The organism is Streptomyces asiaticus (assembly GCF_018138715.1).
GTDB classification, from domain to species: Bacteria; Actinomycetota; Actinomycetes; order Streptomycetales; family Streptomycetaceae; genus Streptomyces; species Streptomyces asiaticus.
On the sequence record NZ_JAGSHX010000006.1, the window covers coordinates 288,358 to 403,700 of the forward strand.

93 protein-coding genes and 1 riboswitch (2 of these 94 only partly in view) are annotated in these 115,343 nt (G+C 72.5%); of the genes, 39 read left to right on the forward strand and 54 right to left on the reverse strand.

Features of this window, described 5'->3' with window-relative positions; genetic code table 11:
* From KHP12_RS08610 to KHP12_RS08640, 7 genes are all read left to right on the forward strand, one after another.
* Positions 1-338, forward strand: partial view of a glycoside hydrolase family 3 N-terminal domain-containing protein gene (locus KHP12_RS08610; protein WP_211832360.1) — the end only. The gene continues 1,948 nt to the left of window position 1, outside the view; only the last 338 of its 2,286 coding nucleotides appear in the window; its start codon lies off the left edge, out of view; the stop codon is at positions 336-338.
* Positions 339-531: 193 nt separating this feature from the next.
* Entirely contained in the window at positions 532-1,452 is a 921-nt protein-coding gene (locus tag KHP12_RS08615; RefSeq protein WP_211832363.1) for an AEC family transporter, read from the forward strand.
* A 262-nt stretch (positions 1,453-1,714) separates the two neighbouring features.
* Positions 1,715-2,533 (forward strand): SigB/SigF/SigG family RNA polymerase sigma factor, encoded by an 819-nt coding sequence (locus KHP12_RS08620; protein ID WP_086882897.1) that lies wholly within the window; start codon positions 1,715-1,717, stop codon positions 2,531-2,533.
* A gap of 139 nt (positions 2,534-2,672) precedes the next feature.
* The gene (locus tag KHP12_RS08625) at positions 2,673-3,512 is read left to right on the forward strand and encodes an SDR family oxidoreductase (RefSeq protein ID WP_086882896.1); all 840 of its coding nucleotides are present in this window, start codon (positions 2,673-2,675) and stop codon (positions 3,510-3,512) included.
* A 46-nt stretch (positions 3,513-3,558) separates the two neighbouring features.
* The gene (locus KHP12_RS08630; RefSeq protein ID WP_086882895.1) at positions 3,559-4,200 is read left to right on the forward strand and encodes a cysteine peptidase family C39 domain-containing protein; all 642 of its coding nucleotides are present in this window, start codon (positions 3,559-3,561) and stop codon (positions 4,198-4,200) included.
* A gap of 124 nt (positions 4,201-4,324) precedes the next feature.
* Positions 4,325-5,152 carry an LLM class F420-dependent oxidoreductase gene (locus tag KHP12_RS08635; protein WP_086882894.1) on the forward strand — a complete coding sequence of 276 codons (828 nt, stop codon included), beginning with the start codon at positions 4,325-4,327 and terminating at the stop codon, positions 5,150-5,152.
* A gap of 52 nt (positions 5,153-5,204) precedes the next feature.
* Positions 5,205-5,636, forward strand: coding sequence for a TIGR03668 family PPOX class F420-dependent oxidoreductase (locus tag KHP12_RS08640; protein WP_211832366.1), 432 nt, complete (start codon positions 5,205-5,207; stop codon positions 5,634-5,636).
* A gap of 20 nt (positions 5,637-5,656) precedes the next feature.
* Here KHP12_RS08640 and KHP12_RS08645 read toward each other — a convergent pair whose 3' ends face one another.
* On the reverse strand, positions 5,657-6,034 hold the full coding sequence (locus KHP12_RS08645; protein ID WP_086882892.1) for a DUF2267 domain-containing protein: 378 nt from the start codon (positions 6,032-6,034) through the stop codon (positions 5,657-5,659).
* Positions 6,035-6,183: 149 nt separating this feature from the next.
* Between KHP12_RS08645 and KHP12_RS08650 the strand changes: the two genes are divergently transcribed.
* Positions 6,184-6,900, forward strand: coding sequence for an HdeD family acid-resistance protein (locus tag KHP12_RS08650; RefSeq protein ID WP_211832369.1), 717 nt, complete (start codon positions 6,184-6,186; stop codon positions 6,898-6,900).
* Positions 6,901-6,998: 98 nt separating this feature from the next.
* Here the strand turns inward: KHP12_RS08650 and KHP12_RS08655 are convergent, their stop codons facing one another.
* The 3 genes from KHP12_RS08655 to KHP12_RS08665 form a co-directional block, all read right to left on the reverse strand.
* Positions 6,999-7,157: a hypothetical protein gene (locus KHP12_RS08655; protein ID WP_164502469.1), complete on the reverse strand. Its 159-nt coding sequence runs from the start codon at positions 7,155-7,157 to the stop codon at positions 6,999-7,001.
* A 147-nt stretch (positions 7,158-7,304) separates the two neighbouring features.
* Positions 7,305-10,070 carry a glycoside hydrolase family 2 protein gene (locus tag KHP12_RS08660; protein ID WP_211832372.1) on the reverse strand — a complete coding sequence of 922 codons (2,766 nt, stop codon included), beginning with the start codon at positions 10,068-10,070 and terminating at the stop codon, positions 7,305-7,307.
* A 200-nt stretch (positions 10,071-10,270) separates the two neighbouring features.
* Complete coding sequence (locus KHP12_RS08665) at positions 10,271-11,422, reverse strand: baeRF2 domain-containing protein (RefSeq protein ID WP_086882889.1); 1,152 nt, start codon at positions 11,420-11,422, stop codon at positions 10,271-10,273.
* A gap of 131 nt (positions 11,423-11,553) precedes the next feature.
* On the opposite strand from KHP12_RS08665, the gene polX reads away from it, so the two are divergent.
* The gene (gene polX, locus KHP12_RS08670; protein ID WP_086882888.1) at positions 11,554-13,299 is read left to right on the forward strand and encodes a DNA polymerase/3'-5' exonuclease PolX; all 1,746 of its coding nucleotides are present in this window, start codon (positions 11,554-11,556) and stop codon (positions 13,297-13,299) included.
* Complete coding sequence (locus tag KHP12_RS08675) at positions 13,296-14,066, forward strand: uracil-DNA glycosylase (protein ID WP_086882887.1); 771 nt, start codon at positions 13,296-13,298, stop codon at positions 14,064-14,066. The genes polX and KHP12_RS08675 overlap by 4 nt, the downstream gene beginning before the upstream one ends.
* 85 nt (positions 14,067-14,151) lie before the next feature.
* On the opposite strand, the gene KHP12_RS08680 is transcribed toward KHP12_RS08675, so the two are convergent.
* From KHP12_RS08680 to KHP12_RS08710, 7 genes are all read right to left on the reverse strand, one after another.
* Entirely contained in the window at positions 14,152-15,726 is a 1,575-nt protein-coding gene (locus KHP12_RS08680) for a S1 family peptidase (RefSeq protein ID WP_308036083.1), read from the reverse strand.
* A gap of 355 nt (positions 15,727-16,081) precedes the next feature.
* Positions 16,082-16,432 carry an L-rhamnose mutarotase gene (locus tag KHP12_RS08685; protein ID WP_137981484.1) on the reverse strand — a complete coding sequence of 117 codons (351 nt, stop codon included), beginning with the start codon at positions 16,430-16,432 and terminating at the stop codon, positions 16,082-16,084.
* 79 nt (positions 16,433-16,511) lie between these two features.
* On the reverse strand, positions 16,512-18,428 hold the full coding sequence (locus KHP12_RS08690) for a discoidin domain-containing protein (protein WP_210608754.1): 1,917 nt from the start codon (positions 18,426-18,428) through the stop codon (positions 16,512-16,514).
* 846 nt (positions 18,429-19,274) lie between these two features.
* Positions 19,275-20,639 (reverse strand): GH1 family beta-glucosidase, encoded by a 1,365-nt coding sequence (locus KHP12_RS08695; RefSeq protein ID WP_211832377.1) that lies wholly within the window; start codon positions 20,637-20,639, stop codon positions 19,275-19,277.
* A 74-nt stretch (positions 20,640-20,713) separates the two neighbouring features.
* Positions 20,714-21,589: a carbohydrate ABC transporter permease gene (locus KHP12_RS08700; RefSeq protein WP_086883915.1), complete on the reverse strand. Its 876-nt coding sequence runs from the start codon at positions 21,587-21,589 to the stop codon at positions 20,714-20,716.
* A complete protein-coding gene (locus tag KHP12_RS08705; RefSeq protein ID WP_211832380.1) occupies positions 21,582-22,580 on the reverse strand; it encodes a carbohydrate ABC transporter permease in 999 nt (332 codons plus the stop codon). The genes KHP12_RS08700 and KHP12_RS08705 overlap by 8 nt, the downstream gene beginning before the upstream one ends.
* Positions 22,581-22,593: 13 nt before the next feature.
* Positions 22,594-23,916 (reverse strand): ABC transporter substrate-binding protein, encoded by a 1,323-nt coding sequence (locus KHP12_RS08710; protein WP_211832382.1) that lies wholly within the window; start codon positions 23,914-23,916, stop codon positions 22,594-22,596.
* 182 nt (positions 23,917-24,098) lie between these two features.
* Between KHP12_RS08710 and KHP12_RS08715 the strand changes: the two genes are divergently transcribed.
* The gene (locus KHP12_RS08715; protein WP_086883918.1) at positions 24,099-25,421 is read left to right on the forward strand and encodes an ROK family protein; all 1,323 of its coding nucleotides are present in this window, start codon (positions 24,099-24,101) and stop codon (positions 25,419-25,421) included.
* A gap of 48 nt (positions 25,422-25,469) precedes the next feature.
* Here the strand turns inward: KHP12_RS08715 and KHP12_RS08720 are convergent, their stop codons facing one another.
* From KHP12_RS08720 to KHP12_RS08730, 3 genes are all read right to left on the reverse strand, one after another.
* The gene (locus KHP12_RS08720) at positions 25,470-26,510 is read right to left on the reverse strand and encodes a LacI family DNA-binding transcriptional regulator (protein WP_086883919.1); all 1,041 of its coding nucleotides are present in this window, start codon (positions 26,508-26,510) and stop codon (positions 25,470-25,472) included.
* Positions 26,511-26,576: 66 nt separating this feature from the next.
* On the reverse strand, positions 26,577-28,325 hold the full coding sequence (locus tag KHP12_RS08725) for a discoidin domain-containing protein (protein WP_211832397.1): 1,749 nt from the start codon (positions 28,323-28,325) through the stop codon (positions 26,577-26,579).
* A gap of 125 nt (positions 28,326-28,450) precedes the next feature.
* Positions 28,451-29,587 carry a DUF1996 domain-containing protein gene (locus KHP12_RS08730; protein WP_211832400.1) on the reverse strand — a complete coding sequence of 379 codons (1,137 nt, stop codon included), beginning with the start codon at positions 29,585-29,587 and terminating at the stop codon, positions 28,451-28,453.
* Positions 29,588-30,029: 442 nt separating this feature from the next.
* Here KHP12_RS08730 and KHP12_RS08735 point away from each other — a divergent pair, with 442 nt between their 5' ends.
* Complete coding sequence (locus KHP12_RS08735) at positions 30,030-31,847, forward strand: pectate lyase-like domain-containing protein (protein WP_211832403.1); 1,818 nt, start codon at positions 30,030-30,032, stop codon at positions 31,845-31,847.
* Between the two features lie 77 nt (positions 31,848-31,924).
* Positions 31,925-32,398: a type II 3-dehydroquinate dehydratase gene (gene aroQ / locus KHP12_RS08740; protein WP_208653137.1), complete on the forward strand. Its 474-nt coding sequence runs from the start codon at positions 31,925-31,927 to the stop codon at positions 32,396-32,398.
* 63 nt (positions 32,399-32,461) lie between these two features.
* Here aroQ and KHP12_RS08745 read toward each other — a convergent pair whose 3' ends face one another.
* Entirely contained in the window at positions 32,462-33,247 is a 786-nt protein-coding gene (locus KHP12_RS08745) for a DeoR/GlpR family DNA-binding transcription regulator (protein ID WP_086883928.1), read from the reverse strand.
* Positions 33,248-33,380: 133 nt separating this feature from the next.
* Here KHP12_RS08745 and KHP12_RS08750 point away from each other — a divergent pair, with 133 nt between their 5' ends.
* The 4 genes from KHP12_RS08750 (at position 33,381) to KHP12_RS08765 (ending at position 36,554) form a co-directional block, all read left to right on the forward strand.
* Positions 33,381-34,274 (forward strand): SIS domain-containing protein, encoded by an 894-nt coding sequence (locus tag KHP12_RS08750; RefSeq protein ID WP_086883923.1) that lies wholly within the window; start codon positions 33,381-33,383, stop codon positions 34,272-34,274.
* A 61-nt stretch (positions 34,275-34,335) separates the two neighbouring features.
* A complete protein-coding gene (locus KHP12_RS08755) occupies positions 34,336-35,175 on the forward strand; it encodes a class II fructose-bisphosphate aldolase (protein WP_211832416.1) in 840 nt (279 codons plus the stop codon).
* 155 nt (positions 35,176-35,330) lie between these two features.
* Positions 35,331-36,032 carry a glycoside hydrolase family 75 protein gene (locus KHP12_RS08760; RefSeq protein ID WP_086883925.1) on the forward strand — a complete coding sequence of 234 codons (702 nt, stop codon included), beginning with the start codon at positions 35,331-35,333 and terminating at the stop codon, positions 36,030-36,032.
* Between the two features lie 102 nt (positions 36,033-36,134).
* Entirely contained in the window at positions 36,135-36,554 is a 420-nt protein-coding gene (locus KHP12_RS08765) for an STAS domain-containing protein (RefSeq protein ID WP_244203101.1), read from the forward strand.
* On the opposite strand, the gene KHP12_RS08770 is transcribed toward KHP12_RS08765, so the two are convergent.
* The 4 genes from KHP12_RS08770 to KHP12_RS08785 form a co-directional block, all read right to left on the reverse strand.
* The gene (locus KHP12_RS08770; RefSeq protein ID WP_086883926.1) at positions 36,453-37,454 is read right to left on the reverse strand and encodes a sigma-70 family RNA polymerase sigma factor; all 1,002 of its coding nucleotides are present in this window, start codon (positions 37,452-37,454) and stop codon (positions 36,453-36,455) included. The genes KHP12_RS08765 and KHP12_RS08770 overlap by 102 nt on opposite strands.
* Positions 37,455-37,577: 123 nt before the next feature.
* Positions 37,578-37,817, reverse strand: a complete 240-nt coding sequence (locus KHP12_RS08775; protein WP_044567872.1) for a DUF6296 family protein — start codon at positions 37,815-37,817, stop codon at positions 37,578-37,580.
* Between the two features lie 92 nt (positions 37,818-37,909).
* Complete coding sequence (locus KHP12_RS08780; RefSeq protein WP_211832418.1) at positions 37,910-42,415, reverse strand: cation-translocating P-type ATPase; 4,506 nt, start codon at positions 42,413-42,415, stop codon at positions 37,910-37,912.
* A gap of 78 nt (positions 42,416-42,493) precedes the next feature.
* Positions 42,494-42,787: a hypothetical protein gene (locus tag KHP12_RS08785; protein ID WP_143678525.1), complete on the reverse strand. Its 294-nt coding sequence runs from the start codon at positions 42,785-42,787 to the stop codon at positions 42,494-42,496.
* On the opposite strand from KHP12_RS08785, the gene KHP12_RS08790 reads away from it, so the two are divergent.
* The 6 genes from KHP12_RS08790 (at position 42,786) to KHP12_RS08815 (ending at position 49,263) form a co-directional block, all read left to right on the forward strand.
* Entirely contained in the window at positions 42,786-43,229 is a 444-nt protein-coding gene (locus tag KHP12_RS08790; protein WP_143678526.1) for a hypothetical protein, read from the forward strand. The two genes, KHP12_RS08785 and KHP12_RS08790, sit on opposite strands and share 2 nt — an antisense overlap.
* Before the next feature lie 297 nt (positions 43,230-43,526).
* A complete protein-coding gene (locus KHP12_RS08795; protein ID WP_244203510.1) occupies positions 43,527-44,147 on the forward strand; it encodes a LuxR C-terminal-related transcriptional regulator in 621 nt (206 codons plus the stop codon).
* A 192-nt stretch (positions 44,148-44,339) separates the two neighbouring features.
* Positions 44,340-45,179, forward strand: a complete 840-nt coding sequence (locus tag KHP12_RS08800) for a hypothetical protein (protein ID WP_211832421.1) — start codon at positions 44,340-44,342, stop codon at positions 45,177-45,179.
* Entirely contained in the window at positions 45,176-45,925 is a 750-nt protein-coding gene (gene cseB / locus KHP12_RS08805) for a two-component system response regulator CseB (RefSeq protein ID WP_210608757.1), read from the forward strand. The genes KHP12_RS08800 and cseB overlap by 4 nt, the downstream gene beginning before the upstream one ends.
* A gap of 2 nt (positions 45,926-45,927) precedes the next feature.
* On the forward strand, positions 45,928-47,244 hold the full coding sequence (locus KHP12_RS08810; protein ID WP_086881411.1) for a sensor histidine kinase: 1,317 nt from the start codon (positions 45,928-45,930) through the stop codon (positions 47,242-47,244).
* A gap of 138 nt (positions 47,245-47,382) precedes the next feature.
* Complete coding sequence (locus tag KHP12_RS08815) at positions 47,383-49,263, forward strand: transglycosylase domain-containing protein (protein WP_211832424.1); 1,881 nt, start codon at positions 47,383-47,385, stop codon at positions 49,261-49,263.
* On the opposite strand, the gene KHP12_RS08820 is transcribed toward KHP12_RS08815, so the two are convergent.
* A complete protein-coding gene (locus KHP12_RS08820) occupies positions 49,250-49,597 on the reverse strand; it encodes a hypothetical protein (protein WP_199334891.1) in 348 nt (115 codons plus the stop codon). The genes KHP12_RS08815 and KHP12_RS08820 overlap by 14 nt on opposite strands.
* A gap of 2 nt (positions 49,598-49,599) precedes the next feature.
* Positions 49,600-51,264, reverse strand: a complete 1,665-nt coding sequence (gene ctaD / locus KHP12_RS08825) for an aa3-type cytochrome oxidase subunit I (RefSeq protein ID WP_086881414.1) — start codon at positions 51,262-51,264, stop codon at positions 49,600-49,602.
* A 104-nt stretch (positions 51,265-51,368) separates the two neighbouring features.
* On the opposite strand from ctaD, the gene KHP12_RS08830 reads away from it, so the two are divergent.
* Both KHP12_RS08830 and KHP12_RS08835 read left to right on the forward strand, forming a co-directional pair.
* Positions 51,369-51,956: an RNA polymerase sigma factor gene (locus KHP12_RS08830; RefSeq protein ID WP_086881415.1), complete on the forward strand. Its 588-nt coding sequence runs from the start codon at positions 51,369-51,371 to the stop codon at positions 51,954-51,956.
* Complete coding sequence (locus tag KHP12_RS08835) at positions 51,953-52,936, forward strand: CU044_5270 family protein (protein WP_211832427.1); 984 nt, start codon at positions 51,953-51,955, stop codon at positions 52,934-52,936. Before KHP12_RS08830 ends, KHP12_RS08835 begins: the two co-directional genes overlap by 4 nt.
* Before the next feature lie 64 nt (positions 52,937-53,000).
* Here the strand turns inward: KHP12_RS08835 and KHP12_RS08840 are convergent, their stop codons facing one another.
* Positions 53,001-53,789 (reverse strand): Fpg/Nei family DNA glycosylase, encoded by a 789-nt coding sequence (locus KHP12_RS08840; RefSeq protein ID WP_086886534.1) that lies wholly within the window; start codon positions 53,787-53,789, stop codon positions 53,001-53,003.
* 85 nt (positions 53,790-53,874) lie between these two features.
* On the opposite strand from KHP12_RS08840, the gene KHP12_RS08845 reads away from it, so the two are divergent.
* Positions 53,875-55,023, forward strand: coding sequence for a PP2C family protein-serine/threonine phosphatase (locus KHP12_RS08845; RefSeq protein WP_210608758.1), 1,149 nt, complete (start codon positions 53,875-53,877; stop codon positions 55,021-55,023).
* Positions 55,024-55,147: 124 nt separating this feature from the next.
* Positions 55,148-55,294: riboswitch (SAM riboswitch) on the forward strand.
* 345 nt (positions 55,295-55,639) lie between these two features.
* The gene (locus tag KHP12_RS08850; RefSeq protein WP_051572909.1) at positions 55,640-56,485 is read left to right on the forward strand and encodes a glutathione S-transferase C-terminal domain-containing protein; all 846 of its coding nucleotides are present in this window, start codon (positions 55,640-55,642) and stop codon (positions 56,483-56,485) included.
* 123 nt (positions 56,486-56,608) lie between these two features.
* Here KHP12_RS08850 and KHP12_RS08855 read toward each other — a convergent pair whose 3' ends face one another.
* Positions 56,609-57,352, reverse strand: coding sequence for a Mut7-C RNAse domain-containing protein (locus KHP12_RS08855; RefSeq protein ID WP_211834823.1), 744 nt, complete (start codon positions 57,350-57,352; stop codon positions 56,609-56,611).
* A gap of 170 nt (positions 57,353-57,522) precedes the next feature.
* Here KHP12_RS08855 and KHP12_RS08860 point away from each other — a divergent pair, with 170 nt between their 5' ends.
* Positions 57,523-57,714: a hypothetical protein gene (locus KHP12_RS08860; protein WP_211832430.1), complete on the forward strand. Its 192-nt coding sequence runs from the start codon at positions 57,523-57,525 to the stop codon at positions 57,712-57,714.
* Positions 57,708-57,920 (forward strand): FCD domain-containing protein, encoded by a 213-nt coding sequence (locus KHP12_RS08865; protein WP_086881177.1) that lies wholly within the window; start codon positions 57,708-57,710, stop codon positions 57,918-57,920. The genes KHP12_RS08860 and KHP12_RS08865 overlap by 7 nt, the downstream gene beginning before the upstream one ends.
* A gap of 59 nt (positions 57,921-57,979) precedes the next feature.
* Here KHP12_RS08865 and KHP12_RS08870 read toward each other — a convergent pair whose 3' ends face one another.
* The 8 genes from KHP12_RS08870 to KHP12_RS08905 form a co-directional block, all read right to left on the reverse strand.
* Complete coding sequence (locus tag KHP12_RS08870; protein WP_167442445.1) at positions 57,980-58,180, reverse strand: hypothetical protein; 201 nt, start codon at positions 58,178-58,180, stop codon at positions 57,980-57,982.
* Between the two features lie 56 nt (positions 58,181-58,236).
* Positions 58,237-59,109 carry a YhjD/YihY/BrkB family envelope integrity protein gene (locus KHP12_RS08875; RefSeq protein WP_086881176.1) on the reverse strand — a complete coding sequence of 291 codons (873 nt, stop codon included), beginning with the start codon at positions 59,107-59,109 and terminating at the stop codon, positions 58,237-58,239.
* Positions 59,110-59,259: 150 nt separating this feature from the next.
* Positions 59,260-60,120, reverse strand: a complete 861-nt coding sequence (locus KHP12_RS08880) for a MauE/DoxX family redox-associated membrane protein (RefSeq protein ID WP_086881175.1) — start codon at positions 60,118-60,120, stop codon at positions 59,260-59,262.
* A complete protein-coding gene (locus KHP12_RS08885; protein WP_086881174.1) occupies positions 60,117-60,752 on the reverse strand; it encodes a cell wall protein in 636 nt (211 codons plus the stop codon). Before KHP12_RS08885 ends, KHP12_RS08880 begins: the two co-directional genes overlap by 4 nt.
* 13 nt (positions 60,753-60,765) lie before the next feature.
* Positions 60,766-61,188: a septal ring lytic transglycosylase RlpA family protein gene (locus KHP12_RS08890; protein WP_086881173.1), complete on the reverse strand. Its 423-nt coding sequence runs from the start codon at positions 61,186-61,188 to the stop codon at positions 60,766-60,768.
* A gap of 152 nt (positions 61,189-61,340) precedes the next feature.
* The gene (locus KHP12_RS08895; protein WP_086881172.1) at positions 61,341-62,498 is read right to left on the reverse strand and encodes an acetyl-CoA C-acetyltransferase; all 1,158 of its coding nucleotides are present in this window, start codon (positions 62,496-62,498) and stop codon (positions 61,341-61,343) included.
* A gap of 24 nt (positions 62,499-62,522) precedes the next feature.
* Positions 62,523-63,161 (reverse strand): TetR/AcrR family transcriptional regulator, encoded by a 639-nt coding sequence (locus tag KHP12_RS08900; RefSeq protein ID WP_086881181.1) that lies wholly within the window; start codon positions 63,159-63,161, stop codon positions 62,523-62,525.
* Between the two features lie 99 nt (positions 63,162-63,260).
* A complete protein-coding gene (locus KHP12_RS08905) occupies positions 63,261-64,046 on the reverse strand; it encodes an SDR family oxidoreductase (protein ID WP_086881171.1) in 786 nt (261 codons plus the stop codon).
* Between the two features lie 75 nt (positions 64,047-64,121).
* Between KHP12_RS08905 and KHP12_RS08910 the strand changes: the two genes are divergently transcribed.
* From KHP12_RS08910 to KHP12_RS08920, 3 genes are all read left to right on the forward strand, one after another.
* Complete coding sequence (locus KHP12_RS08910) at positions 64,122-65,312, forward strand: acyl-CoA dehydrogenase family protein (RefSeq protein ID WP_086881170.1); 1,191 nt, start codon at positions 64,122-64,124, stop codon at positions 65,310-65,312.
* Positions 65,313-65,391: 79 nt separating this feature from the next.
* Positions 65,392-66,429 carry an acyl-CoA dehydrogenase family protein gene (locus KHP12_RS08915; protein ID WP_086881169.1) on the forward strand — a complete coding sequence of 346 codons (1,038 nt, stop codon included), beginning with the start codon at positions 65,392-65,394 and terminating at the stop codon, positions 66,427-66,429.
* Positions 66,430-66,487: 58 nt separating this feature from the next.
* Positions 66,488-67,492: a LacI family DNA-binding transcriptional regulator gene (locus KHP12_RS08920; RefSeq protein ID WP_138910777.1), complete on the forward strand. Its 1,005-nt coding sequence runs from the start codon at positions 66,488-66,490 to the stop codon at positions 67,490-67,492.
* Positions 67,493-67,535: 43 nt separating this feature from the next.
* Here the strand turns inward: KHP12_RS08920 and KHP12_RS08925 are convergent, their stop codons facing one another.
* Positions 67,536-68,276, reverse strand: a complete 741-nt coding sequence (locus KHP12_RS08925; protein ID WP_086881167.1) for a PaaX family transcriptional regulator C-terminal domain-containing protein — start codon at positions 68,274-68,276, stop codon at positions 67,536-67,538.
* A gap of 102 nt (positions 68,277-68,378) precedes the next feature.
* Here KHP12_RS08925 and KHP12_RS08930 point away from each other — a divergent pair, with 102 nt between their 5' ends.
* The 4 genes from KHP12_RS08930 (at position 68,379) to KHP12_RS08945 (ending at position 72,615) form a co-directional block, all read left to right on the forward strand.
* Complete coding sequence (locus KHP12_RS08930; protein WP_086881166.1) at positions 68,379-70,025, forward strand: acyl-CoA dehydrogenase family protein; 1,647 nt, start codon at positions 68,379-68,381, stop codon at positions 70,023-70,025.
* Positions 70,022-70,855: a crotonase/enoyl-CoA hydratase family protein gene (locus tag KHP12_RS08935; protein ID WP_211832434.1), complete on the forward strand. Its 834-nt coding sequence runs from the start codon at positions 70,022-70,024 to the stop codon at positions 70,853-70,855. The genes KHP12_RS08930 and KHP12_RS08935 overlap by 4 nt, the downstream gene beginning before the upstream one ends.
* A 178-nt stretch (positions 70,856-71,033) precedes the next feature.
* Positions 71,034-71,810 carry a hypothetical protein gene (locus KHP12_RS08940; protein ID WP_211835026.1) on the forward strand — a complete coding sequence of 259 codons (777 nt, stop codon included), beginning with the start codon at positions 71,034-71,036 and terminating at the stop codon, positions 71,808-71,810.
* 34 nt (positions 71,811-71,844) lie between these two features.
* Positions 71,845-72,615, forward strand: coding sequence for a bestrophin-like domain (locus KHP12_RS08945; protein WP_211832437.1), 771 nt, complete (start codon positions 71,845-71,847; stop codon positions 72,613-72,615).
* Here the strand turns inward: KHP12_RS08945 and KHP12_RS08950 are convergent.
* Positions 72,578-73,870, reverse strand: a complete 1,293-nt coding sequence (locus tag KHP12_RS08950) for a cytochrome P450 (protein WP_211832439.1) — start codon at positions 73,868-73,870, stop codon at positions 72,578-72,580. The genes KHP12_RS08945 and KHP12_RS08950 overlap by 38 nt on opposite strands.
* Positions 73,871-74,032: 162 nt before the next feature.
* Positions 74,033-74,884 carry a metallophosphoesterase family protein gene (locus KHP12_RS08955; RefSeq protein WP_037962634.1) on the reverse strand — a complete coding sequence of 284 codons (852 nt, stop codon included), beginning with the start codon at positions 74,882-74,884 and terminating at the stop codon, positions 74,033-74,035.
* 106 nt (positions 74,885-74,990) lie between these two features.
* Between KHP12_RS08955 and KHP12_RS08960 the strand changes: the two genes are divergently transcribed.
* Positions 74,991-75,452, forward strand: coding sequence for a universal stress protein (locus KHP12_RS08960; RefSeq protein ID WP_037962631.1), 462 nt, complete (start codon positions 74,991-74,993; stop codon positions 75,450-75,452).
* An 87-nt stretch (positions 75,453-75,539) separates the two neighbouring features.
* Positions 75,540-75,776: a dodecin gene (locus KHP12_RS08965; protein ID WP_086886616.1), complete on the forward strand. Its 237-nt coding sequence runs from the start codon at positions 75,540-75,542 to the stop codon at positions 75,774-75,776.
* Positions 75,777-75,783: 7 nt separating this feature from the next.
* On the opposite strand, the gene KHP12_RS08970 is transcribed toward KHP12_RS08965, so the two are convergent.
* The 6 genes from KHP12_RS08970 to KHP12_RS08995 form a co-directional block, all read right to left on the reverse strand.
* A complete protein-coding gene (locus KHP12_RS08970) occupies positions 75,784-76,851 on the reverse strand; it encodes a phosphatidylinositol-specific phospholipase C domain-containing protein (RefSeq protein ID WP_210608764.1) in 1,068 nt (355 codons plus the stop codon).
* A 208-nt stretch (positions 76,852-77,059) separates the two neighbouring features.
* Positions 77,060-78,148 (reverse strand): NAD-dependent epimerase/dehydratase family protein, encoded by a 1,089-nt coding sequence (locus KHP12_RS08975; protein WP_211832456.1) that lies wholly within the window; start codon positions 78,146-78,148, stop codon positions 77,060-77,062.
* A gap of 83 nt (positions 78,149-78,231) precedes the next feature.
* Positions 78,232-80,067, reverse strand: a complete 1,836-nt coding sequence (locus tag KHP12_RS08980; RefSeq protein WP_086879676.1) for a transketolase — start codon at positions 80,065-80,067, stop codon at positions 78,232-78,234.
* A 17-nt stretch (positions 80,068-80,084) separates the two neighbouring features.
* Positions 80,085-81,410: an NAD(P)/FAD-dependent oxidoreductase gene (locus tag KHP12_RS08985; protein ID WP_086879677.1), complete on the reverse strand. Its 1,326-nt coding sequence runs from the start codon at positions 81,408-81,410 to the stop codon at positions 80,085-80,087.
* Between the two features lie 198 nt (positions 81,411-81,608).
* The gene (locus KHP12_RS08990; protein ID WP_211832458.1) at positions 81,609-82,820 is read right to left on the reverse strand and encodes an FAD-dependent monooxygenase; all 1,212 of its coding nucleotides are present in this window, start codon (positions 82,818-82,820) and stop codon (positions 81,609-81,611) included.
* Between the two features lie 164 nt (positions 82,821-82,984).
* Complete coding sequence (locus KHP12_RS08995) at positions 82,985-83,851, reverse strand: Fpg/Nei family DNA glycosylase (RefSeq protein ID WP_086879679.1); 867 nt, start codon at positions 83,849-83,851, stop codon at positions 82,985-82,987.
* 157 nt (positions 83,852-84,008) lie between these two features.
* On the opposite strand from KHP12_RS08995, the gene KHP12_RS09000 reads away from it, so the two are divergent.
* Positions 84,009-85,343, forward strand: a complete 1,335-nt coding sequence (locus KHP12_RS09000) for a catalase family protein (protein WP_086879680.1) — start codon at positions 84,009-84,011, stop codon at positions 85,341-85,343.
* On the opposite strand, the gene ccrA is transcribed toward KHP12_RS09000, so the two are convergent.
* From ccrA to KHP12_RS09070, 14 genes are all read right to left on the reverse strand, one after another.
* On the reverse strand, positions 85,321-86,661 hold the full coding sequence (gene ccrA, locus KHP12_RS09005) for a crotonyl-CoA carboxylase/reductase (protein WP_086879681.1): 1,341 nt from the start codon (positions 86,659-86,661) through the stop codon (positions 85,321-85,323). The two genes, KHP12_RS09000 and ccrA, sit on opposite strands and share 23 nt — an antisense overlap.
* A gap of 112 nt (positions 86,662-86,773) precedes the next feature.
* Positions 86,774-88,183, reverse strand: a complete 1,410-nt coding sequence (locus KHP12_RS09010; RefSeq protein ID WP_086879683.1) for an NDP-hexose 2,3-dehydratase family protein — start codon at positions 88,181-88,183, stop codon at positions 86,774-86,776.
* Positions 88,177-89,163, reverse strand: coding sequence for an aldo/keto reductase (locus KHP12_RS09015; protein WP_086879682.1), 987 nt, complete (start codon positions 89,161-89,163; stop codon positions 88,177-88,179). Before KHP12_RS09015 ends, KHP12_RS09010 begins: the two co-directional genes overlap by 7 nt.
* Entirely contained in the window at positions 89,163-90,128 is a 966-nt protein-coding gene (locus KHP12_RS09020; RefSeq protein WP_245009820.1) for an NAD-dependent epimerase/dehydratase family protein, read from the reverse strand. The genes KHP12_RS09015 and KHP12_RS09020 overlap by 1 nt, the downstream gene beginning before the upstream one ends.
* Before the next feature lie 92 nt (positions 90,129-90,220).
* Positions 90,221-90,883 (reverse strand): response regulator, encoded by a 663-nt coding sequence (locus KHP12_RS09025; RefSeq protein ID WP_086883283.1) that lies wholly within the window; start codon positions 90,881-90,883, stop codon positions 90,221-90,223.
* A complete protein-coding gene (locus KHP12_RS52850) occupies positions 90,880-92,142 on the reverse strand; it encodes a sensor histidine kinase (RefSeq protein ID WP_211832467.1) in 1,263 nt (420 codons plus the stop codon). Before KHP12_RS52850 ends, KHP12_RS09025 begins: the two co-directional genes overlap by 4 nt.
* 1 nt (position 92,143) lies before the next feature.
* Positions 92,144-92,881, reverse strand: coding sequence for an ABC transporter permease (locus KHP12_RS09035; RefSeq protein ID WP_037962594.1), 738 nt, complete (start codon positions 92,879-92,881; stop codon positions 92,144-92,146).
* Between the two features lie 22 nt (positions 92,882-92,903).
* Positions 92,904-93,818, reverse strand: a complete 915-nt coding sequence (locus KHP12_RS09040; protein WP_020866317.1) for an ABC transporter ATP-binding protein — start codon at positions 93,816-93,818, stop codon at positions 92,904-92,906.
* Positions 93,819-93,994: 176 nt separating this feature from the next.
* Positions 93,995-94,591 carry a dTDP-4-dehydrorhamnose 3,5-epimerase family protein gene (locus KHP12_RS09045; RefSeq protein WP_086883282.1) on the reverse strand — a complete coding sequence of 199 codons (597 nt, stop codon included), beginning with the start codon at positions 94,589-94,591 and terminating at the stop codon, positions 93,995-93,997.
* Positions 94,588-95,841 carry an activator-dependent family glycosyltransferase gene (locus tag KHP12_RS09050; RefSeq protein WP_086883281.1) on the reverse strand — a complete coding sequence of 418 codons (1,254 nt, stop codon included), beginning with the start codon at positions 95,839-95,841 and terminating at the stop codon, positions 94,588-94,590. Before KHP12_RS09050 ends, KHP12_RS09045 begins: the two co-directional genes overlap by 4 nt.
* Before the next feature lie 14 nt (positions 95,842-95,855).
* Positions 95,856-96,641, reverse strand: a complete 786-nt coding sequence (locus KHP12_RS09055) for a thioesterase II family protein (RefSeq protein WP_086883280.1) — start codon at positions 96,639-96,641, stop codon at positions 95,856-95,858.
* Positions 96,642-96,694: 53 nt separating this feature from the next.
* The gene (locus KHP12_RS09060; RefSeq protein ID WP_211832480.1) at positions 96,695-102,949 is read right to left on the reverse strand and encodes a type I polyketide synthase; all 6,255 of its coding nucleotides are present in this window, start codon (positions 102,947-102,949) and stop codon (positions 96,695-96,697) included.
* Positions 102,950-102,987: 38 nt separating this feature from the next.
* The gene (locus KHP12_RS09065; RefSeq protein WP_211832490.1) at positions 102,988-113,145 is read right to left on the reverse strand and encodes a type I polyketide synthase; all 10,158 of its coding nucleotides are present in this window, start codon (positions 113,143-113,145) and stop codon (positions 102,988-102,990) included.
* A 24-nt stretch (positions 113,146-113,169) separates the two neighbouring features.
* Positions 113,170-115,343, reverse strand: the 3' portion of a protein-coding gene (locus KHP12_RS09070; RefSeq protein WP_211832498.1) for a type I polyketide synthase. 2,770 nt of this gene lie beyond the right edge of the window; the window shows 2,174 of its 4,944 coding nt (coding positions 2,771-4,944); its start codon lies off the right edge, out of view — the gene reads right to left on this strand; its stop codon occupies positions 113,170-113,172.

Consider the following 115,343-nt stretch of genomic DNA (forward strand, 5'->3'; position numbering starts at 1 on the left):
GCCGTATCCGGGCCGAGGCGCTGCGCAAGGGCGATACCGTCGAGGTCGCGGTGGCGGTGCGCAACACCGGGCGCCGCACGGGCGATGAGGTGGTGCAGCTGTACATCCGCGATCCGGTGGCGAGTATCGTGCAACCGGTGCGCAGGCTCAGTGGCTTCCGCCGGGTCAGCCTCGGCCCCGGCAAGGCCACCACGGTCCGGTTCCGGCTGAGCGCCGAGGAGCTGGGCTTCTGGACCCAGGACCCACATGGCCGGTTCCTGCTCCAGAAGGGCGAGATCCGGGTCTTCGCGGGCAACAGCCCCCTGGCCGGGCGGGGCCGCACCCTCACCATCACCTGAGCCCGGATACCCCCGCTCGTCGGCGACATCACAGCGCGGCGGCCGCATTACTTGTAGGGTGCATGCTGACCCTACGCACCCGGAAGACGCCCTTGATGACCGCCGCGCCCTGGCCCTCGACCACCACGACGAGCGGACGAGACCCCGCGGCACCCCGCGCGGGCGGCTCCGGCCACGGTGGGGCGGAGGCGCAGTGGGCGGTGTGATCACCGGCTTCGGTGTCATCGCGACCATCATCGTCACCGGCTATGTCATCGGGCGCCGCCGCTCCTTGGGCGTGCACGGCCGCGAGGTGCTCACCAAGCTCTCCTTCGACGTGGCCTCCCCCGCGCTGCTGTTCACCACGCTCTCCAAGGCCGACCTCTCCGTCGTCGTCTCCACACCGCTGCTGGTGACGGCCCTGTCCACCTTCGTGGTCGCGGGCACGTTCGTGGCCGTCGGCGCCGTACGGCGGTGGAGCGTCGGCCGGACGACGATCGGCGCGCTGTGCGCGAGCTATGTGAACGCGGGCAACCTCGGCATCCCCATCGCGATGTACGTCCTGGGGGACGCGACCCTGATCGCCCCGGTGCTGCTCTTCCAGCAGCTCGTCATGACCCCGATCGCCCTGACGGTCATCGACCTCTCCCGCCCCGATACGCGCCCCTCGCTGATCCGCAGGCTGACCAGCCCGTTCCGGAACCCCATCGTGATCGGCTCGCTGTCCGGTGTCCTGGTGTCCGCCATGGGCTGGCGGCTCCCCGGCCCCGTCGTGGAACCGCTCTCGCTGCTGGGCGGGATGGCCGTGCCCGCCGTGCTGCTGGCCTTCGGGATCTCGCTGCCGGGCAGTCAGCTCCCCGGGCGCGGCGAGGAGCGCGGGCCGGTGCTGCTGTCGGTGGCGCTGAAGTCCTTCGCCCAGCCGGTGGTGGCGTGGGCCATCGCGGCGGGTGTGTTCCGACTGAGCGGCCCGGCGCTGTTCGCCGCCGTCGTCACCTCCGCGCTACCGGCGGCTCAGAACCTGTTCACCTACGCCTCCCGGTATCAGACCGCCACCGTCCTGGCCCGTGAGTCGATCCTGCTGTCCACGCTGCTCGCGCCGCCGGTGCTGATGACGGTGGCCGCGCTGCTGGGCTGAGCCCGGCCCCCACGGCGGACACCCGGACCGGGTGTCCGCACCGGTGTGCCACGTCGTCAACCGGTCCGGAAGAACTTTGTTTGCCCCTGGAGGCCCAGGGCAGGCGGATATTCGTGCTTCGGACCGTAGGCACGCACCGCGGGAGCAGTCTGCGACGCTCCAGACCGCGGCGGCGCGCCGGTCCCCGCACGCCCCCGTGAACCTCCCGCGATGCACTCCCGGTCCCAGGTGACCCGTCAGCTCATCGCAGGAGGTGTGTTTCATGACGACCGCGACGCAGGACATGACACGGCCCCAGACCGGCCCCACGAAGCACCCGCATGACGACGCGCCGGACACCAGCGCCGAGTTCGCGGAAATGGCCCGGCTCCCCGACGGGCCGGAGAAGGAGGCGCTGCGCCGTCGGGTCGTCGAGGCGTGGATGCCGATGGCCGAACGGCTGGCCCGGCAGTACCGCAACCGCGGCGAATCCCTGGAGGACCTCCAGCAGGTGGCCGCGCTCGGCCTGGTGAAGGCCGTCAAGCGGTACGACCCGGAACACGGCACCGCCTTCGCCGGGTTCGCGGTGCCCACCATCGTCGGTGAGATCAAGCGCCACTTCCGGGACCACCTGTGGGTGCTGCATGTCCCCCGCCGGGTCCAGGACCTGCGCAACCGGGTGCGGGCCGCCCACCGCGAGCTGTCCCACGGGGTGGACGACCGGCCGCCGCGGGCCCAGGAGATCGCCGAGCGCACCGGGCTGACCGAGAAGGAGGTGCGGGCCGGTATGGAGGCCATGGGCAGCTTCACCCCGCTCTCCCTGGACGCCCAGCTGACCGGCGCCGACGACGGCTACTCGCTGGCCGACACGCTCGGCGCCCAGGAGCCCGCGTACGATCGGGTGGTGGACCGCGAGGCGGTGCGCCCCGGTCTCAGCCGGCTCCCGGAGCGGGAGCGGCAGATCCTTTACCTGCGTTTCTTCTGCGATATGACACAGAGCCGGATCGCCGAGCACCTGGGTATCTCCCAGATGCACGTCTCACGGCTCATCAACCGCACCTGCTCCACCCTGCGCGCGCAGGCGCTGGCCGAGGCCAACTGAGCCGGTCGCCGCGTTGCGCCGCTGGAACGATGTGCATCGCCTTAGCGGGTGACCGTTGCGCCGTGGGGGGCTACGGGTCCCCCGGCGGGCTGCGAGGGTCGGGGCGGTGGGTGACGGACCGACGAAGGAGACCGAGCCAGTGAACAGCAATCCCGATCGTCCTCCCCCGGTGCATGCCCCGGAACTCCTCAAGGGGCAGAAGGCGCTGGTGACCGGGGCGAACTCGGGGATCGGAAAGGCCACCGCGATCGCCCTGGGGCGCTCCGGCGCCGATGTGGTGGTCAACTACGCCAGTGACCGGCCGGCCGCCGAGGCCGTCGTCGCCGAGATCCAGAGCCACGGTGTGCGGGCCTATGCCCATCAGACGGATGTCTCCCAGGAGGACCAGGTCATCGACATGGTGTCCACCATGGTCGACCGCCTGGGCACCATCGACATCCTCGTCGCCAACGCGGGGCTCCAGCGGGACGCGCCCACGGTCGAGATGACGCTCGAGGCGTGGCAGAAGGTCATCTCCGTCAATCTCACCGGCCAGTTCCTGTGCGCCCGGGAGGCCATCAAGGAGTTCCTGCGGCGCGGCGTGGTCCCGGAGGTGTCCCGGTCGGCCGGGAAGGTCATCTGCATGAGCTCGGTGCACCAGACGATCCCCTGGGCCGGCCATGTGAACTACGCGTCGTCCAAGGGCGGCGTGGCAATGCTGGCCCAGACCCTGGCCCAGGAGTTCGCACCCCACAGGATCCGGGTGAACGCGATCGCGCCGGGCGCCATCAAGACCCCGATCAACCGCAGCGCCTGGCAGACCCCCGAGGCGCGCGCCTCCCTCCTGGAACTCATCCCGTACGGCCGTATCGGCGACCCCCTGGACATCGCGAACGCCGCCGTCGTCCTGGCCTCCGACCTGTGCGACTACATGGTGGGGACCACCCTTTACGTCGACGGTGGCATGACCCTCTTCCCGGGTTTCGCCACGGGTGGCTGAGCGGAGGCCGGGGCGCGGCGGGCGGAGTTCGGGAAGACTGGCGCGCATGCCCGAGACTCCGGTTTCCCTCATCCACCCCGTGCCCTACTACGCCCAGTGGGAGTCGCCCGACCTGGTGCCCGACATCATCGCGGGCACCAGGTCGGCGGCCGACGATCCGCGGTGGCAGAAGTCCGGGGCCGCGAGCCCGGAGGAGTACGCGTTCTGGTCGTGGCGGCTGTGCGGGATGGCGTGTCTGCGCATGGCGCTGGACCACTGGCGCGGCAGCGCGCCACCCGCGGTCACGCTCGCCGAGGAGTGTGTCGAGGCGGGGGCGTATGTGCGCCACCCGGACCGGGTGGAGGGGCTCATCTACGCCCCGTTCGCCGCCTACGCGCGGCGGCGCTGGGAGCTGTTCGCCGAGTCCCGGCCACGGCTTTCGGCCGAGGAGCTGCCGGGACATCTCGCGGCCGGACGGCTGGCGATGCTCTCCGTCCACCCCTCCCTGCGCACCCTGGACCCGCGGCCACCGCACCGGGGCGGCCATCTGGTGCTGGCCGTCGGCGCCACCGCGGACCATCTCCTCGTGCACAATCCGTCGGGTTTCCCGGACGGCTCCCAGCGCTTCGCCGAGGTCCCCTGGGGCGACCTCGGGCGGTTCTACGCGGGGCGCGGTGTCCTGCTCGGGCCGGGCGAGCCCCGGTCGTAGGGCTCGCGCCGCGCGGTCCGCCCGCCACCCGGCCGTATCACTCGTGCGCACCGTTGTGGTTTCCGCGCGGCCGGGTACCCATGTGGTTCCCGCAGTCATCCACGCACCGCCCCAGGGAGCCGCAGTGAAGTTCGGCGTATCCACGTTCGTCACCGACCAGGGCATCCGGCCCGCCCCCTTGGGGCGGGCCCTGGAGGAGCGCGGTTTCGACGCGCTCTTCGTCGCCGAGCACAGCCATATCCCGGTGGAGCGCCGTACCCCCTATCCGGGTGGCGGGGACCTGCCGGAGGTCTACTACCGCACCCTCGACCCATTCGTGACACTGGCCGCGGTCGCCACGGTCACCCGGCGTCTGCTGGTGGGCACCGGTGTCGCCCTGGTGGTGCAGCGGGACCCGATCATCACCGCGAAGGAAGTGTCCTCCCTCGACCTGATCTCGGACGGGCGGGCCGTCTTCGGGGTCGGCGCGGGCTGGAACCGCGAGGAGATGGAGAACCACGGCACCGATCCGTCCACCCGGGGCCGGCTGCTGGACGAGCGGCTGCGGGCCATCCGTGAGCTCTGGACGAAGGAGAAGGCCGAATTCCACGGGGAGTTCGTGAACTTCGACCCCGTCTTCCAGTGGCCCAAGCCGGTCCAGCAGCCGCATCCGCCCATCTATGTGGGCGGTGGCGGCGACGCCGCGTTCCGGCGGATCGCCGCCATCGGTGACGCCTGGCTGGCCAACAGCGGATCCCCCGAGGAGCTGCGCCCGCAGATCGAGCGGATGCGCGAGGTGGCGGGCCGCGAGGTGCCGGTGACGTTGTACGCGATGCCCGAGGACGCCGAGGTGGCCGAGGGGTATCAGCGCATCGGGGTGGAGCGGGTGCTGTTCTATCTGCCGACGATGCCGGAGGCGAAGACGCTCGCACGGCTGGACTCGATGGCCGGGATCGCCGCCCGGTTCCGGTGAGCCACCCGGTTCCGGTGAGCCGCCGGGTTCCGGTGAGCCGCCGGGGGTCGCGATGCCACAGCTGACGAGCGAGCGGGCGCGGGAGCGCTTCGTACGGGCCAGGCTGGCCCGGCTGGCCACCATCGGGGCCGGGGACCGCCCGCATCTGGTGCCGGTGGTCTTCGCGCTGACCGGCGACACGGTGGTGACGGCCGTCGACCACAAGCCGAAGCGGACGACACGGCTGAAGCGCCTGGACAACATCCGCGCCCACCCCGCCGTATGCCTCCTGGTGGACGACTACGACGAGAACTGGGACCACCTGTGGTGGGCGCGGGCCGACGGCACGGCCCGCGTCCTGCCACCGGCGGACGAGTCGGCGGTGTCCGCGGACTACGTCCGGCTGCTCATGGACACCTACCCGGTCCAGTACCGGGACCGGCCGCCGCGCGGGCCGGTCGTGGAGATCACCGTCGGACGGTGGAGCGGCTGGCGGGCCGGATGAGCCCACCGCCCGCGGGCGCGTCAGCGCACGGACTCCGCCATCCTCGCGAACTCACTGCCCAGCTGGGACATGGCGTGGCCGTACTCCTCCGCGGAGACGGCCTCCCGGAGCGTGGCGAGGACCGCCCGGACACCCCGGTCGGCCTCCGGTTCGGACAGCCCGGTGCGCTCGTGCACCCTGCGGACCGACTCCTCCGGGTCGAAGACCTCCATCTCCCCCGGCCCGCGCCGAAGGGACTCCCGGAGCTGTCCGGGCAGCTCCTGGGCGAGGTCGCGGGCCTCGCCCGCGCTCAGCCGGGCCGCCAGGGTCTCGAGCGTGGCGCGGGTGACATCCGCCGCCTCCTGCCGTGACAGCTGGGTGCGGTCCGCCACCGTCTGGAAGAACTCCCGGTCGTCCATGTCGGGCCTCCCTCTGACGCGCACCAGGACACGGCCTCACCACCACCTTGCCATGCGGTTCCACTGCCCGCGAGGCGCTGGAACCGGCACGGAGGGACGATGGATCTGTGGGCTACGGCCATCGTGTCCCCCCGAGGAGGTGGACGACCATGACTTACTCCTCCGACAGTCCGCAAGGAGCCGGGCAGCCGAGAGAGGAACCCTACGGCCGGCCGGGAGAGCGGCCCTCCGATGCGGGCAACCCCTACGCCACGATGCAGAACATGCTGTCCAACACCACCTGGCAGGTCCTGGTGACCGCGGGTCTGGTGGCGATCGCGCTCGGTATCATGGTGCTGGCGTGGCCGGGGCCCTCCCTGGTGGTGATCGGCGCCCTGTTCGGCGCGTATCTGCTGATCAGCGGGATCTTCCAGCTGGCCGGGGCCTTCGGTTCGCACATCCCGCGGCAGCTGCGCGTGCTGAGCTTCATCACCGGCGCGCTGAGTGTGATGCTGGGACTGCTCTGCTTCCGGGGACCGGCCCAGTCGATTCTGCTGCTCGCACTCTGGATCGGCTTCGCCTGGCTGATCCGGGGCGTGATGATGACCGCCATGGCGATATCCGGTGAGGACATGCCCGCCCGGGGCTGGCAGGTGTTCCTCGGTGTGCTCACCATCCTGGGCGGGATCATCCTGATCGTGGCGCCCTTCGGCTCGATCACGGCGCTCACCGTGGTGGCCGGTATCTGGCTGCTCGCGCTGGGCATCATCGAGATCATGCACGGCATCCAGCTGCGCAGCAGTCTCGGCGGACCCGGCGCCCCGCGCGCCGAGCACCGGGGGATGCACTTCCCCCGCTTCCGCTCGCAGCCACATCCTCAGGCGTAGTCCGGCCGCCGCGACGGCCACTCACGGCCGTCGCGGCGGACCGCGGGCGATCAGGGTCAGGGGCTCCGGCTCGGGACGGGGTGATGGGGTGGGGTGTGTCAGCGGGTCTGCACCCACCACGCCATCAGACCGATGGCCGCGGTGCCGCACGCATACGAGGCGCCCCGGACGAAGTTGGCGGCGGCGAGTCGGCCGTATCGACGCCATCTGCTGCTGGAACGGCTGGGTACCGGCGGGCGAACCTCCATGGTGTGCATATGGAGCCCCTTTCGTGAGCGTACGGACAGTGACTGTCCGACACGGGGGAACGACGCGCTGGAGAAAGCATACAAAAGTGTGAACTTGCCCCATGCGTCGGACTCGCCGAAAAAATTCCTTTCGACACGATTTCAGGACATGGCCGGTCAGCGGGCCCTGGTGGCCGCGGGGACGGTGCGGGTAGCGGTGTTCCAGCCCGAGATCCGGACCGAGGGGGCCGAACCGCCCAGGTCCGCCGTGCGATAGGTGGCGGTGAGCGTCACCGACTCGCCCGGCCACAGGCTCACCTCGTTGTCCGACCAGTGAACGGGCAGCACCGGCTTGCCCGAGCCGTTCACCAGATGGGCGTCCACGAGCAGTGCCGGTGTGCGTTCGCTCCCGGTGTTGCGCAGGGTGACGGTCGTGGTGGCGGTGGAGTCCGGCCCGCCGGTCGTGGTGGCGGTGGCGGACACCGGCGCCTCGGCCATGTCGTCGAGCCCGGTCAGATCCGCGTACGAGGTGGTGGGGGTGTAGTACCAGTCGGTGTTGTCCCAGTCGAGCACGTCCTTCTCGGTGGAGAGCCAGTACACATTGCGGCTGACCTCCTTGCCCGCGCCATCGGTCAGCTGGAGCTTGACCAGATAGGCGCCGGACAGCCCGCTCACATCGGCCGGGACGGTGAGCGCGGTGGCCTTGCCACCGTCGCCCGGCACCCGCAGGCCGGTGGCGCTCTTGTCGAACTTCCGGGTGCCGTCGGGGGTGTAGAGGCTGACCCGGGCGGTGAGGCCGGTGGCGGCGGTGTGCTCGCTGTTGACCACGACCACCGAGCGGGAGTCGTAGGAGTACTGGATGTGCAGCGGCTCATTGGCCTTCTTGGCGCCGTAGTAGGCCCCGCCCTGGTCCAGATAACGGTCGAAGAGCTGCCAGTGGAGCGAGGTCCAGCCGCTGTTGAGCATCCAGTGGACGACACCGGTGGCGGGCCGGGAGGTGTCGGAGAAGTTGCGCGCGTACGCCTCGAACTGGGCGCGCACCGCCTCGTACCGTGCCAGCCCCGCCTTGCGCACGTAGTCCGTCAGCCCGGTCGGCTTTCCGTAGCGGCCGATCAGCGCGTTGTCGAACAGCTTGAGGTCGCCGAAGGTGCCGGACGGGGACCGGTGGTACTGCTTGGCCGACGGATCCCGCCACAGGGTCTCCAGTTCGCTCGGGGACATCATGCAGCGGAGCGTGTCCAGGGTGGGGATGTCGGGTCCGGCGCTGGTCTCGGAGTTGAAGCCGGTGGCGCCGCCCTCCCGCTTGGCGTACCAGTAGTCCGGCGGCACCCAGTCATAGGGGCCGGTCATCTTCATGCCGGACTTCCCCAGCTTCGGGGAGGACTTGGCGGAGGCGGCGGGGATCACCGGGGTCGGCCAGTCCGCGGCCTCGAGGGCGTCCAGGTAGTCCTTCTCGATGGTGGCGTCGGGGGCGAAGTCACTGCCGATGAGGAAGGAGATGACGCTGGGGTGGTCGCGCAGCCGCGCGGCCTCGGCGGCCATCGAGTCCTTGGCGACCGCGTAGTCGGCGGGGGTCCACTTCTCCCCCGTCTCATCGCCGTTGACCTGGCCCTCCCACTTGTCACAGCACTCCCAGCCGGGGAGGGTCAGGACGCCGTAGCGGTCGGCGAGGTCGAAGAACTCGTCCGGCTCGATATGGCCTTCGAGGCGGACGGTGTTCAGTCCCAGGTCGAGGGTGTACTTCAGCCGGTCCTCCACCGAGCGGGCGTCCCAGCGCAGAAACACATCGGGGGACCAGCCGCCCGCCTTGATGAGCAGCGGGCGTCCGTTGACGCGGTACTGGCGGGCACCGTCGGCGTTGAGCGGCGCCTTGACGTCGCGGATGCCGAAGCTGTGGTGGGCGGTGTCGGAGGGGGTGCTGGAGACGGTGGCGGTGAGGTCGAGGTCGTACATCGGCTGGTCGCCCATCCCGGCGGGCCACCACACCTTGGGCCGGTCCAGGCGCAGCTGGGGGAAGTCGGCGGGGGCGAAGGTGACGGCCTTGGTCTCGTGCGGGGCGAGCGGCACCGTACGGCTGATGGCGGCGGGGCCGGCCGTGCCGGAGACCGTGGCGGTGACCTGCGAGGCGGAGTCGTTGCGGACCCGCGCCTTGACGGTGAGCTCGGCGGAGGCGAGCGATTCGGTGTCCAGCCGGGTCGTCACATGCGCGTCGCGCAGGGCCACCGGGCCGCCACGGCGGACCAGCACATCGCGGACGATGCCCATGTTCTCGTCGGGCGGGGGCTGGAGCCAGTCGATCCAGCCCATCGTGAGGTTCTTGCGCGGATCGTTGGGCTGGACGCGGAACGCCACCGTATTGGTCCCCGCCCTGACCAGGTCGGTGACGTCCAGCTCATGCTGGGTGTACGCACCGGCGATCCGGTCCTTGGTGGCCACCTGGGCGCCGTTGACGTACACATCGGCGGCGGACACCACACCGCTGACGTCCAGATAGGTGCGGCGGGAGGTGTCGGCCACGGTGAAGTCGCCGCGGTACCACCAGGGGACGGTGAAGTCGGCCGCGGGGATCTTCTTGAGGTTGGTCGAGTAGAACGGATCCGGGTACGTGTCGGCCGCGAGCAGCCCGGCGAGCACCGTCGACCTGGGCCCCACCGGATGCCAGCCGGAGGCGGGGTAGCCGGGGGTGGAGATGGCCGCGGGGGTGTCGGACACCTTGGCCGAGGACTGCGTGGCGAAGCCCGCGAGCGGGGTCGCGGTGCCCGGGGCCGCGCCCACCCGGGTCACCGGGGTCGGGCCGCCCGCCGCCGGTCCGCCGCCCGGGGGCGCGGCGCCCGTGGTGAGGGAGACGGTGAGGAGCAGGCCGCCGAGGGCGAGCGAGGCGGTCAGAGCGCGTCGGACGCGGGCTCGCGCCCGCCGCCGGAAGGGTGCCGGACGGAGGACCACGGATGTCTCCCTGAGGGCAGGCAGAGCATTGGTTAAGTAGGTTTCCTAACAACCAACGGACCGTAGAGAGCTGAGCGAGCCATGTCAACCAGGCCGGCCGAGAAATGGCCCTTCCAGGCGAACACCGCGCATCCGGAAGGGCCGGGCGCGGAGCGCTGACGCTCCGCGCCTGGTTCCCGCGCCCGGTCCCCGCACCTCGTTCAGGCGTGCCAGCGCAGCACCGCGCCCAGGCCCCCGGCCGGTCCCTGGAGTCCCTCGGGCACCACCAGCACCTCGGTGTCGGCCACCGTCGCGGACCGCATCAGCGCGTCGTCCGCGCGGGCGGGCTCGGGTGTTCTGACGCCCATGGCGCGCGCCTGGGAGCGCTGCACGGCCACCTGATCGGCGGCAGGACCGATCCACACCTCATGGCGCATATCGCCGCCCGCGTGCCCCAGCAGCAGCGTGGCCGCCTGGTGGCGGCGCATGGCCTCCACCACCGCCGGTACGCCCTCCGCCGCACCGCTGCTCGGCGGCCCGGTGCCGTCGTGTCCGCTCAGCGGTCCGCCGGGGCGGCCCCGCCCGGCGCGGAAGAGGTCGAGGACGGTCTCCAGATGGGCGCGGGCGTACTCCGCCCGGGCGTGGTCGATCTCCGCGTTCAGCTGCTCCGAGCAGCCGGCGGCCCTGCTGCCGTGGCGGGTCTCCTCCGTCTTGGCCCGCAGCGGCTCGGGCAGCCGGTCGCGTACGGCCCGGCGCTCGCGCGGGTCACCGGCCAGGATCAGCAGGTCGGCGTCGTTGTCCGTCCACTGCCGCATCAGCTCGTCGGCCACGCGGTCGGCGGTCTGCTCCCAGGTGTTCCCGACCCGGTTGCGGTAGTGCCACTCGTGGCGGTCGGCAGGCACCGACCGGTGGCCCCGGCCATGCGCCCTGCGGCCCCCGGCGCGCCCCGCCGGCCGGGCACCGGTGTCGTCGCGCAGCTCCAGATCGGCCCCCGCCTGGTCGACGAAGGCCACCAGACAGGCCGGCCACTCACCCCTGAACGCGGCCAGCGGCGCCACTCGCGGCAGCATCGACCAGGACGTGACCACATCGATCGGGGACGTGGCCAGCGGCAGGTCGAGCACCACCTCGCCGTCCGTGGCGAACAGCGCCCGCCCCGCGGACGTCCTGGCCCATTGCTCACCGGCCAGCCGATCGACCACCGCGTCACAGGTGGCGCGGTCGGCGCCCTGGCCGGTCAGCTGATCCGCCACGAACCGCTCCCGCAGCCTGCGCCGCCTGGGCGCGTCCTCCGTGCTGCGGGAGGTGTCCATGTACACGCCCGCCCATGGACCGGGGCGGTCGAACAACGGCTTCAGGAATCCAACGTCCATGACCTCCCCCAAACCCGGGGACACCCACGGCAGAAACCGGTCGACCCGCCTCGCGCGGATCGCCGTTTCGCTCCTGACACCAGGATCCCTCCACCTCACCGGGATCGCCAGAGCCGACTAAAATCGCTGTCATGGCTCGCTCCAACGAGGAGGTCGAAGCCCTCCTGCGCGAATACGCCGATCTGCTCCTGATCACGGGCGGGGACGCGTACCGGGCGCGTGCGTACGAGAAGGCCGCCCGGGCGATCGGCGGCCACGCGGCCGACATCTCGCAGTTCGACGCGAAGGCGCTGCGGGACATCCCCAATGTGGGCCGGTCGATCGCCGACAAGGTGGTCGAGTATCTGCACACCGGGACCATGCCCGCCGTCGAGGAGGCGCGCGCCGCGATCCCGGCCGGGGTGCGCGAGCTGACCGCCATCCCGGCGCTCGGGCCGAAGAAGGCCATGATCCTCTACGAGGAGCTGGAGATCTCCTCGATCGACCAGCTGGCCCAGGCCATCGAGGACCACCAGCTGCGCGATCTCAAGGGCTTCGGGCCGAAGTCCGAGGAGAACATCGCGCACGGCATCGGGCTGATGCGCGCCGCGGGCAACCGCATCCCGCTCGACGAGGCCATGGACGTGGCCGATGACATCGTCTCCGCCCTGTCCAAGGTGCCCGGCTGCCGCCGGTGTGCGTACGCCGGGTCGCTGCGCCGGATGCGGGAGACCGTGGGCGATGTGGACATCCTGGTGGCGGCGGAGGAATCCGGCCCGTTCATGGAGGCGTTCACCCGGCTGCCGCTCACCTCCGAGGTGATCGCCCACGGCCAGAAGAAGACCTCGATCCGCACCACCAAGGGGCTCCAGGTGGATCTGCGGGTCCTGCCGCTGGACTCCTGGGGCGCGGGACTGCTCTACTTCACCGGCTCCAAGGCGCACAACATCCGCATCCGCGCGATCGCGGTGCGCCATGGCCTCAAGCTCTCCGAGTACGGCCTCTTCGAGACCAAGAGCGGCAAGACCATCGCCTCGCGGAGCGAGGAGGACGTCTACGCCCGGCTCGGCATGGACTGGATCCCGCCGACGCTGCGCGAGGACCGGGGCGAGGTCAAGGCGGCCCTCGAAGGCCAACTCCCCCGGCTGGTCGAGGAGTCCGACCTCCGGGGCGATCTGCACACCCACACCAACCTCACCGACGGGCTGGAATCGCTGGAGGACATGATCGCCAAGGCGGAGCGGCGCGGCTACGCGTACTACGCCATCACCGATCACGCACCCAAGCTGTACATGCAGCAGATGACCGAGGAGAAGATGCTGGCCCAGCGGGAGCGGGTGCGCGCGCTCGACCGGGGGCGCCGCCGCGGGGACACCCGGCTGCTGCACGGCGTGGAGCTGAACATCGACGTCGACGGGGACGTGGACTGGCCGCCCGACTTCCTCGAGGACTTCGATCTGTGCGTGGCCTCGGTGCACACCCAGTTCGGCCTGGACCGCAAGGCGATGACCCGGCGGCTGGTGAGGGCCTGCGAGAATCCGTACGTGCATGTCATCGGCCATCCGACCACCCGGCTGATCGGCAAGCGGCCCGGGATCGACGCCGACTTGGACGAGGTGTTCGCCGCCTGCGCCCGCACCGGCACCGCGCTGGAGATCAACGCACATCCGGACCGGCTCGATCTGTCGGACGAGAACATCCTGCGGGCCAAGTCGCACGGGGTGGTGTTCGCCCTGGACAGCGACGCCCACTCGACCCGGGACCTGGACAACATGCGGTACGGGGTGGGCATGGCCCAGCGGGGCTGGCTGACCCCGGACGATGTCATCAACACCTGGTCGCTCACCCGGCTGAGGCGTTTCCTGCGCAAGGACACGGGGCACCAGCCCCCAACATGACCACCTCAGAACCCGACCGCTCCTACCCCGCCCGTCAGGCCCCCGGCGCCGAAACCCTCGCCGAGCTGGACGCACGGGTCATCGACTGCCGCGCCTGCCCCCGGCTGGTCCAGTGGCGGGAGGAGGCCGCCCGCACCAAGCGCCGGGCCTACGCCGACTGGGAGTACTGGGGGCGGCCGGTGCCCGGGTTCGGGCCACCGGACGCCGGGGTGGCGATCGTGGGACTCGCACCGGCCGCCCACGGTGGAAACCGCACGGGCCGGATGTTCACCGGCGACCGCGCCGGCGACTTCCTGTACGCCGCGCTGTACGACCTGGGGCTGGCCAGCCGGGCGACCGCCACCCACCGCGGTGACGGTCTGGAGCTGTACGGGGTCAGGATCACCTCGCCGGTGCACTGTGCCCCGCCCGCCAACCGCCCCACCCCCGAGGAGCGGGACACCTGCCGCTCGTGGCTGGCCCGGGAGCTGCGGCTGCTGCGGCCGACGCTGCGGACCGCGGTGGTGCTCGGCGCCTTCGGCTGGCAGGCCGTGCTGCCCGCCTTGGAGGCGGCCGGATGGGCCGTGCCCCGGCCCCGGCCGGTGTTCGGACACGGCGCGCGGGCCACGCTGCGGGCGGCCGACGACGGGTCGCCGCTCACGCTCTTCGGCTGCTACCACGTGAGCCAGCAGAACACCTTCACCGGGCGGCTCACCCCGGCCATGCTGCGCGAGGTGCTCGGCGCGGCGGCGGAGGCGGCGGGACTTCCGGTCTCCGGCTCCGGCTAGGGCCGGAGGGTGGTCATGGAGAAGGGGAGGCCCCGGGCACTGGGGCAGGAGGGCGCCCGGGGCCTCGTTCATGGGGTGGGCCGGATCAGTTGAGACCCTGGCCCGCTTCGCTGCCGGTGTCACCGGCCCCGGCAGCCGCGCCCGCGTCACCGGCACCCGCGTCACCGGCACCCGCGTCACCGGCTCCGGCGTCACCGGCTCCGGCGTTGCCCGCGCCCGCGGCGTCACCCGCACCACCGGCCGCATCACCGGCACCGCCCGCCGCATCACCGGCACCGCCCGCCGCGTCACCGGCGCCACCGGCCGCGTCACCAGCACCGCCCGCCGCGTCGCCAGCGCCACCGGCCGCGTCACCGCCACCGGCGCCGCCGCCGTCCGCGCCGATGACCGCGCCGGTGGCCTCCAGCGCGGCGGTCACCGGCTGGAAGAACGTCTCACCGCCCTGGGTGCAGTCGCCGCTGCCGCCGGACGTCAGCCCGACCGCCGCGTCCTCGGCGAACATCGCGCCACCGCTGTCGCCGGGCTCGGCGCACACATCGGTCTGGATGAGGCCGTTGACGATGTCGCCGTTGCCGTAGTTCACCGTGGCGTTGAGGCCGGTGACGGTGCCGTCGGTGACCCCGGTCGTGGAGCCCGAGCGCTGCACCTTCAGGCCCACGCTCGCCTCGACGGCGCGCCCGATCTCCTGGGTGTTGCCGTTCTGGAGGTCGACCGTGCTGGAGGGCTGGGTGGTGGCGTCGTCGTACATCACCAGCGCGAAGTCGTTCTCGGGGAACTTGGAGTCCTGCACCGTGCCCACCTGCTGGGCACCGGCCTCGTCCGAGGTCCAGGTCTGGGATTCGTTGCCGCAGTGGCCCGCGGTCAGGAAGCCCGGCGCGCCGTCGACGCTGACGTTGAAGCCCAGCGAACAGCGGACGCCACCGCCGAAGATGGCATCGCCGCCGTCGAGCCCACCGGCCGCGGCGTCACCGCCACCCCCGGCGTCACCCGCACCACCAGCGGCGTCACCGGCACCGCCCGCACCACCTGCGGCCCCCGCGTCGCCCGCACCACCTGCGGCCCCCGCGTCGCCCGCACCGCCTGCGGCCCCCGCGTCACCCGCCGCGTCCCCGGCACCCGCGCCGCCGTTGTCGCCGGGCTGGGCCGCCTCCTCGCCATCGAACTTCTTGAACTCGCCCTTGCTGCGCTTGACGCTGACCATGCCCTCCATCTGGCCCGTGGCCTTGGTCAGCGTGTCCCACTTCGCGCCGGTCACCGTCCGGTCGGCGGTCACCTGGACCTTGTTGGTGACCGGGTCGATCGACCAGGCGGTGCCGGGCACCGACGCATCGCTGCTCAGCGTCTGGGTGGCGGCCTTCAGATCGGCCATGCTGTTCTGGACGACCTTCGCCACGGCGCCCTTGGCCCGGACGGACTCGGCGGAGTCCTCGTCCACCACGTTCATGACCAGCTGGCGGTTGCCGTTGTCGTAGTACCAGCCCGCACCGTTGTCACCGAGGTCCGAGGCGAGACTCCTCGCGAGCTTCACCGCGGCCGGGGACGAGAAGGTCTTGGCGCCCGACGACTCGTCCGGGGTCGCGTTCGCGTTGGGCAGCAGAATGGCGGCTGCCCCGAGCGCGGTGATGGCGGCTCCGGAAATGGCGAGGGTCCGCTTGTTCACACGTCGGTGGCTCAACTCAGTGACCTCCAGTCGGGGATGCGCGGCAGGCGTGTGCGGAGCGCTTGCCGCGTTCCGCCACGCCCCCGCGCGGGGCCACCACGTCGTACGTGGACGCGTTCGCCCCGTTCTCACCCGTACTCAAGGTCTGATGAAAGGCTGCGCCGAACGATCCGGACCGGTAGGCTCCGCCGGTTCGGCCGATCGTCTTGACGCCCGTCTTGACGCCCGTCTTGACGCCTGCGGCGGGCTGTTCCCCTCCCCGCCCCTTCCCAGCACCTGACGATATGCGGCTCCGCCGCGTGGGGTGCTCCGCCCCAGACCCCAGGCTCCAGGGGCGGGGCCCCGGGGGCGCCCTCTAGCCGCGCTCGGCGGCCTCGGCCTGGGCGCGCAGCTCCCACACCTCGCCCAGCGCCATCCGCTCCGCCTCGGCGGGGGAACCGCCGGTGTCCTCGAAGTGGTCGACGTACGCGCCGATGAACTCCTGCCAGCGCTGGTTGGCCGGGTCCTCGTCCAGCGCCGCCATCGCGGCGGCGAAGTCCTCGCAGTCCACGAGGTGGAAGAGATGGCGTCCGCTGCGCCAGATCCGCCAGTTGGTGATCCCGGCTCGGCGCAGCGCCGCCAGCAGGTCCTCCGGGACCGTGGCGTGCACCTGCTCATAACCGGACTCCTGGCCCTCCTTGAGAACCGAGTGCAACGCCACCCTCATCGGCGCTCCTCCTTCTTCCGCTGCTTCCCGATGCCGGGCGGCCACGGCGGCCGCCCGTCAACGGTCCATGATGCAGCGCTCACCCCTTCTGTTCGACGCGCACCCAGTCCACCTCCGCCTGCACTCCCCCGGCCGCGATCCGGTCGACGCTGGACTGCGGCAGGCCCCAGTAGGGGGTGGTGACCTTGTTCCACCCGGCCGGGTACGCCCCGCCCAGGGCGAGGTTGAGGATCACGTACTGGTTGTGGCCGAAGACCCACTGGCCACGGGTGGACTCGAGCTTGTTGCGACTCGTCTCCTGGACCACCCGGTCGTCGACGAGGAAGCGCATCCCGGTGGGTGTCCACTCCACCGCGTAGGTGTGCCACTGGTCGGCGCGGCCGCCGCCCGGGTAGGTCTGGCGGGCGCCGATGTTGCCGTCCGCCGAATAGCCGGGGCCGTGCAGGGCGGTGCTGGTCCAGTCGGCGTAGCCGATGTTCTCCATGATGTCGGTCTCACCGGAGGAGGGCCAGGACACCGAGGGATCGTCCACATCGCTGCCCAGCAGCCAGAACGCGGGCCAGTAGCCGTCGCCGACCGGCAGCTTCATCCGGGCGCTGACCCGCCCGTAGGTGAAGTCCAGCTTGGTGTGGGTGTCGATGCGTCCGGAGGTGAAGTCGTACGTGCCGCCGCCCGCCTGGGTGCACCCCTTGCAGTACTTCGCCCTGAGGACGAGATTGCCGTTCTCGGTGCGGATGTTGTCGGAGGAGTCGACATACGCCTGCGACTCGCCGTTGACCGACCCCATCTCCTGGCCGGTCCGCACCACACGCCACTTCGAGCGGTCGAGGGAGGCGCCGGTGAAGTCGTCGAAGAACGTCGTCCGGTACGCCCCGGACTGTTCACCGGGGAGGGCCGGGTACGCGGCGGAGGCGCTTCCGCCGGTGCCCCAGACCTGGAACTCGTAGAGGGAGTAGCCGAATTGGGCGGTGGCCGGGGCCGGGTTGTAGAAGGAGCGGCGCTCCTTCCCCAGCATCCGTACATAGCGACCGGTGGCGGGCTGCGACAGCTTCACGGTGTCATGGCGGCCCACCGCGTCCGCGGGGGACTTCACATCCGCGCGGCGGGCGGCCACCTCGGCGGCGGAGGGCTGGTATACCGTGCGCCAGGTGCGGTTGTCGTCGGACACCTGTACCTGGTAGTCGACGGCGTAGGCCGCCTCCCAGTAGAGGTCGACGGTGTCGATCGTGGAGGTCGCGCCGAGGTCCACCGAGACCCAGCGGTTGGCGTTCCAGTCGCTGGACCAGCGGGTCTGGTCGTCCTTGAGGTTGGCGGGCCAGCCGCCGTCGGTGACGAAGGCGGGTGAGTTGCCCGCGTGCTGGTAGTAGTTGGAGTAGGCGGGGTGGTTCAGGGCGAGATTGGTCCGGGTCGTGGACGCCGGGGCGGGCTCTCCGCCGTACACCTTGAACGAGTACAGCGAGTAGCCGTAGGGCGTGCCGCGCTCGATGCCACGCATCCGTACGTAGCGTCCGACGACGTCCTGCGGATGGGTGTGGGCGGTGAGGGATCCTCCGGTCCCGGCGTCCTCGGTGTAGAAGGGGGTCCAGTCGGTGCCGTTCTTGGACACCTCCAGGACGTACTTCTTGCCGTAGGCGGCCTCCCAGTCCAGGACGACCCGGTCGATCCGGATGGTGGCGCCGAGGTCGACGCGTATCCACGCGTCGTCGGTGAACGGGCTGGCCCAGCGGGTCGATCCGTTGCCGTCGAAGGCCAGGCCCGGCGCGGTGCCGTCGTTCTCGCTGCCGGACGCGGTGACGGCGCCGTGGTTCGCGGCGTACGCGGCCGCGGCCCGGTCGGTGTCCCACGTCGCCTGGGCGGTCGCCTGAGCGGTCGCCTGGGCGGCGGCCGCGGTGGAGTGCGTGGTGGGTGTGGCGAGGGCCGGGCCCGTGGTCAGCACCGCCACCGTGGCCAGGGTGGCGAGGGCGCTCAGCAGGATGCGGGGGGTACGGGATGGCATGCGGCTCTCCTCGATGAGGTTGTGGGGGGGCACGCTGTGGTGCCGATGGGTGTTCGTGCCGAAGTGCCGGTGTGCCGTGGTGCCGATGTGCTGTGCGTTGTGCGTTGTGGCTGTGTGCCGCGGGTGGACTTTTCCCCTCCCCGCCCCTTCCCGTTACCAGGGGCTCCGCCCCTGGACCCCGAGGTCTGGGGCGGAGCCCCGCCACGCGGCGGAACCGCATATCGATGCCGCGAGAAGGGGCGGAGCCCCGGCCCGGAGTCTGGGGCAGAGCCCCGACCCTGGGTCTGGGGCAAAGCCCCGGTTTCGGGGTCTGAGGCAGAGCCCCGGCCCGAGGGCTGGGGCGGATGCCCCGGTTGCGGGGTCTGGGGTGGAGCCCCGGCCCTGGATCTGGGGCGATGCCCCGCCCCTGGGTCTGAGGCGGATCCCCAGTCCGGAGTCTGGGCGGAGCCCCGACCCGGAGTCTGAGGCGAAGCCCCGACCCGAGGTCTGGGGCAGAGCCCCAACCCGGAGACTGAGGCCAAGCCCCAACCCTGGGTCTGGGGCAAAGCCCCGCCCCGGAGTCTGATGCGAAGCCCCGGCCCGGGGCCTGGGGCGGATGCCCCAGTTGCGGGGTCTGGGGCGGAGCCCCGGTTGCGGGGTCTGAGGCGAAGCCCCGACCCAGAGTCTGGGGCAGAGCCCCGGCCCGGAGTCTGAGGCGGAGCCCCGACCCTGGGTCTGGGGCGGAGCCCCGGTTGCGGGGTCTGGGGCGGAGCCCCGGTTGCGGGGTCTGGGGCGGAGCCCCGGTTTCGGGAAGGGGCGGGGAGGGGAACAAGCCCGCCGCAGGCGTCAAGGCCCCTCGGACACCCCCTAGGCGGCGCGGCGGGCCCGGCCCCGGTGGTCGCGGATGATCTCCGCGTAGCGGTGGCCGGTCCCCTTGATGGTGCGGACCTGGGTGCGATAGTCGACATGGACGAGGCCGAAGCGCTTGTCGTAGCCGTAGGCCCACTCGAAGTTGTCCAGCAGCGACCAGGCGAAGTACCCGGCCAGCGGAGCACCCTTGCGGACCGCCGAGGCGCAGGCCGCGAGGTGCTGGACGAGGTAGTCCTGGCGCTCGGGGTCGTCCACGGTCCCGTCCGGCCGTACGACATCGGGGTAGGCGGAGCCGTTCTCGGTGACGTACAGCTTGCGGGCGCCGTATTCGCCGGTCAGGCGCAACAGCAGGCTTTCGATGCCGCCGGCGTCGACCTCCCAGTCCATGCCCGTGCGCGGGACGTCCGGGCGGCGGACGGCGCGGGCGTGCGGGGCCGGGCCGGTGGGGTCGTCGGTGACGGTGGCCGGGAAGTAGTAGTTCAGGCCCAGCCAGTCCAGGGGCGCGGCGATCGTCTCCAGGTCGCCGGGGTGCTCCGGCAGTTCGACCCCGTACACCTCGCGCATGTCGGCAGGGAACCCACGGCCGTGCACCGGGTCCAGCCACCAGCGGTTGGTGTGGCCGTCCATGCGCCGTGCGGCGGCCTGGTCCTCCGGCCGGTCGGTGGCCGCCTCCACGGTGTTGAGGTTGTTGACGATGCCGACCTCGGCGCGTGGCGCGGCGGCCCGGATCGCCTGAGCGGCGAGGCCGTGGCCGAGCAGCAGGTGGTACGAGGCGCGGACCGCCGCGGTCAGATCGGTGAGCCCGGGCGCCATCACGCCCTCGAGGTGGCCGATCCAGGCCGAGCACAGCGGCTCGTTGAGAGTGGTCCAGTGGTACACCCGGTCGCCGAGGCGGTCGGCCACCACCGAGGCGTACGCGGCGAAGTGCTCCGCGGTGTCGCGCTCGGGCCAGCCGCCCCGGTCCTGGAGCACCTGGGGCAGGTCCCAGTGGTACAGGGTGACGGACGGGGTGATGCCCGCCTCCAGCAGGCCGTCGATCAGCTCGTCGTAGAAGGCCAGCCCCTTGGCGTTGACCGGCCCGTCGCCGCCCGGCACCACCCGTGGCCAGGCGATGGACAGCCGGTAGGCGTTGGTGCCGAGCCGCTTCATCAGCCCGATGTCCTGGCGCCAGCGGTGGTAGTGGTCGCAGGCCACATCGCCGTGGTCGTCACCCGCCACCTTGCCGGGGGTGTGCGAGAAGGTGTCCCAGATCGAGGGCGACCGTCCGTCCTCGGCGACGGCTCCCTCGACCTGGTAGGCGGAGGTGGCCGTGCCCCACAGGAAGTCGTGCGGGAAGGCTGTGAGGTCCAGGAGTTCGGACACGTACGTCCTTTCAGAGGTGGGAAGGTCAGGGGTGGGAAGGCCGGAGGTGGGAAGGTCAGAGGTGGGAAGGCCGGTCACTTCACGGCTCCGGCCGTGAGTCCCGCCACGAGATAGCGCTGAAGCAGCAGGAAGCCCGCGACCACGGGGACACTGACGACGAGCGAGGCGGCCATGACCTGGTTCCAGTACACCTCGGTCTGGGAGGCGTAGCCCTGGAGGCCCACGGCGAGGGTGCGGGTGGTGTCGTTGGTCATCACGGACGCGAAGAGCACCTCGCCCCAGGCGGTCATGAACGCGTAGACGGCGACGGCGACGATGCCGGGGATCGCGGCCGGGACGACGACCCGGAACAGCGCACCCAGCGGTCCGCAGCCGTCCACCAGCGCCGCCTCGTCCAGATCGCGCGGCACCGAGTCGAAGTACCCGATGAGCATCCAGATCGAGAACGGCAGCGAGAAGGTGAGATAGGTGAGGATGAGGCCGCCCCGGGAGCCGAAGAGGGCGATGCCGGTGGCGTTGCCGATGTTCACGTAGATGAGGAACAGCGGCAGCAGGAAGAGGATCCCGGGGAACATCTGGGTGGACAGGACGGTGACGGTGAACACCCGCTTGCCCCGGAACCGGTACCGGCTGACCGCGTACGCGGCGAAGACGGCGATCACCACCGAGCAGACGGTGGCCGCGCCCGCCACGATGGCCGAGTTCATGAAGTACTGGGCGAGCGGGACCGTCGACCAGATGTCGATGTAGGGGCGGATGGTCAGCCCGCTCGGCAGCCAGCGGAACGTCCCCGAGACGTCCTCCAGTGGCTTCAGGGAGCTGGAGACCATGACGTACACCGGCAGCAGGACGAACCCGGTGAGCAGGGTGAGGAAGATCCGGCGGGCCCAGAGGAAGGACCGGGGGGCGGCCATCGGTGAGCGGGGCCGCGCCGGGGAGGTGCTAGACATCGGCCGTCTTCCTTCGTCGGGAGGTCAGCAGGAGGTACAAGCCCGTCACCACGAGCAGGAAGAGCAGCAGCAGGACGGACATGGCGGACCCGGTGCCGAAGTTCCAGGTGGCGAACGTCGTCTGGTAGACGTGGATCGAGATGAGGTCCGCGGCCTCCGGCGCTGCCTTGCCGAACAGCACATACGGGGTGTTGAAGTCGTTGAACGTCCACAGGAACAGCACCAGCACCAGCACCTGGTTGACCGGGCGCAGCGAGGGCAGGGTGATGCGGCGGATCTGCTGCCACATTCCGGCGCCGTCGAGGGCGGCCGCCTCGTAGAGCTCCTTGGGGATGTTCTGGAGACCGGCCATGACGACGAGGAAGGCGAACGGCCAGCCCTTCCACACCGACACGGTGAGCAGCGCGATGAAGCTGTTGTCGCCGATCAGCCAGAACGAGGGCTTGTCGGTGAGGCCCAGCTGGTCGTGGAGGACGTGGTTCACCAGCCCGTTGTCGTGCTGGAACATGAACGCCCAGGTGATGACGGCCGTGTAGACGGGCAGCGCGTACGGGACCAGGAACAGGGTGCGCAGCACACCCCGGCCGCGGAAGGTGTCCTGGAGGAAGATGGCGGTGGCGGTGCCCAGCAGCCAGCACAGCCCGACGGACAGCACGGTGAAGCCGCAGGTGACCCAGAACGAGTGGAGCAGCGCCTCACCGGCCGGCGCGTTGATGTCCACCGAGATCTTGTAGTTGTCGAATCCGGACCAGGGCGCGGCGCTCCAGTCCCGGATGGAGAACCGGGTGAGCGCCTTGAAGCTCATCAGGATGCCCATCACCATCGGCACCAGATGGACCAGGAGCTCGAGGACCAGGGCGGGCAGGAGCAGCAGATACGGCAGCCCGATGCGGCGGATCCGCCCGGGGCGGCGCGGACCTCGCGCCGCCCCGGGGGTGCTCCCCGACACGGTCCGCCGGTCTGCCTTCGCGATGGCGGTCGTGGTGGTCATGAGGTGTCCGCGCTCACTTCGCCGGCATCTGCTGCTGGGCCTTCTCCAGCTTGGCCTTCACCGACGCGGTGGTCACCGGGCGTCCGGCGGCGGCGTCCGCGAACAGCTCCTTGACGGCCGTGCCCACGGACGTCTCGAACTGCGACTCGTCGGCCACCTGCGGCAGCGCCTCGGCGCTCTTGGCGAGGGTGTCCCGCAGGGCGGCGGTCGCCTGGTTGTTGAACGCGGGGTCGGACTGGGCGGCCTTGACCGGCGGGATGGAGCCGTACGCCTTGTTGAGGATCTTCTGCTCGGCGTCGCTGGTCATGAACTTCACGAACTTCAGGGCGCCGTCGTGGTTGTCGGTGTTCTTGAAGACGGCCAGGTTGATGCCCGCGACCATCGAGTTGACGGCGGTGCCGGTGCCGGGGGTGCCGGAGCGTACGGGCGCCGGGGCCACGCCCCACTCGTCGTCCTTCATGCCCAGGGAGGCGAAGGTGGCGGAGGCGGTCTGCCACAGGACCATGGCCGTCTTGCCCTTGGCGAAGTCGCTGAGGGACTGGTTCTGCGCGTACTCGGCATTGCCCGGGGCGATGATCTTGTCCTTCGCCATCAGGTCGACATACTGCTTGATCGCGGTGACCGCGCCGTCCGAGGTGAAGTCGGGCTTGCCGTCGGCGGTGAAGAAGTCTGCGCCGTGCTGCTTGGCGAAGACGAAGACCTGGTGGATGTTCTCCGAGAGGTTCGCGCCCTCGGCGCCGAGCCCCCACTTGCCGTCCTTGGAGAGCTTCTTGCCGTCGGCGACGAGGTCGTCCCAGGTGGCGGGGGGCTTGGAGATGCCCGCGTCGGCGAACATCTTCTTGTTGTAGTAGAGCGCGTACGCCATCGAGTACAGCGGCACCGCGGCCGGGTCCTCACCCTTCATCCCGGTCGAGCCGAGGGCGGAGGCCACGAAGCGGTCCTCGCCGCCGATGCTGCCGAAGTTCTTGTCGTCCCACGGCAGCAGCGCCCCGGACGCCTGGAGCGAGGCGCTCCAGGTGTTGCCGATGTTCAGCACATCCGGCCCCTGGCCGGAGGTCGTGGCGGTGAGGATCCGGTTCAGCAGCTCGGACCAGGGAACGACCTCGAGTTTCACTCTGATCCCGGTCTTCTTCTCGAACTTGTCGAGCTCGGGCTTCAGGACCTTCTTGTCCACCGTGATGCTGGCGCCCTGGTTGGAGGCCCAGTACGTGAGCGTCTTCGGCGAGTCGTTGGATCCGCCGCCACCGGCCGTCGAGGAACCGCCTCCGCAGGCCGAGACGGCGAGGGCGAGTGACAAGGTGACGGCGCCTATGGCCGCGACTCGGATGCTGCGCATGGCTCCTGGTGTCCCTTCCGGGAGGGGTGAGTGCCAAGAAGGGCCCGGGTATGCCACCGCGTTCAACTCCCGAAGCCTCTCACGGCTTAATTTAGGACGTGAGTTAAACCTCAAGAGAAGGTCGCGTCAAGAGATCCGGCGGAGGTATCTTGCGGCGCGGAGCCCGGAGTTGAGGAGGCCAGGTGACGGCGAACAACGGCCGTACGGTTCGTGACCTGCGGCGGGAGAACCGTGCCGCCGTGCTGCGCCGGTTGTACCTCGACGGGCCGATGAGCCGCTATTCGCTGGCCCCAGCGACCGGGCTGAGTTCAGGTTCCATCAGCAATGTGGTCGCCGAACTGCTCGCCGAGGAGCTGGTGGAGGAGGCCGGGAGCGTGGACTCCGACGGCGGCCGCCCCCGCACCCTGCTGCGGATCACCCCGCACAGCGGCCACATGATCGGGGTGGATGTCGGCGAGACCCGGGTCCGCGTCGAGCTGTTCGATCTCGCGCTGGCCGAACGGGCCCATGCCGACCGGCCGTTGCCCACGCGCGGCGCCGGACACCGGGACCGCTACGACAGCGAACTGATCGCGGGCCATATCCGCGACGGCATCGCCGAGGTCCTGGCGGCGGCCGGGCTCACCCCCGATCGGCTCCTCGGCGTCGGCATCGGCGTCCCCGGCATCGTCGAGCACTCCGAGGAGGGCGGTGCGGAGGAGGGCGGTGCGGTGGTGCACTGCCAGCCGATCGGCTGGGAGGCGGTCCCGCTGGAGCGGATGCTGCGCGGACCGGGCCATCTCCCCCAGGAGGTCCCGTACTTCATCGAGAACGGCGCCAAGACGCTGGGGCAGGCCGAGATGTGGTTCGGCGCCGGGCGCGGTGCGCGCAACGCGGTGGTGGTGCTCTTCGGATCGGGCGTCGGCGCCTGCGTCGTGACCGACGACGTCGAGCACGGCCGGGCGGTGGAGTGGGGCCATCTCACCGTGCGGGTGCGGGGCCGCCGGTGCCGCTGCGGGGCGCTGGGCTGCCTGGAGGCGTACGCGGGCGCGGAGGCGCTGCTGGAACGCTGGCAGGAGGCGGGCGGACAGCCACCGTCCGACACCGACGAGGAGACCGCCCTGACGGCGATGCTGGCCGCCGCCTACCCCGCGGATGGTGGCGCCCCGGACCCGGTGGCGGCCGCCGTCCTCGCCGAGACGGCGGAGTACCTGGGCGCTGGGCTGTCCGACCTGATCAACCTCTTCCAGCCCGAGCGCATCCTGGTCGGCGGCTGGGCCGGGCTCCAGCTCGGCTCGCGCTTCCTGGACTCGGTGCGCCGCCACGCGCTCTCGTACGCGCTGCCGTACCCGTCCGGACGCGTCGGCATCGACCTGGGGGCGCTGGGGCCGGACGCGGTGACGGTGGGCGCCGCGATCCTGCCGCTCGCGGACTTCTTCGCCCGCGGTGGGCGCCGCCTGCCCGCCGGGCCCTCGCCGGAGCCGTCCCCGGCGTGGCGCACGACCTTGGGCACGCGGCTGGCGTAGGGGCGACGCACATGGCTGGCGTAGGGTTACGCCGACTCCTCCGTGCCGTTACGCCGACTCCCGTACCACCAGCTCCGGTTCGAAGAGGACCGCGACCGGATCGGTGCGCAGGCCCCGGACGTGCTCGTCGAGCAGCCGGGCCATCGCCGCCGCCATGTCCTCCACCGGCTGGCGCACCGAGGTCAGTGGCGGCCGGCAGGTGGCGGCCACGCTGGAGTCGTCGAAGCCGACCACCGCGACATCCTCGGGGACCCGCCGGCCCCGCTCCCGCAGCACCTGGCAGACCCCCTGGGCCATCAGGTCGTTGGCCGCGAACACCCCCTCCACATCGGGGTGTTCGGCGAGCAGCGCGGTCATCGCCGCCACCCCGCTGTCCAGCGTGAAGCCGCCCTCGGCCACCGGAACGTACGGGTGGCCGCCGCGGGCCATGGTGTCGCGGAATCCGGCGAGCCGCTCCTGGCTCGCCGCCACGGCCCACGGCCCCGACACGGTGGCCACCTTCCGGCACCGCCGGGCCAGCAGGCGCTCGGCGGCGATGCGGCCACCGTCCCAGTGCGCCAGGTCGACATGGCTCAGCGCCACCGGCCGCACGGGCCGGGCGAACAGCACGGCGGGCAGTCCGGCCCCGGCCAGCAGCGCGGGCAGTGGATCGTCGGGGTGGGTGGACACCACGAGGGCCCCGTCGGCGTTCCCCTGCCGCAGATACCTCACCACCTCCTGCCGGGCCTCGGGGGACTCGGCGAACATCAGTACCGGGTGCATCGAGCGCGGCCGCAGGAATCCCACCACGCCACCGACCACCCGGCCGAAGAACGGGTCCGAGAACACCCGTGCGGCGAAGGCGTTCTGCTCCTCCTCCGAGGTGTCCCCGGCCCCGGAGACGACGAGGGCCACGGTGCCGGTGCGCCGGGTCACCAGCGATCGGGCCGCCCGGTTGGGCGCGTAGCCGGTCCTCTCGATCGCCAGCCGGACCAGGTCCTGGATGGCCGGATCCACATTGCGGACGCCATTGACGACCCGGGACACGGTCGCCCGGGAGACACCGGCCTCCCGGGCGACATCCTCCAAGGTCGGGGCCTGTCGGTTCATGCCCGCACCCTAGTGGCCGTGCGCCTCGGGGGCATAGAGCGCTCTCCCGCCACCGTCCTCGGTGGCTCAGCGGTAGACCCCGAACTCGTAGAGCGAGTAGCCGTAGCCGGTGCCACGGGCCGTGCCGTGGACGCGCACATAGCGCCCGGTGCCCGTGACGTCGAAGTCGTCCACACCGCCGTTGCCGTCGGTCACCTCACGGACGGTACGCCAGCTGTTGCCGTCGTCGGAGGTCTGGATGGTGTACGCCTTGGCGTAGGCGGCCTCCCACACCAGCTGGACGTGGGTGAAGGAGGTGGACGCGCCGAGGTCCACCCGGAGCCACTGCGGATCGCTCCAGTCGGCGGCCCAGCGGGTGTCGGCCTTGCCGTCCACCGCGTTGGCCGGGGCGCAGGGGCAGTCGCCACCACCCGTCTGGTACGAGGAGGCGGTGGCGGGCCTGCCGAGGGCCGCGTTGGTGCCGTTCACGGCGGGCGGGACCACCCGCACGGATCGGGTCTCGACGCCGACGTTGCCCTTGCCGTCGGTGGCCTTGACGTACACCTTCCACACCCCGGGGCGGTCCGGCGCGGTGACCCTCAGCCGCCCGCCGCCGAGGGCGGTGGCGGGCAGCGGGATGAGCCTCTTGTCCTTGTCGAGGTACATCGTGCTGCCCAGCACCTGGTAGGAAATGGCGTCGCCGTCGGGGTCGGTGGCCTTGACCGCGAGCGTCAGGTCGCGGCCCGCCTCCACCTTGGCGGCATCGCCCTCCACGGCCAGTGAGGAGATGACCGGCGGTGTGTTGTCGCGCGAGGTGTCCGCTCCGTACGCCTTCTTCACCGCGTAGTACGACAGCCGCTTCTGGCCGGCGGGCAGCAGATTGAACCAGACGCCGCCGAAGTCGTCCTCGGTGCCGTAGTGGAACATCGTGGCGCCGAGCGCGACGCCCTTGTGGCCGGTGACGCAGTTCCACGCCTTGGTGTAGCCCGCGGCCTTGGCCTGGTCGGTGGGCTCCTCGGGGACACCATTGGAGTCGTCGGGGACCTCCCACTCCCCCGCCGGGCCGGTCTCGGTGACGATGTACGGCTTGGTGTAACCGCCCTGCTCCCAGGTGGCCTTGATGTCGCAGACGGCGTTGTAGGAGTTGACGGCGTACAGATCGAGGTCGGGGGCGTTCTTCCGGTAGTACGGCCACGCGCCGGTCCAGGCGTCGGTGGAGGTCACCGGGTGGCCGGGATCGATGGCATGGATCTTCTTAGCGATGTCGTTGACGAACGTGGTGTAGGCGTCCCGCTGCCGCTCCAGCTCATCACCGCTGTAGCAGTTCTGGAGGCCGAGCACCGACTCGTTGCCCACGTTCCACATCAGCACGCCCGGGTGGTCCTTGTAGGCGGAGACCCACTTGGTGAACTCGGCGGCCATCTGATCCTTGTAGGCGGTGTCCGTCCGGTAGTTCACACAGCCGCCGCTGCCCGGGCCGCCACCGGGCTGGAGCCAGAATCCGGCGATCACCTTGATGCCGTGGGCGGCCGCGGAGTCGAAGAGGGGTTTGCTGGTGGCGTCGGTGCCCCAGGTGCGGATGGTGTTCACGCCCATCGACCGCAGATCGGGGAGGTAGCGGTCGGCGTCCGCGATGGCGGGGCCCCAGGTCAGGCCCTTGATCTGATACGGCTGGCCGTCCACGGTCAGCCGCCAGTCGCCCTGGGCGCCGGTGACCTTGACGACGCTTCCGGCGGCGTGTGCCTGCTGGCCGGGCAGCGCGAGGGCACCGGCGGCCAGCAGACCGGCGGCGAGGGGCGCCGCGATACGGCGTGGTGCGGTACGGATCCGGGTCATGGTGGTGTCTTTCGGTGTGTCGGCGGGGGGAGTCGGGTGCGGACGGCCCGGCCGCGGCGGTGTGTCCCGCGGGCGGCCGGGCCGCGGTGGTACGGGAGGTGCGGCGGCTACGGCAGGTGCGGCGGCTACGGCAGCTCGTAGTTCTCGTCGAGGGCCGCTCCGGCCTCGGGGTGGGTCTGGTCATAGCCGCGGGCGTCGCACTGGAGCGCCCCGACCACGCAGTGGTCGACCAGCGCCTTGAGCGTCGGCGCGTCCCAGGCGTTGAAGAAGTCGTAGTGGAACGACCAGCTCGGACCGCTGGCCAGCCTCGCCCGGGAGAGGTCACCGTTGACCGGGAAGGCCATCTTGAACTCGACCATCGGCAGCGCCACCGGGTGGTCGGCGGGGCACACGTTGTTGTTCGTGCCGGGATTGACCACCGGGTAGGCCATATGGCTGCGGTGGTCGGGCGTGTCCAGGTACTTGCCGTCCCAGCAACTGGGCGCCTGGAAACGGATGTTGAGCTGGACCTCGGGACGGCTCGGGCAGTCCTTGGGGAACTCGACGTTGAAGTAGCTGTCGCCGCACTCCCAGCCCTCGACGAAGCCGGGGTGACGGCGGAACTGCTCGGCGGTCTGCATCGGATCGCCCACCACGAACCGCAAGCCCTTGGGGAACGGCCGGACACTGGTGTAGTCGGTTACGCCCGCCTTGTAGTAGATGGTCTGCGGGCCGGTGGGCAGCACCGGCTTGTCGCCGTTGAACAGCGTGGGCATCCAGTAGCCCGACTTGTCCCCCGGCGCCTTGCAGGTGGTGCGGCCGGCGTCGAGGGAGGCCGTGGTGCTGGCCGCGTCGGTCGTGGTGTTGCCCATGAAGGTGTGGTCATGGGACGCGCCCGGCCGTTGCGGATACACGATGGGGTCGTCCGCCTTGGTGTGGCTCACCGAGCAGTTCGCCTGGAACTCGTGGAAGTAGCGGTGGGGCGGCTCCTTCGTGGACGGGGTGACGCCGGTGACCGGCAGGTTCGCGGGAATGTAGCCGTCGCCGTCCGGGTCCTCCGGCGAGGCGGCGGACGACGCCGCCATGGCGTGCCCCGCGTGGGCCGTGTGCCCCGCGTGGGCCGTGTGCCCCGCGTGGGCCGCGTGGGTCGCCGTGACACCGCCGCCCGCGGACTTCGCCGCGGGCGTCTCGGCGCTCATCGCGATTCCACCGAGCCCGAGCGAGGTCAGCAGCAGCGCGCCCGCGATCAGGGTGGATGAAACGATCTTCGATCTCCGTGCCATGGAGACTCCTGCCACATGGAGAGAGGGTGAAGGTGGCCGGGCGGCCCTCGCACGGCGAGGACTCGCGACGCCGTGGGTGCGGGCCGGGCCGCCCGTATGACGGGCCGTCACCGGCCCGCGACAACAGCGGGAGAGCGCTCTCCGAGATGGGAGTGTCCGGGCGGGGCCGCGAAGGTGTCAAGGCGTCGAGCGGAAAGGATCAGACGCCAGTTCTCCTTTCTCTCTTGAACACAACGACCAGAGGCATGGCCGACCACAAATCTCCGCAAGTTCCCCCGAACCAGCGGATCCACCAGGGCAGTTGACGTTCAAAAAGCAACAACATGTAAGGACTGCGGTCACAACTCTTGACGAGTCGTTCACACGGATGAAGCATGCGACGGCAAGAGAGCGCTCCCTCACCCCCATCCCGTTCATTTACTGAACCAGGAGAGACGCCCCCATGACGCCTTCCCCCACGTCTTCCCCCACGTCTTCCTCCTCCGGCCGCTCCGCGGTCGGCCGCCGGGCGGTGCTCGGCGCCGCGGCCGCCGTCGCATCGGCTCCCGCCCTCGGCGGCCTGGCCACTTCCGCGGCCGCCGCCCCCTCCGGCCGGTCCAGGAGCCCCAAGGCCCTGCCGGGCGGCGGCGACCTCGGCCCGAACGTGATCGTCTTCGACCCGTCCACGCCCGGCATCCAGGCCAAGCTGGACGAGGTGTTCAAGAAGCAGGAGTCGGCGCAGTTCGGCACCGGGCGCTACGCCCTGCTGTTCAAGCCCGGCAGCTACAGCGGGCTCAACGCCCAGATCGGCTTCTACACCTCCATCGCCGGACTGGGGCTGTCCCCCGACGACACGACCATCAACGGCGACATCACGGTGGACGCCGGGTGGTTCAACGGCAACGCCACCCAGAACTTCTGGCGCTCGGCGGAGAACCTCGCGGTCGTACCGGTCAACGGCACAAACCGCTGGGCCGTGGCGCAGGCGGCCCCCTTCCGGCGGATGCACGTCCGCGGCGGGCTCAACCTCGCCCCCAACGGCTACGGCTGGGCGAGCGGCGGCTACATCGCGGACAGCCGCATCGACGGCCAGGTCGGACCGTACTCCCAGCAACAGTGGTACACCCGCGACAGCGCGATCGGCGGCTGGCTCAACGGCGTGTGGAACATGGTGTTCTCCGGTGTGGAGGGCGCGCCCGGGCAGACCTTCCCCAACCCGCCGTACACCGCGCTCAACACCACCCCCATCTCCCGGGAGAAGCCCTTCCTGTATCTCAACGGCGGCGAGTACCGGGTCTTCCTGCCCGAGAAGCGGACCAACGCCCGCGGCGTCACCTGGGGCAACGGCACCCCCAGAGGCACCTCGCTGCCCCTGTCGCAGTTCTACGTGGCCAAGCCCGGTGTCACCGCGGCCACCCTCAACGAGGCGCTCACCCAGGGGCTGCATCTGCTGCTCACCCCGGGGATCTACCACCTGGACCGGCCGGTCCAGGTGAACCGCGCGAACACCGTCGTCCTCGGGCTCGGCTACGCCACGCTCATCCCCGACAACGGCGTCACCGCGCTGAAGGTCGCCGATGTCGACGGGGTGCGGCTGGCCGGCTTCCTGATCGACGCCGGACCGGTGAACTCCGCCACGCTGCTGGAGGTCGGCCCGCAAGGGGCCTCCGCCGACCACTCGGCCAACCCCACCACCGTCCAGGACGTGTTCATCCGCATCGGTGGCGCGGGCCCCGGCAAGGCCACCACCAGCATGGTGATCAACAGTCGGCACACCATCGTGGACCACACCTGGGTCTGGCGCGCCGACCACGGCGACGGGGTCGGCTGGGAGACCAACCGCGCCGACTACGGCGTCCGGGTCAACGGCGACGACGTGCTGGCCACGGGGCTGTTCGTGGAGCACTTCAACAAGTACGACGTGCAGTGGTTCGGACAGCGGGGCCGGACCATCTTCTTCCAGAACGAGAAGGCGTACGACGCCCCGAACCAGGCGGCCATCCAGAACGGCTCGATCAAGGGGTACGCCGCCTACAAGGTGGCCGATTCGGTGACCACGCACGAGGGATGGGGGCTCGGCAGCTACTGCTACTACAACGTCGACCCGAGCATCGTGCAGCACCACGGCTTCGCCGCGCCGAACGCGTCGGGGGTGAAGTTCCACAATCTGCTGGTCGTCTCGCTCGGCGGCCAAGGCCAGTACGAGCGCGTCATCAATGACACCGGATCTCCCACCTCGGGCACCTCCACCGTGCCGTCCACCGTGGTGTCATATCCCTGATCTACGATGCCTCGCGGGTCGGTGCCCCCGGTGAACCGCCCCTCGAAGTGCCGACCGCCCAGGAAGGACCACCCGCCATGACCACCACCCCCATGCGCGACCGCTCCACGATCATGGTGCTCAACGGACCGAACCTGAACCTCCTGGGCCGCCGGCAACCCGAGATCTACGGCACCGACACGCTGGCCGACATCGAGAAGCTGGTGGCCGAGACGGCCGTGCCGCACGGTCTGACGACCGACTGCCGGCAGAGCAACCACGAGGGCCAGCTGATCGACTGGATCCATGAGGCCCGGGAGCGCCACGCGGCGGTCATCATCAACCCCGCGGGGTACTCCCACACCTCGGTCGCCCTGCGCGACGCCCTGGCCACCTGCGACGGTCTGCCGATCGTGGAGGTGCACATCTCCAACATCCACCAGCGGGAGACCTTCCGGCACCACTCCTATGTCTCCGCGCTGGCCAGCGGGGTGATCGCCGGCTGCGGTGTCCAGGGCTACGCGTTCGCCGTCGAGCGGGTGGCGGCCCTGCTGACCGCCGCCAGGGCGTAGGCGTACGCGTAGGCATAGGCGTACGCCTCAGGCCCTGATCGGGCTTCAGGGCCTGATCAGAGCTCAGGCCCTGATCACGTGGACACCGGCCTCGGTGTACGGAGCGACCAGCTCCTCATCGGCGCCGGTGTCCGTGATCAGCACATCGATCTCGTCCAGTGCGCAGATCCGGGCGAACGCCCGGCGGCCCAGCTTGGAGCTGTCGGCCACGACCACCACCCGGGTGGCCCGGCCGGCCATCAGGTGGTTGATGCTGGCCTCCCCCTCATGGTGGGCGGTCGCGCCCTGGACCGTGTCCAGCGCGTCCACGCCGAGGATCGCCAGATCCAGCGACACCTGGTCCAGCACCCCGGTGGCCAGCGGACCCATCAGCTCGAAGGACTGCGGACGGGCCACCCCACCGGTGAGCACGATCTTCACCTGGGGGCGCACCGCCAGCTCATTGGCGATGTTCAGGGCGTTGGTGACGACCGTGACGGCCGGGCCGCCGCCCGGTGCGGAGAGGTCGCCGCGCGTGGAGAGCGCGCGGGCGACCTCGGTGGTGGTCGTCCCGCCGTTGAGTCCCACGATCGAGCCGGATTCGGCCATCCGGGCCGCGGCCGCGGCGATGCGCTGTTTCTCCGAGGCGCGCCTGGCGGTCTTGTAGCGCAGCGGTAGGTCGTACGAGAGATTGTGCGCGACCGCGCCGCCGCGGGTGCGCGTCAGCATCTGCTGCTGAGCGAGTTCATCCAGGTCGCGCCGGATGGTCGCGGCGGACACCGCCAGCTCGGCGGCCGCCTCCTCGACATCGATCGTGCCGTCCCTGGCCAGCAGATCCAGCAGGGCGTTCCAGCGCTCGGGCCGTTTCACGCCGATCACCCTACCCGCTCCTCGCATGCATCGGCTCTGGACTTCCGTGCGTGATTCTGCGCATTATCAGCCCGTACGAAGCAACTCCACGCATTCATATTGCTCGGGTCATCCGTGCGACGAGGGGAGCCCCATGAGCCACACCGAGGCCGAGATCGCGAGCCAGCCCGACTGCTGGCGGCGCGCCATCGCCCTGGCCCGGGATCCGGAGGGACCCGTACGGGCGGCGCTGCCCCGGGCGGGTGAGCGGGTCGCCGTCGTCGGCTGCGGCACCTCGTGGTTCATCGCCCAGTCGTACGCGGCGCTGCGCGAGGCGGCGGGCCAGGGCGAGACGGACGCGTTCGCGGCGTCGGAGATGCCGCTCGGCCGCGGCTACGACCGGGTGGTCGCGCTGTCCCGGTCCGGCACCACGACCGAGGTGCTGGAGCTGCTCGGCGCGGTGCGCGGCCGGGTGCCCACCACCGTCGTCACGGCGGTCCCCGACTCCCCGGTCGTGGGCGCCGCGGACGCCGCGGTGGTGCTCGACTTCGCCGATGAGCGGTCGGTGGTGCAGACCCGCTGGGCCACCACCGAACTCGCCTTGCTCCGCGCCCACTTGGGCGCGTCCCTGGACCGTCTGGAGGCGGACGGGGAGGCGGCGCTCGCCGAGCCGCTGCCCGGGCCGCTCGTGGACGCCGGGCAGTTCACCTTCCTCGGGCGGGGCTGGACCTACGGGGTCGCCCAGGAGGCCGCGCTCAAGATGCGCGAGGCGGCGGGGGCGTGGACCGAGGCGTATCCGGCCAAGGAGTACCGGCACGGCCCGATCAGCGTGACCGGCCCGCGGAGCGTGGTGTGGTGGCTGGGCGAGGGCGCGTCGGACGTGGCGGACGAGGAGATCACCCGCACCGGCGGCCGGGTCGCCGGCTTCGGCCGCGACCCGCTGGCCGAACTGGTGGTGGTGCAGCGGCTCGCGGTCGCGATCGCGGCGGCGCGCGGGCTCGACCCCGACGAGCCGCGCCATCTCACCCGCTCGGTGATCCTCGGCTGAGCGGGGCCGGGCGCATGACGGATACGGCCGGAACACGGGAACGGGTGGAAGGAGCCGGTTGATGCCACTGGTGGCCACCGGAGAGATCGTCGGGGCGGCCGCGCGGGCCGGGCTCGGCGCGGGTGCGTTCAATGTCATCCAGATCGAGCACGCCCAGGCCATCGTGGCCGGGGCGGAGGCGGCGGGCGCGCCCGTGATCCTCCAGATCAGCGAGAACGCGGTGCGGTATCACGGCGCCCTGGCCGCCATCGGGCGGGCGACCGTGGAGGTGGCCCGCGCGGCCCGGGTGCCGGTGGCCGTGCATCTGGACCACGCCACCGGGCCGGAGCTGGTGCGGGAGGCGGTGGACCTCGGCTTCGGCTCGGTGATGTTCGACGCCTCGGCCCTGGACTACGACGGCAATGTGGCGGCGACCGCCGAGGTGGTGGCCGGCTGCCATGCCCACGGGGTGTGGGTGGAGGCCGAGTTGGGCGAGGTGGGCGGCAAGGACGGCGTCCACGCGCCGGGCGCCAGGACCGAACCGGCCGAGGCCGCCGCCTATGTGGCGGCCACGGGGGTGGACGCGCTCGCGGTCGCGGTGGGCACCTCGCACGCCATGGTCGTCAAGGCCGCGGTGGTGGATCTGCCGCTGGTCGCGGCGCTGCGCGCGGCCGTGCCGGTACCGCTGGTGCTGCACGGCTCCTCCGGGGTGCCCGAGGCGGATCTGACCCGGGCGGTGGAGGCGGGGCTGACGAAGGTGAACATCGCCACCCATCTGAACGTGGCCTACACCCGGGCGATCCGCGACCATCTGGCCGGTCACCCCGAGGTGGTCGACCCCCGCCGGTATGTCGCGGCCGGGCGTGAGGCGGTGGCGCGCGAGGTGACCCGGCTGCTGAAGCTGGTGCGGGCCACGGACTGAGAGAGAGCGTCTGCGGGAAGTTGCTGTGAACGCCGCCGATTCGCGCGGCAATGCGCATCGGCTTCCGCGGCGCCGCACGTATTGACATGAGCTTATCAATTCACCCAAGATGCCCCCGTCGAGGTTAGGAAAGGTTCCTAACAAAGGGGTGTCCTATGCGCAAGCGTTTAGCGTTCGTGATCGCCACGGCCGGTCTGCTGGCCGGCTCCGTCACCGCCGGCGCCCACGCCAACACCCGGGGACCCGCGCCGGCCCCCGCGTCCACCAAGGAGGGCACGGTCACCGCGGCGCAGCTGCTCGCCAAGGTGCAGGGCTGTTCCCAGATATCCAGCGGCAAGTACCGCACCGACGACGAGACATCGGCCACCGTCCCGGTCTGCGGGGCCAATGGGGCGGTCTTCTGGAAGGCCGACATGGACGTCGACTGCGATGGCCAGGTGACCTCCCGGTGCAACGAGGACACCGACCCGTGGTTCCAGGACGACACCGCCTTCCACCAGTCGGACGGCAAGCCCCTCGTCGCCGACAAGCTGCCCTATGTCGTGGTGCCGAGCCCGAGCTCCACCTGGGACTACCGGCAGGCCGGCATCAAGGGCGGCGGCGTGGTCGCGGTCATCTACAACAACAAGGTCGAGTACGCGGTGGTGGGCGACACCGGGCCGAACAAGATCATCGGCGAGGCGTCCTACGCCACGGCCAACGCGCTCGGCATCGACCCCGACCCGGAGACCGGCGGCGCCGAGTCGGGGGTGACGTACATCCTGTTCAAGAACTCCTCCGTCTCCCCCATCGAGAACCACGGCAAGGCCGTGTCGGTCGGCGACGGCCTGGCGAAGCAGTTCGTCCAGAACAACTGACCCGCCATTGTCGGAGAACGTGCGGCACAGCCGCATGTTCTCCGATGATTTTTCCCGGGCCGGGCGGTCTGCACCGGTGAACGCCGCGACAGGAGGTGGACGTTGACCGGTCCCGAGCCCGAGAATCCGCCCATGCCGTCCCCGGCCGTGCTGGTGCTGACCCAGCCGGTCACCCGAGCCGAGGTGGCGCGGCTGTGCGAACGGCTGACCGCACTGGCGCGCCGGTCCGGTCCGGGGCCGGTCACCGTGGACGTGGGCGGGGTGGGGCGGCCGGACCTGACCGTGGTCGAGGCCCTGGCCCGGCTGCGGCTGACCGCCGGCCGGCTGGGGCGCGGGATCCAGCTCCGCAACGCCCGCGGCGAACTGCGGCGGCTGCTCGCCTGGACGGGGCTGGACGAGGCCCTGACGGCCCCCGCGGCGTTAGGCCACGCCCTCGGGCCCGAGCCAGGCGGGGAGGCCGAACAGCGGGAAGAGGCGCTCGGTGTCCAGGAAGGAGTTGAGCCCGGTGATCCGGCCCCCTGATATCTCCAGGACCTGAAGCGCCCAGGGCTCATGGCGGCCGTCGGCGCCGCCCGGGCGGTACTGGCCGAAGGCGGGCATGCCGTTGGCCACGGTCGGGACCAGGCGGGAGCCGCGGCAGCCGATGCCATGGCCCACCAGCCACTGGCGGATGTCCTCGTGGCCGCGCAGCCACAGCTCGTACGGCGGCATGGAGAGCGTGGCGTCCTCGTGCAGCAGGGCGGTGAGGGAGTCCAGGTCATAGCGCTCGAAGGCGTCCACATAGCGGGCCAGCAGCGCACGCTGCTCCTCGTCCAGCGGCTTGACCGGGTCGGAGTCGCTGACCTGGCTCGCGGCGAGGGTGGCCCGGGCGCGCTGGAGCGCGCTGTTGACCGACGCGACCGTGGTGCCCAGCAGCTCGGCGACCTCGCTCGCCTTCCAGGCCAGCACCTCGCGCAGGATCAGCACCGCCCGCTGCCGGGGCGCCAGGTGCTGGAGCGCGGCGATGAACGCGAGCCGCACCGCGTCCCGCTGGGCCGCCACCTCGGCGGGGTCTCCCCCGTCCGGCAGCACCTGGCCGTCCGGGACCGGCCCGATCCAGGTGGCCTCCGGCTGCTCGGCGAGCGTGGCCGGGAACGGGGTGGCCGCGGAGGTCAGATCCATGGGGCGGGCCCGCCGCTTGCTCCCGCTGAGCATGTCCAGGCACACATTGGTGGCGATGCGGTAGAGCCACGACCGCAGCGCGGACCGGCCCTCGAAGCGGTCCAGGCCCCGCCAGGCGCGCACCATCGTCTCCTGCACCGCGTCCTCGGCCTCGAAGGCCGAGCCCAGCATCCGATAGCAGTAACCGGTCAGCTGCGTGCGGTACGGCTCCAGCTGGAGCTCGACACCGGCCGCGCCGTCCACCGACGCCACATCACTCATCGCCGCACCTCGATCGTTTCGATCGCTCTTCGGACCCCCATTGGCGCCAAACTTAGCTGGCCCCACTGACAACGGCGCCGACCTGCGGAAACGACAGACGGCTCGGGGCGCCGGACGGGTGACTCAGGACACCGGGCGGGCGCTGACCGCGGCGGCGTGCACCTGATGACCGCCGCTGGCGATCATCCGTACCTCCGCGCGGTCGCTGATCTCCGCCCGCACGATGCCGGTGTCGTCCACGTACACGGGGTGGCCGCCCGGACCGCTGCTCTCCGTGCGGTGCACCACCACGACGTCCTCGGCTCCCGGGTCCGGGGCGGCCGTATCCAGGAAGACCAGCTCATACCGCTCTCGGCTCCGCATCACGCCCTCCTCCGCACCGACCCGCCCCCGCCATCTCAAACCGGGACATTCAACACTATCGCTCGGGCCGGGCGGCGCAAGAGGTTCGGTGCTCACCGCGGTGCGGCGGCCGCCGGCCCGTCCGCGGCGTCCGTGCGCCCCTCCTCCGCCTCCTCCTCGGGCGGCATCCTGTCGAGGCGCAGCATCGGCGCGAGGATGGGGCCGAACAGGGTGGCCACGGTGATGGAGCCCAGGGTGATGGCCCAGGCGAACGGGCCGAGCGGGGTGCAGTCGAAGAACTGGCTGACGCCCGGGGTCTGGACGATGGCGGCGAGCACCGCGGCGGAGCCCAGGCCGGCGATCAGGACGTGCCGGTCCAGGCCGCCCGTCGTCAGCGTCTGCGCCAGCTGGGTGCCGACCAGGGCGGCGAGCGCCACCGTACTGGCCCGGCGCCTCCGGCCGGTGACCCGGGCGCCGGTCCACGCCAGTCCGGCCCCGGCGGCCGTGATGACGCCCCGCAGCAGCATCTCCTTGGTGAGCGACACGCCCAGCGAGCGGCTGGGGCCCTCCTTGAGCAGCCGTTCGCCGGTGTGCCCGGTGGGCTCGCGCACCGCGATGGCGAGCGCGGGCGCGAGGTCGGTCAGCAGGTTGACCAGCATGATCTGACGCGCGCTCAGGGGCGTGGTGCCGGTGAGGGCGGAGGCCGCCACGCTGAAGGTGACCTCGCCGAAGTTGCCGCCGATGAGGATGGCGAGGGCGGCCCGGACCGAGGCCCACATGGCGCGCCCCTCCATCAGGGCCGAGACGATGGTCTCCAGGCGGTCGTCGGTGACGACGAGGTCCGCCGCGGCGGTCGCGGCGGGGGTGCCCCGCCTGCCGAGGGCGATCCCGACGTCCGCGAGCCGGATCGCGGGGGCGTCGTTGGCGCCGTCGCCGGTCATGGCCACCACCCGGCCGAGGCGCTGGTAGGCCTGGACGATGCGGACCTTGTGGTGCGGGCTGCACCGGGCGATCACGTCCACCGTGGGCAGCAGCTCGTCCAGCCGCTCGTCGTCCATCTCGTCCAGCTCGGGACCGGTGCTCACCTTGGGCTCCGGGACGCCCATGACGGTGGCCGCGATGGCGTCCGCGGTGGCGGGGTGGTCGCCGGTGAGCATCACCGTCTGCACCCCGGCCTCGCGCAGCCGCTCGGTGGCCGGGCCGGCACTGGTGCGGACGGGGTCGGCGAGCGCGATGAAGCCGAGGAAGTCCAGGTCCCGCACGGTGTCATCGGTAAGGTCCTCGCCCTCCCGCATCGGGCGCTCGGCCACCGCCAGCACCCGCCGCCCCGCCCCGGCCAGCTCCTCGGCGGCGTCGGCCAGCTTCTTGATGTCCTCCGCGTCCAGTGGGACGGTCCGTCCGGTGCCCGGTGCGCGCCGCCGGGCGACCCGCTCCAGGACGCCCTCGGGCGCCCCTTTGACGCTGAGCAGGGCGCCGTGCGGGGTGCGCCCGGCGGTGGCGTGGTAGGCGCGGGAGGGTTCGAACGGCAGCGAGTCGGTACGGCGCCAGCGGGGCGCCCCGCGCCGCACCCCGACCCCGGCCCGGCGGGCTCCGACGCTCACCGCGCGGTCGGTCTGGTGCGCCATGGGCTCGGCCTGGCGGGCCGGCGGGGTCGCGCGCAGGGCGGCGGCGAGCACCGCCTTACGGGGCGCGTCGAGCCGGTCGGCGGGGAGCGGGCCGCCGCCGTCGCTGACCGCGGCGAGCTGGAGGGTGCCCTCGGTGAGGGTTCCGGTCTTGTCGAAGCACAGCACGTCGGCGCGGCCGAGGGCCTCGATGGTGCGGGGGTTGCGGACCAGGGCGCCGAGGTCGGCCAGCCGCCGGGCGGCGGCCAGCTGGGCTGCGTTGACCAGGAACGGAAGTCCCTCGGGGACGGACGCCACGGCGAGGTTGACGGCGGAGGCGAGGTTCTCGGTGGGCGGCAGGCCGTGCAGCAGTCCGGCGCCGGCGACCGCGGCGGCGGACCCGACCGCGATGGGCACGCTGGAGCGGGTGAGCGCGGTCAGCCGGGCCTCGACACCGGTGACCGGGGCGGCCTGGCGGGCGGTGGCCAGGCTGCGGCCGACCTCGGTGGCCGGTCCGGTGGCCACGACGACGGCCTCCGCCCGCCCCGCGGAGACCGTGGTGCCCTCGTAGAGCATCGACCGGCGCTGGGTGATGTGGGCGCCGACGACCGGTGACGGGGACTTGTGCACGGGGAGGGACTCGCCGGTCAGCGAGGACTCGTCGACCTCGAGCCCCTCGGCCTCCAGCACCCGGCAGTCGGCGGGCACCACGTCCTCCGGGCCCAGCACGACGATGTCGCCGGGGACCAGGTCCCCGGCGGTCACCAGGCGTTCCGCACCGCCCCTGCGGACCCGGGCGCCGATCGCCGACCGGGCGAACAACTCGGACAGCGCCCGCTCCGTCCTGACCCGCTGGAATCCGCCGACGAGCGCGGAGACGCCGGTGATGGCGGCCACCAGCGCGGCGTCGGTGCGCGAGCCCACGGCGGCGGCCAGGGCGGCTCCGGCGGCCAGGACCGGGGTGAGCGGGTTGGCCAGCTCCTCGATGAACGCGGCGGGCAGGGTGGTGCCGGAGGGCTCGCCCCGGCGCGGCCCCTGCGCGGTGCGGGCTGCCGCCTCCTCCGGGGTCAGCCCGTCGGGCCCGGTCCGCAGCCGCTCCAGCACCCGGGGGACCGGCATCAGATACCAGGGGGTGGTGGTCACCGGCGGGTCCATGGGGCGGGCCAGGAGCTGGCGCGCCCGCCAGTTGCCCAGGGCGAAGGCCAGGGTCCCCGCGGTGGTGCCCGACGCCGCGCCGCGCGCGGTGGCCTGGTCCGGGGGCGCCTGGAGGGCGGCCACCGCGCCGATGGCGCTGCCGCCGGCGGACAGCAGGGCGCTCTCCCGGTCGACCCGCGCGGCCACGCCGACGGCGTCCACGATGAGCCCGGCCGACTCCAGGTCGGCGCCGACGAGCAGATGCGCGCCCCAGGCCGGGGGTTCGCCGTCGCGGTGCACCCCGATGCCGCAGTCGGCGGCTCCCAGGGCCCGGCGGTTGCCGGAGAGCAGCAGCACCACGGCGCCGTCGGCCTGGAGGGAGCGTACGGAGGCCACCAGGCGGCCGCCGGAGGGAACCACCGCGTCGGCGAAGGTGATGTCCGTGGGCTGCTGCCGGTCGGTGGCCAGGACGATGCGCGCCCCCGCCCGGCGGGCGGCGGCCGCCACGGCCCCGGCGCCCGGCACGGTCTGTGGCGCGAGGCCCACCACCGCCTGGAGCTTGCTCCGCCGGGCCAGGCCGAGCACCCGCTCGCTGCCCCTGCGCCGGAGCCTCGCCGCGGTCTGCTGCCCGGTGCGGCCCGTCAGCTCCAGCCGGTCCAGGGGACCGAGCACCCATCCGTTGTCGCGGCGGGTCTCCAGGGGCTCATCGGGGTCGAAGAGGTCGAAGAGCCGCTCGGCGGTCCGCTCGGGGTCGGCGCCGCCGAGGAGTTCCAGGTCGATGGGCTCGTAGCGGTCGCCGCGCAGCGCCGCCTCGTCCAGCACCACGGTGTCGACCCGGCCCAGCCGCCGCAGCGAGCTGCGGTCCATGGCCAGGACGCCGCGCAGCGCCAGGAACCGGCCGAGGCTGGTCGCGAACCCCTCCCGGCCCGCCCCCGGCGCCCTGGGCACGGAGGAGAACCCGACGGCGAAACCGCGGCGCGGGCCGGCGAAGGGCGCGGTGAGGAGGCCGGCCACGGCCCCCACCGCCATGGAGCGCTCCGCGAAGCGCTCCACGGTGTCCTTGGGGGACGGTCCGGGCCGCTCGACCACGATGGGCTCGGCCACCACGTCCTGGGGGCCGTGCACCAGGTGCGGCTCCATCGCGGCCCAGGCCCGGCCCTCCGCCTCCGCCTCCCGCCACAGGGCCATCCGCTGGATGAGGTCGAGCGCGAGCCCCCCGCCCCGGGTGGCCACGCCCTGGGTCAGCGCGCTCAGCACCGGCAGCGTCGGCTCGGTCGGCCGGCCTCGGGTGATGGCCAGGGCGAGGCGCCGCAGGCGGGGGTGGTTCTGGATGACGGACATGCCGGCGGCCACCTCGGTGGGCAGCTTGAGCCAGGGGGCCAGCCGCAGGGCGGTCGCCACGCTCAGCCCCACGACGTCCGCGGCCACGACGGCCAGCGACTGGGCGTCCCTGGCACCGCCGGAGGGGTGGCGCGGCTCGGGGGCCCATTCGTCGAACTCCTCGGTGGGCCCGACGGGCTCCTGGACCTCCGCGCGCTCGATCCGGGCGATCAGATCCAGCTCGGACGGGGGCGGCTTGCCCACGGCCACCACGACCCGCTCGGAGGGCGAGTTCACCCGTGCCCACCGCACCCGCGGATGCTCCTCGAGCGCCCGCTCCACCCGGCGGGCCACCTGCTCGCCGCCGATGCCGTGCACCCCGCGGACCTCGATGTAGTACCGCCCGGGGTAGGACCAGATCCCGCGCTCGGAGGGCCGGACCAGCCGTCCGACGGCTCCGGCGGCATCCCGCACGCCCGCGGCCACACCGCTTTTGATGGGCGCGAGCAGCAGCGAGGACGGCAGGGGCAGACGCAGTGCTGACAACGACGGCAGCGGTGACATCAAGGGACCTCCGCTCTCCGGGCAGCCTGCCCGGTTCATCCCTATTACCCTGAAAAGGGAAGAAGATTCCATCCGTCATCACCGTGTGGACGTGAGACCAGTGAGCACTCCCGCTACTTCACGCAAGCGCAGTTCCTCGACCGCCGCGAAGAAGACGGCATCACCGGCGCGCGGCGGCAAGTCGACGACGAAGTCCCAGACCACGTCGGCCACCTCGAAGCCATCGCAGGCCAAGAGGACGACGAAGGCCACCAGGCCGTCGAAGACCACACAGCGGCAGCGGACGGCGAAGGCCGCCAAGGGCCCCATGGAGACATCGCGCAGCGACGGCAGGCGCCGCCTGACCGTCACGGTGCCCACGTTCGACGCCATGGGTCACGCCACGAAGGAGGGGTTCGACACCGTCGGCCATGCCACCAGGGACACCCTCGACACCGTGGGCCACGCCACGAAGGAGACCCTCGGGACGGTCGGCCACGCCACCACCCGCGCGACCGGTGGTGCGGCGAAGGTGGCGATGAAGCCGATCGAGGTGGCCCGCCGGGTGCTGCCCGCCAAGGGCGGACTCCCGCTGTACGTGGGGCTCGGCGCGCTGGGCGCCGTGGAGATCATCGAATGGCCGGTGGCCCTCGGCATCGGGGTCGGTTACGCGGTGCTGCGCAAGGGCGGCATCATGGCCGAGCCGTCCGAGCAGCGCGGCGCAGACCGCGGCCAGGGTCGCACGGCGGGTCGCACGACCGGCCGCTCGAGCTCGAGGAGCACCCGTTCCGGGAGCCGTTCGCAAACGCGTAGATCCGCCAAGGCCGCGGCGTAACGTTTCGACCAGCGGCTTCGCGCCGGATCGATTTCGTCCGCAAAGCGGTCATGAAACGGGCAGAACTCTGTTGGAAACGGGCACCCCACAGTCACCGTAGCGTTGGTATACACCAGGAAGCGGGCCTAACACCCGTTACTGAATTCCCCCTGGGGTCCGGCGCATTGCGTGGCCGCGATGCGCCGACCCTCCGTCACCTGGGGGTTCACCCGAGACGGACTGACCACTCCGTCACGAACCGACCGAAAGCGGTGACTCCTCTTGGCCCTCCCCCACAGCGCTCAGAGTGCCCCTCGAGTGCCCGGACAGGCAGTGTCCGCCGCCTCGCGGCACGCCACCGGAATGGCCACCCTCGCCCCCGACCTCCATGTGGTGGCCGGGGACGAGGACTTCTTCCGACACTTCGGCGCCTCGTCCGCCGAGTTGTGCGGCCGCAGCCTGTTCGACCTGCTGCACCCCAGCTCCCCCTCCGTCCTGCGGGAACACTTCTCGCGACTGCACGACGGGCGGCGCACCCGCTTCACCGAGCGCGTCCTCGGCTACCACTCACGGGGCCGGGTGTTCTCGGGAAAGCTGACCGGCACGGCCATCCAGGGCCGGTCCGACCGACTCGCGGCCATCGTCGTGATGGTCAAACCGGATGACGAACGACCCGAGGAGGAACCAACCACCACCAGCCAGAAGTTGCTGTCGCCACTGGAGGCCCGGATACTCGAGGGCGTGGCCACCGGAGCGTCGACCGTGCAGATGGCCGCCAAGCTCTATCTCAGCAGACAGGGCGTCGAATACCACGTGGGATCCATGTTGCGGAAGATGAAGGCCCCCAACCGGGCGGCATTGGTCTCGCGTGCCTACGCGGCCGGCATGCTGACCGTCGGCACCTGGCCGGCCCGTGTTCGCCCGGAATTCATCAAGTAACGCAAACCATGTGACGCCGCGTCACACCGAACAGGCCCGGGGCGCACCGCCCCGGGCCTGTCGTCTTCGGCGGCCCGGCCGGTACGCCACGATTCCCACGGCCCGGCCGGTACCTCATCATTCCCGCCACCCGGCCGGTACCTCACGGGTCCCGCGTGGCACGCCTCCGTCGCTCAGTAGGCTGAGACGGCCATGCGTTCACTCCCCACCGGATCGCGCACCGCGCGACGCCCCCGCCCCAGGCCCCCCCGCGGCCTCCTGCCCGCCGTGGTGGCCGCGTGCACCGCCGTGCTGACCGCCGCGGGGTGCGCGGCCCAGGCGGGGGTGCGGGACGACGGCGCTGCGTCCTCGCTCTCGGCACCGGCCAGCGCGGTTCCGCTATGGCCCCGGTACACCCCGCCGACCGTGGCCACGCCCCAGGACAAGCCCGACTTCGCCCGCTATCTGCCGGTGGACAAGATCAAGGTGCCCTCGGGCGGACTGGCCGCCCTGTCCGCGAAGAACCTGCTGCTCCACGACCCCAATGTGCCCGCGGTGGTGCAGAAGGAGGTCTCGCTGTGCCCCGACGGCAGCCACTGCCCGCTGCGGGAGACCGCCCGCCGGGATCTGACCGGCGACGGCCGGGACGAACTGGTGGTGGCGGTCGATCTGCCGACGTTCGAGCGGACGCTGCTCCAGGTCTACACCGCCTCGGGCCGCACGGTCCGCCCCGTGCTGATCTACTGGGGCCCGCACGGGCTCACCGGCGAAACCTTCGGCCGCGATCTGCTGATCTCCGCGATCGGCGGGGACGGCCGGGTCACCACCCGCTTCCGCTGGAACGGCACCGTCATGGCGGCCGTGACACCCGAGGACGGCACGGCCACCCGGCCCCCTGTTCCGGAGGGCGGCGCGGCCACCCGGCCCCCGGCTCCGGAGGAGGGCGGCACCGACCTGACCGCCGTCCCCGGCGCCGCACCGGAGGCCCTGCCGAGCAGCACCAGCACAGCGGCGGACACGGGTACCCGTACGGAGACGAGGACGACGCGATGACCACCGCCTTCACCCCGCCCGGCCCGGGCTCCCCGACCGAGGCGCATCTGCTGCTCGTCGAGGACGACGAGGTGATCCGCAATACGGTGCGGATGGCCCTGGAGCGGTACGGCTTCACCGTGTCCACCGCGGGCGACGGCCTCACCGGGCTGGAGATCTTCCGGGAGGAACAGCCCGATCTGCTGCTGCTGGATGTGATGCTGCCCGAGCTGGACGGCATCGGACTGTGCCGCAGGGTCCGCGAGTTCAGCCTGGCGCCGATCCTGATGATGTCCGCGCGCGGTGACTCCCTGGACGTGGTCTCCGGTCTCGAGGCAGGCGCCGACGACTATGTGGTCAAGCCGTGCGAGAGCGCGGTCCTGGTGGCCCGTATCCGCTCGCTGCTGCGCCGCGCCTCCTTCACCCCCGTGGCCCGCGCCCCGCGCGCCGGGGCTCCGGGATCGGACGGCACGGCCGATTCCGACACCCTCGCCTTCGGCGATCTCACCATCGACACCCGCGGTATGGAGGTGCGCCGCGCGGGAGAGCCGCTGGCCCTGACCCCCACCGAACTGCGGCTGCTGCTGGAGTTCGCCGGCTCGCCGGGTGTGGTCCTGGAGCGCCGTACGCTGCTCAGCCGGGTCTGGGACCACGCGTGGCAGGGTGACACCCGCGTGGTCGACCTCCATGTGCAGCGGCTGCGGGCCAAGATAGGCGCCGAACGGATCGAGACGGTCCGCGGCTTCGGCTACAAGCTGCGGCGCTGACGATGGCGCTGAGATGGCGGATCGTCGCCCTGGTGGCGGCGGCGACGTGTGCCGCCGCGGCCGCGGTGGGCATCCTGGTGCACTACGCCTCGCGGGACCGCGAACTGTCCCAGGCGCGCGACGGGGCGCGGACCACACTCGACCGCGCCGCGGTCATCTACGCCCGCACCGGCGGCGTCCAGGGCTCCGGCGCGGTGCTGGACGCGCCCGGGCTCCCCGCGGATCTGCGGCGCCTGGTGGACAAGGGCCATCAGGGCACCGAGTTCACCACCGGCCCGGGCGGACCCGCGATGTGGGCGGCCCGGCCCGCCGATGACCAAGTCCTGTCCGTACGCCTGGACATGAGCACCGCGATGCGCGACATCGGCGCGCTGGACGCCAACATCATCCTGGCCGGGCTGATGACCACCGCCGTGGTGCTGCCGCTGGGTGTGCTGACCGCCGAGCGGATGAGCCGGCGGCTGCGGCTGGCAGCGGCCACCGCGCGGCGGATCGCGGCCGGGGACCTGGACGCCCGGATCTCCCCCGCCACCCGCCCGCACGACGAGATCGCCGAGATCTCCGGGGCCGTGGACTCGATGGCCGCCGCGCTCCAGGAGCGGCTGCTCGACGAGCAGCGGTTCACCGCCGATGTGGCGCATGAGCTGCGCACTCCGCTGATGGGTCTGGTCACCGCCGCCGAGCTGCTCCCGCCGGGCGAGGCGGCCGGGTATGTGCGGGACCGGGTGCGGGTGCTGAGCACGCTGGTCGAGGAGCTGCTGGAGATCTCCCGGCTGGACGCGGGGGCGGAGGAGGCCGATCTGTCCCCCTGCCCCCTGGGGCCGGTGCTCGAGGAGGCCATCGCGGGCACCGGGCTGTCGGCGCGGCTGCGGACCGGCGCGGCGGAGGACAGCGGGAAGGAGAACAGCGAGCGGGAGGAGCTCGAGGACACCGGACAGCGGGACGCCGCGGACGGCCCGAAGGTGTGGACGGATCCCCGTCGGCTGACCCGTATCGTCGCCAATCTCGTGGTCAACGCCCATCGTCACGGCCGCGAACCGGTCGAGGTGACGGTGGCGGCGGACGGCCGGACCGTGACGGTCCGCGACCACGGCACCGGCTTTCCGGACGATCTGCTGGAGAAGGGCCCGCAGCGGTTCCGCACCGGGGTCCGGGAGCGGGGCCGGGGCCATGGTCTCGGGCTGACCATCGCGGTCGGTCAGGCTCAGGTCATCGGCGCCACGCTGGAGTTCGGCAACGCACCGGACGGTGGCGCGGTCGCCACGCTGCGCCTGCCCGAGCGGCCCGAATCGCCGGAGCCGGGACCGATACACGGCTGATACATCGTCGAGCGGAAGTCGAGACCCGGCCGAGCCCCCGCCGAGACCGTCCGTTGCGGTTCCGAAGATCTTCGCTGAGGAGGATGGCGCCGACCCGCGCGAAACCTCGCGGCCGGGATCGACGGAGGAGCAATCGGCATGGCAGGTCCCCTGACGGCACTACGCGTACGGTTCACACCGGACTCGGAGCAGACGCCGCGGGACACCAGACCCCCGGGCCGACGGCGCGGAGCGAGAGGAAGCGGGAGGCGGAAGCGGACCGGCATCCGGCGGTTCTTCACCTGGCGGAAGCTGCTCGCCTATGTGGCCGCCCTGTGCGCCCTGCTGATCGGGGCGTTCACGGTGCTCTACTACTCGATCGACATCCCCAAGGCCAACGCCCAGGCGAAGGCGCAGAGCAACGTCTACAAGTTCAGCGACGGCACGATCCTCGCCCGCACCGGCGAGATCAACCGCGAGATGGTCACCCTCGACCGGGTGCCCACGGGTGTCCAGCACGCGTTCGTGGCGGCCGAGAACAAGTCCTTCTACAAGGACTCGGGCGTGGACCCGACGGGCATCCTGCGGGGGCTGGTCAACACCGTGACGGGCAAGGGCACTCAGGGCGGCTCGACCATCACCCAGCAGTACGTCAAGAACTACTACCTGAGCCAGGAGCAGACCGCCACCCGCAAGATCAAGGAGCTGGTGATCTCCCTCAAGGTCGATCAGCGCAACTCCAAGGAGGACATCCTCGCGGGGTATCTGAACACCAGCTACTTCGGCCGCGTCGCCTACGGCGTCCAGGCCGCCGCCCGCGCGTACTACGACAAGGACGTGGACGACCTCACCGTCGAGCAGGGCGCCTACCTCGCGGCGCTGGTGCAGGCCCCGAGCCAGTACGACTGGGCCGTCGCGAGCCCCAAGGCGAAGCGCCTGGTCACCCGGCGCTGGAACTACGTCCTGGACAACATGGTCGACATGCACTGGCTGGACCCCGCGGAGCGGAAGCGGATGCGCTTCCCCGTGCCGGTGGCCCCCGAGCCCGCCCCCGGTCTCGGCGGCCAGGCCGGGTATCTCGTGGACGCGGCCCGCAATGAGCTGATCGCCTCCGGCGTCAGCGAACAGGAACTCGCCGCGGGCGGCTGGACCATCACCCTCAACGTCGATCCGGCCAAACAGCGGGCGCTGGAGGAGACGATGCACCAGGGGCTCGACGGCTCCGCCAAGGGCGAGCGGGCCCGCGCGGACGCGGCCGCCACCCAGGGCGGCGCGGTATCGGTGGACCCGAGGAACGGGCGGATCGTCGCGCTCTACGGCGGCCGGGACTACACCCGGCACTATCTGTCCAACGCGGCCCGCGGCGACTACCAGGTGGGCGCCGTCTTCGAACCGGTCACCACCGCCGCGTCCCTGGACGCCAAGATGCGGGACGGGGCCACCGCAGACGGACTGCCGGAGGTCAAGCGCACCGCCGGGGCGCTGGGCATGGACACCGACGGCGACGGCTTCGCCACCAAGGAGTCGGTCGGGCTGGGGCTGATGGGCTCGAGCCCGCTGAGGATGGCCGGTGTCTACGCCTCGTTCGACCACGAGGGCAAGCGGGTCACCCCGAGCATCGTGAAGTCCGCCCGGCGCGGCGGCAAGACGGCCGGGCCGCCGAAGGCGGTGGGCGACCAGGCGATCGCCCCCGCGGCCGCCCAGCTGATCACCCGGAGCCTCATCGAGGACGGCGGGGCGAGCGCGGTACGCGCCGTCAAACGGCCCTCGGCGGGCAAGGGCGGGGTCTCCGACGACAAGAGGGCCGCCTGGTACGTCGGTTACACCCCGGACCTGGTCACCGCGGTCGCCCTCTTCGGCGAGGACGCCAAGAAGCGGAAGCAGATCCCCTTGCGGAACGCCCGTGTCCAGCGGGTCGCCGACCTCTGGAGCGACTACACCGGCCGGGCGCTGGGCGACGCACCCCCGGCCTGGTTCGACTTCGGCCCCGGGTCGGGGGCGGTTCCGCTCCCGGCCGAGACGGCGCCTATCGCACCGTGAGGGCGGCGCCGAGGCCACCGGCGAGGGCCGCGGCCCCGAGCAGGCAGGTCAGCAGCAGCCGGCGGCGCAGCGTGCGGTAGACCTCCTGGTACTCCGCCCGCAGCTCCTCGCAGCGCCGCACCACCGTGCGCAGGGTCTGCTCGGTGACGGCCAGCTGGTCCTGGACGTAGACCCGCTCGACCTCCGCCCGCTGGGCGGAGGTCAGCCAGTCGAGCCGGCCGGTGAGGCGGCGGGCCCGCTCCCGGGCCGCGTCCCGCTCGCCCTGTAGCAGCAGGTAGCCCTCGATCTGGTTGATTCCGGCGGCGATACCGGGGGGCTCGGCGGCTCTGGCCATACTCACGCCACACTCTCCTTCTGGCCGACATCGGGATGGTGCAGATCGAACGCGGGGGATTCGGAACGGATCTTCGGCAGGCTGACGAAGTTATGGCGCGGCGGCGGGCAGGAGGTCGCCCATTCCAGCGAACGTCCATAGCCCCAGGGATCGTCGGTGACGACCTTCTCGCCGTACTTGGCAGTCTTCCAGACGTTGTAGAGGAACGGCAGGAACGACAGGCCGAGGACGAAGGAGCTGATGGTCGAGATGGTGTTCAGGGTGGTGAAGCCGTCGGCCGCCAGGTAGTCGGGAATTCTGCGGAGCATTCCCTCGGCGCCCAGCCAGTGCTGCACCAGGAACGTGCCGTGGAAGCCCAGGAAGAGGGTCCAGAAAGTGATCTTTCCCAGTCGTTCGTCCAGCATCTTGCCGGTGAACTTGGGCCACCAGAAGTGGAATCCCGCGAACATGGCGAAGACCACGGTGCCGAAGATGACGTAGTGGAAGTGGGCGACCACGAAGTAGGTGTCCGAGACGTGGAAGTCCATCGGCGGCGACGCCAGGATCACCCCGGTCAGACCGCCGAAGACGAAGGTGATGAGGAAGCCGACCGCCCAGAGCATCGGGGTCTCGAAGCTCAGTGACCCCTTCCACATCGTGCCGATCCAGTTGAAGAACTTGATACCGGTGGGCACGGCGATCAGGAACGTCATGAAGGAGAAGAACGGCAGCAGCACACCGCCGGTGACATACATGTGGTGCGCCCAGACGGTGACCGAAAGGCCCGCGATGGAAATCGTCGCCGCGATGAGCGAGATATAGCCGAACATCGGCTTCCGGGAGAACACCGGAATGACCTCGGAGATGATGCCGAAGAACGGCAGCGCGATGATATAGACCTCCGGATGGCCGAAGAACCAGAAGAGGTGCTGCCAGAGCAGCGCCCCGCCGTTGGCCGCGTCGAAGACGTGCGCCCCGAATTGACGGTCCGCCTCCAGGGCGAAGAGCGCCGCCGCGAGCACCGGAAAGGCCAGCAGCACCAGCACCCCGGTCAGCAGCACGTTCCAGGTGAAGATGGGCATGCGGAACATCGTCATGCCGGGGGCGCGCATGCAGATGATCGTGGTGATGAAGTTGACCGAGCCGAGGATGGTGCCGAAGCCGGAGAGGGCCAGACCCATGATCCACATGTCGGCGCCGACGCCCGGTGAGCGGACCGCGTCCGACAGCGGGGAGTAGGCGAACCAGCCGAAGTCGGCCGCGCCCTGCGGGGTCAGGAACCCGCCCACCGCGATCAGCGAGCCGAAGAGATACAGCCAGTACGCCAGCATGTTCAGCCGCGGGAACGCCACATCGGGCGCACCGATCTGCAACGGCATGATCCAGTTGGCGAACCCCGCGAACAGCGGGGTGGCGAACATCAGCAGCATGATCGTGCCATGCATGGTGAACGCCTGGTTGAACTGCTCGTTCGACATGATCTGCGTACCCGGACGGGCCAGCTCGGCGCGCATCAGCAGCGCCATCACCCCGCCGATGCAGAAGAAGGCGAACGAGGTGATCAGGTAGAGCGTGCCGATCGTCTTGTGATCGGTGGTGGTCAGCCATTTCACGGCCGTGGCCCCCGGCCCGGGGCGGCGCGACGGCGGGGCGGCCGGCGCCGCCGCGACAACGGTGTTGTTCCTCATGACCGCTAGGTGTCCGGCACCCCGTAAATCATCACTCCGGTGGCCGGTCAGAATTGCCCGCCGCGAGGTGTGATGATCTGCGGTGTGCCGGACACCTTCGGATCATGAGCACCGACGACGCCTTCGACGCCGCCTACCGTGAGCATTACTGGGCGGTCAGCCGTTTTGTGGCACGGCGGCTGGACGACCAGGCATGGGACGTCGAGGAAGTGGTCGCCGAGGTCTTCGCGGTGGCCTGGCGGCGCCGGGCCGAACTGCCCGCGTCACCGCTGCCGTGGCTGTACGGAGTGGCCCGGCACTGTCTGGCCAACACCGTGCGCGGCAAGGGCCGTTACCGCAGACTGCTGCTCAAACTGGGCCACCACGAGGTGACGCGCGGCGGTCGCACCGTGGCGAGCCCGGACGCGGAGCGGCCGGGCTCCTGGGTGCTGGAGGCGCTGTCCCGGCTCGCCGAGGCCGACCAGGAGGTGCTGCGGCTGACGGCGTGGGAGGAGCTGACCGTCGAGGAGCTCGGCACCGTGCTGGGGTGCGGCCGGTCCGCCGCGGCGATGCGGCTGCACCGGGCGCGGCTGCGGCTGCGGGAGCAGATAGAGACCCTGCGCCGGGACGACCGGATCTCGCTGGGGTGCACGAGCGGCAAGGGCGACAGGGCCCAGAGCGCTGACAGGGCCGACAAGGATGGACAGGCATGACCGACGAACTGGATCTGCTTCGCGAGGCCAACCCCGTGTCCGCCGACACCGGCCCCTGGCGGGACCGGCCGCTGGACGCGCGGGCCGAGCTGCTGCTGGGGCGGCTGCCGTCCCGGGACCGGCGGCGCCGTACCGTCCGGCGGCGCGCGATCTGGAGCCTGGGCGCCGCGGCGGCCGCGACGGTCGTCGCCCTGGCACTGACCGTCTCGGGCACCGGCTCCTCCCCCGCCGTAGCCGCGCCCAGGCCGCTGCCGCTGGTGGCGCATGCCTCCCGGGCGGACGTATCGCTCGCCGAGATCGTCCGGCGGGCGCGGGCGGCGGCCGAGGAGTCCCCGGGGAAGAGCGAGCGGGGCAGCCACTACCAGAGCTGGGCGCTGAGCATGAAGTCGGGCGAGGACGCGGTGACACTGCCCCGGGAGTGGCTGACCCGCTGGAACGCGGACGGCAGCGGTTCCACACTGGAGGTGGCCACCGATCCGCGCCATCCGGGCCGCCCGGTGATCGAGGACGGTCCCCCGCCGCGTACGGTCCACGACGGCAAGGTGCTGAGCGAGGCGCACTATCCACCGGGTATCAACGGCGCCAACCAGAGCTACTTCGAGGACCCCCCGGCCGGTGCCTCCGCGCTGCGCGAGTATCTCGCCGTCTGGTCCCCGGGCGCCGACCGCGACCCGGAAGAGCTGCTCTCGGCCATCGGAGCCTTCCGCACGGTGTGGATCCCGGGACCGCGCCAGCGGGCGGACATCGTCACGCTGCTCTCCGGGATCGAGGGGCTCCGCCCGGCGGGCAAGGTCACCGACCGGCTCGGCCGGGAGGGACAGGGATTCCGGTTCACCGGCACCCCCGGGAGCCGTTATCTGATCGCCCTCGACCCGGACGACGGCAGGGTGCTGGACATCGAGGAGACGTTCACCCAGGACGATCCCGAGTACCGGGTGAAGGCGGGCGATGTGATGTCCTACACGGCCTACATCTCCTGACCACCGGCCACGGCGGGAGGGGCGGGCGGGCGGGCCGCGGGGGCGCGGCCGGCCCGGTCGGCCGTCAGGCGTCCTCCCGCTGGCAGTGGGGGCACCACAGGCTGGTCCGCCCGGAGATCCGGCCACGGCGCAGCGGATTGCCGCAGCGGGGGCAGTGCGGATCCGGATCGTCACGCCGCCCGGTGAGCCAGTCCGGGTCGTCCGGTACCCGCTCCGCCCGTACCGAGGCGCGCAGCACCTCGCGCAGCGCGGTGTGCAGCCGATCGCGCTCGCCGTCGGTCAGCGCGTTCACCGGCCGCCGCGGATGGATCCGGGCGTGCCACAGGATCTCGTCGCCGAGCAGATTGCCGAGTCCGGCGATCACGGCCTGGTCGGTCAGGGTGGCCTTGACGCGTCCGCGCCGCCCCTCCAGCAGCCGGTCCAGCTCGGCCCGGCTCAGCGAGAGCGCGTCCGGGCCCTGGTCGCCGATGATCCGGTCGATGTCGTCGTCGGTGGCGGCGAGCCAGATGCCCTTGAGTTTGCGCTGGTCCTCGTAGCCGAGGCGGTGGCCGTCGTCGAGGTCGAAGGCCACGCGCTGGAACCGGCCGGCCGGTTCGGAGTCCGCCCCGCAGACCAGCCGCCCGGTCATGCCGAAGTGGAGCACGACCGTGGGCCCGTCGGTGGGGGCGATCAGCCACTTGCCGTGGCGGCGCGGTGCCGCGAAGCGGCGGCCCTTGAGGTCGCGCTTCAGCCGCTGCGCGGTCACCCCGTGCAGCACCCCCGGATCGGCCACCTCCGCCCGCTCGACGCGGCGGCCCTGGGCGCAGGAGGCGAGCGTCCGCCGGAACCCCTCGACGTCCGGAAGCTCGGGCATAGCGTCAGGCTACGCCCGGGGCTTCCGTCGCGCGTTGCGGAGAGCGCCCCCGTTCGGGGGTCTTCATCGGATAAAGTACCTCATCATGCGATTCATTCGCGCCGCCCAGGGGGTGAGCGGTCGCAGCCAGACGCTGTTCGCGATCACACGGTGTCTGCCGTTCCTGGTCCTGGCGGCGGTACTCGGCATCGAGCTCTCCCCCGCGCACACCCTCTACACCGGCCCCCTGCTCTCCCCGGCGCCGGCGCTGGCGGCGGTGACCATGGGGCCGGTCGGCACCGGCGGGGTGGCGGTCCTGGCGGGCGTGGTCAGCGCGATCACCGCCATCCACAACGACGCCTGGGGCACCCCGCAGCTGTACACCAATCTGCTGGCCCTGCTGGTGGTGGCGGTGGCGAGCGTGGCGACCTGCGCGGTGCGGGTGCGCCGGGACCGCGAGCTGGCCCATGTCCGCCGGATCGCCGAGGTGTCCCAGAACGTGGTGCTGCGGCCGCTGCCCGCCCGGATGGGCGTGGTGAACACCGCCAGCGTCTATCTGGCGGCCGAGCGCGGTGCGCAGATCGGCGGGGACCTCTACGAGGCGATGTGCACCCGCTACGGAGTGCGGCTGATCGTCGGCGATGTGCGGGGAAAGGGGCTGGCCGCGGTGCGGTCCGCCGCGGCCGTCGTGGGCGCCTTCCGGGAGGCGGTGCACTACGAGCAGGACCTCGCCGAGGTGATGCACCGCTGTGCGGCCGCGCTGGCGCGCGAGGACGAGCTGCTGGACCGCTCCCAGCTACAGGATCCGCGGGAGCTCGAGGAGCAGTTCGTCACCGTGCTCCTCGCCCAGGTGGTGACGGACGATTCGCTGGTGCGGCTGATCAACCGCGGCCATCCGCCGCCCCTGGTGATGCACGAGGGCGAGGTGCGCTCCCTGGACCCGGCGCGCCCGCTGCCGCCGCTGGGCCTCGAGGAGTTCCTCGGCCCTCCCGCGATCGGCGTCGAGACCTTTCCGTTCCTGCCCGGTGACCGGCTGTTGCTGCACACCGACGGGGTGATCGAGGCCCGCAACGACTACGACGAGTTCTTTCCGCTGCAGCGGGCCATGGAGACGCTGGACTGCGCCACCCCGTCCGAGTACCTGGACGGGCTGCGCCACGCCCTGGTCCGGCACACCGAGGGACGGCTGACGGACGACGCGGCCATGGTCCTCATCGAGCGGGACACCGGCGGCGCGGACCGGCCGTTCCGCTGAGCCGTTCGCACCACCTCTGAGCCCGTTGTGCCACGGCGCCGTACATCCGCCGTACGGTCGGCCGGTGTTGGCCGCTTCGGCATGGGTTGACGCCCTCGCGGAGCGCGACGACACTGTCAGGGACGGTCACGATTGTCAGCGCCCACCGTGCGGAACCCCCGCTCAGGTGGGTCATCGGCCCCGGCTCGTTGACAGGCAACCCTTCTCCCGCGACGGGGTGCCCCCGGGTGACGACCAGGTTCCGTCGGCGTGGACGGGACAAGCGCGGTCTCGCTGCCTCGCGAGCCCCCGATGATGGGATCGGTGGAGATGCCCAGGACCGACAGCCACGGGGACGGCGTCCGCCGGCGTTCCCGTCCGTTGTCCCCGCTCCGCCGGCTCCGCCTCCTGACCAGACGGCTGCATATCGATCTGCTGCGCATCTGTAGCGCCTCCAGTCCAGCTCTCTGAGTCGGCCCGAGTCGACACGGTCACCGAGCGCGGCCCCGCGCGCCGGGGTCGGGTGTGTCCCGGCCCCGCCCCGGCGGGTGCCCCGCGCGGGCTTCCCCTCCGTCGTGCCACCGGCGCCGCCCTCGACCGGCGGTGGCCGGGGCTTCCGCCACTGCCTTGGAGAGCCATGTCCGAGACGTTTCCGGTCAGTTCAGGTCCTGCCGCTCTTCTCGACCCCGACCCCTGCTCGCCCCGCCCCCGGATCGCCCCGCCCGCGCCTCCGCACCGCTTCCGCAGCCGCATCGGCGTCGACCTCGCCGGTGGCTTCTATCCGGTGCCGCATCGCTATCGGCTCTACCTCTCCGCGAGCTGTCCGCTCTCACTGCGCGTCTCCATCACCCTCGATCTGCTCGGGCTGCGGGACACCGTGGCCACCACCCTCGTCGGGCTCCCGGAGGACACCCCCGAGGCGTACGCCGCGCTGCGCGGGGCCTACGAGGCCACCTGGCACCGCTACAGCGGACCGGTGGACGCGCCCGCGCTGTGCGACGGCTGGACCGGACGTGTCGTCAGCAATCACACGCCCGACATCCTGCGCGACCTCGCCGGCCATCTCAGCGACGACAGCGGGACCGGACGCCCCCGGCTGCGCCCGGCGGCCCTCGCCACGGACATCGACGCCCTCCGGGACCTGCTCGACGCGGACATCACCCACGCCGCCCGGCAGGCCGGGACGGCTGCCGAGGCGGAGTGCCGGGACGCGGCGCTGGAGCGGCTGCTGACCGCCCTCGGCCGGCTCGACCGCGGGCTGACGGCCGCGCCGTACGCCCTGGGCGAGGAGCTGACCGCCGCCGATGTGGACCTGTGGGTGGCCCTGGTCCAACTCGACACCGAGCACCGGCCCCTCCTGGACGCCGACGCGGCCGACCGGGTCTCCCGCCATGGGCGGCTGCGCGCCTATGTGCGGCGGCTGCACGCCCATCCGGCGTTCCACACCACGCTTCCGGAGGCCCTCCAGGACGAGGTGTCCTGAGTCTACGTCGAGGTGTCCTGAGGGGCGTCACGGTGCGGCGTCAGGCGGGCGGACACGATTTCCAGTGTGCTCCCCCGCCGCGGCCGTTGGCGCCGCTCGGCGGCGCGGCGCACGGCCCGGCGCTCAGGACAGCGCGGCCCGCGCGTCGCCGAACTCGCCCATCGCCCCGGCCACGATGGCCTCCAGACGGGCGTGGTGGGCGCCGCGCCAGTAGACCCGCTCACAGACCGTGCAGCGCGCGAAGACGTCGTAGGTGCGCCGGGTGCCGCGCTGGAGCCGCTCCCGGACCGTCTCCTTGTCGGCGTCCTCCAGTGGCCCGTTGCAGGCGGTGCAGCGGGTCCAGGGTGCCAGGCTCGGGGTGAACCGGCCGAGGACGTCGCGCAGCTGCTCATCGGGGCGGTCGCTGTAGACGTACGCCCCGGCCCACAGCTCGCGACGGCGCAGCAGCCCCCGGTCGCGGGAGAGCAGCACCCGGCGCTGGGCGGCGGAGCGCGCGGCCAGCTCGGGATCGCCGATGTCCTCGCTCTCGTACGCGGCGTCCACGCCCAGCAGCCGCAGCCGCCGCGCGAGGGTGCCCAGGTGCACATCGAGCAGGAAGCGCAGCGGCGCGCCCGGGACCCGCTGGGGGCGGACGACCGGCTGGACCTCCACGGTCTCCCCCGCGCCCGGCACCCGCGAGACGGCGGCCTCCTCGCCGTTCACCAGCACCCTTCCCACCTCGGTGAGCGGCACCCCGAGCGACTCGACCACATGGCCGAGGGTGGAGACGCCGTCGGTGACGACGGCCGTCCAGGGGCGGCGCCGCTCGGGGACGGCGAAGAAGCGCAGCTCAGGAGCGAGGCTGACGTGGATCTCGGGTCCGTTCACACCGCCAGCATGCCAGGCGCCCCCGGCCCGGGGCGACGGCGTTTCGGGGGTCAGGCCGTAGCGGACCAGAGCACCTGCCGGCGAGCAGGTGGCCTCCGGCACGGTCGTGGCCATGATCGGAGCGGAGTGACCGCGCCCCGGGGCCGAGCGGGACCTGTACCCGTCCGTACGTGCGCCGCGGTCCGGGCGGCGGCCTGGTCGTGGCCGAGCCCGATCCGGACGCCATGGTCCACGCGACAGCGGTCCATCTGCGCTACCGCAAGGTCGGCCCGCAGGCGCTGTTCGAGGCGCGCACCGCCCTCGAGGTGGCGGCGGTCCGCGGCGCGTCCGAGAACATCGACGAGGCCTCATCAATGTGCTGACGCAGCTGAGCGCGGCCGACTTCCTCGGCGCCACCGCGACGTTCGACAAGAAGGCGGCCCGCAGGGTGGAGTCGTCGAAGCAGGCCGAGGAGGTCCACCGGACGCACGAGGCGATCGCGGACGCGATCGTGGCGGGCGACGCCGCGCTGGCCCAGCACCGCGCGGTGCGCCACTTGAACGCGCCGGCCGCCGCCCTCGGCTCCTGACCCGCCGCCACAAGTCCGGCACGCCGGGGGCGGCCGCCGTCACCGCCGCCTCCACCTGGTCAACCGGCGCGGTGTCGAGCGGTGTCGAGGTGCACGGCCGGCCCTCGGTCGCCTCCTGCGCCGACCTCGACGCGGTCGCGGACGCCGTGGCGCGGATCGAGGACCTCGCCCTCGCGGTGGCGGAGGACCTGGAGTCCCTCGAGGCCAATCCACTGTGGGGTGGCGGGCGCCACCGTCGAGGCGCTGGACGCCCTCGTCACCTGGCGCAGCTCCTGACCAGGTGGCCGTCCCGGGGAGGAGCGTGCGGGCCGGGGCGTCACTCCGGCGGTTCGGCCGCCTTGGCCCGGTCGCGGCGCCGCTTGCGGCGCCAGGCCACCATCCGCAGATAGTCCTCGTGCAGCACCCGCCCGACGAGCGCACCGCCGAAGACCACGTAGCCGACGCCGACCAGCCAGGACTGGACGACCAGGACGGTGCCGACCGGGCCGTAGGAGACCGTGCTGGAGGCGATCAGAGGGGAGAACACCAGCTGGGAGAAGACCCGCAGCCCCAGCAGCCCGATGCTGGTGGCCAGCGCGCCGGGCAGCAGGGCGCCCCAGCTGATCCGTCCGCCGAGCAGCAGATACTGCGACCACCAGAAGAACAGCACCGTGCCCAGCACCGCCACCAGTACCCGGGAGAAGCCGGGGGCCAGATGGGCGGAGAGCAGCAGATAGCAGATCAGCACCACGAGCCACACCAGATGGCGCCAGACGGTGTGCCAGCGGCCGGCCGGCAACTCCCACACCTTCTCGTAGCCGACCTGGAGCACCGTGCCGAAGCGCAGTCCGAAGATGGCCAGCGTGGCCAGACCGAAGGCGGTGGTGGACTCCAGCGCCTGCTTGGGCGGGGCGAACAGCCGCTGCACCTCGTCCCGTGAGGTCGAGGTGAGCCCGAGGCCCTCGGCCAGCCACTGGGCGAAGCCGAGCCGGTTCACCGGATCGGCCGCGGCGACCACGATCAGCAGCGGCACCAGGGTGAGAAAGCCCAGGGCGGCGAAGCCCATCGCGCGGTGCAGCAGCTCGAATTCGCTGCCCCGGCGCCATCCGCGTCCGATCGCGGACCGGTCGAACGCGTCCTCCAGCCGCCGCCACCAGGGCCAGGACCTGGGCCCTCGGGAGGAGCCGGACGCGGACCGATTCTCGGACATACCCACTCCCCTACTCGCGCCACCGGCTCGACCTGGGCAGTGCCGTCCAGGCTACTCGGGGTGGTGACGTTCCGCCGGGAGCTCCGCCGGGCGTCCCCCCGGAACACCTGTGCGGTGTCCGGGTGTCCGTCGGTGCCCGCTCGGCGGGCTTCACGCCGTGGCCATGACCGGGGCCCCGCTGTCCGCGTCGATGACGCTGACCCGGACGGCGGGCTCGCGCACCGTGTCGAGGCTGGCCCCGGCGTCCACCGCGAAGAGCACCAGCACGGGCCTCGCGGCCGGGCCGCCCCCGTACACCCCGGCGAACTGGAGGATGCGCCAGCCGCCGTCGTCCCAGTGGTCCAGCAGCGCGGAGCGCACCACACGGGAGACGCTCTGCCAGGCGCGCGAGCGCTCCAGCAGTTCGACGGTCGCGGCGACCGGGACCGCCGTCCGCCCTCCGGTCGCGGCGAGCGGATGGCCGGTGATCCGCAGCCGCAGCCGGCGCAGCGGCATCCGCCAGCGGCGGTCGGGATCGGCGGAGAGGGCCGTCAGGGCCGCCGCCGCGGCCAGGACCAGGCACAGCGCCGCGGCCGGACGGCGGGCCGCCGCGGCCCACCAGGGCTGCTGGGCCAGGGCCGCCGCGGCCCCGCCCGCGAGGACCGCGGCGGCGCGGGCGAAGGAGCGCCAGGTGAGGGGGGTGTCCGGCCGTGCCGTACAGCCGCAGGAGGAGCCTGGCGCGGCGGCGCGGGCGTAGCCGAGGTAGCCGAGGAAGCCCGCGCCGAGGAGGGCGGCCGCCGCTCCCGGGAGCGGGGTGACGGGCGGGGCCAGCAGCGCGGCGGCGAGGAGGAGTTCGACCGCGCCGAGGGTACGGAGGGCGAGCGCGGCCCGGCCGCCGTCGCGCAGCAGCCGCGCGAGCGCGGTACGGGACGCCTGCCGGGCGGTGCCCCGGCCGAACAGCTTGCCCGCACCGGCCGGCCCCAGCACCCCGGCGAGCACCAGCGGGGCGAGGGCACAGACCAGGGCGCTCACCGCCGCCTCCCCGCGCCGGGGGCGACCGTGACCCGGACGAGGTCCACGGAGCCGTCGGACGGCCGCCACGCGCCGAGCACCTGGGCGCTCTGCCCGATGGTGAGCCGGGACAGATCGGCGGTGGGCGAGGCGGTGCCGTACGCGGCGCTGGTGGTCTCCGCCATGAGGTTGCCGACGATCTCGTGGTGCCCGTGGGCGAGGTGCAGCCGGGTCTTCTCGATACCGCGGATGGTGGCGTCGAGGTTCACGATGTTGACCCACACCGCGTCGGCGGCGAGGGTGCCGTCGGGCAGCGGGACGCCGCGGGCGTAGAGTCCGTCGCCGGTCTCGATGTCGGCCGCGGTGGTGGCCCGGGCCTTCCAGACGCTGGTGGCGCCCGTGACCCGCACCCGGGAGTGGTCGCCGTAGGAGCCCGCGACCGCCAGGACGTCGTCGTTGATCGCGGTGATCCGCCCCTCGGCGAAGGCGCTCTCGGCGACCGCCGGGTCCAGGGGGCGTATGGGCGCGGCGAAGGCGGCGTCGGCGTCCACCGCGCCCAGGGCGGTCGCCCCGACGACGGTGGCGCCATGGAGGGCGGCGGTGGTGAGGAAGCGACGGCGGTCGAGGGGGGTGCCGGTGCGGTACGCGCTCATGGCCGGGCCCGCCTCATTCGAAGATGGAGACCGGCAGGGTGCCGGAGCTCAGGCTGCCGATGGCGGAGAAGGCGGCGGGGGTGAGGTCGATGACCCGGTTGGTGCGGCAGACCCCGTCGCAGCAGGTGGACTCGGAGCAGAAGCTACGGGTGCGCGGGCCGCAGTCGCTGACGGTGACACAAACGCTCGCGCCCGAGCAGTCATGGCGCACCTTCATCACCGAGCCGCAGCCGCGCCGGGGTATGTCCTCGCCGCACAGGTCCGGCCGGGTGATGTCCCAGCACTCCTTGGAGGCGTTGGGCCAGGCGGCCTGAAGGGCGCTGGACCGGCAGGTGCCGCACGCGCCGCCGCCCGCGGAGGCGCATGGACCCCAGGCGCTGCCACAACAGAACCAGGTGGCCTCGCCGTTCCAGAGCTTGGTCGATCCGCACGCCATGGCACTGTCCTCCCGGCCTCGGTCCCGCCCTCGGAGCAGCACCATCATCCGCGGGGCCGGGCCCGGTCGCCACGGGAAGGCGTCCGGTCGGAGTCCTCACAACCGCTCGGCGATGCGCCGGACTCCGTCCGTCGAGTCGGTGGCCGCGGTCCTCACAACCGCTCGACGATCGTGACGTTCGCCTGGCCGCCCCCCTCGCACATCGTCTGGAGTCCGTAGCGGCCGCCGGTGCGCTCCAGTTCGTGCAGAAGGGTGGTCATCAGCTTGGCGCCGGTGGCGCCGAGCGGGTGGCCCAGGGCGATGGCGCCGCCGTTGACGTTGACCCGCTCGGGGTCCGCGCCGGTCTCCTTCAGCCAGGCCAGGACGACGGGGGCGAACGCCTCGTTGATCTCGACCAGGTCGATGTCGCCGATGGTCAGCCCGGTCTTCTTCAGCGCGTGCGCGGTCGCCGGGATGGGCGCGGACAGCATCCGGATCGGGTCCTCGCCGCGCACCGACAGATGGTGCACCCGGGCGCGCGGGGTCAAGCCGTGCTCCCGTACGGCCTGTTCGGAGGCGAGCAGCAGGGCCGCGGCGCCGTCGGAGACCTGCGAGGAGAGCGCGGCGGTGAGCCGCCCGCCCTCGATCAGCGGCTTGAGCGCGGCCATCTTCTCCAGGCTGGTGTCCCGGCGCGGCCCCTCGTCCACCGAGACGTCCCGGAACGGGACGGTCTCGCGGTCGAAGCGTCCCTCGTCGATGGCGCGCAGCGCCCGCTGGTGCGAGCTCAGGGCGAACTCCTCCATGGCCTCGCGGGTGATGCCCCATTTCTCGGCGATCAGCTCGGCTCCGTAGAACTGGCTGACCGGCCGGTCGCCGTAGCGCGCCCGCCATCCCTCCGAGCCCGCGAAGGGGCCTTCGGTCAGCCCCAGCGGCTCACCGGCCCTGCCGCTGGCGAAGCCGATGGGCACCATCGACATGTTCTGCACCCCGCCCGCGACCACCAGGTCCTGGGTGCCGGAGAGCACCGCCTGCGCGGCGAAGTGCAGGGCCTGCTGCGAGGAGCCGCACTGCCGGTCGACGGTCACGCCCGGGACCTCCTCCGGGAGCCCGGCGGCCAGCCAGCAGGTGCGCGCGATGTCCCCGGCCTGCGGGCCCACGGTGTCCAGACAGCCGAAGACGACGTCCTCGACGGCGGCCGGATCGGCGCCCGAGCGCTCCATCAGCGTGCGCAGGACATGGGCTCCGAGGTCGGCGGGGTGGACGGAGGCGAACCCGCCCTTCCGCCGCCCCACCGGCGTCCTTACCGCTTCCACGATGTATGCCTCGGGCATGGCAGCTCCTTGAGATCCCTCAGGTCATGACGGTCTTACGGTCGTTGTGTCTTCAGTCCGGTCCCGACGTGTCTGTTCTTCTCGCGGAGTGATGCCGTCCAGGACCATCGACAGATACTGGCGGGCGATCTCCTCGGGGCTGTGCCGGCCCCCCGGCCGGTACCACGAGGCGGCGACCCACACCGTGTCGCGCAGGAAGCGGTACGCCAGCCGGATGTCGAGGTCGGCGCGGAAGACCCCCTCGGCCACTCCGCGCTCCAGCGCGCCCAGCCACGCCCGCTCGAACCGCCCCTGCGATTCGCTGAGATAGCGGAAGCGCGGCTGGGTGGCGAGGTGCTTGGACTCCTTCTGGTAGATCGCGACGGCGGCGCGGTGCCGGTCGATCTCCCGGAAGGACTCGGTGACGAGTGCCTCGACGGTCTCCCGGGGGCCGAGTCCGGCGCCGAGCACCTCGTCGTACCCGGCCCAGAGCTCGTTCAGGAAGGTGGAGAGGATCTCGTCGACCATCGACTCCTTGGAGTCGAAGTGGTAGTAGAGGCTGCCCGCGAGCATCCCCGCCTCGTCCGCGATCCGGCGGACGGTGGTCGCGTTGTACCCCTGGGCGGCGAAGACCTCCGCCGCGGTCGAGAGCAGTTCACGCCGTCGCTCGGGAGACGGGGTCACGGTCGTCTTCTTCTCGCTGTTCTTCTTCTCGCTGCTCTTCGCACTGTTTCCGGTGGAAGCGCGGTTCCTGGTGGAATTCGGCACGTTCTCATTCTCGCCTCATGGGTGCTGGCTGCTCACGGACACCGTCTCGCCCGTCATGTACGACGAGTAGCCGCTGGCCAGGAAGACGATGACGTTGGCCACCTCCCAGGGCTCGGCGTACCGGCCGAAGGCCTCGCGCTCGGTGAGCGCGGCGAGCAGTTCGGGGGTGGTGACCTTCACCAGATGCGGATGCATGGCCAGGCTCGGCGAGACCGCGTTGACCCGCACCCGGTACGCGGCGGCCTCGACCGCGGCGCAGCGGGTGAGCGCCATGACGCCCGCCTTGGCCGCCGCGTAGTGGGCCTGACCGGCCTGGGCGCGCCAGCCGACGACCGAGGCGTTGTTGACCACGACACCGCCGTGGCCGCCCGTCTTCATCCGGCGCAGCGCGGCGCGGGTGCAGCGGAACGTGCCGTTCAGAGTGACGTCGATGACCTTGTCCCACTGCTCGTCGGTCATCTCGGTCAGCAGGGCGGTGCCACCGAGCCCGGCGTTGTTGACCACCGCGTCCAGCCGTCCGTGGCGCTCCTCGGCGAGGTCGTACAGCGCGGCGATCTGGGCCTCGTCGGTCACATCACTGGCGCGTCCGGCGACCCGCTCCTCGCCGAACTCCCCGGCGAGCGTGGCCACCGTCTCCTCGAGCCGGCGCTCATGGGCGTCGCCGAGGACGACACGCGCGCCCTCCTCGAGGAACCGGCGGGCCGTGGCGCCGCCGATTCCGGTGCCCGCAGCGGCGGTGATGACGGCCGTGCGACCGGTAAGGAGGCCGTGGCCGGGGACGTACGGCGCCTTGTTGTCCATCACGACGCCACGGTAACCTACCAAACACTTGTTAGGGAACCCGCCGACGGGGCTGATGGAAGGGGTGCTGGGCCGATGGACCTCGATCTCACCGAGCGGCAGTCGGCGTTCCGGGCCGAGGCCCGGCGGTGGCTGGCCGCCCACACCCCCGCCGCTCCCCTCCCCTCCCTGGAGACCGCCGAGGGGTTCGCGGCGCACCGCGCCTGGGAGCGCACCCTCGCGGCGGACCGCTGGTCGGCGGTGACCTGGCCCGAGGAGTACGGCGGCCGGGGCGCGTCGGTGATCGAGTGGCTGCTGTTCGAGGAGGAGTACTACGCGGCGGGCGCGCCCGGCCGGGTGAGCCAGAACGGGATCAGCCTGCTCGCCCCCACCCTCTTCGAACACGGCAGCGCCGAGCAGCGCGCCCGGATCCTGCCGCCGATGGCGCGCGGCGAGACGATCTGGGCCCAGGCGTGGTCCGAACCCGAGTCGGGCTCCGACCTCGCCTCGCTGCGCTCCACCGCCCGCCGCGCCGACGGCGGCTGGCGCTTGAGCGGCCAGAAGACCTGGTCGTCCCGGGCCGCCTTCGCCGACCGGGCCTTCGGCCTGTTCCGCAGCGATCCGGCGGCGGACGCACCGCACCGGGGGCTGACGTATCTGATGTTCGCCCTGGACGCGCCCGGTGTGACCGTGCGCCCCATCGGCCGCCTCGACGGCAAGCCCGCCTTCGCCGAGCTCTTCCTGGACGAGGTGTTCGTCCCCGACGGGGACGTCATCGGCGAGCCGGGGCAGGGCTGGCGCATCGCGATGAGCACGGCGGGCAACGAGCGCGGGCTGACCCTGCGCAGCCCCGGCCGGTTCACCGCGGCGGCGCGGCGCCTGGTGGCGCTGTGGCGGGAGCGGGCGGACGAGGCCGGGAGCGATACGGGGATCGAGGCGGCCGCGCTGCGCGACCGGGTCGCGGACGCCGTGATCGGCGCCCGCGCGTATGAGCTCTTCGCCTGCGCGGGCGCCTCCCGGCTGGCCGCCGGGGGCTCGCTCGGGGCCGAGTCCAGCCTGAACAAGGTCTTCTGGTCGGAGCTGGACATCGCCCTCCACGAGACGGCCTTGGACCTGCTGGGCCCCCACGGCGAACTGTCCGACGCCGCCGACGACCCGGACGCGCCCGGCCCGTGGTCCGACGGCTACACCTTCGCCCTGGCGGGCCCGGTCTACGCGGGCACGAACGAGATCCAGCGCGACATCATCGCCGAGCGGCTGCTGGGCCTGCCGAAGGGACGCCGATGAGGGGGGTGGCTCGGGGAGCGCGGACCTGGTACGGAGAGCGGCTCCGGGAGAGCCCGTCGGCCGGTGAGGGGGCGCCCGGATGAGGTTCGTGCTGGATGAGGCGCAGACGGACTTCGGCCGCACCGTGGACCGGATGCTCGGCGGGGCCGGCACACCGCACGCCGTCCGGGCCTGGGGGCGCGGCGAACACGCGCCGGGGCGCGCGGTGTGGGGACGGCTCGCCGACGCCGGGGTGACCGGGCTGGCCGTACCGGAGGCGTACGAGGGGGTCGGGCCGCTGCCCGTCGAGCTGGGCGTGGCGTATGTCGCGGCGGGGCGGCACGCCGTGCCGGGGCCCCTGGCCGAGACGGCCGCCGCCGCGGTGCTGCTGGCCGGACTCGCCGAGGGCGGCACGGCGCGAAGCGGGCAGGTGGCCGAGGACTGGCTGCCCCGAATCGCCGACGGGCGGGCGCTGGTGACGCTCGCGGCGGCCGACGGCGGGCCGTACGCGCTGGACGCGGACGCCGCCGACGCCGTCTTCGCCGTCGCGGGCGAGGAGCTGTGGCTGGCCCCGGGGCACGGGCCGGTCCAGCCCTCGTTCGACCCGGCCCGGCGGCTGGCCCGGCCGCTGCCCGGCGGTGAGCTGCTCGCCCGGGGCCCGGCCGTGGCCGCGGCCGCCGCACGCGCCGCGGACTGGGCCGCCTTCGCCACGGCCGCGCTGTCGCTCGGCACCGGGCTCGCGCTGGTGGAGCGCACCGCGGCGTACGTCCGACAGCGCACCCAGTTCGGCCGCCCGATCGGCTCGTTCCAGGCGGTGAAGCACCGGCTGGCGGACGCGCTCATCGGCCTGGAGTTCGCCCGGCCGCTGCTGTACGGGGCCGCGGTGGCGCTCGCGTCCGGGCCCACGGGCGGCGCGCTCGCGTCCGGGTCCACGGGTGACGTCCGCGCGGAGGTCGCGGCGGCGAAGGTGGCCACCGGCGAGGCGGCATACGCGGCGGCGCGCACCGCCCTCCAACTGCACGGCGCGCTCGGCTACACCGACGAGTACGAGCTCTCGATGTGGATCCGCAAGGCCCGCGCCCTGCGCTCCGCCTGGGGTTCCCCGTCGGTTTGCCGCGCCCGCGTCCTCGCGCCCTGACCGGTCTTGATCCATGCTGTATCGACCCATAGTTGAGCGAACAGCGAGGTATGCGCGGATGCACCGGCCCCGGCCCACCCTGGAGAGCGTGGCGCGGCGCGCGGGTGTCTCGCGCGCCACCGTCTCCCGTGTCGTCAACGGCTCGCCCAAGGTCGGTGAGGACAGCCGTGAGGCGGTCCTGAGCGCCATCCAGGAGCTGGGCTACATCCCCAACCAGGCGGCCCGCAGCCTGGTCACCCAGCGCACCGACTCCTTCGCGCTGGTGCTCCCCGAGGAGCCGGGCCGGGTCTTCTCCGACGACCGGTTCTTCCCGGGCGTGGTGCGCGGGGTGAGCCAGGAGCTGGAGGCCGCGGACAAGCAGCTGGTGCTGATGATGGCCCGCTCCGCCGCCAGCCGTGACCGCATCGAGCGCTTCGCGCTGGCCCGCCATGTGGACGGGGTCATGGTCGCCTCGATGCACGGCGCCGATCCGCTGCCCGCCGCGCTCGCCCGGATGGGCATCCCGGTGGTCTGCAACGAGCGGGTGCCGGGCCCGGCGTCGCCGCCGTACGTGGGGGTGGACAACGCGGCGGGCGCGGCGCTGGCCGTGGAGCATCTGATCCGCTCCGGGCGCACCCGTATCGCCACGGTCGCGGGCCCGCAGGACATGGTCGCCGGGATCGACCGGCTCTCGGGCTACCGGGCGGCGCTGGACGGGGCGCGGCTCGCGGAGCGGGTCGCGGTCGGGGACTTCACCCAGGAGTCGGGGGCGGTCGCGATGCGGGAGCTGCTGGACCGGGAGCCCCGGCTGGACGGGGTGTTCGTGGCCTCCGATCTGATGGCGATCGGGGTGCTGCGGGAGCTGCGCCGAGCCGGTCGGCGGGTGCCGGACGACGTGGCGGTGGTCGGCTTCGACGACATAGAGCCCGCGCGCTACACCGAGCCCCCGCTGACCACCGTGCGCCAGCCGATAGACGGCATCGGCCGCCGCCTGGCCCGCCAGCTGCTGCGCCTGACCGCCGGGGAGAGCATCGAGCCGGCGCTGGTCCTCCCGACGGAGCTGGTGATCCGCGAATCGGCGTAGCCGGGTGCGGGGCCGCGTCTCCCGCCGGGGGACGCCATCGTGTTCAGCCGCCCGCGTACCGCGGCAGCCACGCCCGGAAGTCGCGTTCGAAGGCGTCGTAGCGGCGGCGCAGCTCCGTACCCGGCCAGTCCTCCGGCAGGAGCCGGGCGGGGAGGACGGGGTCGGCGAGGAGGTGGCGGAGGGCGGCGGCCGCGACGGTGAAGCGGTCGGCCGGTTCCTCCGCGTCGTCCAGCGCCGCGCCGAGCAGCCGGGCCTGGCGGGCCCAGCCGCCCAGGTCCCACAGGCGCGCGGCGAGCTCGGCCGGATCGCCCTCCGGCGCGCCGGTGAACCAGCCGCACTGTTCGGCGGCGACGTCCGGGCGCGAGTGGACGAGATTGGCGGGGCGCGTCCAGGTGCCTTCGCGCAGTTCGGCCAGGCGCAGGGTGGCCATGGCCTGGCGGAGGGCGGCGCGCTCGGCCGCCTCGCGCCGGTCGGAGGTGACGATCGCGATCTCCCAGGCGCCGTCCCAGCGGCGGGTGCGCGGGGCCCGGCTCTCGTCCTGCCGCGCCTGGCGGGCCAGCAGCCGGTCGGTGAGCCGGTAGGTGCCATCGCTCTGCTCCAGGTCACCGGCGGCGACCATCCGGGTGAGCGCGACCCGGATGGTGCCCTCGGCGGTGCCGAAGAGCGCGCCGACCCGCACCAGGGCGCGGGCGGGCAGCTGGGGTGGGTGGAGGCCGAGCAGGGTGCTGAGCACGACCGAGCGCGCGGTCAGCGGCCGCAGGGTGAGCGTTCCGGTGTCGTCCATGGTTACGCGAAACCCTATCCATTACAGTTCTTCGTTGCGCATACTGGAAGTGTAAGACTGGGCCGGACCCAGGAGCCCACCGCGAACGAGGAGATGTCTGCCATGAGCGCCACGCACGAGGTCCTCAACCAGGCCCCGCCGCTCATCGGCTTCAGCACCGCGGACGACCCCGCCCTGCTGGAGGCCCTGCGGCGGCACGACGGCGGCTGGGGCGAACAGGAGGTGCGGGACCTGGGCGCGCGGGCCGGTTCCGCCGAGGTGCAGGACTGGGCGCGGATGGCCGAGGAGCACCCCCCGGTGCTGCACACCCACGACCGCTACGGCCATCGCGTCGACGAGGTCGAGTACCACCCCGCCTACCACCAGCTGATGGGCGTCGCCGTGGAGAGCGGCCAGCACGCGGCGGCGTGGAGCGAGCCCCGCCCCGGCGCCCATCTGGTGCGCGCGGCCAAGTTCTACGCCTTCGCACAGGCCGAGCCCGGCCATGGCTGCCCGATCTCCATGACGTACGCCGCGGTCCCGGCGCTGCGTGCCGAGCCGGAGCTCGCCGCCGTGTACGAGCCGCTGCTGGCCGCCCGCACGTACGACTTCGGGCTGCGCCCGCCGCTCGGCAAGCGGGGCCTGATCGCGGGCATGTCGATGACGGAGAAGCAGGGCGGCTCGGACGTCCGCGCCAACACCACCCGGGCCGTGCCGGACGGTGCGGGCCGCTACGTGCTCACCGGCCACAAGTGGTTCACCTCCGCGCCGATGAGCGATGTCTTCCTGACGCTGGCCCAGACGGAGGAGGGCGTCACCTGCTTCCTGGTGCCCCGGGTGCTGCCGGACGGCAGCCGCAACCCGCTGCGGCTGATGCGGCTCAAGAACAAGCTGGGCAACCGCTCCAACGCGTCGGCCGAGATCGAGTACGAGTCCGCCCTGGCCTGGCGGGTCGGCGAGCCGGGCCGCGGGGTGCGGACCATCGTGGAGATGGTCAACGTCACCCGGCTGGACTGCGTCATCGGTTCGGCCGCGGGCATGCGGGCCGGGCTGCGGCAGGCGCTGCACCACGCCGAGCACCGCCGGGCGTTCGGGGCCGAGCTGGTCGACCAGCCGCTGATGCGCAATGTGCTCGCCGATCTGGCGGTCGAGTCGGAGGCGGCCACCACCCTCGCGATGCGGCTCGCGGCCGCCCTGGACCGCGCGGAGGGCGGGGACGAGAGCGAGGCGGCGCTGCGCAGGCTGGGGCTCGCGGTGAGCAAGTACTGGGTGTGCAAGCGCGGTGCCACCCACGCCGCCGAGGCGCTGGAGTGCCTGGGTGGAAACGGCTATGTGGAGGAGTCCGGGATGCCGCGCCTGTATCGCGAGGCGCCCCTGCTGTCGATCTGGGAGGGCTCGGGGAACGTCGCGGCACTCGACGTGCTGCGCGCGCTGGGCCGTGAGAACGGCGCCCTGGAGGCGTTCCTGGCCGAGGTCGACGCCGCGGCCGGGGCGGACGCCCGGCTGGACGCGGCCGTGGACCGGCTGCGCGGGCTGCTGCCGCAGCTCACCGACCCCGAGCGGGCGCAGCTGCTGGCGCGCCGGCTGGCCGAGCAGATGACGCTGGTGCTCCAGGGCAGCCTGCTGGTGCGGTACAGCCATCCGGCGGTCGCCGACGCGTTCTGCGCCTCACGGCTCGACGGGGACTGGGGGCACGCCTTCGGCACCCTGCCGCCCGGCACCGACACCGGCCCGATCCTGGAGCGGGCCCGCCCGAAGGACGCGCGGTGACGCCCACGGACGGCGCGGACGGGCCGGCCGGCGCGGGCCGAGCGGAAGACGCGGCCGGTGCGCGCCTTACGGTTCGCACGGAGCGGGCGGGGCCGGTCACCACGGTCGTGCTCGCCCGCCCCGAGGTGCGCAACGCCGTCGACGGAGCCACCGCCATGGCGCTGGCCGACGCCTTCCGCGCCTTCGACGCCGACCCCGGGGCGCGGGTCGCGGTGCTGTGGGGCGAGGGCGGCACCTTCTGCTCCGGGGCCGATCTGAAGGCGGTCGGCACTCCGCGCGGCAACCGGGTGGCCGAGGACGGCGACGGCCCGATGGGGCCCACCCGGCTGCGGCTGTCCAAGCCGGTGATCGCGGCGGTCAGCGGGCACGCGGTGGCGGGCGGGCTGGAGCTGGCGCTCTGGTGCGATCTGCGCGTCGTCGAGGAGGACGCGGTCTTCGGGGTGTTCTGCCGCCGCTGGGGCGTCCCGCTGATCGACGGCGGAACGGTGAGGCTGCCACGGCTGATCGGTGCGAGCCGGGCGATGGACCTGGTGCTGACGGGACGGCCGGTGCCGGCCGACGAGGCGTACGCCGTCGGGCTCGCCAACCGCGTCGTACCGCCGGGGCGGGCGCGGGCCGAGGCGGAGCGGCTGGCGGCCGGGATCGCCCGCTTTCCGCAGGCGGGTCTGCGCTCGGACCGGGCCTCGCTGCTGGAGCAGGAGGGGCTGCCGGAGGACGAGGCCATGGCGCGGGAGCTGCGCCACGGTCAGGCCGCGCTGGCCGAGGGGCTGGACGGCGCGGCGCGGTTCGCGGCGGGCGCGGGACGGCATGGGGGCTTCGGCGAGCCGTGATCGGCGGGGCCGGCTGTGGCCGGGGGCGGCCTCGCCCCCGGCCACAACTGGTCACGCATGAGGGGAATGTCCGCGGCTGAACCTCGATGCGCCCATGTCATCACCGCCCATTCCCCTATTCGGGGGAATTCCGGTGGTCACACGGCTGGCGGGCGCCCGTTCGGCCGAACATCTCCTCGTGAAGCGATGGCAGCGCGTATGGCGTGCGGGGGTCCTGGCCACTGCCCTTGTCCTCACCTCGGCGGGGGCGACAGCCCTGGCCGACGAGGACGGTGACGGTCCGGCGACCGCGCCCGCCTCCTCCCGGCCGACGGCCGGTACCCGGTCCTGGCCCGGGGGCCGGGACGACGGACCGCTCGCCTCGGTGCGGATCCGGATCGGTCCCGGCCTGTGTGTCTGCGTCGCCGCCTCGGCGGGCCCGGTCGGCCTCGTCGCCCGGTACGGCTGGTGCCCCAAACCACCCAAGCCACCCAAGCCCCCCAAGCCTCCCAAGCCGACGCCGACCCCTACGCCCACCCCGACGCCCACGCCCACACCGTCGCCGACTCCCACGCCCACCCCGACGCCGTCCGGGACACCCACACCCAGCCCGTCCGCCACACCGAGCCGTACGCCCGAGCCGACCCCCACTCCCACCCCCGGCCCGACGCGGCGGGCCCCGTCCCCCACGCCCGCTCCGCGGCTCCCCGCGCCGGGGCCCACCCGCGCGCCCGCGCTTCCGCCGCCCCCGCCCTCGCGCACCCAGCCTCCGGCATCACCCCCCGCGCCGGCTCCCGCACCGACCAGGACCCGTGCCGTCGAGATGCACGCGTACGAGAAACCCGCGCGCAAGAAGCCCGACAACGGGACCTCCTTGGTCACCTTCACCCTGCTGCTCACCGCGCCCGCGGTCCTCGCGGCCGCCGCTCTCCGTCCGCGTTCGCGCTCCGGCGCGCGCGGCGGGCGGCGCGGCTGACGGCCCGCCGCCGAACCGCTTGGGAGGTTCATCCATGCCCGAATGGCTGATTATGACCCTGGTGATGGCCGGGACCTGCGCGGTCGTGGTGACCGGGGCGGTCCTCAACTCCCGCAGACTCGGGGAGGAGGACGATCCGGACGAGACCCCCGATGTCCTCGACTACATGATCATGATGATCGGCGTGGTCTACGCGATCGTGCTGGGCCTGGCCATCGCCGGTGTCTGGGAGGCGCGCTCCGCCGCGCAGGACGGGGTCCGTACGGAGGCGCAGGCGCTGCACGAGGTGGCCGAGCGGGCGAGCGTCTACCCCGGCCCGGTGCGCGACCGCATCCGCGACGACGTGGACGCGTATGTGGACCATGTGGTGCACACCGAGTGGAAGGTGATGATCGACAAGGGTGAGCTCACCGACCGCGGCACCGATCTGCTGACCACCCTGCGCCACGATGTCACCCGCGCGGCCCCGCACAGCGATCTCCAGTCGCAGGCGTACCAGCCGATGGTGGATCAGGTGGCCGCCGTGGACGACGCGCGCGGCGCCCGGCAGCAGAGCGCGGGGCCCACGATGCCCCCGCTGGTCTGGTTCGGCCTGGTGCTGGGCGCGGCGCTGGTGATCGGGCTGGTCTTCACCCTTCAGATCCGCCGCTCGCCCCGGGAGCTGATGCTCGCGGTGATGTTCACCGCGCTCATCGTCTTCCTGCTCTTCCTGGTGTGGGACTTCGACGAGCCCTTCGGGCGGTCGGTCGGCGACTCCACCACGGCCTTCACCGATCTGTTCCCCAGCGCACGGGGAGGGTCTTGAGCCCGTTTTGGAAGTTGGAGGTGAGCCGCACCGGCTCGCCCGCCCGCCGCAGCCCCGGCAGCCGGTCCAGGGCGGCGCGCAGCATGGCCCGCATCTGGAGCCGGGCCAGATGCGCGCCCAGGCAGACATGCGGTCCGAAGCCGAAGCTCAGATGGTCGTTGGGGGCGCGGGTGATGTCGAACCGGTCGGGGTCGGTGAAGACCGTCTCGTCGCGGTTGGCCGAGGCGTGGAAGACGACGACCTTCTCACCGCGCCGGATGAGCTGTCCGCCCAGCTCCACATCGCGGGTGGCGGTGCGCCGGAAGTCGATGACGGGCGGCCAGTAGCGCAGCATCTCCTCCACCGCGGAGCCGGTCAGCTCGGGCCGGTCGAGCAGCAGCCGCAGGCTCTCGGGGTGGTCGAGCAGGGTGAGCAGCCCGCCGGGGATGCCGTTGCGCAGCGTCTCGTTGCCCGCCACCGCGAAGAGGAAGAACATGTTCTCGAACTCGTCCCGGCTCAGTCCGCCCTCCCGCATCCGCGCCATCACACTGCCCGGCCGGGGCCGCTCGGCGAGCGCGTGGGCGTAGGCGAACATATCGGCCAGGGCCTCGCGGGAGCGCGGGTTCATCGGCCGGCCGTCGGGGCGGCGCGGCGCCGAGGACGGCCGGTGGGCGAGGGCGGCGCGCCCGATGGGGCTCAGCTCCTCCAGGGCCGCGGTGGACAACCCGGCGTAGTCGGCGTCCTGGTACCCGATGACCCGTCCGGCCCAGTCGAACAGCAGCCGCCGGTCGCCCTCGGGGACGCCCATCACCTGGGCGAGGGTCCAGACCGGCAGATCGGCGGCGAGCTCCACGAAGTCGGCCTCGCCGCGCCCGGCCACGGAGTCCACGAGCGCCGCCGCGCGCTCCTCGATGACCGCTTCCAGCTCCCGTACGGCGCGCGGGGTGAAGGCCGCCGCGACGATGCGGCGGCTGCGGGAGTGGTCGGGCGGGTCCTGGTTGAGCATCATCGCCCGCACGAACTCCAGATCGGCGGGTGTGTCGGGGTCGCGGATCTGGGTGGCCCCGAGGTGGGAGGAGAAGACCTCGGGGGTGCGCAGGACGTGTTTGACGTCGGCGTGCCGGAACACCGCCCAGAAGCCGGGGCCGGCCGGCCAGGCCCCGACCGCGGGCTCGTCGATCCGGCAGACGGGGCGGGTGGCCCGCAATGCGCCGAACAGGGCGTACGGGACACCGGCGGTGTAGGTCTCGGGGAGGAACGCCTCGACAGGGTTCACAGCCGAGACCGTACGGCGCCGCCCTCCGGGCCCGTCAAGACACCCCGCGCGTCAGGACGCGCTGCCCCACAAGGCCCGGGCCCGGAGCCACCCCCGAGCACCGTCGCGGTGCCCCCAGCACCGGCGCGGTGCCCCCGAGCCCACCGGACACCGCGCGGCTCCCTACGGCACCGGCACCGGGAGGATCCGGCGCAGCGGGTCCTCGGGCAGCCGGCCGTGGGCCTTCCACTCCCGGGGGTAGCCGACCGAGACCTCCTGGAACTTCACCCCGTCCTCCACCGTCGTCCGGGGAATGTGCAGATGGCCGTAGACGACCGTCTCGGCCCGGAACCGCACATGCCAGTCGGCGGTCAGCTCGGTGCCGCACCACAGCGCGAAGTCGGGGTAGCGCAGCACCCGGGTGGGCAGCCGGGTCATCGGCCAGTGGTTGATGAGCACGGTCCGCAGCTCCGGGTCGACCGCCGCCAGCCGCGCCTCGGTCTCGGCGACCCGGGCCCGGCACCACGCGTCGCGGGTGGGGTAGGGGTCGGGGTGCAGGAAGTGCTCGTCGGTGCAGACCACCCCCGCCTCATGGGCGTGGGCCAGCGCGGCCTCCTTGGTGGCCAGGCCGTCGAGGCGGAAGGTGTAGTCGTAGAGCAGGAACAGCGGGGCGATGACCAGCGGCCCGCCGATGCCCTCCCAGAGCGGGTAGGGGTCCTCGGGCGTGACGATGCCCTTCGCCCGGCACATCTCCACCAGCGCCTCGTAGCGCGCCACCCCCCGGACCTCCAATGGGTCCTTGGGATGGGTCCACAGCTCGTGGTTCCCGGGTGACCAGATGACTTTGGCGAAGCGCTCGCTCAGCAGGCCGAGCACCTCCTCGATCTCGGAGAACACCTCGCCGACGTCCCCCGCGACGATCAGCCAGTCGTCGTCGGAGCCGGGCCGCAGCCGCTCCACGATGGCCCGGTTCTCCGGATAGGCCACATGAAGGTCGCTGATGGCGAGGAGTTCGCCCCCGTGGGTGCCGCTCATTGTCTCTCCTGTCGTACGGTGGCGCTCATGACGCGGTCGCGGTGCGCGGGCACCGCTTGACGGGCCGGGTGATCACCGGACCGTCCCTGGCGCTAGCCTCGCAGATGTGGTCGACAAACTCCCTCCGTCTTTTGAACGGGGAACCGACGGACCGAAGGTCATCGTGGCCGGACTGGACGGTTCCGAATCCTCCTGGCGCGCCACGGCCTACGCCGCCGGGCTGGCCAGACGCCAGAAGGCGCTGCTGGTCGTGGTCTACATCCAGCCGGTGCTGGCCGCGGGCGCCGCGCTCGGTGCCACGGTGGCCGACACCACGGGTGAGGTGGCCGAGGAGCTGATGCGGGAGATGCGGGAGGCCACCGAGCGGCTGCGCGGGGTCTTCGAGGTGCGCTGGGAGTTCCACACCTTCCGGGGCGATCCGTACAACGGACTGGCCCAGGCGGCCGATGAGCTGAAGGCCGACGCGGTGGTGGTGGGCGCGTCCGAGCAGGCCGGGCACCGCTTCGTCGGCTCGGTGGCCGTACGGCTGGTCAAGGCCGGGCGCTGGCCGGTCACCGTGGTGCCGTAGGGGCCGCCCCTCCGGCTCGCGCAGCCCGGCGCGGTGAGGCACCGTGGGAGAAGCGAACGGACCACCCCACGGACCGGGGAGACTGCCATGGCCCACACCTACCGGGTGACCGAGATCGTCGGCTCGTCCGGCGAGAGCGTCGACGACGCGATCCGCTCCGCCATCGGCCGTGCCTCGAAGACGCTCCGGAACCTTGACTGGTTCGAGGTCGGCCAGGTGCGCGGGCATATCGAGAACGGCCGGATCGCGCACTACCAGGTGGGACTGAAGGTCGGATTCCGGCTCGAGGACCCCGACGCCGGCTCCGGGGACCGGGCCGGCTGACCCCGGCTCAGCCACGGGGCACGACGGTGGACAGCACGGACGGCAGCGGATACCAGTCGGCGGTCGCGAAGCTCGCGTGCCGCCCGGCGAGTTCGGACACCCGGTTCCGCGCCTGGGCCTCGGTGGGGTGGGTGCCGTCGATCGGGGGCGCCACGTTGTGCGCGTCCGTCATGATCAGCAGGTAGTGGCGGTCGTCGTACCAGGCGGTGTCGACACCACTGGTGACATACGTGGACGCGTCCCCGTCGAAGAGCACGAACCACGGCCGGAGGGCGGCGTCGGTGTAGCGGGTGCGCGGGTCGCCCGAGGCGGCGCCGTGGACGGCGGGGAAGGCGGCGGCCTGACCGAGCTTCCCGGCGGCGGACAGGTCCCGCAGATGGGTGGCGTACTCGCGGTCGGTCCACAGCGTGTCGAGGGGGTTGTTCTCCTCGACCGTGCCCGGTATCAGCTCGACGACGAACTTGCCCGCGAGCGCCGAGCGGGACGGCCAGCCGCCCGCCTGGACCGCCTCGTCGAGGGTGGCATGGCCGCCCACCACATCGGCCGGGCGCAGCACCGCGTCGCCCAGGGTGGCGCCGAGGAGGGCGTCGAGGTCGGCCGGGCCGCGGCCCTTCTTGCCGTTGAAGCCGTCCTTCATCTCGACCTTGACGAGGATGGGACGGTGCCCCGGATGGGCCTGGTGCCAGGCCCGCATGTCGGCGAGGCAGCCGGCCAGGCTCTGGTCGCGGGGCTTGGTGCGCAGTTCGCCGGGGCTCGCGGCGTTCTCGCAGTTGTTGTCGTTGCCGAGCGGGTTGGAGTGCGAGACCCGCCAGCCGGCGCCGAAGGCGTTGGTCCACACATCGAGTTCCAGGAGCGAGGCCCCGGAGTCCAGCGCGTCCGCGAAGTAAGGGTACTTGGCCTTCTCGTACGCGTTGTGCACCCCCACCGAGGTGGTGGCGGAGTACGACGGATCGTCCGCGGTGGCGGGCCGGGCGTCGGCCGGTGCCGTCAGACACAGTGCGGCGGCCGCCGCGGCGACCGCCACCGTTCCCGTGCGCCGGGCATGACCGCGCGCCGGACTCCCCACCCTGCCCATGTGTCCCCACCCTCGTCGATGCCACGACCAACTGGGCAGAATCGTACGGGAGTCGCGTCATGGGTTACGAGCGGTCAAGGGTCACAGCGGTACGGGCCCGGCGGCGTGCTGCCGCTGAGCCCGTCTCATGTGCCGCGTCTCACACGGCTGGGGGTCGTTCGGGGAGCAGGGACCCACCTGTGAGGGCCCCACCCGTCAGAGCCACCCGTCAGGGCCGCTCCCCCACCCCGGTCGTCGCGGCCTCGCGCGCCCGTCCGCCGGGCAGCTTGGGGGCCAGCGGGGCGGTCTGGTCCATACCGGTACCGCGCCGCAGCCCGCTGAGGAACTCCTGGAGCGTCTCGACCGCGGTGTGCCGGGGCCGCCAGCCCAGTTCCTCCTGGGCGCGGGTGGTGTCCATCAGCGGGAGCCGCAGGGCGGCGTCGAACAGCTGGGGCGAGGGCGGCAGCAGATGCAGATGCCAGGCCGTGGCCATGGCCGAGCGGGCGGCGAAGCGCGGGATCCGCACCGTCCGCGCGTCCAGCAGAGCGGCCAGCGTCTCGCCGTCCACCGGCGGTTCGGCCGCGAGGTTGAAGGCGCCGCGCACCTGACGGCCGAGCGCCAGCCGGTACGCCTCGGCGGCGTCGTCGGTGTGCAGGACCTGGAGCCGCAGCCCGGGCAGGTCGAAGACGGCGGGCAGGAAGGTGGAGCGGACCAGCCGCCGGGGCAGGAACGGGCCCATGAAGAGCCGGCGCTGCTCGGCCGCCGCCTCCTCCTTGAAGAGGAAGCCGGGCCGCATCCGCACCACCCGGACCTGCGGATGCTCCCGTTCGAAGATGTCCAGCATCCGCTCCACATACGCCTTCTCACGGCAGTACGCGGCCTCCGGCCAGCCATCGGTGGGCCAGGACTCGTCCACCGGGCGGCCGTCCTCGGGCCCGGGCGAGTAGGCGCCCACCGAGGAGGCGTACACCAGCACCGGCACCTCGGCCCGTGCCACCGCCTCGAAGACCCGCCTGCTGCCGAGGACATTGGTGGCCCAGGTGACGGCGGGCCGGTGGCTGGGCTGGATCAGCCAGGCGAGGTGGATGACCGCGTCGGCGCCCTCGAAGTGCCGTACGAGGTCGGCCTCCTCACGGGCGTCCCGCCCGAGGTCCGCCCGCACCCAGGTGGTCTTCGGCGGCGACCAGCTCGGCACCCTGCGGGCGACGCCCACGATCGACTCGATGTCCGGGGCCTCGCCGAGCGCGCGGACGACGCTCGTACCGGCGTTGCCGGTGGCCCCGACCACCACCGCGCGCATTCCGTGCTTGACACCCATGGGTCCGCTCCTTCCGGCAGCGTCGTGTCGTCCTCAGTCGTCCTCAGTCATCCCGGTTTCCGTCCTGGTTTCAGTCCTGCGTTTCAGCCCTTGCCGACCAGCTGCCGCGCGGCCGTGACGATCGCGTCCGCGTCGATTCCCGCGTCGCTCAGCTGCTCCGCGGGGGTCGAGGAGGCCGGCATCATGCGCACCGCGAGCCGGATCATCCGGGGCACCGGACGGCCGTCGCCGAACGCCTCGAGCACCGCGTCGCCCAGTCCGCCCTCGGGGTGGTGGTCCTCCACGGTGACCAGCCGGCCCGTCGCCTCGGCGGCGGCGCGCAGCGTCTCGGCGTCCACCGGCTTGAGCGAGTACAGGTCGATGACGCGGGCCGGGATGCCCTCCTCGGCGAGCCGGTCGGCCGCCTCGACGGCCTCGTGCAGGGTGACCCCGGCGCCGACCAGGGTGACCCGGTCCTCGTCACTGGAGCGCACCACCTTGGAGCCGCCGATGGGGAAGCTCTCGGTGGGCGGGTAGATGACCGGCGTTCCGCCGCGGGTGGTGCGCAGATAGCGGATGCCGGACTCCCCGGCCATGGCCGCGGTCAGCTGGGCGGTCTGGTTGGCGTCGCACGGGTAGAGCACCGTGCTGCCGTGCACCGCCCGCATGGCGGCCAGGTCCTCCAGACCCATCTGCGAGGGCCCGTCCTCACCGATGGCCACCCCGGCGTGGGAGCCGATGAGGTTGAGGTCGGCGTCGCTGATGGAGGCCATCCGGATGAAGTCGTAGGCCCGGGAGAAGAAGGCCGCGAAGGTGGAGACGTACGGGTTCCAGCCGCGGGTCTGCATGCCGACGGCGGCGGCCACCAGCTGCTGCTCGGCGATGAAGAACTCGAAGTACCGCTCGGGGTGCTCCTTGTGGAAGTACTCCAGCCGGGTGGAGTCGCCCACCTCGCCGTCGAGCGCCACCACATCGCCGCGGGCGGTGCCGACGGCGGCCACGGCCTCGCCGAACGCGTCACGGCTGGGCACCGAGTCGCCGGTGTTGTAGCGCGGCAGGGCCAGCGGGCCCTCGGACGCGGGCCGGGTGGGGGTCACCGAGGGCGGGCCGAGCACCGGTACGGCCATGTTGCGTACGCCGCCGAGCTCGGCGATGGCCTCGTCCGCGTTCTTCAGCGGCTTGCCGTGCATGCCCTCGCGGTTCTCCACCGAGGCCACGCCACGGCCCTTCATGGTGCGGGCGATGATGGCGGTGGGACGGCCCACGGTGGACAGCGCCTCGGCGTAGGCGCGGTCGATGGCCTCGATGTCATGGCCGTCGATCTCGATGGTGTGCCAGTCGAAGGCGCGGATGCGCCGGGCGTAGGCGTCCAGGTCCCATTCGTGGCGGGTGGGCCCGCGCTGGCCGAGCCGGTTCACGTCGATGATGGCGGTGAGGTTGTCCAGCCGCTCGTAGCCCGCGTGCTCGAACGCCTCCCACATCGACCCCTCGGCCATCTCGCTGTCGCCGCACAGCACCCAGACCCGGTAGGGCACATGGTCCAGCCGCTTGCCGCTCATCGCGGTGCCCACGCCGTACGGCAGGCCCTGACCGAGCGATCCGGTGGCCACGTCCACCCACGGCAGCCGGGGGGTGGGGTGGCCCTCCAGCCTGCTGCCGCGCTTGCGGAAGGTGATGAACTCCTCGTCGCGGAGGGCCCCGGCCGCCTTGTACACCGAGTAGAGGAGCGGGGAGGCATGGCCCTTGGAGAAGATCAGGTGGTCATTGCCCGGGTGGTCGGGCTGCTCGAAGTCATAGCGCAGATGGTTTCCCATCAGGACGGCCATCAGGTCCGCCGCCGACATCGACGACGTGGGATGGCCGGACCCGGCGGCCGCGGCGGCACGCACCGAGTCCACGCGGAGCTGCTGCCCGAGCTCGCTGAGTTGTTCGTGTCGCATTGTTCTCCTTCCAGGTTTCACCGGCGGTCGGCCGCCGCCCGGGCGGTCCGCGCGACTTCGGGCGACTCGGTGTCCAGCGGCACCGCCCAGGGCGGGACCACCCCGAGCTGTACCCCCTGGCGTGGCAGCGCCGCGTCGAGCAGCCAGTCGGCGGCGACCCGGACCCGGTTCCCCGGCATCGCCATCAGGTGGTAGCCGCGGGTGACCGCGTTGGCGATCGGGCCGGACAGCGGGATGTGCAGCGGGTCCGCGGCGGCCTGCACCCCGCCGAGGTCGACGGTGAACCCGAGGTCGTGGTGTTTGTACGGCTTGGCGGTGCCGCGCCCGAGGGAGGCCAGCACATTGTGGCCCGCGACCTTGCCCTGCCGGTGGGCGTGTTGCGCGGTCATCGGGGTGAACTGGCCAGGCCGGGTCAGATCGGGCACCGCGGCGGCGTCTCCGCAGGCCAGCACGTCGGGATAGCCGGGTACGGCCAGATACTGGTCGACCCTGAGCCGGCCGCGTTCGGTCGGCAGCCCGAGCTGCTCCACCAGCGGGTCGGGGCGCACCCCGACACACCAGATCAGCGATCGGGTGTCGACGACCTCGCCGTCGTCCAGCAGCACGCCCTCCGAGGTGGCCTCCTTGACCGTGGTGCCGGTGCGCACCTCCACACCCCGTTTGCGCAGCACCCGGTCGGCCGTGCGGGACAGCTTCTTGTCCAGCTCGGGAAGGACCCGGGGGGCGATGTCGAGCAGCATCCAGCGGGGTCGCGGCGCGTCGCGCAGCGAGATGTTCTTCCGCGCGAGCGAGTCGGTGAAGAGCACCCCGTGGGCGGCCACCTCGGTGCCGGTGTATCCGGCGCCGACCACCACGAAGGTGCGGCGGGCCGCCCGCTCCCGGGGGTCGTCGGCGGTGCCCGACATCTCCATCTGGCGGATGATGTGGTCGCGCAGGTAGAGCGCCTCGGGCATACCGCGGAAGCCGTGGGCGTGCTCGGCCACACCGGGGATCGGCAGCAGTTTGCTGACACTGCCCACGGAGAGGACGAGCCGGTCGTAGTCCATCTCGCCGGACCGTCCGTCCGGGTCTCGCCAGGAGATCTTGCGGGCGTCCAGGTCGACGCCGTGGACCTCGCCCAGCACCAGCCGGACCTGCGGCAGGGTGCCGGTGAGGGAGACCGAGACACGCCGGGGTTCCAGGATCCCGGCCGCCACTTCGGGCAGCAGGGGCAGATACAGGAAGTAGTCGTTGGGATTGATCAGGACGATCTCCGCCGCGCCCCGCAGGGTGCGGGACAGCGTACGGGCGGCCTGATAACCGGCGAATCCGGCACCGACGATCACTATGCGTATTGGGCTCACACGAATCTCCCGGGCATACGGGGCCAGGGAGCTCCAAGTGCCCGTGAGAGCCCGGACCAAACGTGGCGCCCGGCCGGCCCCGCCCCCGGGGCCGTGTTCCGGGGGCGGTACCCCCGGCCGCGGTCCCGGGGCGGGGGGCGGGGGACGTCAGGGACGCGTGGACGTCAGGGACGCCTGGACGCCGGAGGTGTGCGTACGTCAGCGGCGCCGGCGGGCCGTCTGCGCGTCGATCCGCTCGTCCCAGTCGATGCGGTAGCCGGTCAGCCAGTCCGAGGAGCCGTTGCCCGCCCGGTCCAGCTTGCGCGGCATGGTGACATCGCGCAGGGCGCGTGCCACGGGCCCCGGCGCCGTGCGGCGGGCCATGCCCGCGCTGGCCGCGGCGACCTTCTCGACCCGCTCCCGGCGCAGCGCCTCGTACGCGGCGAAGGCCGACTGGGGCGTGCGCAGATCGCGCAGGCATTTGGCGAGTACGACGCCGTCCTCGATGGCCATCGAGGCGCCCTGTGCGGCGTTGGGCGCGCAGGCGTGCGCGGCGTCGCCGACGATGACCATGGCCTCCTCGGACCAGGTGGGGGTGGAGACGATGTCGTAGGCGGCGGTGGCCACGATGGTGTCGCCGGTGGCCCGGACCAGGTCGGCGGCGGGGGTGTTGTCCTCGGCGAAGAGCGTCAGCAGCCGCTCCCGCCACTGCTCGGAGGTGACGGCGGCGAGCTCGGCCTTGGACATCTCCTCGGCCGGGGCGTTGCAGAACCACCAGACCTCGCCGTCCGGGGCGGTGGTGCAGCCGAAGAACGCCTGCTTGCCGAAGATCATCGTGTAGGCGTCGGGGTCCGGGGGCGAGTCGGCGTCGCGGGTGTAGCCGCAGACGGTGTGCTGTCCGGTGTAGCGGGGCCGGGGCGCGGCCGCGTCGATGAGCCTGCGGACGAGCGAGTGGATGCCGTCGGCGCCGATCAGCATGTCGCCCACGGCGCGGCCGCCGTCGGCGAAGGAGCCGACGATCCGGCCGTCGGGGCTGGTGTGGGCGGCGAGCAGCCGCTTGCCGCCCTCGACACGCACTCCGCGGCGCACCGCCTCCTCGCGCAGCACCCGGGCGAGGGTGGCGCGCTTGAGTGTCACGGAGCCGAGGCCACCGTCCTGCGATCCGGACATGGGGCGGTTGCCGAGCCGCTTGCCGGTATTGCTGATGAAGTCGACGCGGCCGGCCGGGAAGGAGTTCTTCAGCACGGGTTCATGGGCGTCGACGGTGCGCAGGGCCTCCAGGCCGTTGGCGGCGACGACGAGGAACGCACCGGCGTCGACGGCGTCCGTGGGGTACGTCTCGTAGACGACCGCGTCGATACCGGCTTTCCGCAGGGCCATCGCGGTCACCGTGCCGGCGATGCCGCCACCGATGATCAGGGCTGTGGTCATGGTGCTCCGTGACGTGGCGTGGGGTGTCGTGTCGTGGGATTGCGACAGCACCATATGGCGGTCCGGAGCTCCCCGGGTCAAGAGCGGCACGTCAACTAACGGGCGCCGGGCGGCATTTGGGACAGAACCCGGCAGGTACGCCACGTGAGCAGCTACGCGAGCAGCTACTTGAGCAGCCGGGACAGCCGCCGGTCGGCGAGCGGCTTGCCGCCGGTCTGGCAGGTGGGGCAGTACTGGAGCGAGGAGTCGCGGAAGGACACCTCGCGGACGGTGTCCCCGCACACCGGGCACGGCTGCCCGGCGCGGCCGTGCACCCGCATGCCGCCGCGCTTCTCCCCCTTGAGGTCGGTGGCGGCCAGGCCGCGGGAGCGCTCGACGGCGGAGCGCAGCGTGGCGCCCATCGCCTCGTACACCCCGGCGATCTCCGCTTCGGTGAGGTCCGAGGCGAGCCGGTAGGGCGACATCCGGGCGGCGTGCAGGATCTCGTCGGAGTAGGCGTTGCCGATCCCGGCGATGACGCTCTGGTCGCGCAGCACGCCCTTGATCCGGTGGCGTACGCCGCGCAGCAGCCCGGCGAACGCCTCCAGGGTGAAGGAGTCGTCCAGCGGGTCCGGACCCAGCCGGGCGATCCCGGGGACCTCCCGCGGGTCGCGGACCACGTACACCGCGAGCCCCTTGCGCGTACCGGCCTCGGTGAGGTCGAAGCCGGAGCGCTCGGGACCGGCCAGGAGCAGCCGCAGCGCGAGTGGTCCCTTGCCGGGCCGGGGCGGGGCCTCGGGGAGTCCGTCCCGCCAGCGCAGCCAGCCCGCCTTGGCGAGGTGGACCACCAGATGGGGGCCGTCGGTCGCCAGGTCGAGGAACTTGCCGTGGCGGGACGCCGCCGTGACGGTCCGGCCCTCGAGCGCGCTCAGCGGCGGGTCGTAGGTCTTCAGGACGCTCACCGCCACGGGGAGCACACGGGCGATCTCCCGGCCGACGGCGCGCTCGGCCAGGATCGCGCTGAGGGCCTCCACCTCGGGCAGCTCCGGCATGCCACCAGTGTGCCGCAGGCCGGAGCGGAACCATCCGCGGCGGCCCGGGTGACCGATTCCCCCCGGTGCACCGCTCCGGGCTGCGGCCCCGCGCACCCTCGCTTAGCGTCTCATGTGTTCCCCATCGTCCCTGCCTGCCCCGTACGGAGCGTTCCCCATGGTCAACACCGGACAGCAGTCCGTATGCGGCGAGGCGGTACGGCACGAGGTGGCGGGCGGGACGGGAGGCGTGGCGTACGAGGGCTATGAGGCGTACGAGGGCGGCAGCCCCGAGGCCGAGCGGCTGCGCTTCCAGAAGCTGACGCACGAGCTGATGCGGATGCAGCGGTACTCCGACGGCACCGACGGCTCGGGTGCCCCGCGGCCGCTGCGCGCCTTCCGCGGCGAGGCGGCGCTGGGCGTGGAGAACGCCCGGCTGCGGTTCCGCGACGACCTTCCGCCGGAGCTGTGTGTGGGATACGCCCGGCCGGGCGCCGAGTACCCGGCCGTGGTGCGGCTGTCCAGCGCGAGCGGCTCCGAGGGGTACGGCGCCACGCCCGATCTGCGCCGGCTGGCGGTACGGGTCCAGGCCGGTCCTGAGGGGACCCACGATCTGCTGGCCACCAGCTTCCCGGTGTCCCACGCCGCCGACGCGCATGAGTTCATCGCCTTCGCCAAGGCCACGGCGGGCGCGGGGAGCACCGTGGAGAAGGCGTTCGGGCTCTTCGTCCGGCTGCCGCTGGCGGTCGGCTGGGCCACCGCCGACCGGATGCGCCGCAATATGCGGATCGCCACCCGCCACACGGTGGGCTCGCTGGCCCGCGAGACCTTCTGGAGCCGGGGCGCGATCCTGTGGGGCCCGGCCGGTCCGGTGCGCTACCAGCTGCGTCCGGCGCCCGGCGGCACCCCCGCGCCCCCGCCCGACGGCGGCGACCCCGACTATCTCCACCGTGAGCTGGCGATGCGGCTGTCCACCGGTGACATCGCCTTCGAGCTGTGTGTGCAGCGCTATCTGGACGACCGCCGCACCCCGGTCGAGGACGGTTCGGTGGAGTGGCGGGAGAGCGACGCGCCGGTGGTCCCGGTCGCGGTGCTCACCGTGCCGCGCCAGGACCTGGACGGCGCCCGGGCCCGGTCCGTGGCCCGCCGGGTCGAGCAGCTGGCGTTCAACCCCTGGCACACCACCGAGGAGTTCCGTCCGCTCGGCAACCTCAACCGGGCCCGTAAGGCCGCGTACGAGGCCGCCGCGGCGCACCGGCTCGGGCTGCGCTTCCCCGCCGCCGAGCAGCGGTCCACCGCGCCGCTGCCCGTCCCGGTGCGCGCCGCCCTCGACCTGCCGGTGCGGGCGGCCTTCGACCTGGTCGACCGCTGGGTGCCCTGGCATCGGCTGCCGGCCCCGCTGGGGCTGCTCAACCCGGCCGGGCTGGGCCGGGCGCTGCGCCGGTCCGGCCTCGTCGAGGGGGACGACACACCCGACTCCGCGAACCGGTTCAGTCCTGCCGGAAGCGGTTGATGGCCGGGAGATGGCGCTCGCGCAGCTCCGGGTCGCGCACCCCCAGCCCCTCCTCCGGGGCCAGGCACAGCACGCCGACCTTCCCGGAGTGGCGGTTGCGGTGGACGTCCTGGGTGGCCGTGCCGACCGCCTCGAGCGGATAGACCTTGGAGAGCGTGGGGTGCACCATCCCCTTCTCGATCAGCCGGTTGGCCGCCCATGCCTCCCGGTAGTTGGCGAAGTGGGTGCCGATGATGCGCTTGAGCGCCATCCACAGATAGCGGTTGTCGTACTCGTGGCGGTAGCCGGACGTCGAGGCGCAGGTGACGATCGTGCCGCCGCGCCGCGCCACGAACACACTGGCGCCGAAGGTCTCCCGGCCGGGGTGCTCCACGACGATGTCCGGGTCGTCGCCGCCGGTGAGTTCGCGGATCCGGGACCCGAAGCGCTTCCACTCCTTGGGGTCGGGCGTGGTCGCGTCCTTCCAGAACCGATAGCCCTCCTCGGCCCGGTCGATGACCAGCTCGGCCCCCATGGAGCGGACCAGTTCGGCCTTGCGCCGCCCGGAGACCACGCACACCGGGAGCGCCCCGCCGTTGACGGCCAGCTGGGTCGCGTACGAGCCGAGACCGCCGGCCGCGCCCCAGATGAGGGTCACATCGCCCTGTTTCATCTGGGCGCCGTTGCGGGAGACGAGCTGCCGGTACGCGGTGGAGTTGACCAGGCCGGAGGACGCGGCCTCCTCCCAGGTGAGGTGGGCGGGCATCGGCATCAGCTGGTTGGCCTTGACCAGCGAGAGCTCCGCGAGCCCGCCGTAGTTGGTCTCGAAGCCCCAGATGCGCTGCTCGGGGTCGAGCATGGAGTCGTCATGGCCGTCCGGTGAGCGCAGTTCGATGGACAGGCAGTGGGCCACCACCCGGTCGCCCGGCTTCCAGTGGCGCACCCCGGGACCGGTGCGCAGCACCACACCGGCCAGGTCGGAGCCGAGCACGTGGTAGGGCCGGTCGTGGCGGGCCGCTCCGGGGTCGTCGGTGCGCGCGTAGCGCTCCAGGAAGCCGAAGGTCGGCAGCGGCTCGAAGATGGCGCTCCAGACGGTGTTGTAGTTGATCGCGCTGGCCATGACCGCGATCACCGCCTCGCCCGGGCCCGGTTCCGGGGTGGGCACCTCGCGGATGTGGAGCGACTTCTGGGGGTCCTTGTCCTTGGTGGCCATGCCCTCGAACATCTCGGCTTCCTCTTTGAGGATCACCGCGCCCCGATAGGACTCGGGTAGGTTCAAGGCGGCGAAGTCCGCGGCCACCGCATCCTCTGCCAGCACGGCGCTGATGATGTCCTGCATGACATGTCCTCCGATGTACCGCTCCGGGCACCCTGTGTCCCGGAGGCTATGGCAGCGGCCACGATCCGAATAACCCCTAGCTCCGTCCAGGTCGCGCCCCCTAGGCGCCCCCCTATACGGCCAGGGAGTGCAGACAGGCGATGAGCGTGCGCGCCTCGACGTTGACGTAATGGCTGTGGCGGATCAGGTCGAGCAGCTGACGCACCGCCATCCAGCGGTAGTGCGGCGGCTCCTCGGGGACGGCGCTCAGCTCCGTCTCCACGACCAGATAGCGGTTGAAGGCGTGGAAGAAGCGGCCGCCCTCCTCGGAGAGCACGGTGTCGAACCGCACCCGGTCGGCCGGTGCCTCCACCACCTCCTCGAGGAACGGCGGCGTGGCTCCCTCGGGCAGATGGGTGTAGTTGCGCGGGGTGCACTGCACGGTGGGGGCCAGTTCCACCACGTCCGTGTAGCCGGGTTCGGCGCGGGCCTGCACCAGCACATGCGGCACCTTGTCGGCGTAGGCCAGCAGGAAGGCGGCCACGCCCGGTCCATGGGGCTCGATCATGGGCTGGGTCCAGCCGCCCACCTCGCGGCCGCCCGCCGTCACGTCCACGGCCATCACGCTGAAGAAGCGCCCGCTCTCATGGGAGATGCGGTGGGCGTTGCGGTGCCAGCCGGTGGTCTCCCGCAGCGGTATCCGCTCGGTGAACACCTCGCGCTCGGTGCGCAGTCCGGTGATCCAGCTGAGGATGTCGGCGTCGCGGTGGAGGACGTGCCGCCCCGGCCGTTCCGGCTCCGCGGCCCCGGGTGATCCGGCGGCCGGGAAGGTCTCCTCCGGGTCCAGCGGGGAGTGCGGCAGACAGGCCAGGACGCTGCGCGCGTCCATGTTCACCAGGTCCTCCACGGCCAGCAGATGGTGCAGCTGGCCCAGCGTCAGCCAGCGGAAGCCGTCGCGCACCTCGACGTCCGTCTCCGGCGCCACCTCGACCAGCATGTTGCGGTTGCGCTTGCGGAAGAACCAGCTGCCCTGCTCCGACTGGCGGACGTCGGCGAGCACCCGGTGCCGTTCCGTCCGCTGGAAGTACTCCAGATACGGCACCGCCCGGCCCTTGTGCACCCGGGTGTAGTTGCTGCGGGTAGCCTGGACGGTGGGCGACAGCTGGAGTCCGCCGTGGTTGCCGGGCTCCATCTTGGCCTGCATCAGGAAGTGCGGTACGCCGTCGAAGTCCTTGACCAGGATGCCCAGGATGCCGATCTCCGGCTGGTGGAGGATCGGCTGGCTCCACTCCTCCACGGGCGCCCCGGGCATCCGCACCCGGATGCCCTCGACGGTGAAGAACCGGCCGGTCTCGTGGACCAGGTTGTGGGTGTCCGGCGCGAAGTCCCAGCCGCGCATCGCCTCGAACGGGATGATCTCGATCCGGGACTCGTCGGCGTCGACGCGCTCGCGGAACCAGCGCTGGAAGTCGGCGAGGAGGGTCACCGAGCTGTCGACGGTGGCGGCGGAGCGGATCAGCCGCTCCTGGAGCGTGCTCACCACGCCCACGCCTCAGGCCCGGGGCCGCCGTTGCCGATCGGCGGGAACAGCCGGTCCAGTTCGGCCAGCGCCTCGTCGGACAGCGTCAGCTCCATGGCCTTGAAGGCCCCGGTCAGCTGGTCCAGGCTGCGCGGCCCGATGACCGGCGCGGTGATGCCGGGGCGTCCCATCACCCAGGCAAGACCCACCTCGGCCGGGTCGGCGCCGAGGCCGTCGCACAGCTTCTCGTACGCGGCGACGGCGTCCCGGTGGACCTCGAGCGCCTGGGCGGCCCGGCCCTGGGCGGTCTTCATCGCGGTGCCCTCGGCCAGCTTGCGCAGCGCCCCGCTGAGCAGCCCGCCGTGCAGCGGCGACCAGGCGAGCACCCCGACCCCGTACCGCTGGGCGGCGGGGATCAGCTCCAGTTCGATATGGCGGGTGACGAGGTTGTACACGCTCTGCTCGGAGACGATGCCGAGGAAGTGGCGGCGGGCCGCGGCCTCCTGGGCCTCGGCGATGTGCCAGCCGGCGAAGTTGGACGAGCCGACGTAGCGCACCTTGCCCTGCCGGGTCAGCGTCTCCATCGCCTGCCACACCTCGTCCCAGGGGGCGTGGCGGTCGATGTGGTGCATCTGGAACAGGTCGATCCAGTCGGTGCCCATCCGGCGCAGCGAGTCCTCGCAGGAGGCGATGATGTGCCGGGCGGACAGCCCCGAGTCATTGGGCCAGTCGGTCATCGGGTTGAAGACCTTGGTGCCCAGCACGACCTTCTCGCGCCGGCCGCCTCCTCCCGCGAACCAGCCGCCGAGGAACTCCTCGGTGTAGCCCTTGTGCTTCTGCCAGCCGTACTGGTTGGCGGTGTCGATGAAGTTGACCCCGTGGTCCAGGGCGGTGTCCAGGATCGCGTGGCTCTCCTCGTCGCTCGCCCTGACCCCGAGGTTCAGGGTGCCCAGGCACAGTCGGCTCACCTTGAGGGCGGTGCGGCCGAGATAGGTGTACTGCATCAGTGTCCTTCGGTACGGGCCGCCGCGGCAGCCGGTCGGCTGGAGGTGGCGGAGGCGGCCCACAGGTCGTGGAGGGATTCCTTGAGGGCGACCTTCGGGGACCAGCCCATGAGCCGCCGGGCGAGACGGATGTCGGCCTGGGTCCAGCTGCCGCCCTTGCTGTGCACGGCGCCGCTCTCCTCGCGCACCAGACGGTCGGGCACCTGGGAGGCGGCGATCAGCAGCCCGGCCAGTTCGCGCATGCTGAAGGCGTCGCCCTGCCCGACGTTGAGCACCCGGCCGGTCACCGGGCTGCTCGCGGCCAGTACCACGGCCTCGGCGACATCCCGGACGTCGATGAAGTCGCGCCGGTCGTCGACGAGGGTGACGGTGAGCGGTGTCTCCTCGGTGGTGTGGCGCAGCCGGTGGGCGAGGCCGCCGAGGAAGCTGCCCCGTGGGGTGCCCGGCCCGCAGACGTTGGTGACGCGCAGCACGCAGCCGTCGATACGGCCCGCGTCCGCGGCGCCCAGGACGATCCGGCTGCCGACGAGCTTGGTGCGGGCGTAGGGGGTGCGGGGGGCGGTGGGGTGGTCCTCGGCGATGGCCGTGCCGTCGGGGACGGGGCCGTACTCGTGCACCGAGCCGAGATGGACCAGGCGCGGCCGCCTGGGGAGGGCAGCCACGGCGTCCACCAGCCGGTCCACGAGCGGGATGTGCGAGGCCGTCATGCTCGCCTCGTCGCCCTCCCAGCTGTCGCCCGCGGCGTTGACGACGAGATCGGCGGACTGTGCGGCCCGGACGATGTCCTCGCTCGGCGCGGATACCGCGTCAAGCGCCAGAAATCCGACTCCGGAAATGGGTTCGGCGGGTTTTCTCGCTATTGCCAGGACTTCATATCCGCGCTTGGTGAGAGCTCTACAGATATGTCGCCCGATGAATCCGGTGCCGCCGATGACAACGGCCTGCCGATCTCGGATGTGGCCCATATCGCCACCGTATTGGCGCCGCTTCGAGCGGAACAACCCCTACCCTCGTCCACCCCTATCGGGCACCCCTATTACGGCCCCGACCTGCGATGTCATTCGAATAGATGTCGTTTATGGGCCTCGCTGACCGCTGCCGCGCGATCCTTCACCCCGAGTTTCTCGTAGACATGCAGAAGATGCGTCTTGACGGTCGCCTGGCTGATGAACAATGCGGCCGCGGCCTGCCGATTCGTGGCCCCGTCCGCGATAAGCCTGAGCACTTGGAGTTCACGCTCGCTCAGCGGGCCCTGAGTGGGTTTGCGTACCTGGCCGAGAACGCGTCCGGTGACCGCGGGCGAGAGGACGGACTGGCCCGAGGAGGCGGATCGCACGGCGCGGGTCAGCTCCTCGCGCGGGGTGTCCTTGAGGAGGTAGCCGGTCGCCCCGGCGGCCAGGGCGCCCATGACGTCGCTGTCGGTGTCATAGGTGGTCAGCACCAGGATCCGGGCCTCCGGATCGCCGCGCAGCAGCCGTTTGATGGCCTCCACGCCACCCATCCGGGGCATGCGCAGGTCCATCAGGACCACGTCGGCCGGCTGCCGTTCGTACAGTTCGACGGCCTCGGCTCCGTCACCGGCCTCGCCGGTCACCGTGAAGTCGGGGTCCCGCTCCAGCACCCCGCGCAGCCCGTCGCGGACCACCGGGTGGTCGTCGACGATCAGGATACGGATGGGGCTGGGGCCGGGGGTGTCGCCGCCATGGGTGTTTCCGCTCATGCACCGGCTTCCTGGGGGATCACGGGGACGGCCGCGCTGATGGCGGTGCCCTCGCCACGGGAGCTTTCGATGTCCAACGTACCGGCCACCCGGCCCAGTCGGCGCCGCATCGCCACCAGCCCGAGGCCATGGCCGCCGGAGGTCCCGGCCTCGGCCTCCGCGGCCGCGGAGTCGAATCCGACGCCGTCGTCGAGCACGTCGAGGACCACCACGTCCTCCATGTACGACAGGGTGACGCCCACCTTGGACGCCCGGGCGTGCTTGGCGATGTTGGCGAGGGCCTCCTGCGCCACCCGGTAGAGCGTGGCCTCCAGTTCGGCGTGGAGCGGGATGGCGGTCCCGTTCGTCGCGAACGCCACCTTCGGCTCCCGCTCCGGTGACCACCCCTCGACCAGCGACTCCAGGGCGTCCGGCAGGGTCCGGGACTCCAGTTGCTCGGGGCGGAGCGCCTGGACCGAGCGGCGCGCCTCGGCGAGGCTGTCCCGGGCCAGGTCCTTGGCGGCGACGAGATGGCGGCGCCACACCTGGCGGTCGCCCTCGGCGTGTTCGGCGGCCTCCAGCTGCCGGATGATGCCGGCCAGCCCCTGGGCGAGGGTGTCATGGATCTCCCCCGCCATCCGCTGGCGCTCGTCGAGCACTCCGGCCTCGCGCGCCTGGGTGATCAGCTGGGCGTGGAGTCCGGCGTTCTCGGTGAGCGCGGAGCGGAGCTCGGCCACGGTGCGTTTGCGCCGCTGATGCTGTTCATTGAGCCTGCTCGACAGCAGGTTGATCCAGCCGATCACCACGGTCTGGAAGGCGATGGCGGCGAGATAGCCGACCACCGCGCCGGTCGTGGGCCGGGGGAAGCCGTCCGGCACGGTGTTGACGACGAACGAGGTGGCCGCCACGGACACCAGCGCCCAGACGGTCGGCAGCAGCACCAGCGCCTGGAGGAACCCGGTGGCGGCGAACAGCATGAACACCTGGTCCCGCGCCATCAGCGCGGCGGAGAGGGCGAGCAGCCCGGCGAAGTAGACGGCCGTGCGCACCGTGCCGTACGGCTGTCTGCTGCGGCGGCCCGTGGGCAGGGTGTAGGTGCCCAGGATCCATCCGGCGGCCACGGCCGCGAGGCCCAGCGTGGTGAGCAGCCGCCGGGCCGGTGGCGGGCCGTGGACCAGGCTCAGGGCCGTGGACAGAGACAGCAGAAGGTAGGGCAGCCCTCCGAACAGGATGTCGGAGTGCCGCTCCCACCGTCCGCCGTCGTCCTTGGACGCGCTCACCTCACTCCCAGCGGAACAGCTTGGCCGCGGCCGCGGTGGCCGCCACCGCGATCACTCCGAGGACGGTCAGGTGCAGCGTCTGCGGCCACTGGTTCTCCCAGGAGTCGCGCAGCGCCTGGAGCGCGGCGCCCAGCGGGGTGTAGTCGCCGATGGTGGACACCGTCTCCGGCAGGTCCTCCTTGGGGAGGAACGCGCCGCCGAAGAAGAGGCTGGGGAAGAGCAGGGACAGGCCCATCGCGGTGGCCGACTTGCTGCTCGGCGCCACGGCCGCGATCACCAGGCCGATGGAGAACAGCGCCCAGGTGCCCAGGACGAAGCTCACCAGGAAGGCGGGGACGTCACCGGGCAGTTTGGTGTCGAAGGCGGTCTTGCCGACGATGAGCACCAGCACCGCGGAGACCGCCGCGGTGACCAGGTTGATGAAGAGCTGGGCGAGCAGCAGGTTCCCCGGGTGGATGGGGCTGGCGGCCATGCGCCGCAGGATGCCCTTCTCCCGGTAGGTCGCGAGGGTCGTGGGCAGCAGGTTGAGGGCCAGCATCGTCAGACACAGCGACATGGCCATCGCGGGGACGAACGCGGCCATCGACGCCTTGGTGGCGGCGTCGTCGTCGGACTTGGTGGTGACGAAGTGGAAGATGGCCAGCAGCATGATCGGCAGCGCGATGACGAAGAACACCGCGGTGGGATCGCGCAGGAACAGCTTGCTCTCGACGTAGGTGAGCTTGGTGCGCCCGGACATGGCAGAAGTCTCCTCGGCGGCTTTAGTTGGCGGGCTTGGAGCCGGTCAGGGCGACGAAGGCGTCATCGAGACTCGCCTGCTCCAGGCGGAGTTCGTTCGCCACGATCTGATTGCGGGCCAGGACGGAGATCACGGCGTAGACGACATTGCCCTTGCCGACCACCGTCACCTGGGACTTGGACCGGGTCACACTGCTCACCTCGGGCAGCGAGGTGAGCAGTTCGTCGTCCATCGGGACGGACGGCTTGAAGCGGATGATCTGCTGCTCATCGACCCGGGACACCAGCCCGGAGGGGGTGTCGAGGGCGACGACCCGACCGGATTCGATGATGGCGATCCGGTCGCAGAGCCGCTCGGCCTCCTCCATGAAGTGGGTGACCAGCAGCACGGTCACATCCTGCTCCCGGACCTTCTCGATCAGCTTCCAGGTCTCGCGCCGGGCGTGCGGGTCGAGCGCGGTGGTCAGCTCGTCGAAGACGGCGATCCTGGGCTTGCCGACGAGGGCGAGCGCGATGGACAGCCGCTGCTGCTGGCCGCCGGACAGCGATCCGTAGGCCGTGTCGGCCTTGCCGGACAGGCCCCAGTCCTTGATGAGCTCGCGCCAGTCGACGGGGTCGCGGTAGAAGGTGCTGTAGAGCTCGAGCGCCTCCCACACCTTCATCTTGGGGGGCAGCTCGCTCTGCTGGAGCTGGATGCCGATGGACTCGCGCAGCTCGGCGAGGTCCTTGTCCTTCAGCGGGTCGAGACCCATCACGGAGATCTCGCCGCCGTCGCGCTTGCGCATCCCCTCGATGCACTCCACGGCGGTGGTCTTGCCCGCCCCGTTGGGGCCGAGGATGCCGAAGATCTCGCCCTCCTCCACGGAGAAGGACACGTCCTGTACCGCCACGTGATTGCGGTATTCCTTGCGCAGGTTACTGACCTCGATCAGTGGCATCGGCCCGGGTCCTCCTCGCTCGGTTCCTTCACTCTTCCACCGTAGGGAGCGGATATCCCCGGGGGATCGGCCCATCGGCTGCCCACCGGGCTGATCCTCCCTCCACCGACCGGCCGATCGACCGCATCAACCGATCGGTGGATGGGGGTCAGCCGGGCCGGGGCGTCCCCGCCGGGTCAGCCGCGCCGGGCGTGCAGCGCCCGGCAAACCTCGTAGGACGGCAGCAGACCGGCCCGCTCGGCCTCGGCCAGCCCGGGGGCGTTCCGGTCGCGCGCGGAGACCAGGTATTCCAGGTCCTTGGGCCAGGGCAGGCCGAGCGCGGGGTCGAAGGGGTCGATCTCGTGTTCGGCGCCCGGGTTGTACTCCTCCGAGTTGAGGTAGGCCGCCACCGTGTCGTCCCGCAGCGCGATGAAGGCGTGGCCGAGGCCCTCCTCCAGATACACCGCCCGGTACGAGACGGGATCGAGACGCACACTGTCCCAGCGGCCGAAGGTGGGCGAGCCCACCCGCAAGTCCACCACCACATCGAGGAGTTCGCCGCTGACGCAGGTCACCATCTTGGCCTGGCCCGGGGGTACGTCCGCGTAGTGCACCCCGCGGACGGTGCCTCGCCGGGAGACGCTGTGGTGGTTCTGGCCCAGGCGCAGCGGATGGCCTACCGCAGCGGAGAAGGCCGATTCGGTGTAGTGGGCGACGAACGCGCCGCGCTCGTCCCGGTGGACGTCCGGGCTGAACTCGTAGGCGCCGGACACCGCCAGCTCGCGCACCTTCATCGGCCGTGCTCCACGGTGAGCTTCTCCAGCACCGGCACCACCTCGTGCGGGGTGGGGGTGCGCAGGTTCTCCTCGCGCAGCCGCTCGGCGGTCTCCTTGTACGACGCGTCCTTCAGCAGCCGCTCGACGCTCTCCCGCAGCACCTCGGCGGTCAACTCCGAGGCGTGGACGACGAGTCCGGCACCGGCCTCGTGCAGAGTGGTCCCCTTGTTCCACCAGTCGGCGTAGCGGATGGTGGGGATGAACTGCGGTACGCCGCTCGCCAGTGCGGTGCCCCAGGAGCCGAATCCGCCGTGGTGGATGAGGACCGAGGCGCCGGGCAGCAGGGCGTGCAGCGGAACGAAGTCGACGATGCGGGTGTTGGCGGGGACCTTCGCCAGCGCCTCGACCTCCTCGGGCGGCAGCGCGGCCACCACGTCGATGTCCATGCCCCCCAGGGTGTCGATCATGTCGGCCACCGGCATGAAGGTGCCGCCGAGGGCGGCCCGCGCCGAGACCCCGGAGGTCAGCACGACCCGCGGCCGCTCGGGGGCCTCGCGCAGCCAGTCCGGGATGTCGGAGGGGCCGTTGTAGGGCAGATAGCGGACCGGGACCCGCTGGACCGGCAGCGGGAGCTGGAGGCTGGTGGGGATCTGGTCGATGGTCCACTGGCCGACCACGACCTCCTCGTCGAAGGTGCGGTCGTAGCGGGCGAGAATGCCACCGAGCCAGTCGGCCATCGGGTCCTCGCGGCGCTCCTCGGGCTGTTCGGCGAGGCGGGCCAGGAACACCTCGCGCATCTTCGCGTAGATGTCGATGCACCACAGCAGCCGGGCGTGGGCGGCGCCCACCACCCGGGCGGCCACCGGGCCCGCGTAGGTGACCGGGTCCCAGATGACCAGGTCGGGCTGGAAGTGGCGGGCGTAGTCCACCAGCTCGTGCACCATGCAGTCGTTGTAGGTCTGGTACGCGAACATCACGCTGATCTTGAACTTCATCAGCACCTGTTCCCAGGAGTGCTGATCGAGCTCCGGGGTCGACCAGTCGGAGAGCGGGTTCTCCAGCGACTCGCGGTTCTGCGTCAGCATCTCGTGGAGATTGTGGTCCTTGCCGACCGAGACGGCCGTCAGACCGGTGTTCTTGATGGACTCGGTCAGCGCGGGGTTGCTGGCGACATGCACCTCGTGGCCGGCCGCGGCCAGCGACCAGGCGAGCGGGACCATGGTGAACAGGTGCGATTTCTCGGACACCGTCGCGAAAAGGATGCGCATCGTGGGTTTCTCTCTCAGTCGATGGGTCGTCGGGTGCGGGCGGTGGCCGCCCGCAGGGTGTCCGTGATGACTCCGGCCACCGCTGCCTTCTGCTCACCCAGGTAGAAGTGGCCGCCGGAGAAGACCTCCAGCCGGAAGGAGCCCGAGGTGTGCTCCCGCCAGCCCGCCACCTCCGGGGCGGTGACGCGGATGTCGCTGTCACCGGTGAGCCCCACGATGTCGCAGGTCAGCCGGGCGCCGGGCCGGTATTCGTAGGTCTCGGCCGCCTTGTAGTCGCTGCGGATGGCGGGCAGGGCCAGCCGCAGCAGTTCGGTGTCGCCGAGGATCCGGGAGTCGGTTCCGCTGACCAGCCGGAGCTCGGCGATGAGCCCGGCGTCGTCGCGCCGGTGGATGCCCAGGCTCCGGTGGTGTGAGGGCGCGGGCCGGCCCGAGGCGAAGAGCGCCACGGGCACGGTCCCCAGCTCCCCTTCGAGCAGCCTGGCCAGCTCGAACCCGACGCTCGCGCCCATGCTGTGGCCGAACAGCGCGATCGGCCGGTGTGCCGTGAGCGGCTTCAGCGCCTGGTAGATCTCGCGCGCCATCGCGTGGATGTCCTCGATGGGCGCGTCATGGCGGCGGTCCTGCCGCCCCGGGTACTGGACGGCCAGTGCCTCCACGGTCGGCGGCAGCAGCTCGGAGATCGGGAAGTAGAAGCTGGCGGCTCCTCCCGCGTGCGGCAGGCAGACCAGGCTGACCTCGGCCTCCGGGCGCGGATGGAACCTGCGGAACCACAGGCTCTCATCGGTGACGGGCAACGCCATGGTCGTTCCTTTCGCGATGCGGGGAGGGCGCCTCTACGGGATGTCCGGGCGGGTCAGGCGCCGTCGCGCTCCAGTCGCTCCAGCCAGTCCTCGATGGCCTGGGCGGTGGGGAGGGAGTGGTCCTCCATCATGGTGAAGTGGTTGCCGCGCACATCGACGATGTCGTGCGGCAGCTCCCAGAAGGACCGCCAGTCGGGCAGCTCCTCCAGCTTCAGCGATCCGGTGGACAGCGGCTCCAGCGCGCGCACCAGGAGGGTCGGGGTCTCGATCGGCTCGGGGTCCCAAGCGCCGAAGAGGTTGAGATACCAGCCCATGGCCGACAGCCGGGCGTCGTCCATGGTGACGAACACGCCCTCGCGCTCGGTCATCCCGTCCATGAGCGAGAGCCCGAACTGGTTGAGGATGCTGCTCTTGGGCACGTAGGTGTCCACCAGGACCACCGCGGTCGGCCGGATGCCCATCCGCTCCAGATGTCCCGCCGCCGCGTGGGCGAACCAGCCGCCCGCCGAGGAGCCCAGGAGCACGATGGGCTGCCCGTCGGCGGCCTTCGCCACCGCCTCGGCCTGGGCGGCCACCACCGCGTCCGCCGTCTCCGGAAGGGGCTCACCGCGGCCGAAGCCGGGCAGCGCGAGCGCCGACACATCGCGCCGGCCCCGCAGCGAGGCCGCGAACCGCGCGTACTGGTGGATGCCCGCGACCGCCAGGCACGAGGAGAAGCAGAACAGGTGCTGCTCGGCCGGGCCCTTGCTGAGCCGGACCGGCATCGGCAGCTTCTCCAGGTCGGAGGCGGCGCTGAACCGGGGCCGCAGCGCCGCCGTGGCGTGCAGCAGGTCGAAGATTTCCTTCCATTTCCCGGTCTCGAACGCCTCGGTGTACAGCGTGCTCAGCGTGGTGGACTCCCCCGCCGCGGCGGGCGCCGCGCTCGCGGCCGACTGCTCGGACGGGCCCGACTGCCGGGCCGCGGCCAGTTCGGAGCGGAGCCGGGCGGCCAGATCGGCGGGCGTCTCGTGGTCGAAGACGAGCGTGGCGGGCAGCCTCAGCCCGGTGGCCGCGTTCAGCCGGTTGCGCAGCTCGACGGCGGTGAGCGAGTCGAAGCCGGAGTCCACGAACTCATGGGCCGGGCCGATGGCGGACGGGTCCGGGTGGCCGAGCACGGTGGCCACCTGCGCGCACACCAACTCCACCAGCACGGCGTCCTGTTCGGCCTCGGGCAGCGCGGCGAGCCGTTCCCGCAGCGCGGAGCCGCCGCCCGGCGGGCCACCGCGGGTGGTCGCGCCCGCCCGGCGCGCCGGTGTCCGCACCAGCCCGCGCAGCAGCAGCGGCACCGAACCGGAACCGGCGCCCGCACGCAGCGCCGCGAGGTCGATCCGCATCGGGATCAGCAGCGGGGTGTCCAGGGCGAGGGCGGTGTCGAGCAGTTCCATGCCCTGCTCCGAGGAGAGCGCGGCCACGCCCGAGCGGGCGGCCCCGGCCGTGTCCGCCGTGCCGGTCATCGCGCTGGTCGGCGCCCAGAGCCCCCAGGCGAGGGAGTGGGCGGGCAGCCCCTGGGCCCGGCGGGCCTGGGCGAAGGCGTCGAGGAAGCCGTTGGCGGCCGCGTAGTTGCCCTGGCCCGCGCCGCCGAGCACACCGGCGGCCGAGGAGAAGAGCACGAACGCGGCCAGGTCCAGCTCCCGGGTGGCCTCGTGGAGGTGGAGTGCGGCATCGACCTTGGGCCGCAGCACCGTGTCCAGCCGCTCGGGGGTGAGCGAGGAGATCACCCCGTCGTCCAGCACCCCGGCGGTGTGGAACACCCCGGTGAGCGGGTGGTCGGCGGGCACCTGGGCCACCAGGGCGGCCACGGCGTCCCGGTCGGCGGTGTCGCACGCCGCCACGGTCACGGTCGCGCCGAGCCCGGTCAGCTCCTCGCGCAGCCGCCCGGCTCCCTCGGCGGCCGATCCCCGGCGGCTGGTCAGCAGCAGATGGCGGACGCCGTGGTAGGTCACCAGGTGGCGGGCGAGCAGCCCGCCGAGCGTACCGGTGGCGCCGGTGATCAGCACGGTGCCCTCGGGATCCAGCGGACGGGTGGCGCCGGTGGCGCCCTGGGCGCGCGCGAGCCGCGGGGTGTGCGGCTGTCCGGCGCGCAGCGCGAGCTGCGGCTCCCCGGAGGGGAGCTCCGCCGGGAGCGCCCGTACGGACTCCTCGTGCTCGTCGAGGTCGACGAGGGTGAACCGGTCGGGGTTCTCCGACTGCGCCGAGCGCACCAGACCCCAGACGGCGGCGCCCGGCAGATCGGTGACCTCCGCGCCGGGCGCGGTGGCCACCGCGCCCCGGGTGACGAACACCAGCCGGGAGTCGGCGAACCGATCGTCGGCCGACCAGTTCTGGGCCAGCTCAAGGGCGGTGCGCAGGGAGTCCCGTACGGCGTCGGCCGGGGCGCCGGGCCCGGCGGCGCAGGACACCAGGACCGCCGCGGGGGCGGCCGTACCGGCGTCGACGGCCGCGCCCAGCGCCTCCAGGTCCACATACGACTCCAGGTGGACCCCGGCCGCGAAGAGGCTCTCCGTCACCTCCAGCCCGTCGTCGCCGACCAGCGCGGCCCGGGTCAGCGGGGTGGGCCGATCGGAGCCCGCGAGCGCGGGCCAGTCGAGCCGGAACAGCGACTCGCTGCTCGCGGCGCGGGCGCCACTGAGCTGATCGCCGGTCATCTTCCGCAGCAGCAGGCCCTCGACGGTGGCCACCGGGCGGCCGGCGGGGTCGGCCACCGCGAGCGCCACGGTGTCCTCCCCGGCCGGGGAGATCCGCACCCGCACCTCGTCGGCACCGGCGGCGTGCAGCGACACCCCGGTCCAGGAGAACGGCAGCCGCCCCTGCGCCGTCTCCGGGTCCTCCCCGGCGAAGAGGGTGCCGAGGGCGATGCCGTGCAGGGAGGCGTCGAGCAGGGCCGGGTGGATCCCGTACCCGGCGGCGGCCGGCCGCTGCTCCTGGGCCAGGCTGACCTCGGCGAACACCTCGTCGCCGCGCAGCCAGGCGGCGCGCAGGCCCCGGAAGGCCGGGCCGTAGCCGAAGCCGCCCGCCGCGTACCGGTCGTACATGTCGCTGACGTCGAGTTCGGTGGCGTCCGGCGGAGGCCACGCGGTGAGCTCGGCGGGGGCATCCGGTGTGGCGGTGGCGAGCGTGCCGGTGGCGTGCGGGGTCCACGGCTCGCCGAACCCGGCGCCCTCGGGGCGGGTGTGGACGTTCAGCGGGCGCCGTCCGCTCTCGTCGGGTTCGCCGACCGTCACCCGGAGGGTGAGCGCGCCACGCGCGGGGAGGATCAGCGGCGCCTGGAGGGTCAGCTCCTCGACCTGGTCGCAGCCGACCTGGTCACCGGCCTGGATCGCGAGTTCGAGGAAGGCGGTGCCGGGGAAGAGGACCGTGCCGGAGACGGCGTGGTCGGCCAGCCAGGGCTGGGCGGCCAGGGACAGCCGTCCGGTGAGCAGCAGGCCGTCGGTGTCGGCGAGTTCGACGGCCGCGCCCAGCAGCGGATGCCCGGCCGGGCCCAGCCCCGCCGAGGTCACATCGCCCGTCCGGTCCGAGCCGTCGAGCCAGTAGCGCTGCCGCTGGAAGGCGTACGTGGGCAGCTCCACCCGGCGGGCGCCACGGCCCGCGAACACCTGCTCCCAGTCCACCGCGCCGCCGTGGGCGTGCACCCGGCCCACCCCGGCCAGCAGCGACGCGGCCTCGCCGCGGTCCTTGCGCAGCAGCGGGACGAACGCGGCGGCGTCGGGGTCGGCGACGCACTCCTGCCCCAGCACGGACAGCACACCGGACGGGCCCACCTCCACATAGCGGGTCACGCCCCGGTCCTCGAGGAACCGCACCCCGTCCTGGAACCGCACCGGCTGCCGCACATGGCGCACCCAGTACTCGGGCGAGCACAGCTCCTCGGCGACCGCCTCGCCGGTCACATTGGACACCACCGCGATCCGGGGGGTGTGGTAGGTCAGCTCACCGGCGACCTTGGCGAACTCCTCCAGCATGGGGTCCATCAGCGGCGAATGGGCTGCGATACCGATCCGCAGCCGCTTGCTCTTGACGCCGACCGCGTCCGCGATCCGCAGGACGGCCTTCTCCTCGCCGGAGATCACGGTGGCCGCCGGGCCGTTGAGCGCGCCCACGGACACCTGGCCCTCCTCGCCCTCCAGATGGGGCAGCACCTCGGCCTCGCCGGTCTGGAGCGAGACCATCGCGCCTCCGGCGGGCAGTGCGTCCATCAGCCGGCCCCGGGCCGCCACCAGCGCACACGCGTCCTCCAGCGAGAACACGCCCGCCACATGGGCCGCCGCCAGCTCGCCCACCGAGTGGCCGACCAGGAAGTCCGCGGTCACGCCCCAGGACTCCACCAGCCGGTACAGCGCCACCTCGGTGGCGAAGAGACCGGTCTGGGTGTAGAGGGTCCGGTCGAGCAGTTCGGCGTCCTCGCCGAAGACCACGTCCCGCACCGCGTGCCCGGCATGGCCGTCCAGGTGACGGTCGAGCTCGGCGCAGACGGCGTCGAACGCGGCGGCGAAGACCGGGAAGGCGGTGTGCAGGGCGCGTCCCATGCCGAGCCGCTGTGCGCCCTGCCCGGTGAACAGGAACGCCGTCTTGCCCGCACCGGCCACCGCGCCGGAGGTGACACCGGAGGCCAACTGGTCCAGTTCGCCGAGCAGTTCGGCACGGCTCGCGCCCACGACCACCGCACGGTGGGCGAAGGCGGAGCGGGTGAGCGCCAGCGAGTAGCCGATGTCCACGGGAGACGGCTCGGGCGCGCCCGCCACGTAGGACCGCAGCCGCGCGGCCTGGGCCCGCAGGGCCTCCTCGGTCCGCCCCGACAGCGGCCACGGCACCAGGTCGGACACGGCGGCGGGCGCGGTGTCCGCGGGTGTTTCATCAGCGGGCGCTTCGTCCGCGGCGTCCTCGGCGGGAGTCTGCTCCAGGATCACATGGGCGTTGGTGCCGCTGAAGCCGAAGGCGGACACGGCGGCGCGGCGCGGCCGCTCGGCCTCCGGTTCGGGCCACGGCCGGGCCTCGGCCAGCAGCCGTACCGCGCCCGACTCCCAGTCCACGTTGGGCGTGGGCTCCTCGGCGTGCAGGGTCTTGGGCAGCACGCCGTGGCGCAGCGCCAGCACCGTCTTGATGACCCCGCCGACGCCCGCGGCGGCCTGGGTGTGGCCGATGTTGGACTTCAGCGAGCCGAGCCACAGCGGCCGGTCCTCGGGGCGGTCCTGGCCGTAGGTGGCGAGCAGCGCGCCCGCCTCGATGGGGTCGCCGAGCGGGGTACCGGTGCCGTGGGCCTCGACCGCGTCCACATCGGCCGCGGTGAGCCCCGCGTCGGCCAGCGCCTGCCGGATGACCCGTTGCTGGGAGGGGCCGTTGGGGGCGGTCAGCCCGCTGCTGGCACCGTCCTGGTTGGTGGCGGAGCCCGTGACGACCGCCAGCACCTGGTGGCCGTTGCGCCGCGCGTCCGACAGCCGCTCCACGAGCAGCATGCCCACGCCCTCGCCCCAGCCGGTGCCGTCGGCGGAGGCGGCGAACGCCTTGCAGCGGCCGTCGGAGGCGAGCCCGCGCTGACGGCTGAAGTCCACGAAGGCCACCGGTGTGGACATCACCATCGACCCGCCGACCAGGGCCAGGGAGCACTCCCGCCGGCGCAGCGCCTGCGCGGCGAGGTGCAGCGCCACCAGCGAGGACGAGCAGGCGGTGTCCACGGTGACCGCGGGCCCTTCGAGACCGAAGGTGTAGGCGATACGGCCGGAGGCGATGCTGCCGGAGCCACCGCTGCCCACGTACCCCTCGACATCGTCCGGCACCTGGCGCAGCCGGGTCGCGTAGTCCTGGTACATCACGCCCGCGAAGACCCCGGTGCGGCTGCCGCGCAGCGCCGCCGGGTCGATCCCGGCCCGCTCCATGGCCTCCCACGCGGTCTCCAGCAGCAGCCGCTGCTGCGGGTCCATGGCGAGGGCCTCGCGCGGGGAGATGCCGAAGAACGCGGGGTCGAAGTGGTCGGCGTCGGTGACGAAGCCGCCTTCGCGCGCATAGCTCGTCCCCGGCTTGTCCGGGTCCGGGTCGTAGAGGGCCTCCAGGTCCCAGCCCCGGTCGGCGGGGAACTCGGTGACCGCGTCACGGCCGTTCGCCACCAGCTCCCACAGGTCCTCCGGCGAGGCCACGCCACCGGGGTAGCGGCAGGCCATCCCGACGATGGCGATGGGCTCGTGGTCCTTTGCCTCGGCCTCCTGGAGGCGCTGGCGAGTACGGTGCAGATCCGTGGTCACTCGCTTGAGGTAGTCGCGGAGCTTTGCCTCGCTCACCGTTTACCGCCCATCTCTTTGAATTCCAACTCCGTGCACTACAGGCCGAGTTCGTTCTCGATGAAGTCGAAGATCTCGTCGTCCGAGGCGGCGTCGATGCGGCCGGCGACCGCGTCCTCCGCGTCCTCCGGGCCCTGGCCGAGCCGTACCAGCAGGTCTTGCAGGCGCGAGGCGAGCGTGGTGCGCGCCTCGTCGTCGGCGGCGACCTTGGCCAGGTTGCTTTCCAGGGCGTCGAGTTCCGGGAAGGTCATCGACGCGGCGGTGAAGGCCTCCGGGGCGATTTCCGCCTCCAGATACGTGGCGATCGCGGTGGAGGTGGGGTAGTCGAACAGCAGGGTCACCGGCAGGCGCCGACCGGTGGCCTTGCCGAGTTGGTTGCGGAGCTCGACGGCGGTGAGCGAGTCGAAGCCGAGGTCCAGCAGACCGCGCTCCGCCTCGACGGCCGCCACCGACTCGAAGCCCAGCACCCCGGCCACGGTCGTGCGGACCAGATCCAGCAGGAACCGGCCGCGCTCAGCCTCCGGCAGGCTCGTCAGATGCTGCTTGAGCCCCTCGGGCCGCGCGGACGCGGCCCCGGCTCCGGCGGCTGTCCGCCGGGCGGGCCTGGTGACGGGCGCGGCCCTCACCAGCCCGCGCAGCAGCGCCGGTACGTCACCGGACCGTGCCCCGAGCCCCGCGGTGTCCAGCCGCATCGGCAGCACGACGGCGGCATCCACGGCGCGTGCGGCGTCGAAGAGCCGGGCACCGTCCTCCGAGGAGAACGGCACGATGCCACCGCGCGCCAGCCGGTTCAGATCGGCCCCCTCCAGCTTGCCGGTCATCTCGCTGCGCTGGGCCCACAGGCCCCACGCGTGTGACTGGACGGGCCGGCCCTGGGCGCGGCAGTGCTGGGCGAAGGCGTCGAGGAAGGCGTTGGCCGCCGCGTAGTTGCCCTGGCCCATTCCGCCGAAGGTGCCGGCGATGGAGGAGAAGAGGACGAGCGCGGACAGGTCCAGGTCGCGGGTCAGCTCGTGCAGGGTGAGCGCGGCGTCGACCTTGGGCCGCAGCACCGTGTCCAGCCGCTCGGGGGTGAGCGAGGAGACCACACCGTCGTCCAGGACGCCCGCCGTGTGCACGACGGCGGTCAGCGGATGTGCGGCGGGGATGGTGGCCAGCAGCGCGGCCAGCGCCTCCCGGTCGGCCACATCGCAGGCGGCGAGGGTGACCTGGGCGCCCAACTCCGCCAGCCCCGCGTGGAGTTCGGCCGCGCCCTCGGCGTCCGGGCCACGGCGGCTCGTGAGCAGCAGATGCCGCACTCCGCTCTCGGCCACCAGATGGCGGGCGATGACCCCGCCGATGGTGCCGGTGGCCCCGGTGACCAGCACCGTGCCCTCGGGGTCCCAGGGGCGCGGGGCGGTGTCGGGGACGGGGGTGGTGGCGAGCCTGGCCACCGCGATATCGCCCTGGCGCACGGCGAGTTGGGGCTCGTCCAGGGCGAGCGCGGTCGGCAGGGCGAGCGCCGACTCCTCGTGCTCGTCGAGGTCGACGAGTACGAACCGGTCGGGGTTCTCCGACTGGGCGGAGCGCACCAGGCCCCAGACGGCGGCGTGCGCCAGATCGGGTACGTCCGCGCCGGGTGTGGTGGCCACCGCGCCCCGGGTGATGAACACCAGGCGGGAGTCGGCGAACCGGTCCTCGGTCAGCCAGGCCCGGAGCAGCGTCAGCGCCCGGTGGGTCGCGGCCCGTACGGCGTCGGCCACGCCCTGGGGCTCCGGTGCGCAGGGCACCAGTACGGTGGCGGGCACGGCGGCCGGGTCGGCGGGCAGCGCCTCCAGGCTGGGGTATGTGCGCACATCGAGTCCGACCAGCTTGAAGTCGTCGTCGCCGAGCAGGGCCCAGTGTCCGGAGGGCTGTTCGGGGGTCGCCGCCGAGGTGTCGGCGGCCACCCAGTCGAGCCGGTAGAGCGAGTCGCCGCCGGTGGCGGCGTCGCCGAGCCGCTCCGGCCGCTTGCGCAGCACCAGGGATTCGACGGTGGCCACCGGCCGTCCGACGGTGTCCGCCACGGTCAGGGCCACCGTGTCGGTGCCGCTCGGCGTGAGCCGCACCCGTACCTCACCGGCCCCGGAGGCGTGCAGCGTCACTCCGGTCCAGGAGAACGGCAACCGGCCCTCGCCCGCCCGGAGCATCGGGCCGAGCGCGATGGTGTGCAGCGCGGCGTCCAGCAGGGCGGGGTGCAGTCCATAGGCGGTGGCGGCGGACTGCTGCTCCTGCGCCAGCCGTACCTCGGCGAACACCTCGTCGCCCCGCAGCCAGGCCGCCCGCAGCCCCTGGAACGACGGGCCGTAGCCGAAGCCGCCCGCCGCGAACCGCTCGTACAGGTCCTCGACCTCGATCGGCTCGGCACCCGGCGGCGGCCACGCCCCGCCCAGGTCGTACGAGCCCTCGGCGGCACCGGCCGCCAGCACACCCGTGGCGTGCCGGGTCCACGACGGCTCGCCGTCCGCGTCCTCGGGGCGGGAGTAGACGTTCAGGGCGCGACGGCCGTCCTCCTCGGGCGGGTCCACCACCAGCTGGAGGGTGACGGCGCCGCGCTCGGGGAGGATGAGCGGCGCCTGGAGGGTCAGCTCGTCGACCCGGTCGCAGCCCACCCGGTCACCGGCCTGGACGGCGAGCTCCAGGAAGGCGGTGCCCGGGAAGAGGACCACACCGGAGACCGCGTGGTCGGCCAGCCAGGGCTGGCCGCGCGTGGACAGCCGCCCGGTGAGCACCAGGCCGTCGCTGTCGGCGAGTTCGACGGCGGCGCCCAGCAGCGGATGCCCGGCGGCGCCGAGACCGGCCGAGGCCACGTCGCCCACGGTGGCGGGCGCGTCCAGCCAGTAGCGCTGCCGCTGGAAGGCGTACGTGGGCAGCTCCACCCGGCGGGCGCCACGGCCCGCGAACACCTGCTCCCAGTCCACCGCGCCACCGTGGGCGTGCACCCGGCCCACCCCGGCCAGCAGCGACGCGGCCTCACCGCGGTCCTTGCGCAGCAGCGGGACGAACGCGGTCTCGGTGTCGGCCTCGGTGTCTGTCTCGGTGTCGGCCAGGCACTCCTGGCCCATGGCGGAGAGCACACCCGCGGGGCCGATCTCCACGAAGCGGGTCACATTCCGCTCGGCGAGGAAGCGGATGCCGTCCCCGAAGCGCACCGCCCGGCGGACGTGGCGCACCCAGTACTCGGGCGAGCACAGCTCCTCGCCCGCCGCCTCACCGGTGACGTTGGAGACCACCGCGATGCGCGGCGCGGAGTAGCCGATCCCGGCGGCCACCGTGCCGAACTCGGCGAGCATGGCGTCCATCAGCGGCGAGTGGAAGGCGTGGGACACCGCGAGCCGCTTGCTCTTGGCCCCGGTCGCCTCCGCGATCCGCAGGACGGTGTCCTCGTCACCGGAGATGACGGTCGCCCGCGGCCCGTTGACCGCCGCCACGCTCACCCGGTCCTCGTGGCCTTCGAGATGCGGCAGCACATCGGCCTCGGCCGCCCGGAGCGACACCATCGCACCGCCCTCCGGCAGCGCCTGCATCAGCCGGCCCCGGGCCGCCACCAGGGCACACGCGTCCTCCAGCGAGAACACCCCGGCCACATGGGCGGCCGCCAGCTCGCCCACCGAGTGGCCGACCAGGAAGTCCGCGGTCACGCCCCAGGACTCCACCAGCCGGTACAGCGCCACTTCGAGGGCGAACAGCGCGGTCTGGGTGAACACGGTCCGGTTCAGCGGCTCCGCGTTCTCGCCGAACACCACTTCCCGCACCGAGCCGTCCAGATGGCGGTCCAGCTCGGCGCAGACCGCGTCGAACGCCGCCGCGAACACCGGGAACGCGCCGTACAACGCCCTTCCCATGCCCAGCCGTTGAGCGCCCTGGCCGGTGAACAGGAAGGCGGTCTTACCGGCGGTGTCGGCCACTGTCTCCCGCGCCGTCCCCGAGGCGAGTTCCGCGAGACCGCGCAGCAGTTCCGCCCGCTCGGCGCCGACGACCACGGCGCGGTGGCCGAAGGCCGAGCGGCCCGTCGCCAGCGCGTAGCCGACGTCCACCGGGCGCAGCTCCGGCCGCTCCTCCAGATGGGCGCGCAGCCGTCCGGCCTGCGCCCGCAGCGCGGTCTCGCCGCGCGCGGAGAGCACCCACGGCACCACGTCCGAGTCGACCGTCCGCCCGGCAACCGGCGCGGTGTCCTCGGGGCCCTGCTCCAGCACCACATGGACGTTCGTGCCGCTGACGCCGAAGGCGGACACGCCCGCGCGCCGCGGCCGCCCCGTCTCGGGCCACTCCCGGGCCTCGGTCAGCAGCTCCACCGCACCGGCCGACCAGTCCACGTCGGGCGAGCGCTCATCGGCGTGGAGGGTCTTCGGCAGCACGCCGTGGCGCAGCGCCAGCACCGTCTTGATGATCCCGGCGACGCCCGAGGCGGCCTGGGTGTGGCCGATGTTGGACTTCAGCGCGCCCAGCCACAGCGGCCGGTCGGCGTCCCGCCCCTGGCCGTAGGTGGCCATCAGGGCCTGCGCCTCGATGGGGTCGCCGAGCCGGGTGCCGGTGCCATGGGTCTCGACCGCGTCCACATCGGCGGCCGACAGGCCCGCACCGGCCAGGGCCTGGCGGATCACCCGCTGCTGGGAGGGGCCGTTGGGGGCGGTGAGGCCGTTGCTGGCACCGTCCTGGTTGACGGCCGAGCCACGCACCAGCGCCAGCACCTCATGGCCGTTGGCCCGCGCGTCGGACAGCCGCTCCAGCAGCAGCATGCCGACGCCCTCGGCCCATCCGGCGCCGTCGGCGTCCGCCGAGAACGCCTTGCAGCGGCCGTCGGGGGCCATGGCCCGCTGCCTGCTGAACTCGATGAAGGTGTCGAGCGTGGACATCACCACGACACCGCCCGCGAGCGCCAGCGAGCACTCCCCCTGGCGCAGCGCCTGGGCCGCCTGGTGGAGGGCGACCAGCGAGGACGAGCAGGCGGTGTCCACGGTGACCGCGGGCCCTTCGAGGCCGAAGGTGTACGAGATGCGCCCGGACGCCACACTGCTGGCGCTGCCGGTGGCGAGGTAGCCCTCGAACTCCTCGGGGGCGCGGGTGAAGCGCGAGCCGTAGTCGTTGTAGCTGGCGCCGATGAAGACTCCGGCCTGGGTGCCCTTCACCGAGGCCGGGTCGATCCCGGCCCGCTCGAACGTCTCCCAGCTGGTCTCCAGCAGCAGCCGCTGCTGGGGGTCGATGGCGAGCGCCTCGCGCGGCGAGATCCCGAAGAACTCGGGGTCGAAGTGGTCGGCCTGGTGGAGGAAGCCACCGCCGGTCGCGTAAAAGGTGCCCGGCTTGTCGGGGTCGGGGTCGTAGTGGCCCTCGATGTCCCAGCCGCGGTCGGTGGGGAAGTCCGAGATGGCGTCCCGGCCGTCCATCAGCAGCCGCCACAGCTCCTCGGGGGTGGTCACCCCGCCGGGGAGGCGGCAGCTCATGGCCACGATGGCGATGGGGTCGTCGTCCACCGCGACGGTGGCGGGCACCGGGCCCGCCGGTGCGGTGGCCGCGGTTTCACCGGCACCGCTCTCGGCGAGCAGGAAGCGGGCCAGCGCGGTGACGGTCGGGTAGTCGAAGACGAGGGTGACCGGCAGCCGCAGCCCGGTGGCGGCGTTCAGCCGGTTGCGCAGATCGACGGCGGTCAGCGAGTCGAAGCCCAGCTCGCGGAAGGCGCGCCCGGCCTCGACCGCCGCGGTGTCGGCGTAGCCGAGCGCGGCGGCCACTTCGGTGCTGACGAGGTCGGCCAGCGCCTCCTCGGCCTCCTGCGGCGACAGCCCGGCCAGCCGCTGGGCCAGCGGGGTGTCCTCCTCGCCCGTGGTGGCGGCCGCCGCCTCCGCCCGCCGGGCGTCGGGGAGTTCACCGAGCACGGCGGCCCCGTCCAGGGAGGGGGTGGCGGCGATGAGCCGGTCCCACTCCACATCGGCCACGGCCACATGGGTGTCGGCCACGTCCAGGGCGCGCTGGAGGGCGGCGATCGCCAGGTCGGGCGCCATCGCGGGCATACCGGTGGCGCGCAGCCGCGCCTGGACGGCCTCGTCCACCAGCCCGCCGCCGGACCACGCGCCCCAGGCCACGGAGGTGGCGGGGAGGCCCTGGGCCCGGCGGGCGTGTGCGAGCGCGTCGAGGAAGGCGTTGGCGGCCGCGTAGCTGCCCTGGCCGGGGCCGCCGAGCGTGCCCGCGAAGGAGGAGAAGAGCACGAAGGCGGACAGCTCGCGGTCACGGGTGAGCTCGTGCAGATGGAGCGCCGCGTCCACCTTCGGGCGCAGCACTCCGTCGGCGCGCTCGGGGGTGAGGGTGTCGAGCACCCCGTCGTCCAGGACGCCCGCGGTGTGGACGACGGCGTCGAGCGGGGCCTCGTCCGCGTCCAGCGTGGCGAGGAGGTCGGCGAGCGCGTCGCGGTCGGCGGCGTCGCACGCGGCCACGGTCACCCGGACCCCCGACTCCCTTATCTCGTCGGCGAGTTCGGCCACCCCGGGGGCTTCGGGGCCCCGGCGGCCGGTGAGCACCAGGTGTTCGGCGCCGCCCCGGGCCAGCCAGCGCGCCACATGGGCGCCCAGGCCGCCGGTGCCGCCGGTGACCAGCACGGTGCCGCGCGGCCGCCACGGCGCGGTGGCGTCGGCCGGTGCCGCCGAGGCCCTGACCAGCCTGCGCCCATGGACCCCGGAGGCGCGCACCGCGACCTGGTCCTCGTCGGTCAGCCGGCCCGCGAGCACACCGCACAGCCGTGCGACGGCGCGGTCGTCGAGGGTGCCGGGCAGATCCACCAGACCGCCCCGGCGCCGCGGGTACTCCCCGGCCGCGATCCGGCCCAGGCCCCAGCTGAGCGCCTGCAACGGATGGTCGAGCGCGTCCGCGCGGCCCACGGACACCGCGCCGCGCGTGGCGTACCACACCGGGACGTCGGCCCCGGTGTCGCCGAGCGCCTGGAGCAGGGCGAGGTTGAGGGCCAGGCCGAGCGGCTGCGCGGTGCCCGCGCGGTACGGGTCTTCGACGAGCGCGAGGAGCGAGAGCACCGCGGTCGGTGGCGCGTCCGCCGTGGCCTCGCCGAGTCTGCGGGCGAGCGCCTCGCGTACGGCGTCGGCTTCGGTCAGCTCCACCAGCCGCACCTGGGCGCCGCGTTCCCGCAGCGCCTCCGCGACGCGCGGGCCCTCCGGTGCTCCGGCGGGTGCTGCGATCAGCCAGGTCGCACCGGCCGACGACCGGTCGTGGGCGGAGGTGAGAGCGTCGCCCAGGGGCTTCCAGGTGACGTGGTAGCGCCAGGAGTCGAGCACGGACCGCTCGCGGCGCGCCCGGCGCCATGCGGCCAGCGCCGGAACCACCATGGCCAGGGACGACTCCTCGGCGTCCACCTCCAGCGCGGCGGTCAGCGCGGCCAGGTCCTCGCGCTCCACGGCGTCCCAGAAGTCCGCGTCCACCGCCGCGCCCTCGACGGGTGCGGAGGAGCCTTCGAGCCAGTAGCGCTGCCGCTGGAAGGCGTACGTGGGCAGCTCCACGACCGCGGACCCCGCGCACACCGCCGCCCAGTCGACGGCGACGCCACGGACGAACGCCTCGCCCAGCGAGGCCAGGAACCGCTCCGGACCACCCTCGTCACGCCGCAGCGACCCCACGACCACGGCGTCCTCGGCGGTCGCCTGGAGCGGCATGGTCAGCACCGGATGCGGCGACATCTCCAGGAACGTGCCGAACCCGGCGGCCGACAGAGCCCGCACCGCCGACTCCAGCTCGACCGTCTCCCGCAGATTGGTGTACCAGTACCCGGCGTCGAGTCCGGTGGTGTCGATGGTGTCGCCGGTGACCGTCGAGCAGAACGGCACCTCGGCGCGGCGCGGGGCGATCGGCGCCAGGACGTCGAGGAGTTCATCGCGCAACTCCTCGACATGGGCCGAGTGGGAGGCGTAGTCCACCGGGATCAGCTTCGCCCGTACCTCCTCGGCCTCGCACTCCGCCTGAAGTTCACGCAGCGCCTCCGGATCACCGGACACCACGATCGAACCCGGGCCATTGACCGCCGCCACCGATATACGGCCGTCCCACGCGGTGATCCGCTCGCGCACCCGATCGGCACCCTCCGAGACGGACATCATGCCGCCGTGTCCGGCCAGCCCACGTCCGATGGCCTGCGAGCGCAGCGCCACCACCCGCGCCCCGTCCTCCAACGACAGCGCACCCGCCACCACTGCCGCCGCGATCTCCCCCTGCGAATGCCCCACCACAGCAGCAGGCGCCACCCCACACGCCCGCCACACCTCCGCCAACGACACCATCACCGCCCACAACACCGGCTGCACCACATCCACCCGCTCCAGCGCCTTCTCATCCCCCAGCACATCCGCCAACGACCAGTCCACAAACGCCGACAACGCCACCTCACACTCCGCGACCCGACCCGCGAACACCGGCGAGCAATCCAGCAACTCCACCGCCATCCCCACCCACTGCGACCCCTGCCCCGGAAACACGAACACCGGACGGGCGTCGGGGGCCATCACCCCCTCACCGCGCACCACACGCGGGGACTCGCCGCCCGACGCCAGTGCGCCCAGTGCGTCGATCAGCTCGTCGCGGTCACCGCCCAGGACCAGCGCTCGGTGGTCGAAACGGCCACGGGTGGTGGCGAGCGAGTGGCCGACGTCGGCCGGGGACAGCCCGGGGCGCGCGGTGACATGCGTCAGCAACCGCTCGGCCTGCGCCCGCAGACCCGCCGCGCTCTTCGCCGACAGCGCCCACGGCACCACTCCCCCGCCCACCGGGGCGTCCCCCTCCGCCGCGGTCTCCGAGGGCTCCTCCTCGGGCGCCTCCTCGAGGATGGTGTGCACATTGGTGCCACTGGCCCCGAAGGCCGAGATCGCGGCCCGGCGGGGCTCCTCGCCGCGCGGCCATTCCCTGGCCTCGGTCAGCAGCTCCACCGCCCCCGCCGACCAGTGGATCCGCGAGGAGCGCTCCTCGGCGTGGAGTGTCCTGGGCAGCAGGCCGTGGCGCATGGCCTGCACCATCTTGATGACACCGCCGACGCCACCGGCGGCCTGCGGATGGCCGATGTTGGACTTCAGCGAGCCGATCAGCACGGGCCGGTCCGCCGCGCGGTCCTTCCCGTACGTGGCGAGCAGCGCGCCCGCCTCGATCGGGTCGCCCAGCGGGGTGCCGGTGCCATGGGCCTCGACCGCGTCGATCTGCTCCGCCGTGAGCGCGGCGTTGGCGAGCGCCTGGCGGATCACCCGCTGCTGGGAGCGGCCGTTGGGCGCGGTGAGGCCGTTGCTGGCGCCGTCCTGGTTGACGGCCGAGCCACGCACCACGGCCAGCACCTTGTGGCCGTTGCGCCGCGCGTCCGAAAGGCGTTCCAGCAGCAGCATGCCGACGCCCTCGCCGAGGCCCATGCCGTCGGCCCCTTCGGCGAACGCCTTGCAGCGGCCGTCCTGCGCCAGACCGCGCTGCCGGGCGAAGCCGATGAGCCCCATCGGGGCGCCCATCACGGCGGCGCCGCCCGCGAGGGCGAGCGAGCAGTCGCCCTGGCGCAGCGACTGGCAGGCCAGGTGGAGGGCGACCAGCGAGGACGAGCAGGCGGTGTCGATGGTGACGGCCGGGCCCTCCAGGCCCAGGGTGTAGGCGACGCGGCCGGACATGATGCTCGCGGAGATGCCCGTGACCAGGTGGCCCTCGAGGCCCTCGGGCATATGGGGCCAGTCGGGGATGTAGCCCTGGTAGGCGGCGCCCACGAAGACGCCGGTCTTACTGCCGCGCAGCGCCGCCGGGTCGATTCCGGCGCGCTCGAACGCCTCCCAGGAGGTCTCCAGCAGCAGCCGCTGCTGCGGGTCCATCACGGTGGCCTCGCGGGGCGAGATGCCGAAGAAGGCGGGGTCGAACTGGTCGGCGTCGTGGAGGAAGCCGCCCTCGGTGGCGTAGACGGTGCCCTGCCGGTCGGGGTCCGGGTCGTAGAGGTTCTCCAGGTCCCAGCCGCGGTTGCCGGGGAATCCGGAGATGGCGTCGCGCCCGCCGGTGACCAGCTCCCACAGGTCCTCGGGGCCGCGCACATCGCCGGGGTAGCGGCAGCTCATCGCCACGATGGCGAGGGGCTCCCGGGAGGCGGCGGTGAGTTGCTGGTTGACCCGGCGCAGCCGTTCGGTCTCCTTCAGAGACTCCCGCAGCGCGCCAACGATCTTGTCGGTTGGGTTTGCCATTGTCAGCTCCGCAGTCGAGTCTCGTCAGAGGTCGTTCTTGTCGTAGGCCATGCGCACGAGGTCATCCACGTCCAGGTCGTCGATGGACTCGGCGGGCTCCTCGTCCGCCGGTGCGCCGGCGGGGTCCTGGGAACCGGCCAGCCGCAGCAGCTCGTCCAGCAGTCCGGACTCGCGCAGCCGGAGCAGCGGGATGGAGGTCAACGCCCTGCGGACGTCGGCCTCTTCGGGGTCGAGGGCGGTGGCGTCGGTGGCGGCGGCGTCGTCGGGGAAGAGTTCGGCGCCGATGTGTCCGGCGAGCTCCTCCGCGCTCGGATAGTCGAAGACGACGGTGACGGGGAAGCGGAGCCCGGTGGCGGTGCCCAGGCGGTTGCGCAGGTCGACGGCGCTCAGGGAGTCGAAGCCCAGCTCGCGGAAGGCGCGCGTGGCGTCGACGGCCTCGGGGCCGGAGTAGCCGAGGACGGTGGCGATCTGCGAGCGCACCAGCGACAGCACGGCCGCCTGCCGGTCCGCCGGAGCCAGCTCGGCCAGCCGGTCGCGCAGCGAGGAGGACTCGCCGGTCGCGTCCGCCCGGGTGTCGGCGTCGGCCGCGAGGATCCGCGCCACCTCGGGCACCTGGCCGATGAGCGGGCTGGGCCGGGCCGAGGTGAAGACGGGGACGAACCGCTCCCAGTCCACGTCGGCGACCACGACCACGGTCTCGTCCCGCTCCATCACCTGCCAGAACGCGTCGATGGCGAGCCGGGGGGACATGAACGGGATGCCCCGGCCGCGCAGTTGCTCCTCGGCGAGGTTGGCGGCCATCCCGCCCTCCTCGGGGCTCCAGATGCCCCACACCACCGAGGTGGCGGTGAGGCCACGGGCCCGGCGGTGCTCGGCGAGCCCGTCGAGATAGGCGTTGGCGGCGGCGTACGCACCGTGTTCGCCACTGCCCCAGACGGCCGAGATGGAGGAGAAGAGCACGAAGGAGTCGAGCGTGTCCCGGTCGAAGAGGGCGTCCAGGTTCGCCGCGCCCGCGACCTTGGCCTCCGCCGTGTCCGCGAACTCGTCCAGATCGGTGTCGGCGAGCGGGACGAGCACACCGGCACCGGCGATGTGCAGTACGGAACGGATCGGCGGGCCCTCGGCCTCCACCTTCCGTACGAGCGCCTCCAGCGCGGCGCGGTCGGCCACATCGCACGCGGCCACGGTGACCTTGGCACCGAGCTCGGTCAGCTCGGCCTTGAGCTTGTCCGCGCCGGGGGCCTCGGGGCCACGGCGGCTGGTGAGCACGAGGTGTTCGGCACCGGCCCGGGCCAGCCGGCGGGCGATCTGGGCTCCGACGCCACCGGTGCCACCGGTGAGCAGCACGGTGCCCTCGGGGTTCCACGCGGGGCCGCTGCCCCGGTGCTCCGCGGCCCGTACCAGCCGCCGGACGAACACCCCGGACGGCCGCAGGGCCAGCTGGTCCTCGTCGTCGACGCGGCCCGCGAGCACACCGCACAGCCGGGTGGTCACCCGGCCGTCGACGGTGTCCGGCAGGTCGACCATGCCGCCCCAGCGCTGGGGGTGTTCGAGGGCGGCGACCCGGCCCAGCCCCCATACGGCCGCCTGGGCGGGGCTGTCGAGGGCGTCGGTGCCGCCGACGGACACGCCGCCGCGGGTGGCCAGCCACAGCGGGGCGTCCAGCCCGGTGTCGCCGAGGGCCTGGACGAGGGTGAGGGTGAGCGCGAGCCCCATGGGCACGCCCGCGTGGGCGGGGTGCGGTGCGTCGGGGAGCCCGAGCAGCGAGAGCACCCCGGCCGGGGCGACCCCGGCGGTGGCCTCGGCGAGCCGCGCGGCGACCGCGGCGCGGTCGGCCTCGGCCACCTCGACGGTGACGACCGTGGCGCCGTGGGTCTCCAGACCGGCGCGTACGGCGTCGACGAGCTCGGTGCCGGGGTGTCCGACGGGGTGTCCGACGAGGTTTCCGGCCGGGACCGCGAGCAGCCAGGTGCCGGTCAGGGCCGCCGATGCCGGGTCCGGCACCCGGTTCCAGGTGACGTGGTAGCGCCAGGAGTCGAGCACGGACCGCTCGCGGCGGCCGCGCCGCCAGGAGGACAGCGCCGGGAGCACGGTCCGCAGCGACGACCGCTCGTCGTCGGCGTCCACGGCCAGCGCGGCGGTCAGCGCGGCCAGGTCCTCACGTTCGACGGCGTCCCAGAACTCGGCGTCCATCGGGT

Bases quoted from the DNA above. Each gene is read 5' to 3' on its own strand.
- KHP12_RS08620 (WP_086882897.1), top strand. From the start codon at position 1,715: ATGACGACCGCGACGCAGGACATGACACGGCCCCAGACCGGCCCCACG.
- KHP12_RS08630 (WP_086882895.1), top strand. From the start codon at position 3,559: ATGCCCGAGACTCCGGTTTCCCTCATCCACCCCGTGCCCTACTACGCC.
- KHP12_RS08640 (WP_211832366.1), top strand. From the start codon at position 5,205: ATGCCACAGCTGACGAGCGAGCGGGCGCGGGAGCGCTTCGTACGGGCC.
- KHP12_RS08645 (WP_086882892.1), bottom strand. From the start codon at position 6,034: ATGGACGACCGGGAGTTCTTCCAGACGGTGGCGGACCGCACCCAGCTG.
- KHP12_RS08650 (WP_211832369.1), top strand. From the start codon at position 6,184: ATGACTTACTCCTCCGACAGTCCGCAAGGAGCCGGGCAGCCGAGAGAG.
- KHP12_RS08655 (WP_164502469.1), bottom strand. From the start codon at position 7,157: ATGCACACCATGGAGGTTCGCCCGCCGGTACCCAGCCGTTCCAGCAGC.
- KHP12_RS08665 (WP_086882889.1), bottom strand. From the start codon at position 11,422: ATGGACGTTGGATTCCTGAAGCCGTTGTTCGACCGCCCCGGTCCATGG.
- polX (WP_086882888.1), top strand. From the start codon at position 11,554: ATGGCTCGCTCCAACGAGGAGGTCGAAGCCCTCCTGCGCGAATACGCC.
- KHP12_RS08675 (WP_086882887.1), top strand. From the start codon at position 13,296: ATGACCACCTCAGAACCCGACCGCTCCTACCCCGCCCGTCAGGCCCCC.
- KHP12_RS08685 (WP_137981484.1), bottom strand. From the start codon at position 16,432: ATGAGGGTGGCGTTGCACTCGGTTCTCAAGGAGGGCCAGGAGTCCGGT.
- KHP12_RS08690 (WP_210608754.1), bottom strand. From the start codon at position 18,428: ATGCCATCCCGTACCCCCCGCATCCTGCTGAGCGCCCTCGCCACCCTG.
- KHP12_RS08700 (WP_086883915.1), bottom strand. From the start codon at position 21,589: ATGTCTAGCACCTCCCCGGCGCGGCCCCGCTCACCGATGGCCGCCCCC.
- KHP12_RS08705 (WP_211832380.1), bottom strand. From the start codon at position 22,580: ATGACCACCACGACCGCCATCGCGAAGGCAGACCGGCGGACCGTGTCG.
- KHP12_RS08710 (WP_211832382.1), bottom strand. From the start codon at position 23,916: ATGCGCAGCATCCGAGTCGCGGCCATAGGCGCCGTCACCTTGTCACTC.
- KHP12_RS08720 (WP_086883919.1), bottom strand. From the start codon at position 26,510: ATGAACCGACAGGCCCCGACCTTGGAGGATGTCGCCCGGGAGGCCGGT.
- KHP12_RS08725 (WP_211832397.1), bottom strand. From the start codon at position 28,325: ATGACCCGGATCCGTACCGCACCACGCCGTATCGCGGCGCCCCTCGCC.
- KHP12_RS08730 (WP_211832400.1), bottom strand. From the start codon at position 29,587: ATGGCACGGAGATCGAAGATCGTTTCATCCACCCTGATCGCGGGCGCG.
- KHP12_RS08735 (WP_211832403.1), top strand. From the start codon at position 30,030: ATGACGCCTTCCCCCACGTCTTCCCCCACGTCTTCCTCCTCCGGCCGC.
- aroQ (WP_208653137.1), top strand. From the start codon at position 31,925: ATGACCACCACCCCCATGCGCGACCGCTCCACGATCATGGTGCTCAAC.
- KHP12_RS08750 (WP_086883923.1), top strand. From the start codon at position 33,381: ATGAGCCACACCGAGGCCGAGATCGCGAGCCAGCCCGACTGCTGGCGG.
- KHP12_RS08755 (WP_211832416.1), top strand. From the start codon at position 34,336: ATGCCACTGGTGGCCACCGGAGAGATCGTCGGGGCGGCCGCGCGGGCC.
- KHP12_RS08760 (WP_086883925.1), top strand. From the start codon at position 35,331: ATGCGCAAGCGTTTAGCGTTCGTGATCGCCACGGCCGGTCTGCTGGCC.
- KHP12_RS08770 (WP_086883926.1), bottom strand. From the start codon at position 37,454: ATGAGTGATGTGGCGTCGGTGGACGGCGCGGCCGGTGTCGAGCTCCAG.
- KHP12_RS08775 (WP_044567872.1), bottom strand. From the start codon at position 37,817: ATGCGGAGCCGAGAGCGGTATGAGCTGGTCTTCCTGGATACGGCCGCC.
- KHP12_RS08780 (WP_211832418.1), bottom strand. From the start codon at position 42,415: ATGTCACCGCTGCCGTCGTTGTCAGCACTGCGTCTGCCCCTGCCGTCC.
- KHP12_RS08790 (WP_143678526.1), top strand. From the start codon at position 42,786: ATGGGTCACGCCACGAAGGAGGGGTTCGACACCGTCGGCCATGCCACC.
- KHP12_RS08785 (WP_143678525.1), bottom strand. From the start codon at position 42,787: ATGGCGTCGAACGTGGGCACCGTGACGGTCAGGCGGCGCCTGCCGTCG.
- KHP12_RS08800 (WP_211832421.1), top strand. From the start codon at position 44,340: ATGCGTTCACTCCCCACCGGATCGCGCACCGCGCGACGCCCCCGCCCC.
- cseB (WP_210608757.1), top strand. From the start codon at position 45,176: ATGACCACCGCCTTCACCCCGCCCGGCCCGGGCTCCCCGACCGAGGCG.
- KHP12_RS08810 (WP_086881411.1), top strand. From the start codon at position 45,928: ATGGCGCTGAGATGGCGGATCGTCGCCCTGGTGGCGGCGGCGACGTGT.
- KHP12_RS08815 (WP_211832424.1), top strand. From the start codon at position 47,383: ATGGCAGGTCCCCTGACGGCACTACGCGTACGGTTCACACCGGACTCG.
- KHP12_RS08820 (WP_199334891.1), bottom strand. From the start codon at position 49,597: ATGGCCAGAGCCGCCGAGCCCCCCGGTATCGCCGCCGGAATCAACCAG.
- ctaD (WP_086881414.1), bottom strand. From the start codon at position 51,264: ATGAGGAACAACACCGTTGTCGCGGCGGCGCCGGCCGCCCCGCCGTCG.
- KHP12_RS08830 (WP_086881415.1), top strand. From the start codon at position 51,369: ATGAGCACCGACGACGCCTTCGACGCCGCCTACCGTGAGCATTACTGG.
- KHP12_RS08835 (WP_211832427.1), top strand. From the start codon at position 51,953: ATGACCGACGAACTGGATCTGCTTCGCGAGGCCAACCCCGTGTCCGCC.
- KHP12_RS08840 (WP_086886534.1), bottom strand. From the start codon at position 53,789: ATGCCCGAGCTTCCGGACGTCGAGGGGTTCCGGCGGACGCTCGCCTCC.
- KHP12_RS08845 (WP_210608758.1), top strand. From the start codon at position 53,875: ATGCGATTCATTCGCGCCGCCCAGGGGGTGAGCGGTCGCAGCCAGACG.
- KHP12_RS08850 (WP_051572909.1), top strand. From the start codon at position 55,640: ATGTCCGAGACGTTTCCGGTCAGTTCAGGTCCTGCCGCTCTTCTCGAC.
- KHP12_RS08875 (WP_086881176.1), bottom strand. From the start codon at position 59,109: ATGTCCGAGAATCGGTCCGCGTCCGGCTCCTCCCGAGGGCCCAGGTCC.
- KHP12_RS08885 (WP_086881174.1), bottom strand. From the start codon at position 60,752: ATGAGCGCGTACCGCACCGGCACCCCCCTCGACCGCCGTCGCTTCCTC.
- KHP12_RS08890 (WP_086881173.1), bottom strand. From the start codon at position 61,188: ATGGCGTGCGGATCGACCAAGCTCTGGAACGGCGAGGCCACCTGGTTC.
- KHP12_RS08895 (WP_086881172.1), bottom strand. From the start codon at position 62,498: ATGCCCGAGGCATACATCGTGGAAGCGGTAAGGACGCCGGTGGGGCGG.
- KHP12_RS08905 (WP_086881171.1), bottom strand. From the start codon at position 64,046: ATGGACAACAAGGCGCCGTACGTCCCCGGCCACGGCCTCCTTACCGGT.
- KHP12_RS08910 (WP_086881170.1), top strand. From the start codon at position 64,122: ATGGACCTCGATCTCACCGAGCGGCAGTCGGCGTTCCGGGCCGAGGCC.
- KHP12_RS08915 (WP_086881169.1), top strand. From the start codon at position 65,392: ATGAGGTTCGTGCTGGATGAGGCGCAGACGGACTTCGGCCGCACCGTG.
- KHP12_RS08920 (WP_138910777.1), top strand. From the start codon at position 66,488: ATGCACCGGCCCCGGCCCACCCTGGAGAGCGTGGCGCGGCGCGCGGGT.
- KHP12_RS08925 (WP_086881167.1), bottom strand. From the start codon at position 68,276: ATGGACGACACCGGAACGCTCACCCTGCGGCCGCTGACCGCGCGCTCG.
- KHP12_RS08930 (WP_086881166.1), top strand. From the start codon at position 68,379: ATGAGCGCCACGCACGAGGTCCTCAACCAGGCCCCGCCGCTCATCGGC.
- KHP12_RS08945 (WP_211832437.1), top strand. From the start codon at position 71,845: ATGCCCGAATGGCTGATTATGACCCTGGTGATGGCCGGGACCTGCGCG.
- KHP12_RS08955 (WP_037962634.1), bottom strand. From the start codon at position 74,884: ATGAGCGGCACCCACGGGGGCGAACTCCTCGCCATCAGCGACCTTCAT.
- KHP12_RS08965 (WP_086886616.1), top strand. From the start codon at position 75,540: ATGGCCCACACCTACCGGGTGACCGAGATCGTCGGCTCGTCCGGCGAG.
- KHP12_RS08970 (WP_210608764.1), bottom strand. From the start codon at position 76,851: ATGGGCAGGGTGGGGAGTCCGGCGCGCGGTCATGCCCGGCGCACGGGA.
- KHP12_RS08975 (WP_211832456.1), bottom strand. From the start codon at position 78,148: ATGGGTGTCAAGCACGGAATGCGCGCGGTGGTGGTCGGGGCCACCGGC.
- KHP12_RS08980 (WP_086879676.1), bottom strand. From the start codon at position 80,067: ATGCGACACGAACAACTCAGCGAGCTCGGGCAGCAGCTCCGCGTGGAC.
- KHP12_RS08990 (WP_211832458.1), bottom strand. From the start codon at position 82,820: ATGACCACAGCCCTGATCATCGGTGGCGGCATCGCCGGCACGGTGACC.
- KHP12_RS08995 (WP_086879679.1), bottom strand. From the start codon at position 83,851: ATGCCGGAGCTGCCCGAGGTGGAGGCCCTCAGCGCGATCCTGGCCGAG.
- KHP12_RS09000 (WP_086879680.1), top strand. From the start codon at position 84,009: ATGGTCAACACCGGACAGCAGTCCGTATGCGGCGAGGCGGTACGGCAC.
- ccrA (WP_086879681.1), bottom strand. From the start codon at position 86,661: ATGCAGGACATCATCAGCGCCGTGCTGGCAGAGGATGCGGTGGCCGCG.
- KHP12_RS09015 (WP_086879682.1), bottom strand. From the start codon at position 89,163: ATGCAGTACACCTATCTCGGCCGCACCGCCCTCAAGGTGAGCCGACTG.
- KHP12_RS09020 (WP_245009820.1), bottom strand. From the start codon at position 90,128: ATGGGCCACATCCGAGATCGGCAGGCCGTTGTCATCGGCGGCACCGGA.
- KHP12_RS09025 (WP_086883283.1), bottom strand. From the start codon at position 90,883: ATGAGCGGAAACACCCATGGCGGCGACACCCCCGGCCCCAGCCCCATC.
- KHP12_RS09035 (WP_037962594.1), bottom strand. From the start codon at position 92,881: ATGTCCGGGCGCACCAAGCTCACCTACGTCGAGAGCAAGCTGTTCCTG.
- KHP12_RS09040 (WP_020866317.1), bottom strand. From the start codon at position 93,818: ATGCCACTGATCGAGGTCAGTAACCTGCGCAAGGAATACCGCAATCAC.
- KHP12_RS09045 (WP_086883282.1), bottom strand. From the start codon at position 94,591: ATGAAGGTGCGCGAGCTGGCGGTGTCCGGCGCCTACGAGTTCAGCCCG.
- KHP12_RS09050 (WP_086883281.1), bottom strand. From the start codon at position 95,841: ATGCGCATCCTTTTCGCGACGGTGTCCGAGAAATCGCACCTGTTCACC.
- KHP12_RS09055 (WP_086883280.1), bottom strand. From the start codon at position 96,641: ATGGCGTTGCCCGTCACCGATGAGAGCCTGTGGTTCCGCAGGTTCCAT.
- KHP12_RS09065 (WP_211832490.1), bottom strand. From the start codon at position 113,145: ATGGCAAACCCAACCGACAAGATCGTTGGCGCGCTGCGGGAGTCTCTG.